The following is a 115,343-nucleotide window of genomic DNA, read 5'->3' on the forward strand; positions in this document are numbered from 1 at the left end:
CTAGGTCGTAGCTGTCGCCGGGATTTTTCGATAAGACGTCCCTGTCTTATCGGGTCATTTGTTCAGAAGCCGGGCGCAGGTCCTGTGCGCTGCCCTTTGGGTCTACGCTTGCATCGCGAGCTCGGCGCTGCGCCAAGCTTTATCGGCAAGAGCAAGAGCAAGAGCAACAGCAACGGCAGCGGCAGCGGCAGGAACAGTTCGGGCAGGCCGTCGCTGCTTTTGGCGCGAGCACGCCGCTTCGGTGGATAAGGGACTGCGGGCGTTCAGCGCAGGCGGTCGTGGATCTGCAAGCCCTGGCTCGGGTCGGCGGCGTCGTAACGCACGGTGACCTCGCGATCGGGTTCGCCGTCGCGCCCAGGACGCAGCAAGGACACGCGCAGCGAGCCATCGGCGGCGACGACACGCTCGCCCGCTTCGATCGACTGCAGACAGGACGCGATGCGGTAGGCGTCGTGCTTGCGCACCTGCAAGCTGGAGTCGAGCGCCAGCCAGACCAGGTCGGTCTCGATGCCGGCGCCGCAATGGGCCTGCGTGCGGTCGGCGCGGCTGGCGGTGTCGACCTCGATCAACAGATAACGCAGTTCGGCCGGGCCGTAGCCGGAGTCGGCCAGCAGTGCGCGCCGCTCGACGACGCCGTCGACATCGGTGATGCGCGCGAGCTTGAGCGGTTTGCGCCGGGCGCCGTCGACCAGCACCAAGTCCTGCTGGCGCGAGTCGATCTCGACCTGCAAGGCGGCCGCAGCGGACGCAGCCATCGCGTCCCCGTAGGCCAAGGCGGCGGCCAACAGACAGGCGAGCGCAGCGGGCAGGGCAGACAGGGTCATGCGTTCACTGTACGCCGGCTCGCGGGTGTCGAGCGCGCCGTCGCACATGTTCACAGGCTTTCTGAAGGCCGCGATGCGGCGGCCTCGTCCGGCTCGCGGCTGCCGCGTTTGTGGAAATAGACCTGTTCGGCGGCCCAGCGCAGTGGCGCCGAATGCAGCAGCAGGTCGAACGGCCAGTCGAACTGGAAGTGATCGAAGGCCCAGCGCAGCGCGCGTTTGCGGCGGAAGCGCGGGGCGCTGTCGCGGGCGACCGATTCCGGCGCCGGGCCCTGTCCGAGCGCGTGCAGGGCAATCGCCTGGCCCAGGGTTTCGCCGTGCGCCCAGGCCGAGTGGATGCCGCCGGCCGTCACCGGCGAGACGATGCCGGCGGCGTCGCCGGTCAGCATCACGCCGTCGCGGGCGAGCGGGAACACCGGTCCGCCGCAGGGAATCAGGCCGGCGCGGGTCGCGGCGGGCTGCACCTCGGCATCGAGGCCGACCACCGAGCGCACCCGCTGCAGGAAGCCGTCGATGTCGGGCACGCGCGCGCGCTCGGGGTCGTGGCGCACCGCCAGGCCGGCCTGGACGCCGGTCGGGTTCTGCGCCACCCAGCCGATGTAGCCGGGCGCGTAGCGCTTGCTGACGAAGCAGTGCAGGGCGCCGGACTCGGGCAGGGCGGCACCGGGGAACTCGTACTCGATGCCGTACAGGAACTCGCGCGTCTGGCCCAGGCCGGTGCGCTCGGCGACGCGCGACTTGGCGCCGTCGGCGCCGACCAGGAAACGGGTGCGGCCCACGCCTTCGATACGCCAGCCGTCGTCCTCGCGCTCGGCCTGGGTGAAGGAGGTGCCGAGGCGCAACTCGACGCCGTGGCGGACCAGCTCCTGGGTCAGCCAGCGCATCAGCCTCGGCGTGTCGGTGGTCAGGAAGTAATAACCCGGTGCACTCAAGGCCATGCTGCGCAGGCGCGGCGAATACAGGCGCACGCGTTCGACGCGGTGCAGGCAACCGGCCGGCGCGCGGCTCAACCAGGTCTGTTCGGCGGCTTCCTTGACCACGATGCCGGTGGTGCGCAATTTCTCGCCGGGGTCGCGCTTGCGTTCGAGCACCACCACGCGCAGACCGGCGCGCGCGGCGGCCAGGGCGCAGGCGGCGCCGGCGAAGCTGGCGCCGACGACGACCAGGTCGCAGTCGTAGGCTTGGGGGTCGAGGTTCATTCCGGTTTCTCGTGGGGAGACCGGTGCAGTCTGGGCAGGCTCGACGAAGCCCGTATGGGGTCTGTGTGAAGTGTGTCGAGCCTGCAACGGGGTTCACGCACGACGCGTGACGCGGGGCGCGTTCTGCTCGGCGTTTCGCTCAGCGATTCGCGGCCGACAAGGCGTCGATGGTCAGCGCGAGGCCGTTCAGGGCGTCCTGCGCAGCGGCGGGATCGGCGGCAGCGCGCACGATCGCACCGTCGAAGGCCTGAGCGATCGCCGCGGCGCGTGCATCGCGTTCGGCCGACGCCGGCAGCAGCGCGGCGATGCGTTCGGCGAGTTCGCGCTTGTGCTGGCGCGAGCATTCGACCGCTTCGGGCAGCGCGGGGCCGATCTCGGCCACGGCATTGATGAAGGCGCAGCCGCGGAAATGCGGATGGGAGAACCATTCCGCCAGGGCCGGCACCAGCGCCTCGGCGCCGTGTCCGGGCGCGGCGCCGTGGCGCTGCAAGGCCGCATCGAACCAGGTCATCCAGCGCTCGTGGCGGTAGTGCAGGAACGCCAGGATCAGGGCGTTCTTGCTGGGGAAATGCCGGTACAGCGTGACCTTGGTGACGCCGGACTCGGCGATCACCCGGTCGATGCCGGTGGCGCGGATACCTTCGAGGTAGAACAGATCGTGGGCGGTGTGCAGGATCCGCTCGCGGGCGGGCACCGGCTGGGCAGGCGAAGCGGCTTTGCGGTTCATGGCGCGATGGTAGACCGATTCGTCTACCGGCGCCAATCGTGTAGACAGATCGGTCTACATGGAGTAATTTTGCCGTGTAGACCGATCTGTCTACAGCGATTTTTATCCAAGTAGACTAATTCGTCTACATGCGCTCAGGAGCCGCCCTCATGCATACCCGTCCGCCCTTGCCGCCGTTCACCCGCGACAGCGCCATCGAAAAGATCCGCCTGGCCGAAGACGCCTGGAACTCGTGCGATCCGGCCAGAATCGGCCTGGCTTATTCGCTCGATACCCGTTGGCGCAACCGCGCCGAGTTCGTCGACGGCCGCGAAGCCGCGGTGGCCTTGCTCGAACGCAAATGGACCCGCGAACTCGACTACCGCCTGATCAAGGAACTATGGGCTTTCGACGGCGCTCGCATCGCCGTGCGCTTCGCTTACGAGTGGCGCGACGATTCCGGGCAATGGTTCCGCAGCTACGGCAACGAGAACTGGGAGTTCGGCGACGACGGCCTGATGGCGGTGCGCCTGGCGAGCATCAACGACCGGCCGATCGCGGCGAGCGAACGCAAGTTTCATTGGCCGCAGGGACGGCGTCCCGACGATCACCCGGGGCTCAGCGAACTGGGGCTGTAAGACTGCGCGTCGCCGGCCTCAGTCGACGACGATCAGCTCGATGCCGAGACGCAACAGCCCCTGGCTGTATTCCGGGCTGATGCTGGAGTCGGTGATGATGGTATGCACGCATTCCAGCTGGGCGATGCGGTGCAGGCCGACGCGGCCGAACTTGGACGCGTCGGTCAGCACGATCACCTTGCGCGCGCGTTCGACCATGCGATGGTTGAGGCTGGCTTCGCCTTCGTGATGCGTGCTCAGGCCGAACTGCAGGTCGAGGCCGTCGACACCGAGGAACAGCGCATCGAAGCTGTAGCTGGCGAGGCTGGCCTCGGCCTGCGCGCCCTGGAACGACAGCGACTGCTTGCGCAACAGACCGCCGGTCAACATCACCTCGACACCCGGCGCGTTGGCCAGTTCCCAGGCGATATTGAGGCCGTTGGTCATCACCGTGACGCCCTCGGCGTGGCGCAGATGGCGCGCCAGGGTCATGGTGGTGGTGCCGGAATCGATGATGACGTTGTCGCCGGCCCGGATCAGCTGCGCCGCGCGGGCGCCTATGGATTCCTTCAAGCTGCTGTTGAGGCTGTCTTTCTGATGGATGTCCTGTTCCAGCGGCGGCGTGCGCACCAGGGTGGCGCCGCCATGGTTGCGCTTGGCCAGGCCCTGCGACTCGATCTGGGCCAGATCGGCGCGGATCGTCACCGTGGACACGCCCATCGATTCGGCCAGATGCGCGACGTGCACGCTGCCGTGCTTGACCAGCATCTGCAGGATCCGTTCGCGGCGTTGGCGGGTGTTTCGCATCGGTGTTTCTCGGTGCAGAACGGGGCGGAAGCGGATGGCGTCAGCGTTGCGGCGTGTCGTCCTGCGTCGGGGTGTGAGCGCGCCGGCGATCGGCGCGGGGCATAGCCGGGATGGTGCCACCTTTCGGCTTGGGCTGCGGGCTTCGCGGAACCCCGGGCGCACGGCGCATGCACGAGACCTGCGCAGGTCGAGGTCTCCGGCAAGCCTGCGGGTTCGAAAACGAAAACGCCGCCATCGCAGGCGATGACGGCGTGGTGTGCGGGCTTCGATGAAGCCGTCGCATCCGGGCGGCGGCACTCAGGAAACGAGCCCTGGTTCGGGCGGGCAGGGGATCAGGGATTCAAGCGCCACTTCTGATAGCCATTGCCGAGGCAGGTATAGACACGCAGATAAGCGCCCTGGGCGGCATTGTTGAGCGGGTCCAGGCAGGTGCCGCTGGCGACGTTGTACAGCCCATCCGAGCCCGGCATCGGCATCCAGCGTTGCGCCGAACCGTTGCCGCATGCCGCGAGCCGGACGCTGCCGTCGCTTTCCGCCTGCAGGCACTGGCTGCGGCTGCGCATCATCATGCGGAAGCCGTCGTCGCGTTCGATCAACTGGTTGTTGTTGTTCGCGCAGCTCCACAATCCGGCTTGGGTGCCGCCGGCGAGGGTGTCCAGGCAATAGCCGCTGTAGGTGTTGAGCAGCACCTTGGGCGAACCGATCGTGCCGAACTTGTTGTCGGCGGCGATGCAGTCCTGCTCCGCGGTGCAGGAGGCGCGGGCGATCGATTCGCAGTTGCCGTAGGTCTTGCTGGTGCTGGTCGATGGCGCGACCGCGCCGTTCTCGGCGCTGGGGCGGAAGAACACCGCACTGGTCGCCGGCGCGGCCGCGCAGCTTTCCAGTTGATCGGCGCCCTGGGCGAAGTTCTCCAGGAACTCTACGGTCTTCTCGTTGAGGCCGCCCCAGGTCTGCGGCACTTGGATGCTGGCGACCTTGCGGCGCGCGCCGGTCGCGACATCGGTGATGTAGGCGCTCCAACTGCCGGCAACTTCGCTCACGATGCGGATCTTGTACTTCTTGCCCTGCACCCAAGGGTAAGCGACCCAGCACTGCACGCCGCTGCCTTCGTGGGAGAAATGGCTGCACAGGGTGCCGTTTTCGGCGACCCAGCCGGTGGCCTGCCAGATCGAGAAATTCAGCGCCTTGTCGGCATTGCTGCGTTGTTGCAGGCCGACGTAGCCGCCGTCGCCGTTCTTGAGTGCGAACTGATGCGCCCAATAGGTGCGCCCGTTGTAGCCGGGCTCCTGGGTGATGGCGATGCTGAAGTCCATATCCAGGTAACCGCCGGGCTTACTCGGCCAGGTGCGGTCTATCGCGACCATGCCGCCGGCGACGACGGCTGCGGCGGTGCCGTGCAAGGTCAGACAAAGCAGTAGCAGGACGATCTTCGCGAAGCGCATACGGACTCCTATCGACGACGGGTTGCGGACTGCCCATGGCGAGATCTCGGCTTGCTCATGGACGCATCGGGTCTAGGCCGCGATGGAGGCGGCGTGTCTGGTGGGTGGCTCGGATTCGATGGATTGGCAGGGACGGGTTCGGGTTCGATCTCGGCTCGGCCGGTGAGGCAGGAGAGGGTGACCGCGGCTACGACAGCGCTCGTTGCGGTCGTCGATTCGCGCTCCGGCGAATGCTTGCTGCTCGTAACCGATGCCGCGAATTCGGCGATTGAGCATGAGCCGCGGGGACGCGTCAACAAGCGCGTCGGAAACGAAAGTTCCTTGTTTTCCAGGGTTTCGTTGCAGAGTTTTCGGCGAGGACGCGAAACGAAACCTCGCATGGCGCACAGGTTTCGTACTCGGCTTTCGATGACGCCGATAGCGTGATGGATGTGGCGGTACGGACGCGTTTGCGCTTGTTTTCAGCGGCAATGGCAAGCAGGCGCGTCGATTTAATGTGCTATCTGAATCGGCGAGAGTACATTCGCTGGTGCGTACGACTCGCAGTGCGAAGGAGCGATTTGCTGCGAACGCATATTCGATTGCGCGGACAGGCGCCCGGATCGGAGGCGAGTATCGGGATTAAAGAATTAGCGGCGGCGCAATCGCGAGCGAAGTCGTTGTGGCGCAAGTGGTCGCCGCGTGGTCGCGGCTCGTGACCGCAGGAAATCCGCGTGGGATGCCGCTCCTGCTCTTGAAACGGTTGGGTGGGGCGATGTGGTTGCGGCTCAAGAGGGCGTCGCGCGGTCGCGGCTTGTGACCGCATGAAATCCGCATGGGACGCCGCTCCTATTCTTGAAGTGGTTGGGTTTCGACGGGTGCGCGGCGCAGTGTCTGGCGCGCATAAAAACAAAGGGCGCCGAAGCGCCCTTTGTCGTGTCTTGCTTCAGCGTTGCTGACGTCTGGATTCAGACGCCGCCGCGCGGACCGCGGCCGCCGCCGGGGCGGCCACCGCCACGCGGGCCGCCCGGACGCGGACCGCTCGGGCGGGCTGCGCCACCGGGACGCGGTGCGCCGCCGGGACGGGGCGCGCCGCCCGGACGGGCATTGCCGCCGGGACGCGGGCCGGCACCGGGGCGGGCGCCCGGACCGGGCTTGCCGCCGGCCGGACGCGCATTGCTGCGCGGACGTTCGCCGCCGTAAGGATTGAAGCTGCCGGGGTTGGCGTGGTCGGACGGGAAGCTCGGCGCATTACCGGGGTGACCGTAGGGACGCGGAGCGCGCTGGCCCTGACCTTGGCCTTGACCCTGGCCGCCGCCGCTGCGGCGCTCGCCGCCGTAGGGCGTGTTGCCGTTGCGTTCGCCGCCGAAGCCGCCGCCACCGGGGCCGCCGCTGTGCGGACGACCGCGACCGGCGCCTGCACCGGCACCCGCGCCGGGACCGCGTGCGCCGCCCGGCTTGCCGGCGTAGGGCTTACGGCCCTGGCCGTCGGGATTGCGGTGACCGCTCGGGCCGGTCTCGACGCCATCGGGCACATACCAGGTACGGAACGCAGCCGGATTGCCGTCGGGCAGGGGCTTGGGACCCTTTTCCTTGCGCTGCTTGAACGGCTTGTGCGACTGGTTGGCCGCGGCTTCGCCGCTGACCGTCAGGCCACCGTGCTTGCGCGGACCGCCGCGGCCGCGACCGCCGCGGTCTTCGCGAACGTGGTCGAAGCGGCGCAGCTCGCGGCCTTCGTCGGCGGTGTTGTGGCCGCCGACGTAGCCGTGCGAGCGCTCGCCGGACAGGTGCACGGTCGACTTGGCGGCCTTGCGCTGGCCGATCACCGGCTGCAGGGTCAGCGCCGAAGGCGTGCCGTCTTCCAGGCCGAGGTCGCCGCGCAGGGCGTCGACCTTGTCGCCGACCAGCTCCTGCGAGTGGCCGCGCAGCAGTTCGCGCGGCAACGACACGGTGCCGTAACGGATGCGCTTAAGGCGGCTGACCTGGCAGCCCTGCGATTCCCACAAACGGCGCACTTCGCGGTTGCGGCCTTCCTTGACCACGACGCGGAACCAGTCGTGCGAATCGCTGCCGCCGATGCGTTCGATCTCGTCGAACTTGGCCGGGCCGTCCTCGAGGGCGACGCCGCGGGCGAGGCGATCGACGAGATTGTCGGGAACCTGCTCCTGGCCTTCCGGTGCGCGCACGCGGCAAACGTACTCGCGCTCGACCTCGAAGGAGGGATGCATGAGCGCGTTGGCGAGTTCGCCGTCGGTGGTCAGCAGCAGCAGACCGGTGGTGTTGATGTCGAGGCGGCCGATCGCGATCCAGCGCGCGCCCTTCAGCGCGGGCAGGGAATCGAAGATGGTCGGACGGCCTTCGGGGTCTTCGCGCGTGGTCACTTCGCCTTCGGGCTTGTTGTACATCAGCACGCGCGAGGGCTCGGTCAGGGCGCTGGCGATGAAGCTGCGGCCGTCGAGTTCGATCTTGTCGCCGCCCTTGATGCTCATGCCGACTTGGGCGGTCTCGCCGTTGACCTTGACCAGGCCGTCGGCGATGCGCTGTTCGAGCGCGCGGCGCGAGCCCAGGCCCGCTTGCGCGAGGACCTTGTGCAGGCGTTCTTCCAGACGCGGCGCCTCGGCGGTGGCGCCGGCATCGCTGCCGCGCTTCAGTGAGAGCTTGCGGCGGTTTTCTTCAGTCATTTCTGTTGCTCCGGCCGGTCGTCTTCGGACTCGGCCTCAAATTCCGGAACGGTCGTCGTCTCGACGGCGTGTTGGTCTTGCTCGTGATCGTTCGCGTCCGCCGCGCGCTCGCCCGGCGCGGCTTCGGGGTCGTCCGAAAGGACGGTTGTATCGGTGTGGGTATCGGTGTCGCTATCGGTATCGCTGTCGGCGTCGGCGCTGGTGTCGGCGCCGGCGTCGTCGGATTCGGTGTGGGCTTCGTCGTCGTCGACGCTGTCGCCGGCGCCGTCGCTCGGGTCGCCCGATTCGGTGGACCCGGTGGATGCGCTGGAACCGGCGACCGAGTCGCCGTCGTCCTCGCCGGCTTCGGCATCGTTGCTGGCCTGGTCGAGGCTGGTTTGATCGAGGCCGGTCTCGTCGTCGTGGCCGGTGCCGATGCCGCCGGCGGCGATCGCTTCGCCGTCGAGCGGCAACTGCGGTTCGAGCTCGCCGATGTCCTTGAGCTCCGACAGCGGCGGCAGTTCGTCCAGGCGCTTGAGGCCGAAGTAATCGAGGAAGGCCTTGGTGGTGCCGAACAGGGCCGGCTTGCCGGGCACGTCGCGGTGGCCGACCACGCGGATCCACTCGCGTTCTTCCAGGGCCTTGATGATGTTGCTGCTGACCGCGACGCCGCGGACCTGTTCGATCTCGCCGCGGGTGATCGGCTGGCGGTAGGCGATCAGCGCCAGGGTCTCGAGGGTGGCGCGGGTGTAGCGGGTCTGGCGCTCGGTCCACAGGCGCGCGACCCAGGCGTGGACGTCGGCCTGGACCTGGAAGCGGAAGCCCGAGGCCAGTTCGACCAACTCCACGCCGCGCTCGGCGCAGCCCTCGCGCAGGGTCTCCAGCGCGGTCTCGACGCTGTCGGCCGGAGCCGGCTGGTCCTCGGGGAACAGGGCATGCAGCTGCGCCAGCGTGAGCGGCTGGTTGGCCGCGAGCAAGGCGGCTTCGACGATGCGGGTGACGAGGAGTTGGTCCATGGAATGCGTCTGAATCGTTGCGTTGGCGATCGGCCCTGGAGCCTGTGCGGAATCGGTGCCTGGGTCGGTGGTCGGCCGGTTGGCGGCCGATCTAGCTATAGCGGAAGCGGGCGAGGCGGGAGCTGCGTGTCCGGGCCATCACGGCCGCGTTCGCGGAATCCGGAGGCTGAAGTGCAGGAACGTTCGGGCGAGGCGGATCCGGCCCCTGCCGGGATCAAGTCCGTCCCGATCGAATCCGCCCCGGCGAGGCGGAACGACGGCGAGAGCCGAGTCACGACAGCCAAGTCACGAAGCCCGGTCATCGTTGGCGGCATCGTCGAACTCGCTGCTGAGTTCGATCTCGTCGGGGTCCTTCATGAGCGCCAGCGACTTGACGTAGATCGGCGCCGGCGGGCGGCCCTCTTCGGGCTGCTCCTGGACGATCTCGATCAACTGTTCCTTGGCCAGGGTCAGCAGGCCCAGGAACGTTACCACTATGCCGAGCCGGCCTTCTTCGACCGTGAACAGCGATTCGAAACGATGGAACACGCCATCGGACATGCGGGTCAGCAGTTCGCCCATGCGCTGGCGGACGCTCAATGCATCGCGTTTGATCGCGTGCTGGGTGTACAGCTCGGCACGCTTGAACACGTCGTGCAGGGCCAGCAACATCTCGCGCAGATCGACCGGCGGCGGCAGTTTGACCGAAGCCCGGTCCGGCACGTAGGCCTGCGCCGGGCTGGTGTCGCGGTCCTGGCGGGGCAGGGTGTCGATGTCCTCGGCCGCCTTCTTGAAGCGCTCGTACTCCTGCAGGCGGCGGACCAGCTCGGCGCGCGGGTCTTCTTCGATCCCTTCCTCGTTGGCCGAGCGCGGCAGCAGCATGCGCGACTTGATCTCGGCCAGGATCGCGGCCATCACCAGGTATTCGGCGGCCAGCTCGAAACGCATTTCGTGCATGGCCTGGATATAAGTCACGTATTGCCGGGTGATCTCGGCGACCGGGATGTCGAGAATCTCCAGGTTCTGACGGCGGATCAGGTACAGCAGCAGGTCGAGCGGGCCTTCGAACGCGTCCAGGATGACTTCGAGCGCGTCCGGCGGGATGTAGAGATCCTGCGGAATCTGCAGCACCGGCTGGCCGTGGACCATCGCCAGCGGCATTTCCTGCTGCTGAGGCGTCGTCGGGGCTGGGCTGGATTCGGTCGCGACGGGCGCGGGTTCGTTGCTCATTCGAAACCGGCCCCTCCGGGCCGTGGGCACTGCAGTTACGACGATGCTTGCGGCGCATGACCGCATCGAGAGCCGCGCCAGGTCGTGCAAGGACCGGGATCGAGCTTCCCTGCGGGTGCTACGGACCACTCTATAAAGGCGTGTGCTTTAGGCCCGAACGGCCCCGGCCTGCGCGTCACGACAAGGCGTGGCGGCTGAGACGAAGGGGGTTGCGGGCGTGAGCCGGTGGTCTGCAGCTGTGCACTGGCGTACTGGCGCACCGATGATGTGCGGGGAAGTACGGGTGCTGACGTGGCGACGGCTTGAGTCCTGTCGCGACGGGCCGCTGCATCCGGCCTCGGGCAATTGACAGTTAGGGTAAGGGCTGGGGCGGGCAGTGTCCAGCGCCGGCATGAACGCCGGCCGGGTCGGGGAGCGGTGTCGGCCGGCCGGCTCCGGGCCGCCCGGGGTCGCGGGCGCGACGGCGCCCGGGTTTGCCGATCGCCGCGGCGGCCTGTGCAGGGCCTGTCGCCCGGCCGTACAGCTAATTAGACTGGGCAGGCACAACTAATGGACTGGGGAATCGCAATGAACCAAGCAAGGACCGTCGCCGCCGCCCTGGTGTTGGCTCTGGCGGGCTGCAACGCGCCCGCGCCGGAGGCCGGCAAGGCCAATACGGCCGATCCGGCCGCGACTCCGGCTTCTGCCGGGCCCGCCCCGGCCGAGCCCGCAGCCATCCAGCCGGCGCCGGCCGAGGCCACGCCTTCGGCCCCCGCCAGCGCGGCGGTGCAGTTGCCGGCCGAGGCCTGCGTGAAGAGCGAAGAAGGCTTCGCCTCGTTCTTCGAGCAATTCGTCTACCAGGCGAACGTACGCTCCGCCTATTCCGCGCCGAAGATCGAGATCCGCGACCTCAAGGACCCGGGCAAGCTGCTGGAGTCGCAGACGCCGCAGCAGGCCGGGCCGTTCAAGATCGCCCTGGTCGACAACCAGTGGTCGTACGACGAGCCCGGCAAGCAGGCCGGCCAGCTCGACCGGGTCAAGATCGACCGGACCCTGAGCGGCGACCGCATGCGGGTCGACTTCGTCAAGGCCGAGTTCTCGCCCGACGAGGACGTGGTCAAGACCCTCGGCAAGCCCGAAGCGTATGTGTTCGAGTTCAAGCAAGGGTGCTGGCAGCTGACTCAACAGCTGCGTTGAACCCCGGCCTCTCCCGCGAGCGGGGGCGGCCGTCCGGATAACCCATCGACAAGGAGAAGTACGATGCCCAAGTATTCGATCGTCGAATCGGTCGGTCGCGGCGTACAGCACGTCCACGATTACGAAGACCTCGAGCGCCACCATCCCACCCGCGGCAACGAGCGCGGCCGCGTCTACGGCACCGTCAACGGCGAGCGCGAGGAACTGCTCGGCAACTACGCCGGCACGCCGACCGTCTCGCGCGACGGCGACCACTACGTTTCCAAGGACTTCGTGCTGCAGGCCGGCGGCTCCAGCGCCGTGGCCGTGCCCGCGGTCGCCAACGGCTACATCGGCCGGGTCGACCCGCGCGACGGCATCGTCCAGATCTACGACCGCCCGGCCAACGACCCCAACCGCGAGATGATCGCGCAGTACCGGCACATGGATCTGCGCAACACCGAGCTGAAGGTCGGCGACCGCGTCGAATACGGCCAGCCGCTCGGCATCCAGGGCGGTTTCAACAAAGGCGATCCGAACGCCTTCGGCAAGCACGTCCACGTCGACATCAACACCGGCTACCTGCCGCAGATGGAGCGTTACGTGCGCGACATCGACAGCGGCGCGATCAGCACCGATCGCCGTCCGCCGCATTCGGACAACCTGACCGGCCCGGCGCAAGTGAGCAACGTCTCCGGCAACGGCCGCGCCGTGCACACGCCCGGCGGCCCCGGCTCGACCACCCAGGCCGCGGCGATGGCCGACGGCGTGCTGCGCAAGGACGAGCGCGGCCCCGAGGTCAAGGCGATGCAGGAGCAGTTGGCCAAGCTCGGCTATAAGGACGCGCAGGGCCATGCGATCGTGCCGGACGGCAAGTTCGGCCAGCACACCAAGGAAGCGGTCGAGGCGTTCCAGCGCGATCATCACCTCAAGGTCGACGGCATCGCCGGCCCGCGTACGCTGGAGGCCTTGAAGAAGGCCGAGCCGGCGCAGGCGCAGGCCCACGACGGGCACAGCCATGCGCGCACCGCCGACCCGGCGCGTGCACCCTTGCTGTCGGATGCGACGCACCCGAACAACGCGATGTTCCGTCAGGCGGTCGACGGCCTGGAGAAGCTCGGCCCGCAGGCCGGTTTCAAGAATCGCCAGGAGGTCGAGAACGCCGCGGCCACGCTGACCTACGAGGCCCGCGTCAGCGGCCTGACCAAGATCGACCATGTCGCGCTCAACGCCAACGGCAATGGCTTGTTCGCGGTGCAGGGCGGTCTCAACGACCCGACCCACCACCGCGCTTACGCCGACAAGGCGATCGCGGCGAACCAGCCGGTCGAGCAGTCGAGCCAGCGCCTGCAGCAGGACGTGCCGCAAGCGGCGCAGCAGGGCCCGCAGGCGACGCAGCAGCAACAGCAGCAAGCGGCGCGGCCGATGGTGGCGTGACCGCCGCGGCCGATGGTGGCGTCACCGCCAATGGCCCGCGTCTGCCGGCGCGGGCCGCTTCATCGGCGCAAGGCCGGCACGCCGCTGCGTTCGGGCGTGCGCCGCATGCGAATACAGCCGACCGGGTGCGCGCAAGCCGGCCCGGAGCCTGCGAGAATGCAGCCTCGCGCGGCGTGCGCGTTCCTCACGAGGGCGAAGTCCAGGCATGTGGTATCTGATCGAAGGTTATGACGTCGCCGATTCCTTGCCCGCGCGCGGCGCGGCGCGTCCCGCGCATCTGGCGCGCCTGACCGCATTGCGCGACCAGGGCCGTTTGTTGCTGGCCGGGCCGTGCCCGGCGATCGATGCCGAAGACCCGGGTCCGGCCGGTTTCAGCGGCAGCCTGATCGTCGCCGAGTTCGAGTCGCTCGAGGCCGCGCGTGCCTGGGCCGATGCCGACCCCTATGTCGATGCCGGCGTGTACGCGCGGGTCGAGGTGCGTCCGTTCCGCAAGGTGCTGCCGTAATGGCGCTGCCGCGCGAGCAACGCGTCGAGGCGATCCGCCATGCGATCGAGACCGCGCTGGCGCCGGTCTCGCTGGAGGTCGAGGACGAAAGCCATCGTCATGTCGGCCATGCCGGCGCCCAGGACGGGCGAGGGCATTTCCGCGTCGCCGTGGTCAGCAGCGCCTTTGTCGGCCTGAACCCGATCGCGCGTCATCGCGCGGTCTATGCCGCGCTCGGCGATCTGATGAACACCGACATCCACGCGCTGTCGATCAGTGCGCGTACGCCGGACGAAGGCGCCGGCTGAGCACGTCGGATAAACATGGCGGTCGAGCGGAGCGCTGAATCGCACAGCGCATGTCGCGCTGCAGCATGCGCGCCTGCGCAGGAAGCCGCTAAACGCTTTTCATAACAAGCGCTTTACACTTGTTCTTGAAAACGTTTACAGTCGGGCCACTTTCCAGCCGCGAGGGGCGGTCCAGGAACGTGATGAGCGTGACGATCAAAGATGTCGCCCGTGCGGCGCAGGTGTCGGTTGCGACGGTGTCGCGGACCTTGAACGGCCATGGCAACGTGGCCGAGGAGGTCAGGCGCCGCGTGCTCGCGGTCGCCCAGGACCTGCGCTATACGCCGCACGCCGCCGCGCGCAGCCTCAGCAGCCGGCGCACCCACACCTTGGGCGTGGTCCTGCCGGACCTGCACGGCGAATTCTTCTCCGAACTGGTGCGCGGCGTCGACCAGGTCGCGCGCGAACATCGCCTGCACCTGTTGGTGTCGAGCTATCACGGCCGGCCGGAAGAGCAGGCGGCGGCCTTGCGCGCGATGCGCGGCCGCGTCGACGGTTTGCTGGTGATGTCGCCCTATGTCGCGGCGCAGGCGCCGATCGTCGACGAACTCGATGCGGCCATGCCGATCGTGTTGATCAACACCCAGAGCGCCGTGCCCGGCCTGTTGTCGCTGAGCGTCGACAATTACGGCGGCGCCCAGGCCATGGTCGAGCACTTGGTCGATTGCGGTCATCGCCGCATCGCCTTCATCGCCGGCCCGGAAGACAATTTCGATGCCCACGAACGCCTGCGCGGTTATCGCGAAGCGCTTGCGCGGCTGTTGCCCGATGCAAGCGAATGGGTGCTGCCGGGCCAGTTCGACGAGGCCTCCGGCCATCGCGCCGGCCAGGCCTTGCTGGCCGCGCCACAGCGCCCCGATGCGGTGTTCGCGGCCAACGACATGATGGCGCTGGGCTGTTTGTTTTCGTTCGTGCAGGCGGGCCTCAAGGTGCCCGACGACATCGCGGTGGCGGGGTTCGACGATATCCCGCTTGCACGCTATGTCCACCCGACGCTCACGACCATGCGGGTCAATATCGCCGAGCTCGGTGCCCGGGCGGCGCGTCTGCTGTTGACGCAACTGGGCACCGATGCCGCTGTGCAGGAGCAACAACCATCCATGGACGAGCCGCGGCAGAGCGAACCGCTGCGGCCGGAACTGATCGTGCGCGAGTCCGGGGTACGCCGAGGGGGCGGTGGCTGATCGCGTCGAAAAAAATTTGGACGAACGTGTAAGCGATTACAGAGCAGAGATTGCTCCACCGTTGCAACCTTGCAGTACGTGCTCCTTGGAGGGAGGAAAGCATATGAACCCACACCACTCGCGTCGCGCCAGTTACAGATCCGACAATGAATCCGGCCATTCCAGGCCCAGCCGCAGCTTGCTGGCCTGCGCGCTCGCCAGCTGCCTGGCGATGGCCGCGCCGATCGCTTTCGCCCAGGGCACCGCCGCGACGATCCGCGGCGTGGTCAGCGGCAATGCCGGCCCGGCCGCGAACGCCAGCGTCACCGCGACCAATCTCGCCAATGGCCTGACCCGCAAGGTCCAGACCGGCACCGACGGCAACTACACCCTGGCCGGCCTGCCGCCGGGCACTTACCGCATCGACGTCAGCGCCGATGGCCAGAGCAATACCCGCAACGTCACCGTCGCCGTCGGCCAGGCCGCGACGCTCAACGTATCGACCGGCGGCGTCGCCGAGGCCGCGCCGAGCGGCGAGGCGACCGACCTGGACAAGGTCACGGTCACCTCGACGGCATTGGTCGAGACCCGCACCTCGGAAATCGCCACCTACGTCAGCAACAAGCAGATCGCCGCGCTGCCGCAGGCCTCGCGCAACTTCCTGGCGTTCGCCGACATCGTCCCCGGCGTGCAGTTCAAGACCGGCACCGAAGGCTCGACCTCGCTGCGCAGCGGCGCCCAGCTCAGCAACGGCATCAACGTCTACGTCGACGGCGTCGGCCAGAAGGACTACGTGCTCAAGGGCGGCATCACCGGCCAGGACTCCAGCCGCGGCAATCCGTTCCCGCAGCTCGGCATCGCCGAGTACAAGGTCATCACCTCCAACTACAAGGCCGAGTACGACCAGCTCAGCAGCGCCGCGATCACCGCGGTGACCAAGTCCGGCGGCAACGAATTCCACGGCAGTTTCTTCTGGGACCACACCTCGGACCAGTGGAACGCCAAGACCGTGCGCGAAGAAAAGGGCGAAGTGCCCAAGGCGCAATCGAAGGAAGAGCAGTACGGCGCCTCGTTCAGCGGCCCGTTGATCCAGGACCGGATGCACTTCTTCGTCACCTACGAGGCCAAGGAATACAACTCGCCGCGGGCGATCACCCCGGGCCGCAATTTCCGCATCGACCAGTTGCCGGCGCCGTTCCAGGAGATGGCGCGGCAATCGATCAGCGCGCCGTTCAAGGAAGACCTGTACTTCGGCAAGATCGATTGGGCGCCGGGCGATGCCCACCTGATCGAGCTGACCACCAAGTACCGCAAGGAAGACGAGCTGACCAACATCGGCGGCGCCCGGCTGGCCGAATACGGCACCCTCAAGGCCGGCGAGGAAACCCGCGTCGACCTGCGCTATCAATATAGCGCCGCCGACTGGATCAACGACGCCCACCTCACCTACGAGGACGTGACCTTCGGGCCGCGCCCGGCGACGCTGAGCAACGGCTTCAACCTGCGCGTGCCGCGCCAGGGCCAGGAAGCGCGCAACAACCCGGAGATGGAGGAAGTCCTCAACTTCGGCGGCGGCGGCGACTTCCAGGACAAGGGCCAGAAGGGCTATGCCTTCCAGAATGATTTCACCTGGAACGGCTGGGACGGCCACACCGTCAAGGCCGGCCTCAAGTACAAGTCCATCGACATCACCGCGATGGAGAAGCAGCCGTATACGCCGCAATACCGTTACGACATCCGCAATTTCGCCACCCCTTATGAAGTGCGTTTCTCCGGTTCGGCGACCGGCTTCCCGCCGGCGGTGAAGTCCAAGAACAAGCAGTTCGGCATCTACCTGCAGGACGACTGGGAGGTCAACGAGCATCTGACCTTGAACCTGGGCCTGCGCTGGGATTACGAGACCACGCCGAGCTACGAGGATTTCGTGACCCCGGCCAACCTGGTCGCGGCGTTGAATGCCTACCCGAACATCCACAACGCCAACGTCGATTACGACATCAACGACTACATCAGCACCGGCAACAATCGCAAGGCGTTCAAGGACGGCTGGCAGCCGCGCCTGGGCTTCTCCTACGATCTCAACGGCGACGAGCGCCATGTGATCTTCGGCGGCGCCGGGCGTTCGTATAACCGCAACCAGTTCGATTACCTGTCGTTCGAGCGTTATCGCCTGGCGTTCCAGCAGATCACCTACCAGTTCAATTCGCCGAACCACACCTGCACGGTCACGCCGACCGGCAACTGCTTCAACTTCGATCCGAGCTTCAACGATCCGGCCACGTTGGCGGCGTTGGCTTTGCAGCGCCCGAACGCCGGCAACGAAGTGTTCCTGCTCAACAACGACTTGAAGACGCCGTATTCCGATCAGTTCAGCCTCGGCATGCGCAACGCCTTCGCGATGTTCGGCCACGACTGGAATTCGTCGGCGACCCTGCTGCATATCCGCAGCCACGACGGCATCTTGTTCACCCTCGGCAACCGTCTCCCGAACGGCAACTTCTACCCGCCGGGGGTGAGCTTCGGCAGCCCGCCGTTCGGCCAGAACCTGCCCGGTTTCGGCAACTTCTTCATCGGCAACAACGCCGTCGAGACGCGCTTGAACTCCTTGCTGCTGTCCCTGGACAAGCCCTTCACCGAGGAATCGGGCTGGGGCGTCAGCCTGGCCTACACCTACAGCGACGCCAAGGAGAACCGCAACAACTCCGACATCTTCGCGTTCGATTATCCGAACCTGGACGATGTCGGCTTTACCCGCGCGCTCGGTATCTCCAAGCACCGCCTGGTCGCCACCGGCATCATGGATTTCTACGGCATGACCCTGTCGGGCAAGCTGACCCTGGCCAGCCCGGAAGCGGAGGAATCGCTGAACTGCATCACCAACGGGCCGAACCACTGCTATTTCCAGCCCTACACCCCGGGCGACACGATCGGCTTCAAGCAGTTCGACCTGGCCTTGCAGAAGGAGTGGGACACCGGCACCGACTTCAAGTTCTGGGTGCGCGGCGACGTGCTGAACGTCTTCAACTGGCGCAACTACATCGATTTCGACACCTATCGCGGCGTGGTCGGCGATCCGAACGAACGCCTCGGCGAGCGTCGCGACAATATCGCGCTGCCGACCCGAAGCTTCAAGCTGTCGATGGGCTTCAACTGGTAAGCGACAGGCGCCGGCCGTCTGCGGACGGCCGGCGCCGGGTTCTGCGATCGCTGGCCGGCATGCATGTCTGCGGCAACGAACTTTTCTTCATTGCATCGATCTAAATCTCAACACGAAGACACAGGGGTCTTTCGTTTCATGCACCACGTCAAGTCGACCACACGTGCGGTCTCCATCGCTGTCCTGGGCGCGCTGCTGCTCGTCTTGTCCGCCTGCAAGAAAACCGAGACCGGCTCGCAGACGCAGCCGATCGTGAGCGCCGAACCGGTGGTGATCGAGCCGCTCAAGCAGGAGCGGTTGGAGCTGCCGCCGCTGTTCCGCGATATCGAGAAGCGCACCTTCCAGTTTTTCTGGGACACCACCAACGAACAGAACGGCCTGACCCCCGACAGGTATCCCTCGCGCCCGTTCGCGAGCATCGCCTCGGTCGGCTTCTCGCTGACCGCGTATCCGATCGGCATCGAGAAAGGCTGGGTCAGCCGCACCCAGGCGGTCGACCGCACCTTGTTGACCCTGAAGTTCCTGCGCGACCTGCCGAGCGGCCCGCAGGCCAGCGGCAAGGGCAGTTACAAGGGTTTTTACTATCACTTCCTCGATATGCAGAAGGGCCAGCGCTACGACAGCTGGGTCGAGCTGTCGAGCGTGGACACCGGCTTGCTGATGATGGGCGTGTTGTTCGCCCAGTCTTATTACGACCGCGACGACCCGCGCGAGAAAGAGATCCGCGAAGTCGCCGACACCCTATACAAACGCGTCGACTGGACCTGGCTGCAGCAGAACAAGCCGCTGATCTCGATGGGCTGGTTCCCCGAGAGCGGTTTCATCAAGCACGACTGGGTCGGCTACAACGAGGCGATGCTGCTGTACGTGTTGGCGCTGGGCTCGCCCTCGCATCCGGTCGGCCCGGAAGCCTGGACGGTGTGGACGCGCACCTACAACGACGTCTGGGGCGTGTACCAGGGCGAAGAGTTCCTCGCCTTCGGCCCCTTGTTCGGCCATCAGTACAGCCACGTCTGGATCGATTTCCGCGGTATCCAGGACGACTACATGCGCGAGCGCGGCATCGATTATTTCGAGAACAGCCGTCGCGCGGCTTACGCCCAGCGCGCCTACGCCATCGCCAACCCGATGAAGTGGGAGGAATACGGCCCGGAAGTGTGGGGCCTGACCGCGAGCGACGGCCCGCAACAGACCTTGCAGGAATACCGCGGCGAGCAGCGCCAGTTCCGCCATTACTCGGCGCGCGGCGCCGGCCTGCGCGAAAACTTCGACGACGGCACCATCGCGCCGACCGCGGCGATCGCCTCGCTGCCGTTCGCGCCGGAGATCGTGATCCCGACCACGGTGACCATGCACGAGCGCTACGGCGAGTACATCTATTCGAGCTACGGCTTCCTGGACTCGTTCAACCCGAGCTTCAAGTACGACATCCCGCTCAAGACCGGGCGCCTGGTGCCGGACCAGGGCTGGGTGTCCAGCGACTACATCGGCATCGACCAGGGGCCGATCCTGGCCATGATCAGCAACTACCGCAACGAGTTCGTCTGGAACGTGATGAAGCGCAATCCCTACATTCGCGCCGGACTCGAACGCGCCGGGTTCAAGGGCGGGTGGCTGGCTCCGGCGGATGCCAAGGGCGCCGACGCGAAGGGCAAGGACGGCGAACCGGCGAAGGCCGGCGCAGCCGCAGCGGCCGCACCGGCGAAACCGGCCGGCGCCATGGACCCGGCGACCGCACGCGCGCTCGGCGAGGCCGAGTCGCGCGCCGGGCGCAGCAATGCGCCGTCCAAGCAGACCCCGCCGAAGCCGGAATGAGCGCTTGAACGGTCCATCGACGACCATCGGCACTTCGCTAGCCGACGTACGCGTCGGTGGCTGGGGCAGAGCGCTGCGAGGCCTGGTCGCGCTGTGCGCGCTGGTCCTGCTCGGCAGTTGCAGTCATCGCGACGACGGCCGCGAAGTGGTGCGGTTCTGGGCGATGGGCTTCGAGGGCGAGGTCGTCACCCAACTGATTCCCGAATTCGAGCGCCGCCACCCCGGCATCCGCGTCGAAGTGCAGCAACTGCCGATCACCGCCGCGCACGAGAAGCTGCTGACCGCGTTCGCCGGCGACGCCTTGCCCGACGTGTGCGCGATCGGCAACACCTGGATCTCCGAATTCGCCTTGCTCGATGCCTTGACGCCGCTCGACCCGCGCCTGGCGCAGACGCCGTCCGTGCAGGCGCGCGATTATTTTTCCGGCGCCTGGGACACCGGCGTGATCGACGGCCATGCCTATGCGGTGCCGTGGTATGTGGAAACGCGCTTGCCGTTCTACCGCCAGGACCTGCTCAAGCAAGTCGGCATCGCACGGCCGCCGGCGACCTGGGCGGAATGGAAATCGGCGATGGCGGCGATCAAGCGCGAGGTCGGCCCGGATCGTTACGCCGTGCTGTTTCCGCTCAACGAGCCCGAACCGTTGCTCAACCTCGGCATCCAGTCGCCCGACCCGTTGCTGCGCGAGGACGGCCGTTACGGCAATTTCCGCAGCCCCGGTTTCAAGCGCGCCCTGAGCTTCTATCGCGAAGTCTTCGACCGGCGCTGGGCGCCGCTGGCGAGCAATACCCAGATCGCCAACGTCTGGAACGAATTCGGCCGCGGCTATTTCAGTTTCTACGTCAACGGCCCCTGGAACATCGCCGAATTCAAGCGACGCCTGCCGGCCGGGCTGCAGTCGACCTGGATGACCATGCCCCTGCCGGGCGAGAACGGGCCAGGCGCCTCGGTCGCAGGCGGTGCGAGCTTCGTTTTGTTCCGCAGTTCGCAACACCAGGACGCGGCCTGGAAGCTGATCGCCTATTTGTCCGAACCCGAGGTGCAGGTGCGTTTCCATGGCCTCAGCGGCAATCTGCCGCCGCGCCGCGCGGCCTGGGATGCGCCGGTGCTGGCCAACGACGTCTATGCACGCGCGTTCCGCGATCAGCTCGAACGCGCGCGGCCGACGCCGAAGGTGCCGGAATGGGAGCGCATCGCCATGGAGATCAAGCTGGTCGGCGAGCAGCTCGCCAACGGCCGCCTCAGCGTGGACGAAGCCGCGGCGGAACTGGATAGACGCGCCGACCGCATTCTGGAGAAGCGACGCTGGATGCTCGATCAGCAGGCCGCGCCCCGGATGCCCGCGGCCGGAGCGTCGCGATGAAGCCCGCCACCGCCGGCTGGGTGTTCGCCGCGCCCGCGCTGAGCGTGATCGGGCTGTTCTTCGGCTTGCCGGTGCTGGCCGCGCTGGTGCTGAGCCTGACCGATTTCGATATTTACTCATTGGCGCATATCGACAACCTGCGCTTCGTCGCTTTCGACAACTACATCAACTTGCTGCGCAACCCGCTGTTCTGGAGCGCGCTCGGCAACACCTTGTACTTCGTGGTGGTCGGCGTGCCGCTGTCGATCGCGGTCTCGCTAGGCGCGGCGATGTTGCTGCATTCCAAGCTCGGCCTGTTCAAACCGTTCTTCCGCACCGCGTTCTTCGCCCCGGTGGTGACCACGGTGGTGGCGGTGGCGGTGATCTGGCGCTATCTGTTCCACACCCGTTACGGCCTGGTGAACTGGGTGCTGTCGTGGGTCGGCATCGACCCGGTCGACTGGCTCGGCGACCCGCATTGGGCGATGCCGACCATCATCCTCTTCGCGGTGTGGAAGAACTTCGGCTACAACATGATCATTTTCCTGGCCGGCTTGCAGGCGATTCCGGAAGACCTGTACGAGGCCGCGCGCATCGACGGCGCCAGCCCCGCGCGCCAGTTCCGCCACATCACCTTGCCGATCCTGGGGCCGGTGCTGCTGATGGTCAGCATCCTGACCTTGGCCGGTTATTTCCAGTTGTTCGCCGAGCCCTACGTCATCACCCAGGGCGGCCCGCTGCAGAGCACGGTCAGCGTGCTGTACCTGATGTACGAAGAAGGCTTCAAGTGGTGGAACCTCGGCAACGCTTCGGCGGTGGCCTTCCTGTTGTTCGTGCTGATGACGGCGGTGACCAGCGGCCTGATGTGGGTCGCGCGCCGCAAGGGGGTCGAATGAACGACTCCGGCATGAGTCCGCGCCTGGCGAAGGCGATCGTCAACGGCCTGTTGATCGGCCTGGCGGTGTTGAGCCTGGCGCCGCTGTTGTGGATGTTCGCGGTGTCGCTGATGCAACCCGGCGAAGCCAGCGCGTTTCCGCCGCCGTTGTGGTCCTCGTCGCCGAGCCTGCACAACTACCATGAGCTGTTTTCGCGCATGGGCATGGGTCGGTATCTGTTCAACAGCTTCCTGGTCTCGACCCTGGTCACCGTGATCGCGGTGTTGCTCAACACCCTGGCCGGTTATGCCTTCGCCAAGCTCGCCTTTCCCGGGCGCGAACGGATATTCCGGCTGTTGCTCGCGGCGCTGGTGATCCCGGCCCAAGTCTCGATGATGCCGCTGTTCCTGATGCTCAAGCAGCTCGGCCTGATCAACAGCTACGCCGGCGCGGTGGTGCCGGGCATGGCCGGCATCTTCGGCATCTTCCTGGTGCGCCAATACGCGCGCTCGATTCCCGACGAGTTGCTGGAGGCGCCGCGCATCGACGGCGCCGGCGAGCTGCGGATCTTCTTCCAGATCGTCCTGCCGGCCCTGCGTCCGATCCTGGTGACCCTAGCGATCTTCAGCTTCCTCGGCGCCTGGAACGATTTCATGTGGCCGCTGATCGTGCTCAGCAATGAGAACCTGCAGACCCTGCCGGTCGCACTGGCGTCGCTGTCGCGCGAGCACGTGCAGGACAACGAGATGATGATGGCCGGCTCGGTCGTGACCGTGGTGCCGGTGCTGCTGCTGTTCCTGGTGTTGCAGCGTTACTACCTGCAAGGCCTGCTGGTCGGCAGCGTCAAGGGTTAGAACCGTCCCGCCGCGCGCCCGCGCGGCGCCAAGAGGTGGAACGAATGTCGCAACGCAAGCAAGCCGTCGCGCCGCGTGGGCGTTTGTGCGTCACCCGCGCCCATAAACCGGTCGCGAACGCGTTCGCCCTGTGCCTGGCCCTGATCTCGGCGCCGTTGATCGCCCAGGAACGACCGCGCCTGCCAGAGCCCCGCTTGCTGGATGGCTTCGAGTCCGCGGCGCCATGGACGGTGGTCGCCTCCAACCAGGTCAGCGCCAGTCTGCGTTCGGTCGCGGGGGCGAAGGGCCGGGGCCTGTGTCTGGATTACGACTTCAACGGCGTGTCCGGTTACGCCGGCCTGCAGCGCGAACTGCCGCTGGAGTATCCGGACGACTATCGCTTTGCGTTCCAGTTGCGCGGCGATTCGCCGCACAACGACCTGCAGTTCAAGCTGGTCGACGCCAGTGGCGACAACGTCTGGTGGGTCAACAAGCCCAAGTATGTTTATCCGAAGCAGTGGACGCCGGTGGTCTACAAGCAGCGCCATATCGGCCGCGCCTGGGGCCCGGCGGCCGATCCGACTCTGCGCAAGAGTGCCAAGCTCGAGTTCACCGTCTACAACAGCGTCGGCGGCAAGGGTTCGGTCTGCTTCGATGAGCTGAGTTTCCAGGCCGTGCCGAAAGACCCCGGCGGTCCGCTGACCGGTACGGCGGTGGCCACTTCCAATGCCGAAGGCAGCCGCGCCGAGTACGCGGCCGACGGCGATCCCGCCACCGCATGGCGGGCCGGTTTCGAGGAGGGCACGGCGCCGAGCCTGACCCTCGACCTGGGCCGCGTGCGCGAATTCGGCGGCGCGATCCTGCAGTGGGCCCCGGACGAGTACGCCTCGCGCTACCGCATCGAACTGTCCAAGGACGGTGAGCACTGGGACAAGCTCAGTTTGATCGAGCACGGCGACGGCGGCAGCGATTTCGTACCGCTGCCGGAGGCCGAGGCGCGCTATCTGCGGCTGTTGCCGGATCGCGGGCCGGGCCCGGGCTTCGGCCTGGCCGAACTGAGCGTGCAGCCGTTGGCGTTCGCCGCGACGCCGAACGATTTCATCAAGGAACTCGCGCAGCGCGCGCCGCGCGGCGATTATCCGCGCGGCTTCAGCGGCGAGCAGCCGTACTGGACCGTGCTCGGCACCGACGGTGGCAGCTCGCACGGCCTGATCGGCGAAGACGGCGCGGTCGAAGCCTACAAGGGCGGTTACAGCGTCGAACCCTTGTTGCTGATGGAGGACGGGGCATCGCCTGCAGCGAATCGCAGCGCGCTGAAAACCTGGGCCGACGTCGAGATCGGCCAGAGCCTGCAGGACGGTTATCTGCCGATCCCGAGCGTGAGCTGGCAGGCCGGCGATCTGCAACTCAGCGTCACCGCGTTCGCGCCGCTGCTCGAACAGCGCGACCTGATCGTCGCCCGATACCGGCTCAGCAATACTTCCAAACAGCCGCGCGATGCCACCCTGGCCTTGGCGATCCGACCGTTCCAGGTCAACCCGCCGACCCAGTTCCTCAGCACCACCGGCGGCGTCAGCGCTATCGGCCGCATCGAGATCGACGCGAAGGCGGGCACGGTGAAACTCGACGGCCGTCCCAGCGTGCGCTCGCTGACGCCGGTGGGTTCGGCCTTCGCCGTGCCGTTCCAGGACGGCGACGTGGTGCGCCATCTGCGTGCGTCGGCGACGCGCTCGGGCGAGAGTGAAGTGTTCGACCTCAACGGGCTGGCGTCGGCGGCGTTGTTGTACCCGATGCGACTGGCGCCGGGCGAAAGCCGTGAAGTGGCCTTGTACTTGCCGCAGGATGGGGCGGACGATCCGCCGTCGATCGATCCGGCGCAGGCGGCGCGATGGCAGGACGAAACCGCGGCGCAATGGCGCGACAAGCTCGACCGGGTCAAATTGCGCGTGCCGGCGCAGGGCCAGCATGTCGTCGATACCTTGCGCACCGGCCTGGCGCACATGCTGATCAGCCGGGTCGGTCCGCGCCTGCAGCCGGGCACGCGCTCGTATGCGCGTGCCTGGATCCGCGACGGCGCGATGATCGGCGAGGGCCTGCTGCGCATGGGGCGCGAGGACGTCGCCGAGGAATTCCTGCGCTGGTATGCGCCGTATCAGTTCGACAACGGCAAGGTGCCGTGCTGCGTCGACGACCGCGGCAGCGACCCGGTGCCGGAGAACGACAGCCACGGCGAGTTGATCTTCACCGTCGCCGAGGTCTATCGCTATACCCGCGACAAAGCCTTGCTCGAATCGATGTGGCCGCACGTGGAAAAGGCGGTCGCGTACATGGACGAGCTGCGCTTGAGCGAACGCACGCCGGCCAATCGCGCGCTGAATCCGGCCTTCTACGGAATGATGCCGGCCTCAATCAGCCACGAAGGCTATTCGGCCAAGCCGATGCATTCGTACTGGGACAATTTCTGGGCCCTGCGCGGCTACAAGGACGCGGTCGTGATCGCGCAATGGCTCGGCCGTAACGGTGAAGCGGACGCCTTCGCCGCATCGCGCGACCAGTTCCGCGAGGATCTTTATGCCTCGCTGGAAGCGGCGACCCGCGCGCACAAGATCGATTACCTGCCCGGTGCCGCCGAGCTCGGCGACTTCGACGCCACCTCGACCACCATCGCCCTGGCGCCCGGCGGCGAACAAGGGCTGCTGCCCGAAGCGCTGTTGCACAACACCTTCGAGCGTTACTGGAAGGAATTCGTCGATCGCCGCGACGGCCGCCGCGAATGGAAGGACTACACGCCGTACGAGCTGCGTACTATCGGCAGCTTCGTGCGCCTGGGTTGGCGCGAGCGCGCCCACGAGGCGCTGGAATTCTTCTTCAAGGACCAGCAACCGCGCGCCTGGAACCAGTGGGCGGAAGTGGTCTCGCGCACGCCGCGCAAACCGTTCTTCGTCGGCGACCTCCCGCATGCCTGGGTCGAGTCGGACTACGTGCGCTCGGCGCTGGATCTGTTCGCCCACACCCGCGACATCGATCAGGCGCTGGTGATCGCGGCCGGCATTCCCGCGGGTTGGCTGCAAGGCGAAGGCGTGAGCGTGGACGGCCTGCGCACGCCCTACGGCGCCCTGGGCTATCGCTTCAAGCGCGAAGGCCGGCAGGCGAAGCTGGAGATCGCCGCGGGCATCGAAGTGCCGCCTGGCGGGCTGATCCTGCGTTGGCCGTTCGCCGGTGCGCCGGGCAAGACCGTGGTGGATGGACAAGCGAAGGCTTGGCGGCAAGGCGAGCTGAAGATCGAGCGCGTGCCGGCGACGGTGAGCGTCGCGATCGAGGAGTAGGAGCGGCGTCCCAAAGGGATTTTCTCTGGTCACGAGTCGCGACCGCGAACCTGCGTCGAGCTGCGCGGCCAACATGAAACCCCGCGGTCGCGACTTGCGTCGCTCCTACTCCAAGAGGCTACGGGTACCAGTGCACTTCGAGCGGGGTCGCGCCTTCCAGCCCGATCAGCACCGGCCAGCGCTGCACGTCGCCGCTGGCGAGCGCCTGCTGGAAGGCCTCGCGCTTGGCCTTGCCCTGGATCAGCAGGAAGCGCGATTGCGCCTGGGCCAGGCCGCTCGGGGTCAGGCTGATGCGTTTGCTCCACTGGCGCGCGCTCGGGCTGCCACTGGCATCGACCACGACATAGGCCAGGCGCGAGGCCAGGCTGCGCTGCAGGTCGGGCATGTCGGGAAACAGCGAGGCGGTATGGCCGTCCTCGCCCATGCCGAGCACCGCCGCGGTGGCCGGCTGCAAGGCGTGGGCGTTGGCGAAGGCGGCCGACTCCTGGATGCTGCGGCCGGGCCGGGTCAGCGCTTCGAAACGCGCCGCGGCGGCGTTGTCGCGCAGCAGATGCTGGCGGACCAGCCAGGCATTGCTGTCGGGGTCTTCGGGTTGCAGCCAACGCTCGTCGACCAGGGCGACATCGACCCGGCTCCAATCCAGCGGGGCGCGGGCGAGGGCGCGGTACACCGGCGCCGGCGTGGTGCCGCCGGACAGCAGCAGGCGCACGCGCGGGCGCCGCGACAGATCGCGGCGCAACTCGGCGGCGATCGCCACCGCACAGGACCAGGTCCAGGTATCGAAGCTGCGATGCTCGTGCCACCGGTAGGGCACGGTGTCCGGTTCGGCGGGGTCGTGCGGGACGGGCGAGGGAGCGTCGAGCATGTCGACGATTCTGGCACGGCCGACTTCAAGACGGCGTGCTCGTCGAGGCGGCTGGGCGACGGGCGCCACGGTAAGGGCGGCATCCCATAGCGATGCCGCTGCGGTCGCAAGACGCGAGTCCGGGCTGGCGGGCGCGCCGCGCAGCCACGTGTGCGATCGCGGTCGCGGCTTGCGCCGCTCCTACCCTGGAGCGCGCCGGATCAGGCCGCGCCGGATCAGGCTGCGTCGGTGCGGTCGACTGCAGGGGCGAACTGCGCGGCGAGCGCCGCGGCGCCGAGCAGGCCCGGCTGCGGATGGGTCACCGCCAGGGTCGGCACCCGCGCCATGGTCGGCGAGAACCGGCCCTTGTGCTCGAAGCGCTGGCGGAAGCCGGAATGGGCCAGCCACGGCATCAGCTTCGGTACCAGGCCGCCGGGCAGGAACACGCCGTCCCAGGCGCCGAGGGTCAGCACCAGGTCGCCGGCGGCGGCGCCGAACACCGCGCAGAACACGTCGATGGCGCGCAGGCAGCGGGCGTCGCCTTCGCGCGCCATCGCGGTGATGTCGGCCGGCTGCAGCGGGCCCGGGTCTTCGCCGGCGATCTGGCTGAGGGCGCGGTGCAGATTGACCAGGCCGCTGCCGCTGAGCAGGCGCTCGTTGGAGACGCGACCGAACTCACCCGACAGGCGCTGCAGCACTTCGATCTCTTCCGGCGTGCCGGGGGCGAAACTGACGTGGCCGCCTTCGGTCTGCAGCGGGTAGTAGCGGCCGTCGCGGCGCAGCAGCGCGCCGACGCCGAGGCCGGTGCCGGCGCCGATGATGGCGTAGGTGCGGTCGCCGGATTCGTTCCAGCCGCGCCAGGCGACACCGCCGATCGGCACCACGTCGGCCGGCTGCAGCAGCGACACCGCCATCGCCTGGGCGGCGAAGTCGTTGACCAGGTCGATGCGTTGCAGGCCCAGGGCGATGCGGGTGCGTTCGGCCGAGATCACCCAGGGGTGGTTGGTGATGCGCGCCTCGTCGCCGTCGACGCGCCCGGCCACGGCGAACACGCCATGGCTCGGGGTGGCGCCGGTGCGGTCGAGGTAATGCCGTGCGGCATCGGCCAGCGAAGGGAAATCGGCGACCGCGAAGATCTGCACACTGTCGGGCAGCAACTGCGGCGCGGCGCGGTCGGGTTGGGCGAGGGCGAAGCGGGCGTTAGTGCCGCCGATATCCGCGAGCAGGGCGCCGCTCATGCCTGGCCTCCACGATGACCGTTGACCGGGGGCAGGAAGGCCTCGGCTTCGGCCGGCCCCCAGGAGCCGGCCGGGTATTCGACGATGGGTTGCGCGGTCTGGGTCCAGGCGCGCTCGATGCTGTCGATCCACTGCCAGGCCGCTTCGACTTCGTCGTCGCGCACGAACAGGGTCTGGTTGCCGCGCAGGGCGTCGACGAGCAGGCGCTCGTAGGCGATGCGCCGTTGCGGCGAGGACGACGCCGACAGGTCCAGCGACATCGGCCGCAATTCCAGCGCGCCCCATTCCGGCGCGGCCAGGCTGCCCATCAGGCCCAGCTCGATGGTTTCGTCGGGCTGCAGGCGCATGCGCAGGTGATTGGGGCGTTCGCGGCCGCGGCGCGGGCGCTCGAACAGCCAATGCGCGACCGGCCGGAACGTGATCACCACTTCGGTCGCGCGTTCGGCCAGGCGCTTGCCGGTGACCAGGCGGAACGGCACCCCGGCCCAGCGCCAGTTGTCGATCCAGGTCTGCACGGCGACGAAGGTTTCGACCGGCGCATCGTGGACGAAGCCCTTGACCGCGCGGCCCTCGACCACGCCGGCGCCGTAGCGGCCGCGCACGGTGTTCGCGGCGACATCGGCCTCGGTCATCGGCCGCAATGCACGCAGCACCTTGCGCTTTTCGTCGCGGATGCTGTCGGCGTCGAGCGCCGACGGCGGCTCCATCGCGATCAGCGCCAGCAGCTGCAGCATGTGGTTCTGGACCATGTCGCGCAGCGCGCCGTAGTTGGCGTAATAGCCTTCGCGGCCGTCGACGCCGGCGGTCTCGCCGACGAAGATGTCGACCGACTCGATCCAGCGGTGTTGCCACACCGCTTCCAGCAAGGTGTTGCCGAAGCGCAGCGCCAGCAGGTTCTGCACCGCGGCCTTGCCGAGGTAATGGTCGATGCGGAAGATCCGGCTTTCGTCGAGGCAGGCGCGCAGCGCGGCGTTGATCGCGCGCGCCGAGGCCAGGTCGCGGCCGATCGGTTTTTCCAGCACCAGGCGCGACTCGCCTTCGAGCAGGCCGGCCGCTTTCAATCCCTGGGCCACGGGAACGAACAAGTCCGGCGGCGTCGCCAGGTAGCTCACGCTCGGGCGGTCGGCGTAGCCGGCCAGGGCCGCGGCGATCGCCGCCTCGTCGCGCAGGTCGACCGAGACGTAGGCGATGCGGCCCAGCAGTTCCTCGACCACCGCCGGGTCGTCGGCGACCTCGTTGGCCATGCGTTCGCGCAACCAGGCGCGGAACTCGTCGTCGCTCAGGGCCTGGCGGCCGACCGCGACGATGCGGAATCCGGGCGACAGCAGGCGGTCGCGCCACAGGTGGACCAGCGAGGGAAACAGATAGCGCTGGGAGAGATCGCCGGTGGCGCCGAACAGCAGCAGGGTGTCGTGCATGGAACCCGCAAACCAAGATTGAGGGGAGGTCGAGCGAACGCCGCCGGGCGTCCTTTACGCCGCCGGGATCGTCGATCCCGGCCGGGGTCCAAGCATATCGCCGCTTGAGCGCCCGGCGGCAACATTCGACGCCGCAGGGTGCCGTTGCTGCGCGCGGCACATAAAACATAGCAACGGCCGCTGCTTGCATTGCCGTCCCCGCCACGACGTAAACGACGCGGCGGGCCCTACGCCGCGACCGCAGTCGTGCCGCGGCGTGCGGCCGGTCTCAGTACGGCAGGGGCTCGGCGAGGTGGGTGCCGTTGCTCGCGATGACCTTCGAATACCAGCGTGCGCTGTCCTTCGGCGTGCGCTCCTGGGTGCCGTAGTTGACGTGGACCACGCCGAAACGCTTGGAATAGCCCAGCGACCATTCCAGGTTGTCGAGCAGCGACCACACCATGTAGCCGCGGATGTCGCAGCCGGCCTGGATGGCGTCGTGGATCGCGCCGATGTGTTTTTGCAGATAGTCCATGCGCAGCGGGTCGCGCACCCGGCGCTCGCCGCTGGCATCGGGCTCGGCCACCGGCGGATCGAAGAAGGCCGCGCCGTTCTCGGTGATGTACATCGGGATGTCGCCGTAGCGCTGCTTGACCCAGGTCAGGGTGTCGGTGAGGCCCTGCGGGAACACTTCCCAGCCGGTCTCGGTGTAGGTGCCGAGCGGCTGGCGCACCACGCCGGTATTGAGCGGATAGCTCTCGGCGGCCTTGGTGACGCTGCGGGTGTAGTAGTTGACGCCGATGAAGTCGAGCTTCTGCTGGATCAGCTCAAAGTCGGCCTGCGGCCATTCCGGCCAGGCTTCGCCGAAGATCTCGCGCAGTTCCGGCGGATAGCTGCCGAGCAGGGCGGGATCGAGGTATTGCTCGTTCATGTAGGCATGGGCGCGCTCGACCGCGGCGGCGTCTTCGGCCGAATCGGTGGCGGCGTACTTGGGCTCGATGTTCACCACCAGGCCGATCTCGTGCTTGCCTTCGGCGCGATAGGCCTGGACCGCGGCGCCGTGCGCGCGCATCAGATTGTGCGAGGCGATCGGCGCCTCGAAGCGGCTGCGATGGCCCGGCGCGAGCGCGCCGTGCAGATAACCGCCGTCGGTGATCACCCAGGGTTCGTTGAGGGTCACCCACTTCTTGACCCGGCCGTCGAGGGCGCGGTACATGACTTGGCCGTACTCGGCGAACCAGTCGGCGCAGTCGCGGTTGAGCCAGCCGCCGCGGTCGTCGAGCGCGGCCGGCATGTCCCAGTGGTACAAGGTCAGCAGCGGTTCGATGCCGTTGGCGAGCAGCTCATCGACCAGGCGCGAATAGAAATCGAGCCCGGCCTGGTTCACCCGGCCGGTGCCCTCGGGCAGGATGCGCGACCAGGACACGCTGAAACGGTAGGCCTGCAGGCCCAGTTCGCGCATCAGTTTCACGTCGTCCTTCCAGCGCCGGTAGTGGTCGCAGGCCACGTCGCCGGTGTCGCCGTTGAGGGTCATGCCGGGGGTGTGGGCGAAGCGGGTCCAGATGCTGGGACCGGCGCCGTCGGCCATCGGCGAGCCTTCGATCTGGTGGGCGGCAGTGGCGGCGCCCCACAGGAAACCTTCGGGAAAACGACGTTCGGACGTGGGGCGAACAGCAGCAAGGCGGGGATCGGTCATTCGTCGTGGCCTCCGGAGCCAATCGGACGTGCATGAAAACGGTTACATGGCAGAATAGCCCAGGGCGAGGACAAATGCATCGCTCCGGTCGCATTGTCGGGAGAATTCATGGCGAAGGTCACGTTGGATCGTCTGCGCAAGGTCTATCCGAACGGTTACGTCGGCGTGGCCGATGCCAGCTTCGAGATCGAGGACGGTGAATTGTTGGTGCTGGTCGGCCCCTCGGGCTGCGGCAAGTCGACCCTGTTGCGGATGGTCGCGGGGCTGGAAACGATCAGCTCGGGCGAGCTGAGCATCGGCGAGCGTCGGGTCAACGACATGCCGCCGAAGGACCGCGACATCGCCATGGTGTTCCAGAGCTATGCCCTGTATCCGCACATGACCGTGGCCGACAACCTCGGCTTCGGGCTCAAGCTGCGCGGCATGGGCAAGGCCGAGATCGCCGAGCGGGTCGGCGCGGCCGCGGCGATGCTGGAGCTGGAGCCGCTGCTGCAGCGCAAACCGGCGGCGCTGTCGGGCGGGCAACGCCAGCGCGTCGCCCTGGGCCGCGCCCTGGTGCGGCAACCGCAGGTGTTCCTGCTCGACGAGCCGCTGTCGAATCTCGACGCCAAGCTGCGCATGGGCATGCGCGTGGAAATCGCGCGCCTGCACCGCCAGCTCGGCACCACCATGATCTACGTCACCCACGACCAGATCGAAGCGATGACCCTGGGGCAGCGCATCGTGGTGATGAAGGACGGCAAGATCCAGCAGATCGACACGCCGATGGCGTTGTACAACCGGCCGATCAATCTGTTCGTCGCGACCTTCCTCGGCAGCCCCAAGATGAACATCCTGTGGGGCCAGGTCGACGAGCGCGACGGCGAGCTGTTCCTGCGCATCGGCGAGGGCGTCGCGCTGAATCTGCGCCCCGATGCCGAGACCCGCGAAAAGGTGCGTGCCTATGTCGGGCGCGAACTGACGATCGGCCTGCGGCCGGAAGACATGCACCTGGCCGAGGCCGGTCCCGACACCCTGGCGGCCCAGGTCGAAGTGGTCGAGCCGGTCGGCAACGAGGCCTTCCTCAATCTCGGTTGCGGCGGTTGCGAGCTGGTCGTGCGCCTGCCGCCGTACAACCTGCCGCGCGCCGGCGACACCGTGCATCTGTCGTACGCCGCCGAGCGCATGCATTTCTTCGATCGCGAAAGCGAGCTGCGCCTGTAGCGCTATCGCAGGCCCTGCATGCATGCAGGCACGACGCGTGCGTTCCAGGCGCCCGCGCCGCGCCGCACTTGAGTCCGACGATGCAGTGAGGGCACACTGCCACGCTGCGCCGGGGGACACGGCGACGGGTCGCGTGCGATCCGTACGGTGGGCGCAGATCGCAGCGAGTGCTAACGTGGCCGGGCCCGAGCGGCGCCGGTCGCGATGCCGCATCGCATTCGCCGCTGCACGATCCAAGCGCCATTCCAGGTTCGCAGCCTGGCGCCGTTCGGCCTCGCGTCGGACGAAGCTTCGCTGCGTTTCGCGCGCCGTCTGCGGCGCGTTCCGTTTCGCTATCCGATCCTCATGACCGACGAAAACGATATCGACCGCACCTTCGCCCGGCTGGTCGAAGCGGCCAGGCACCAGGACGGCGCCGCCTTCAAGGCGGCGACCCGGGACTATGCCCAGTCCGCCGATGGCCAGGCCTGGCTGCAAAGCGGTCACGACCGCTACCAACAGATCAAGGCGGAACTCCAGGCGCGGGCGCAAGCTCCGCAATCGCCGCCCGGCGGCTCGAGTTCCGGCCCAAGCTCCGGCCCATAACCCGCACTTAGGGAGAACCATCGTGCAGGACGCGCAAGACCTGAAACGACTCGCCGCCGATCTGGCGGTGTTTGCCCAACATCTGCAAGACCAGAGCGAACGCGCGGTGCAGCACGTGGACCGCAGCGCCGAGGAACTGCATCGCGCCGCCCAGGGCGTAGGCGCCGGCGCGCAGGAACTCGCGCAACAGATCGTGCAAGCGGTGCAGGCGCAGGCCCAGGACGCGGTCGGCCGCGGCGCAGAGTTGGCCTTCGGCTCGATCGGCACGCAACTGCGCGACAGCGCCGATACCGCCACGCGCGCCGCGCAGGGGCTGGAAGAGCAACGCAAGAAGCTCGAGCGCGCGCAGCAGAACCTGATCTACAAGAGCGCCGTAGCGCTGCTGATCGGCTCGCTGTTGGCGGTCGGTGGCAGTTGGTACTTCGCACGCAAGTCGCTGCGCCTGATCGAACGCGCCGAGTTCGGCGCCGAGATTCTCGATGCGACCAAGGCCGGCACTCTGACCCGTTGCGACGGCAAGTTGTGCGCGCGCGCCGGCAAGCGCTTCGGCGCCAAGGGCGAGTACGTGCTGATCGAATGACCGGCGAACCGCGCGAGCGGCTTGGCGGCTTGCGGCATTCGTCGCGGGCCGGCGCCGCTCGCGGCGCTAGAGCGGTCCGGCTGTCGCGACCGCCGCGCCCGAGCGGGCGCGGCGAGGGCCGTCAAAGGAATTCCGCGCGAATCCGGTCGACGTCGAAGGGGGTGACGCCTTCGTGCATCGAGAACACCGTATCGGCTTGGTCCGGCGATTCGACGACGCGGCCGCGGGCCTGCGCGTGCAATTCGAACAAGCTGTGCAGATTCGGCGTCGCCAATGCGGTCATTGCGCGCAGGATCAGGGAAATGCCGCTCAGGTGGTTGGCCGCGTTGTTCCAGCGCGGATAGCCGCCCAGGCCGATGTCCGTCCAGATGATCTGATCGGTTTCCAGGTCCAGCACGAAGGGCAGGCAGCTTTGCTGGTTCGAGGCCAGGTCCAGCCGGTCCTCTACCGTGCGCGCCTCGAACGGTTCGCCCGAGTTCGCGTCGCTGCGCGCCATCCATCCGGCGAAACACTCCGGCAAGTCGCAATAGGGCTGCTCGGTGTAGCTGTGGATGCTGACCACGACGAAACGCAGGCCGAGCCCGCGCAAGCGCTGCAGATCCAGGTCGATGAACTCGGCGGCTCCCTGCGGCGCATCGACGATGTCGCCGCTGTGATGGCCGCCGTAACCGCTCAGGTTGTAGTAGGCGACGACGTCGCGAAACACGAACTCGCGGTCGAAGAACGCCGCCGACAGATCGATATCGGTGCGCTGGCGGCCGTTGCTCCACCACAGGAACAGGCGGATGAAACGCGTATCGGGCAAGGGCAGGCGGCTGCCGCGCACCAGGGTGCGCAGCGCACGCGAGGCCGAGCGCTGCGCCAGCGGCGCGCGCATATGCGCCAGGGCCGGATCGATGTAGCAACGGCCCAGCGGCGGCAAACGCGCGAAGCGGGCGCGCAGTGCATCGCGGCAGACGGCGATGGCATCGCTCAGGACCCGGGCGTCGATCGGTGCGCGCTGGTCCTCGAGCGACCAGGCGCGCGCGGCGTCGCCCTTGGGAAAAAAGGTGCGCAGCGCCGATCGCCCGCGATGTTCGAACTGGCTCAAGGCCTGCAGCAGGACCGGGGTCGACACATGCTCGGCGACGGCACGGAAACGGGCCAGCACCGCCTGCGGCTCGGTACCGCTGCGCAGCAGATGATCGAGCCGGCGCGCGAACTCGCCCGGACGCGCGGCGAGTCGTTGAGCGACCGCGTCGGTGCGGCCTTGCTCCAGCGCATGCTCGATCGCGCCGTTGAAAGTCGCGAACGGCAGGTCTTCGCGCAGAACCTGAAAGGCGCGCCAGGTCTTCGGAAAGCGTTCGCGGTAGTCGCCCGGGTGCAGCACTTCGCCCAGGCGTTTCCAGCGCTCGCGCCAGCGACGCATGTCTTCGGTGGGATCGTCGAGGGCCTCCAGCTGCTGCAGCAGAAAACGGCGTTCGCCGCGTTTCATGCGCTTGAAGCGGGTCGGCTCGGCCAGCGACACATCGCCTTCGCTGAGAGCCACCGCCAAGCGCAGGGTATCGGTCGCGGTTTTGAGATGGGTTCGCAGGAACGCGTCGGTGGGCTCGCCGGGCGCATGGCGCAGCAGGCCCGCGCCGACGACGGCGAGATTCTCCTTGAACGGAATCTCGACAGGCAGCAGCCGGACGACCTGTGCGCGGTACTGCGCGATGAACCAGCCCAGGTCGGCTTTGTCCTGCAGCGACAGCGATGTGCGCGAGGCGGCGAGCGTGGTGCAGATGTTCTCGTAGTCGTCCAGCGTGCCCAGCTCGATCTCGCGCGGGGCGCGGCCGTTGAGCAGCGGCATGGTTTCGGCCGGTTGTTCCAGGTGCAGTCGGCGCCGGGTGACGTAGTGATACACCGCGCGCATGTACAACTCGGCTTCGGCCAGGGCCAACGAGCCCCGGGGGAAATCCGGGAATAGCGGCCGATGCTCGCGGTGGGCGCCGGTCATCGCCGCCAGATGCTTGCGCAATTCGCGCAGGACGCGGGTGAGTTGCTCGGTCGACAAGGTGCCGAGTCGTTCGATCACCGCTTCGGACAAGATGAACCCGAACGCTTCGGTTTCCTTCTGCACCATCGCGACTTGCGCCGCGCTTGCGCCGCCGTCGCCGGCCTTGAGATACAGCTTGCCGCGCCGGCGCAGATAGATTCCGTTCATGCCCCTCTCCAATGAAAAGCCCGCCGGGAGGCGGGCGATGTGGGAAGCGGGCACCCTAGTTTCAGAGTAGAAGGAAGGACGCCCATAGCCACGAGGCCGAGCATAGCCGAGCCTCGCGAGAATGAGAACGCCGCCGATCGGCGGCGAACGGCAGGGCAATCAGGAGGGCGCCATGGCTGCGCGTTCGGCCAGGCCCGACTGGCGCTTGAGCAAGGCGATCGCGAGCAACAGCATCGCCATCGGCAGCAACGACAGATAAAACGCGGTGCCGCCGCCGATGCGCGCGAACAACTGGCCGGTGATGAACGAACCGGTGGTGCCGCCGAGCGCCGAGAACACCACGATCAGGCCGGTCATCGCCGCGTGCCGCGACTTCGGTAGCGAGCTCAGCACCACCGAATTGATCGCCGGATAGATCGGCGCCATGAACAGCCCGATCAGCGGGAACACGTAAGCCGCCAGCGGCGCGTGCGCCCAGCTCATCGCCGGGTCGGGCTGCAGGTTGCGCGCCAGCGGCAGCGCCAGCAGCACCAGGGCCGCCATCGCCAGCACGCAGACCATCAGCAGCCAATGCCAGGGTACGCGGCGCAGGGCCACGCCGGCAGCGAGCCGGCCGAGCGCCAGCGACACCGCGAAGATGCTCGCCGCCTGCACGCTCATCGTGGTCGGCAGGTGCAGGATTTCGCGATTGAAGGTCGGCAGCCAGGTGCCGACGCTTTGTTCGATCAGCACGTACAGGAAGGCCGAGACCAGGAACACCGCGACCAGCGGCTGGGCGACCAGGCGGAACATGTCGAGAAAGGAATCGCCGACCGCGTGGCCGTCGCTGGCGGCGCGTTCGTCCATGCGCGAGGTCGCGAGCAGGATCAGGATCGCCGCGGCCATCGCCGCGAGCAGCCAATACACGCGCAGCCAAACCGGGTCGCCGGGCGATTGCGGATCGATGAACCAGGCGAAGATCCAGTAACCGGCGAGCACGCCGACCATGAACCAGCCTTCGATGGTGCTGGTCAGGCTGGCGTGCGCCTGCTTGTCCTCGGTGAGCAGGCCGATCGAGGAATACACCGAAACCTTGACCAGGGCGAAGGACACGCCGGTGGCGACGAACAGCAGCTTGGTCATCCAGAACGACGCCAACAGCGGCATCAGCAGACAGGCCGCGCCGACGAAGCCCAGGCCCAGCATCATCGCGCGGCGATAGCCCAGGCGCGGCATCAGCGAGGCGGTCAGGAACGAGATGATGGCGATCGGCAGGTCCTTGAAGGCCTCCAGGATGCTGGCGTCGCTCTTGCTGACGCCGAAGCCCTGGATCGATTGCAGGATCACCGTGCCGACGCTGTTGAGCAGGATCCCGAACACCATGTAGGTGAGGATCATCGCCAGGATCATGCGGCCTCGGTTCATGCGGGCGTGGCTCCGGTGAGCGGTCCGGCGTCGGGCCGGAGAGCGGATAAGCGGTCCGGCGCGACGCCGGACCAGGAGATAAAAGACCGTTCGCGACGGTTTGCCAAGTGCGCACGCCGGAGAGAGGGGGAGGGCGACAGCTTCCGGCAAGGCCGGCGCGAACGGTGAGGTAAGAGGAAACCGCGCAGGCGGCATCGGGCCGCCCGCTGAAACTCCGCGTCGCCGCCGTGCGGCGACGCGGAGTCTGGATCACCAGCGATAGGCGGCCGAGAACAGGTAGGAGCGGCCTGCGATCGGGCGGCCCATGAACACGCCGCCGGTGGCCGCGCCGGGCACGCGCACGTTGCCTTCGGTCAGGCCGAGTTCGTTGGTGACGTTGCTGCCGGTGAGCGCGAACTCCCAGTTCTCGCCGACGTGCATGTTCGCGCCGACGTCGAGCGTGTGGTAGGAGGGCAGCTTCTGGGTGTTGGCCAGGTCGGCGTAGCGGTCGCCGATGCGCGAGTAGGTCGCGAAGACCTTCAGGTCGCCGAACGGCAGGTTCCAGAAATAGCTCGGGGTAAAGCGGAACTGCTGCTTCGGCTGGCGCATCACCTGGTTGCCGGTGAATTCGCGGTAGTTCTCGTACTTGGCGTCGAGCCAGATGCCGGTCAAGGCCAGTTCGAGCCCGCCGACCGGTCGCACCGCCGCTTCCACTTCCACGCCGTAGGCTTCCGAATCGCCGGCGGTGGTGAAATTGGTGCCATCGTCGAGGAAGGCCTGGAACGGCGAGTTGGTGAAGCTGTTGTAGAACGCGGTCAGGTACAAGTCGTAGACCGAATTGCCGGACTTGAAGCCGAGTTCGTACTGGTCGATTTCCTGGGTCTTGGTGTTGCCGTCGCGCAGGTTGTCGAACGCCGGCAGCTTGTAGCCGGAGTTGGCGCGAGCGAACAGGCTGGCGCTGTCGTTGAGCTTGTAGTTCAGGCCGAGGGTCCAGGAGAAATGCTTGTCGTCCTGGTCGATGCGGCGCGAGGTCGGCAGCGACACCGAGGTGGCGTTGTCGTAGAGCGTGTTCGGATTGCCGTCCAGATCGACCGAGGCGACGTCGTGCACGGTGCCGTCGACCTGCTGCCACTCGTAGCGGATGCCCCCGTCCAGGCGCAGGCGGTCGTTGATCTGCCACTCGTCGGCGAGGAACACCGCGGTGTTCTGGCCGTCGTAATCGCCGCGCAGCGAGAAGAACGAAGTGCCGGTGAAACCGTCGCGGGTGACCTGGCGGCCGTCGGCGAGGCTCAGGTTGATCCGGCGCGCGTTGTTCTGCGCGGTCAGCAGCATGTTGTTGCCGAGGTACCAGGTGTCCTTGGACGAGTAGCGCGCGTAATAGACGCCGGCGGTGAGGGTGTTGCCTTCGAACAGGTCGCGGCTGAAGCGCAGGTCGTTGGTGAACGATTCCAGCTCCTTGTCGACCACCCAGAAACCGGCCGTCAACACCTGCTGGTTCGGGTCGACCGCGCCGCCGCCGTTGACGTAGGTGGCGGTGCCGGCGCTGCCGTAGCCGGCGATGAAGTCGGCCATGGTCTTGGGGCTGGCGCCGGTGAACAGGCCGTTGGTCGGCGCGCTGCCGCTGACGTAGTTGACCCGGTCGCTGATGGTCCAGTCGCCGACGTAGAAGTCCATCGACGCGCCGAACACGTCGAGGTTGATGCCGCGGCCTTCGGCGAGGTCGCGGGTGATGCTCTGGCCGTTCGGACCGGTCGGCAGGGTCACGTGGCGGAAGTCGTTGCCGAGCAGGGTGCCGGTCTGCGCGTCCAGGCCCGGGAAGCTCGACAGGCTGCTGCCGTTGTTGCGCGAAAGCAGCGGGATCGGAGTGAAGAAGGCGTTCTTGTCGTTGGTGTGGCGCGCGTAGACCGTCACTTCGCCGCTGTCCCAGCTGTGGGTCAGGGTGGCGCTGAGCTGGCCGCCCTTGTCGGCCGGGAACTGGGTGTCGCGCACGCCGTCGGTGGTGCGGTAGAAGCCGCCGACGCTGTAGTACCAGCCTTCGCCGAGCTTGCCGCTGTTGAACAGGTCGACGCGGCGCAGGTTATCGCTGCCCAGGCCGACGCGGACGCTGCCGGCCGGTTCTTCGCCGCCCTTCTTCTGGATGAAGTTGACCGTCGCGCCGGGCTGGCCGTTGGAGAAGATCGGGCTCGGGCCGCCGCGCAGCACTTCCATGCGCTCGATGGTGTCGTCCATGCGGAACAGGGTCGAGTTCTCGAGGAAGGACAGGGTCGGCGGCGGGTACAGCGGCGCGCCGTCCATCTGCACGGTCACGAACGGGGCGTCGCCTTCCGAGGGCATGCCGCGCACGAAGATGTTGGCGCCGGTGCTGCCGCCGGCCGATTCGGCCCAGATGCCCGGCACGACCTTGAGCGCGTCGGCGGTGCTCAGCGGCACCGCTTCCTGGATCTGTTCGAGCGAAGCGGTGGTGATCGAGAAGCTGGCGTCGCGCTTGCGGATGCCCTTGAAGCGCGCGGTGCCGCTGACGATGACCGCGTCGAGGGTGGTCGCCGATTCGCTGCCGCTTACGGCCTGCGGTGCCGGCGCCGCTGCGGCGGCCTCCTGGGCCAGGGCGTAGCCCGGCGCCAACGCGGCGGCGATCGCCGCGGACAGTGCCAAACGCATCAGTTGGCGTTGCTTGGTAGACGTGTGCTGCATGGTGTTCTCCCCACTCATCTTGTATTGGTTATGCAAACGGATCGATCGGTGGTGGTATCCCCGCCGCGGCAGTGCATGCCGCGCGCGGTCAGGGCAAAACGAAAGCGTCCAGGTCGAAGGAGGCGATATCCGGCAGGCAGGCATCGGCGCGCGCCAGGGCGAGGGCATCGCCGATGCCGACCGCGGCCATCCCGGCCGATTTGATGGCGACCACGCCGGCGGCGGCGTCTTCCAGGCCGATGCACTGCGACGGCGGCACGCCGAGCGCGGCGGCGACGGTCAGGAAGATTTCCGGGTCGGGCTTGGCGCGGGCGATGTGCGCCGAGTCGGCGATATAGTCGAAGCGGTCGGCGATGCCGAGCCGTTCCAACAGCGCGCCGGCGTTGCGGCTGGCCGAGGCCAGGCCGAGCTTAAGGCCGCGTGCGCGTGCCTGTTCGAGCAGGCGCTCGACGCCGGCGAACAGATCCTTCGGCGTGACCTCCCGGATCGCCTCGACGTAGTAGGCGTTCTTGCGTTCGGCCAGGGCGAGCTTTTCGTCGCGGCCGAGCACGCGCCCGGCATGGCGCAGGATGATGTCGAGCGAGGCCATGCGGTCGACGCCCTTGAGCAGTTCGTTGACCTGCTCGTCGAACGGCAACCCTTCCTCGTCGGCCATGCGCTTCCAGGCGCGGTAATGGGTCTGGGCGGTGTCGGTGAGCACGCCGTCGAGGTCGAAGATCAGGGCACGGGCCGGACGCGGAAAGGCGAGTGGGGCGGGGCCGCCGGGTGCGGCCAGCGGTGCGCGCAGGTCCGCAACGCGGTTGAGTTCGACGCGGCGGCCTTCGTGTTCGATCGTCAGCGGCGCGCCTTCGAGCAAGCGGTACTCGACGCCGTCGCGGCTCACCCGCAGGCGCAGGCGCCGGCCCTGCCAGCGCAGGCCGAAGCCGTAGCCGTTCCAGCCGGAGGGCAGGGTCGGGGCGAAATGCAGCGTACCGTCGACCGCGCGCAGGCCGGCGAAGCCGGAGACCAGGCCGAGCCAGGTGCCGGCCAGCGCGGCCATGTGCACGCCGTGGTCGGTATTGCCGTGCAGATCGTCGAGATCGACGCGCAGGTTCTCGGCGAAATATTTCGCCGCTTGTTCGGCATGGCCGACTTCGCTGGCGAGGATGCCGAACACCGAGGCCGACAGGGTCGAGTCGTGGGTGGTCACCGCTTCGTAGTAATCGAAGCTGCGGCGCTTGACCTCGGCGGGAATGCCGTCGCCGGCCAGCACCAGGGCCATGATCACGTCGGCCTGCTTGCAGACCTGGTGGCGGTAAAGGGTGAGCGGATGGAAGTCGAGCAATAAAGGACGATGCTCGCCTTCGTGTTTCGGGAACGGCCAGCGCGGCTTGTCGAGGAAGGTGTCGTCCTGGGCGTAGATGCCCAGGGCTTCGTCGTAGTGCAGAAACATGGCCTCGCCGGCGCGGCGCCAGCTCTCGACTTCGTGCGCGTCCAGGCCCAACCGTGCCGCCAGCTCGGCGACCTGTTGCGGGCGCTCGGCGTGCAGTCGCTGCCACACCTGCACTGCGCGCAGCAGGTGCTGCTGGGCCATGCGGTTGGTGTAGAAGTTGTTGTCGACCAGGGCGGTGTACTCGTCCGGGCCGGTGACTTCGTGGATGCAGAACGCGCCGCCGCGGCGCGGGTTGAAATGGCCGATCTGCGGCCAGATGCGTGCGGTTTCGAACAGGATCTCGGCGCCGCTTTCGAGCAGGAAATCGACATCGCCGGTGGCGTCGACATACAGCCCGATCGCGTAGGCGACCGCGGCGTTGATGTGATAAGCCGCCGAACCCGAGGGGTAGTGCGCCGAGCATTCGCCGCCGGTGATCGTGCGCCACGGGAACAGCGCACCGCGCGGATGGTTCATCTCGCGTGCGTGCCGGCGCGCGGGCTCCAACGCAAGGTAACGCGCATGCAGCATGGCGCGGGCCACCTCCGGTGCGGTGTACACCATCACCGGCAACATGAAGGCTTCGGTGTCCCAGAAATAATGGCCTTCGTAGCCTTCGCCGGTGAGGCCCTTGGCGGCGGTGCCGTTGACGCCGTCGCGGCCGGCCGATTGCAGCAAATGGAACAGGTTGAAGCGCAGCGCCTGTTCGGCGGACGCATCGCCGTCGATGGAGAGTTCGGCGCCGTCCCAGAATTCGGCCAGGGCAGCGGCCTGTTGCGCGGCCAGGGCATCGAACCCGGCGACGACAGCGCGTGCGACCGCCTGCGTCGCGCGTTCGGCCAATTCGCTGTCTTCGCTGCCGCTGGCGTAGGCGACGAATTTTTCCAACGTCAGCGAATCGCCGGGCTGCAGCGTGCCGTCGTAGCGTTGCAGCACGTGTTCGTCGGCGCGTTCGGCCGCGCCGAAACCCAGGCCGCCGTCGAGGCGATGGGCCTGCGCGCAGGCCACGCGCACGTTGCTGTGGCGGGTCGATTGCAGGACGTGGGCGCCGTGTTCGTCGGCCTGCGCCGCCAACAGCCGCAGCCCTTCCGACACCGCCACGCCGATGCGCGGGTCGTCGCCCTGTTCGGCGGCCTGGTGGCCACATTCGATCGCCGAGGCCAAGCTCAGCGGGCCGCTGTAATCGATCGATTCGACCCGGTAGCGGATCGCCAGCAGGTCGACGCCTGATGTTGCGGCGTCGAAGGGCAGCACGCGTTCGGCGTGGATCTGCAGGGTCTGGCCCTGGGCGGTGCGCAGCCGCAGGCGACGGCTCAGGCGGCCGCTGCGCAGATCGAGTTCGCGCTCGAACGCCAGCCATTCGGCATCGTCGATGTCGAGGCGTTGCTTGCCCAGCCACACCGCGATGCGCTGGCCGTCGGCGACCGGCAGGCGGGTGTCGGTGCTGCGGGCGAAGCCGGGGAAACGTTCGTGGTAGTGGATCGGATGCTTTTCGTAGACCGAGGCCAGGAAGCTGCCGTCGCTGCCGCCGTCGGCTTCCTCGAAGCCGCCGCGTACGCCGAGCGAGCCGTTGGCGAGTGCGTACAGGGTTTCGTCGCGGCGGCGCTGGGCCGGGTCGAAGCGGTCCTGGCGCAGGCGCCAGGCATTGGCCTCGGGGGAAGCAGGGGGAAGGTGCGGTGGGGCTTGGGGCTGGATCACGCGGCGGGGACCTGAGTGCGTCGTTGCCGCGGACCGTAGAGAGGCGTTGTTATCGATGTCAAGTTATCGATAACAATCGACTTCGATAGTGTGCTTCAGTGCTTGTTTTTCCAGGCCGACAGTCGCGTTCTTGGCAAGGCTTAAACGATGCGAATCAGCGGCTTAAACGATTGCTGCGGTGCGGGAGAATCCGCCAGGTTTCGACCCGCCGCGACGAAATTCGCGTTGCGATGCAGCATCGCAACGCGCATCGGGCCGAAACGTTCAGGTGACGCGCGCCACCAAATGGGTCGGCAGGATCTCCGACTGCGCCGGGCGGCCTTCGATCATCGCCAGGATCTTGCGCGCCAGCGACACGCCGGCGTCGACGAAGTTCTGGTGGATCGAGGTCAGCGGCGGCAGATAGGTCGCGCCGAGCGGGGTGTCGTCGTAGCCGATCACCGAGACGTCCTCCGGCACCCGCCGGCCGCGCTCGATCAGGGCGCGGATGGCGCCGATCGCGAGCAGATCGCTGGCCGCGAACAGGGCATCGAACTGCGGGTGCTCGTCGAGCAACTGGTGCACCGCCTGGGCGCCGGCGCTGACAGTGAAGTTGGCCACGTTCGGGGTCAGCGGCACGATGCCGTGTTCGGCCAGGGTTTCGGTGAAACCTTCCAGGCGTTCGGCGAATTCGCCGTGGGCGCTGTCGCCGAGGAACACCGGCCGGCGCCGGCCGAGGGCCAGGAAGCGCTCGGCGGCGAGCTTGCCGCCGCGGTGATTGTCGCTGCCGACCACGACCTGGGTCTCGTGGCGGCTGACCGCCCCCCAGACCACCATCGGCCGACCCCAGCGCTGCACCTCGTGCATGGCGTCTTCGTGCGCGCCCTGGCCGAGCAGGATCACCCCGTCGGCGGCCTGCACGCTCGGCAGGGCGCCGCCCTGCAGCGAGGTCAGCAGCACGCTGTAGCCGGCCGAGGTCAGCTCCTGGCTGATGCCGCCCAGTAGGTCCAGCGGGTACGAGCCGGACATCTGGCGCTCGACGGTCGGCTTCATCTCGACCACCACCGCCACGGTCATGCTGCGGCGCAGGCGCAGATTGCGCGCGCTGATGTTGAACTGATAGCCCTGTTGCTCGGCCAGTTCCTTGATCTTGGCCCGGGTCTCCGGGTTGACCAGGGGGCTGTCGCGCAGGGCGCGCGAGACGGTGATCGCGGAAACGCCCGCCAGTTCGGCCAGATCGGCCATGGTCAGGTGTTCGCCGGCCTTGCGGGCCGGATTGGGGTCGCTCGGACGGCTGCTGCGAGAGCTCATGCGATGCCGTGTCACTCCCTGTCATGGCGGCGGGCGAATGCGGTCGATTCGCCGAATCGCCCATGTTTACCATGAACGCGTGGCGGGACGGAGCCCGTCCGGCGCGGCGGCGGGCAAATCGACGCGGTTCGGCACAGGCCGCCGGCAGGTCGGCGCCATGGCCGCCTGAGGCAGCGCTGAAGCCGTTCGCGGCGAGCCTCGCGCTGGCCCGCTATACTCGCGAGGGAGCGCCGTCCAAAGCGGTATCTCTTCCAAGTGATTCAATAACTTGGGTATGTTGTCTCATCCATTTTCACGTTTTCACGGCGGCGCCGCCCGGCGCGCCAGGGACCACACCCGCGCATGCGTCTGTCCACGATCAAGCTGTCCGGTTTCAAGTCCTTCGTCGATCCGACCACGCTGCATCTGCCCACCAACATGACCGGTGTGGTGGGGCCCAACGGCTGCGGCAAGTCGAACATCATCGACGCAGTGCGTTGGGTCATGGGCGAAAGCTCGGCCAGCCGCCTGCGCGGCGACTCGCTGACCGACGTGATCTTCGCCGGCTCTTCGGCGCGCAAGCCGGTCTCGCAGGCGATGGTCGAGCTGATCTTCGACAACTCCGACCACACCATCACCGGCGAATTCGCCGCGTTCAACGAGATCTCGGTCAAGCGCACGGTCAGCCGCGACGGCACCAGCCAGTACTACCTCAACGGCGGCAAATGCCGCCGTCGCGACATCACCGACCTGTTCCTCGGCACCGGCCTGGGGCCGCGCAGCTACTCGATCATCGAGCAGGGCATGATCAGCCAGATCATCGAGGCCAAGCCCGAGGACCTGCGCGTTTATCTCGAAGAAGCCGCCGGCATTTCCAAGTACAAGGAACGGCGCAAGGAAACCGAAACCCGTATCCGCCACACCCGCGAGAACCTCGACCGCCTCAACGATCTGCGCGAGGAAGTCGGCAAGCAGCTCGAACACCTGCGCCGCCAGGCCCGCCAGGCCGAGCAGTACCAGGCGATCCAGGCCGAGCGCAAGGTCAAGGACGTGGAGTGGAAGGCGCTGGAATACCGCGCCCTCGACCAGAAACTGCAGAGCCAGCGCGAGCGCTTGTCGCAGCAGGAAACCCGTCTGCAGCAATTGATCGCCGAGCAGCGCGAGGCCGAGCGCGAGCTCGAGACCGGGCGCGTGCGCCGCGAAGAGGCCGCCGAAGCGCTCAACAAGGCGCAGGCCGCGAGCTACGAGGTCGGCGGCGTGCTGGCCCGGGTCGAACAGCAGATTCAGCACCAGCGCGAAATGTCCGGGCGCCTGCACAAGGCGCGCGACGAAGCGATGGCGGCCCTCGCCGAGATCGGCGAACACATCGGCAGCGATCAGGCGCGCCTGGACGTGCTGCTGGCGGCGGTCGCCGACGCCGAGCCGCGCATCGAGGCGATGCGCGAAGACGACGAAGCGCGTCAGGACGCGCTGCGCGATGCCGAAACCAAGCTCAACGACTGGCAGCAGCGTTGGGATGCGCACAGCCGCGAACAATCCGAGGCCGCGCGTGCCGCCGACGTCGAGCGCACCCGCCTGGAAGGCCTCGATCGCCAGACCCTGGAAGCCGATCGCCGCCGCGAGGCGATGACCGCCGAACGCACCGGCCTGGACGTCGCCGCGCTCGCCGAGGCCTTCGAGCAATTGCAGAGCCAGCACGACCTGCAGAAGGAATCGCTGGAAAGCCTGACCGACGAGTTGGAGACCCGCAAGAGCACGGTTTCGGACCTGCAGGAGCAACAGCGCGCCACCCAGAACCAACTGGCCGAGGTGCGCAAGCAGGCGCAGACTTCGCGCGGCCGTCTGTCCTCGCTGGAAACCCTGCAGCAGGCCGCGCTCGGCCTGGAGCAGGGCGCCGCGCTGACCTGGCTGCAGGCGCGCGGGCTGGATTCGGCGCAACGCGTCGGCGAAACCCTGACCGTCGAGGCGGGCTGGGAAAACGCGGTCGAAAGCGCGCTCGGCCAACTGATCGAGGGCGTGCTGGTCGAATCGCCGGAAGCGCTGGTCGATGCGATCGGCGAACTCGGCGAAGGCCGCCTGACCCTGGTCTCGCCCGCGCGCGACGACAGCGTTTACGCGCCGACCTCGCTGGCCTCGAAGGTGCAGGGCCCGGCGGCGATCCGCCGCCTGCTGTCGCGCCTGCACGGCGCCGACGACCTGGCCGCGGCGCGCGCGCTGCAGCCGTCGCTGGGCGCGGAAGAAACCGTGATCACCCGCAACGGCGAGCGCCTCGGCGCCGGCTGGGTGCGGGTGCTGCGCTCCGGCGCGGCCAAGCAGGGCGCGCTGCTGCGCGAACGCGAGATCCAGAGCCTGCGCGCCGAGATCGAGACCCTGCAGAGCCGCGAGCGCGAGCTCGAACAGACCCAGATCCAGTTGCGCGACCGCCTGCTGGCGTCCGAGCAACAGCGCGAGGACGCCCAGCGCGCCCTGTACATGGCCCACCGCGGCGTGTCCGAACTCGCCGGCCAGTTGCAGAGCCACCAGGGCCGCCTGGATTCGGCGCGCAACCGCATCGAGAAGATCGATGCTGAACTCGAACAGTTGCTGATCCTGATCGACGCCGGCGGCGAGCAGGCGCGCGAAGCGCGCACCCGCCAGGAAACGGCGATCGAGCGCATGGGCGAGCTGGAAGACGCGCGCCTGGAGCTCGAATCCGAACGCCGCCGCTTGTTCGAAGCACGCGACGCCGCCCGCAACGCCGCGCGCGAATCGCGCGACGCCGCGCATGCATTGAGCCTGACCCTGGAAACCCAACGCGCCCAGATCGCCGGCCTGAGCCAGGCGCTGGAGCGCATGGGCGGCCAGCGCGGCCAGCTCGACTCGCGCCTGGGCGAACTGTCGGCGCAGCTTGCCGACGGCGACCAGCCGGTGCTGGCGCTGGAGCAACAGCGCCAGGTCGCGCTGGAGCAGCGCGTCGTCGCCGAACACGACCTGACCGCCGCGCGCACCGCGCTCGACGGCATCGACAACGACCTGCGCAAGTTCGAGCAGACCCGCCAGCAACGCGACGAGCAGGCCCTGCAACAGCGCGAAGCCATCGGCCAGCGCCGCCTCGAACAGCAGGCGCTGGTGCTCAAGGCCGAAACCCTGACCACGGCCATCGCCGAGGCCGGCGCGGTGCTCGAAGACGTGGTCAACGCCCTCGACGAGAACGCCGAACCGCAGGTCTGGGAGCGCACGGTCGCCGAACTCGACGGCAAGCTGCGGCGCCTGGAACCGGTCAACCTGGCGGCGATCGCCGAACACGCCGAGGCGGCGCAGCGCAAGGACTACCTCGACGCCCAGTTCACCGACCTCAACACCGCGCTGGAAACCCTGGAAGATGCGATCCGCAAGATCGACCGCGAGACCCGCGGCCGCTTCAAAGACACCTTCGACCGCGTCAATTCCGGCGTGCAGGAACTGTATCCGCGCCTGTTCGGCGGCGGCCACGCCTACCTGGAACTGACCGGCGAAGACCTGCTCGACACCGGCGTGGCGATCATGGCGCGCCCGCCCGGCAAGCGCGTGTCGAACATCTCGCTGCTGTCCGGCGGCGAGAAGGCGATGACCGCAGTGGCGCTGGTGTTCGCGATCTTCCGTTTGAACCCGGCGCCGTTCTGCCTGCTCGACGAAGTCGACGCGCCGCTCGACGAAGCCAACGTCGGTCGCTTCACCGCGATGGTCAGCGAGATGAGCGAACAGGTACAGTTCCTGTTCGTGAGCCACAACAAGGCGACGATGGAAGCCGCGCAACAACTCTCCGGCGTGACCATGCGCGAGCCCGGCGTCAGCCGTCTCGTCTCGGTCGACCTGGCCGAGGCGACGCGTCTGGCCGGTGCGGCGTAAGTCGCGCGGTCGGGATGAATGATTCGGGACGCAGGACGGGCGACAGCCGAGGCCTGCGTCGTATTCGTGATTAAGTTAGGGAGTCGGGACAGGGCAGGGAATCGAGAGCCGGCGCAGCCGCTTTGACGAATCCCCAATCTCCCATCCCGAATCCCTGCATCAAAAGGAGCAACCGATGTCCGACGTGACACTGCTGCGGATCGGCATCCTCATCGCCGGTCTGATCCTGATCGGCGCGATCGTGTTCTTCGGCCGCCCGCGCAAGCCGGGGCAGGGCAAGCGCGTCGCCCGAGAGGAAACGCCGCGTACCGGCGAGCGCAAGCCGGGTACCCGCCAGGAGCCCTCGTTGGGCGAGCAGATCGAAAACGAGCTCGGCGAATCCTCGACCGTGCCGGGCGAGGCCACCACCCAGGCCGAGCTGGAACTGTTCGACCGCACCCTGGAAGGCGGCGCCAATGCCGCCAACAGCGATCTCGGCCGTCGCGTCAGCGAAGAGTTCGACAAGATCGTGACCCTGTACCTGGCCGCGCGCGCCGGGCAGAAGCTGCACGGCCCCGACATCGTGGTCGCCGCCGAAAAGGCCGGCCTGGTCTATGGCCACATGGGCGTGTTCCACCGTCTGGTCGAAGGCCACCCCGAGCGCGGCCCGGTGTTCAGCGTCGCCAACATCATGAAGCCCGGTAGTTTCGACATGGCGACGATCCAGTCGCTGGAGACCCCGGCAGTGGCGTTCTTCCTGACCCTGCCGGCGCCGATCCCGGCCCTCGATGCCTGGGAAACCATGCTGCCGACGGCGCAGCGCATGGCCGAGTTGCTGGATGCGGTGGTGCTGGACGAGCAGCGCAATGCCCTCGGCCGCCAGCGCATCGCTCATTTGCGCGACGAACTGCGTGCCTACGATCGCCAGCGCGAAGCGCCGCCGTTGAGCAAGCCGACGCGTTGGTGAACCGATAGCGGCGCTATTCGCGCCGCTGCGGTGTTGCAGGGTTAGGCTTGGCCCTCTGTAGGAGCGGCGTGAGCCGCGACCACGGGACGCACAGAGCCCGCAAGGCAGACGTCATCCATCGAAGCGGCGCACTTTCCGCCAGGGTAGGAGCGGCGCAAGCCCCGACCGCGGGACGCGCAGAGTCCGCAATGCCTTAGTCATTGAAGGGCCGATTCGTCGCCAGGGTAGGAGCGGCGCCCTACTGGATTTCCTTCGGTCACAAGCCGCGACCGCGCTGCGACGGTCTTGCTGCGTACCTCTGCATCAAGATCAAGATCAAACGCCAAAAGCTTCCGCCACTAAAGCGGCGGGTTACTTTCTTTTGTCATAAGCAACAAAAGAAAGGTAACCAAAGAAGTTGCTTTTCTTTGAATCACAAGCCCGCACGAGCGATGCCGACGCAGGGATTTTTCATACGGGACATCCCTGTCCCGATGAAAAACGGCCCGCATCCATGCGGACCGCCCTTCGGGTCTTCGATTGCCTTCGCTAGTGCGAGGCTGCGCACGGCAAAGGCAAAGATCTTTACGGCAACGGCAACGGCAACGGCAGGCGGAAGCTCGTCGCCGCGGGCGATCCGAAGACTGAATCCTCCACCGCATACCCATCCCACCCGAAGGATTCCCCCCTTTGGGGGGGGGGATTTGCTTCTGCTCTCGGCATCAATCACCCCGATTCCGCCGGTCATCGCGCCCTGCGCGACGCCGACCGTCCACAATCGTGCGAATCCCGTTCAAAATGCCATCCGCCCCGCCGCATCGGCAGCGCCAGGACCCACGCCCGTGACGACCGAATCCAAGAAAGACGCCGCCCAGGCCGCGAAGCGCGCCGGCGAGCTGCGCCGCCAGCTCGAAGACGCCAACTATCGCTATTACGTCCTCGACGACCCGACCCTGGCCGACGCCGATTACGATCGTCTGCTGCGCGAGCTGGAAGCGCTCGAAGCCGCGCATCCGGACCTCGCCACGCCCGATTCGCCGACCCAGCGCGTCGGCACCGCGCCCTCGGGGGCCTTCGACGAGGTTCGCCACGCGGTGCCCATGCTCTCGCTCGGCAATGCCTTCGCCGACGAGGAAGTAGCCGATTTCGTCCGCCGCATCGAAGAGCGCCTGGATCGCACCGCGCCGGCGTTCTCGGTGGAACCCAAGCTCGACGGCCTGGCGATCAGCCTGCGCTACGAGGGCGGCCGTTTCGTCCAGGGCGCGACCCGCGGCGACGGCGCCACCGGCGAGGACGTCACCCAGAACCTGCGCACGATCAATGCCATCCCGATGCGCCTGCGCGGCGAGCACTGGCCGCCGGTGCTGGAAGTCCGCGGCGAAATCTACATGCCCCTGGCCGCCTTCAAGGCCTATAACGAGAAGGCCCTCAGCGAAGGCGGCAAGGTCCTGGCCAATCCGCGCAACGGCGCCGCCGGTTCGCTGCGCCAGCTCGACCCGCGCATCACCAAGCAGCGGCCGCTGGCGTTCTATGCGTATGCGGTCGGTCTGGTCGAAGGCTACGAACTGCCGCCGACCCATTCGGCGACCTTGAAGCAATTGCGCGACTGGGGCTTCCCGGTCAGCACCGAGAGCGGCGTCGTCGCAGGCACCGACGGCTTGCTGGGTTATTACCGGCAGATGGGCGCCAAGCGCGACACGCTGCCGTTCGATATCGACGGCGTGGTCTACAAGCTCGACGACTACGCCGGCCAGCGCGAGATGGGCTTCGTCTCGCGCGCGCCGCGTTGGGCGATCGCGCACAAGTTCCCGGCGCAGGAACAATCGACGGTGCTCGAAGGCATCGACATCCAGATCGGCCGCACCGGCGCGGCGACGCCGGTCGCGCGCCTCAAGCCGGTGCAGGTCGCCGGTGTGGTCGTGACCAATGCGACCCTGCACAACGCCGACCAGATCGCGCGCCTCGACGTGCGCATCGGCGACACCGTGATCGTGCGCCGCGCCGGCGACGTGATCCCGGAAATCGTGAGGGTGGTGCCGGAATATCGCGACCCGAACGCGCCGCAATGGCAGATGCCGGGCGAGTGCCCGGTGTGCGGTTCGGAGATCGTGCGCGAAGAGGACGGCGTGGTGTGGCGCTGCTCGGGCGAGCTGACCTGCGCCGCACAGCGCAAGGAGGCGATCCGTCACTTCGCCTCGCGCCGGGCGATGGACATCGAAGGCCTCGGCGATCGCTATATCGAGGATCTGTCCGACCTGGGCTATCTGCAATCGGTCGCCGACCTCTACAAACTCGAGCTCGACGATCTGCTGCAGATGAAGCGCCGCGCCGAGGAACGCGACGGCACCACGCCCGAGACCGTAAAGGCCGGCAAGGTCGCGACCAAGTGGGCCGACAACCTCATCGAGGCGATCGACCACAGCCGCAGCACCACGCTCGAACGCTTTTTGTTCGCGCTCGGCATCCAGCACGTCGGCGAGAGCACGGCCAAGGCCTTGTCGGTGTGGTTCGGCGATCTGGATTTGATCCGGCATCTGCCGTGGCCGTTGTTCAAGCGCGTGCCCGACGTCGGCGGCGAAGTCGCGCGTTCGCTCGGTCATTTCTTCGATCAGCCTGGCAATCAGCAGGTCATCGACGACTTGCTCGAACGCAAGGTCAAGATCGGCGACACCCACGCGCCGTCGCCGAAACTGCGCGAAAGCCTGAACCTGGCGACCTTGCTGGTCGACATGGAAATTCCCAAGGTCACGCGCATCCGCGCCGATCAGCTCGCGGCCGCGTTCGGCAGCGCCGAGAAGCTGCGCGATGCGCCGGAGCACGCCTACATCACCGCCGGCTTGCCGGCCGACAGTGCGCAGGCGCTGACGACGTGGTTGAACGTGGACGAGAACGCGCGCTTGCTGACCCGCGTCGGCGACGCGCTGGCGCGACTGGATGCGCTGACGCCGGCCGCCTCGGCCGCCGCGAGCGGCCCGCTCGACGGCCAGACCGCGGTATTGACCGGCAGCCTGACCGCGTTGACCCGCGACGAGGCCAAGGTGCGTCTGGAGGCCCTGGGCGCCAAGGTGGCCGGCAGTGTGTCGAAGAAGACCAGCTTCGTCGTCGCCGGCGAAGCCGCCGGTTCCAAGCTCGACAAGGCGCAGGAACTCGGCGTCGAGATCTGGGACGAAGCCAAGTTGTTGGCATTCCTGGCCGAGCACGAGCTGGCCGAGCACGAATGAGCCGGGACGAACACTGGAAGCCGTCGGCATCGTTCGAGTCGCTGCGCCTGCGCGCGCGGCTCAATGCGGCAATCCGCGCCTTCTTCGCCGAACGCGCTGTCGTCGAGGTCGAAACCCCGGTGTTGTCGGTCGCCGGCAACACCGACCCGAACATCGCCTCGTTCTCGTTGCAGTTCAGCGGCCGCACCGACGGCGCGCCGCGCACGCGTTGGCTGCGCACTTCGCCGGAGTTTCCGCTCAAGCGTCTGCTCGCGGCCGGCTTCGGCGATTGCTACGAACTCGGCCGGGTGTTCCGCGACGGCGAGGCCGGCGGCCGCCACAACCCCGAGTTCAGCATGCTCGAGTGGTATCGGCTCGGTTGGGATCATCGCCGCCTGATCGACGAAACGGCGGCCTTGGTGCGCACGGCCCTGGGTCTGGTCGGCCGCGATGCCGGCCTGCAGTCGATCACCTATCGCGAGCTGTACCGCCAGCGCCTCGGCCTGGACCCTTTCAGCGCCGACGAGTCGGTACTGCGAGCCGCGCTCGGCGAGGTGGTCATCGATCCAGAGGGCTTGAACCGCGACGATTGGCTCGACCTGTTGATGACCCATCGCCTGCAGCCGACCTTCGCCGCCGACGGCCTGCTGGCCGTGCACGATTACCCGGCCTCGCAATGTGCCCTGGCGCGCTTGCGCGACGACGGCGACGGTTGGCCGGTGGCCGAACGCTTCGAGCTTTATCTCGGCCCCCTGGAACTGGCCAACGGCTACCACGAGCTTGCCGATTCGGCCGAACAGGGCGCTCGTTTCGATCGCGACCGCGCGCTCCGCGCCGCGCGCGGCGTGCCGGTGCCGCCGCGCGACGAGGCCTTGCTGGCCGCGCTCGGCAGCGGTTTCCCGGCCTGCGCCGGTGTCGCGCTCGGCGTCGACCGCCTGCTCATGGCGATGCTCGGCACCGGCCGCATCGCCGATGTGCTGAGCTTCGATTTCACGCGCGCGTGACGGCGATGAACCCCGCATGCAGCGGCGAACGGTAACTGCCGCGTTTTGATTGCAGTTTCATCGATCGCGGTTAGAGTGATCGGGTCGGGTGCGGGGGGACGTGCATGCGTGGTGTGATGATCGCGATCCAATGGCTGGCGTTCGCCGGTTTGGCGTGCACGCAGGCTCGCGCAGAGCCGGTGGGCGAGCGCCTGTACGGTGGGCGTCTGTTGCGCTGCGCTTCCAGCGGCGAGGAAGTCGTGCGCTGTCCGGCCGACACCCGCGAAGGCGTGCGCCTGGTCCATCGCACTTCCGGAAAGCCTTGCGTCGAGGGCACGAGCTGGGGTGCCGACCGCGGCGGCGTGTGGGTGTCGCAGGGCTGCGCGGCGGATTTCGTGCTCGGCAAGGGCGGCAGCGGCCGCGACAGCACCACCGGTGCGCGCGTGATCAAGTGTGAGTCGCGTGGCGGCCGCTGGAACCACTGCCCAGCGAAGATCGGCGAGGGCGCGGTGCTGGCCCAGCAACTTTCCAAACAACCTTGCCTGCGCAATCAAAGCTGGGGCGCCGACAAGCAGGGCATCTGGGTGTCGGGCGGTTGCCGCGCCGAATTCCGTCTGCTCGGTGTCGAGGAACCGGCCACGCAGGCGCGCAAGCCCTTGCTGCGTTGCGAATCGCAGGACCGGCGCGCGCGCCGTTGCGATGGCGAAACCGGCCTGGGCGTGCGCATGGTCAAGCAGTTGTCGAAGACCGAATGCATCGAAGGCCGCAGTTGGGGCTATGACGCGCACGGGGTGTGGGTGGAGGACGGCTGCCGTGCCGACTTCGAGCTCGATTACCGGCGCGGCGGCGGTTGATTCGAGTCGGTAAATGCATCGCGTTGTTTTGCCGAACGAGGCGCGACGTTGCAGTGCAGCAATCACGCAAACTAAGCGACTCATGAACGTTTTTTCCTCTCCGTTGCCGATGGCGGAAATCTTGGGCTGGCGTTAAGCGGGTTCAGATAGAGTCCATGGCACATTGACAAGGAGCACGAACATGTCCGCACGCATTCTTTCCGGTCTGGGCCTGATGGTCGGCCTCGGCATGGCCGCCGGCGCCGCACAGGCCGCGCCGCAGTACGACGATTACGGTTCCAACAACGTGATCCGTTGCGAATCCAACGACAACCGCGAGCGTCGTTGCGACGCCGATACGCGCGGCGGCGTGCAGCTCAGCCGACAGTTGTCCAAGTCGGCGTGCAGCCAGGGGCGCACCTGGGGCTACGACCGCTCGGGCGTTTGGGTCCGTGAGGGTTGCCGCGCCGAGTTCACCCTGGGCCGTGGCGGCGGTTGGAACGGCGGCGGCGGTGGCTGGAACGGCGGCGGTGGCGGCAGCGGCGAAGTCGTGCGCTGCGATTCCAACGACAACCGCCCGCGCACCTGCCGCATCGACGGCAATCGCGCACGCCTGCAACGCCAGATTTCGAGCTCGCCGTGCATCGAGGGCCGCAGTTGGGGTTCGCGCCCCGGTGAGGTCTGGGTGAGCGACGGTTGCCGCGCCGAATTCGTCGCCTCGCGCGGCGGTGGCGGCGGTGGTGGCGGCTGGAACGGCGGCGGTGGCGGTTGGGGCGGTGGCGGCCAGGAAGTCAGCTGCGAGTCGCGCAACAATCGCCAGAACCGCTGCAACATGTCGATTCGCCGCGACGCGCGCCTGATCAAGCAGAACTCCGGTTCGCCGTGCATCGAAGGCCAGACCTGGGGCTGGGACCGCAATGGCGTGTGGGTCGCCGGCGGCTGCCGCGGCGTGTTCCGGGTCAACTGATCGCGATACCTGCATCGTCCGCATGCAACGACGCCCCCGGTCGCAAGGCCGGGGGCGTCGTCGTTTCGGGGCCGGCACGCGCATCCGTTAAACTGCGCGCATGAACGACGCCATCGATTTCGACCGCTACGACCGCATCCGTCCGATCCGTTGGACCGGAGACGCCCTCGAACTGCTCGACCAGCGCAAGCTGCCTTTCGCCGTGGACTACGTGCGCTGCGACGACAGCGACGCGGTCGCTGAGGCGATCCATGCCCTGACCGTGCGAGGCGCCCCGGCGATCGGCATCGCTGCGGCCTGGGGCGTGGTCCTGGCCGCGCGCGAGGTCCAGGCCGGCAGCGGCGTGGAAGCCCTGGCGGCGATCGAGCCGGCCCTGCAGCGCCTCAATGCGGCGCGCCCGACCGCGGTCAACCTGGCCTGGGCCCTGGCGCGGATGCGCCGGGTGTTGGCCGGCGCCGGCGGCGATTGGCGCGAGGTCCTGGCGCGCGAGGCACAGGCGATCGCCGATGAGGACCTGGCCGCGAACCGGCGCATGGGCGCGCTCGGCGCGGCCCTGATCGAGCCCGGCAGCGGCGTGCTGACCCATTGCAACACCGGCTCGCTCGCGACCGCCGGCTTCGGCACCGCGCTCGGCGTCATCCGCGCCGGCGTCGCCCAGGGCCGCATCGATGCGGTGTTCGCCGGCGAGACCCGGCCCTGGCTGCAGGGCGCGCGCTTGACGGTGTGGGAGCTCGAACAGGACGGCATCGCGCCGACCCTGATCGCCGACTCGGCGGCCTCGCACTTGATGAAGACCGGCAAGGTGCGCTGGGTCATCGTCGGCGCCGACCGCATCTGCGCCAACGGCGACACCGCCAACAAGATCGGCACCTACCAGCTGGCCATCGCCGCGCGCCATCACGGCGTGCGCTTCATGGTCGCCGCGCCGTCCTCGACGGTCGACATGGACACCTTGTCGGGCGATGCGATCGAAATCGAAGAACGCGACCCGGGCGAGCTGTTCGCGGTCGGCGGCACGCGCACCGCGGCCGAGCGGGTGGGCGCCTGGAACCCGGTGTTCGATGTGACCCCGCACGAGCTGATCGACGCCATCGTCACCGAGCGCGGCGTGATCGAGCGCCCCGACGAGGCAGCGATGCGGGCGGCGTTCGGCGCCTGAGCCGACGCCTCGGCGGCCGGCTCAGGCTTCTGCGGGTCGTCCGCGAGCCGGGCAGCGCCGCTGCGGGGTGCGCGTGCACAGCGCTTGCTGGCGGCCGTCCAGGGCGTTGGCCTGGCCCCGGCGCGAGCTGGGTCGACTGCCCGCTGGCTTCGTCCGCCGAGCCGGCTGTCTTTACCGGGGCGGCCGTCTTTCCGAACTGGCCGTCTTTCCGAGCTGGCGCAGGCGGGGTTCGCCGGCGGCCTGGCAGACCCGTTTCGCCGCTTGCGCGCGTGCCTTTGCGGCCGCCGGCAGTCGCCTTGGCCGAGCGTATAGCGAGAACCCCGCGACGGATGCTGCAGCGCAGCTGAAAATCACATCCAAGTGATTGTTTCTGCGTGGGAATCAGGCCCCTGTGAAACCGCGTTTCGTGGTATGATTTCAAGTCACTTTTACGCCGCCCCGAGCGAGCTGCAGGACAGGCCCGCTGGGACCCTGTTGGCGGCATTCCGACTGGAATGCCGGTGCCGTTCGTCCGGGGCGTCCGAATCACCGCACGCAACGGAACCCTGATGGCCGAACTCGCCAAGGAAATCATCCAGGTCAATCTCGAAGACGAGATGCGCCGCAGCTATCTCGATTACGCCATGAGCGTGATCGTCGGGCGCGCGCTTCCCGACGTTCGAGACGGCCTCAAGCCTGTGCACCGCCGCGTCCTCTACGCCATGAGCGAACTGGGCGCTCACAGCAACAAGCCGCACTTCAAGTCGGCGCGTATCGTCGGTGACGTGATCGGTAAGTACCACCCGCACGGCGATCAGTCGGTCTACGACACGCTGGTGCGCATGGCTCAGCCGTTCTCGCTGCGCTACATGCTGGTCGACGGCCAGGGCAACTTCGGTTCGGTCGACGGCGACTCCGCCGCGGCGATGCGTTACACCGAGTCGCGCATGGCCAAGCTCACCCACGAGCTGATGGCCGACATCGACAAGGAAACCGTCGATTTCCAGCCCAACTACGACGAGAAAGAGCTCGAACCCACGGTCATGCCGACCCGGGTGCCGAACCTACTCATCAACGGCTCGGCCGGTATCGCCGTGGGCATGGCGACCAACATCCCGCCGCACAATCTGTCGGAAGTGATCGAGGCGACCATCGCCCTGATCAACGATCCGGAGTTGGACGTCGATGCGCTGATGGAATACATCCCCGGCCCCGATTTCCCGACCGCCGGCATCATCAACGGCACCGCGGGCATCATCAACGCCTACCGCACCGGCCGCGGCCGCGTGCGCATGCGCGCGCGCGCCGAGATCGAGGTCAACGAGAGCACGGGTCGCGAGGCGATCGCGGTCACCGAGATCCCGTACCAGGTCAACAAGGCCCGCCTGATCGAGAAGATCGCCGAGCTGGTCAAGGAAAAAAGGCTCGAAGGCATCAGCGAGCTGCGCGACGAGTCCGACAAGGACGGCATGCGCATCTTCATCGAGGTCAAGCGCGGCGAATCGGCCGAAGTGGTGCTCAACAACCTCTATCAGCAGACGCAGATGGAGTCGGTGTTCGGCATCAACATGGTGGCGCTGGTCGACGGCCGCCCGCAGTTGTTGAACCTCAAGCAGATCATCGAAGCCTTCATCCGTCACCGCCGCGAAGTGGTGACCCGCCGCACCATCTTCGAGCTGCGCAAGGCGCGCCAGCGCGCGCACATCCTCGAAGGCCTGACGGTCGCGCTCGCCAACATCGACGAGATGATCGAGCTGATCAAGACCTCGGCGAACCCGAACGAAGCGCGCGAGCGCATGCTCGAGAAGACCTGGGAGCCGGGCCTGGTCGGCGCGTTGCTCGGTGCCGCCGGCGCCGAAGACTCGCGTCCGGAAGACCTGGCGGCCAATGTAGGCCTGGTCGACGGCCGTTATCAGCTGACCGAGGTCCAGGCCACCCAGATCCTGGAAATGCGCCTGCACCGCCTGACCGGTCTGGAGCAGGAAAAGCTCACCGAGGAATACCGGCAGCTGCTCGAGGCCATCCGCGGCCTGATCGAGATCCTCGAGAATCCCGACGTGCTGCTGGAAGTCATCCGCACCGAACTACGCAACCTCAAGGAAGAATTCGGCGACGCGCGCCGCAGCGAAATCCGCGCCAGCGAAGAGGATCTCGACATCCTCGACCTGATCGCGCCGGAAGACGTGGTCGTGACCCTGTCGCATTCGGGCTATGCGAAGCGCCAGCCGGTCAGCGCCTATCGCGCGCAGAAGCGCGGCGGCAAGGGCCGCAACGCGGCCTCGACCAAGGACGAGGATTTCATCGACAAGCTGTGGCTGGTCAACACCCACGACACCTTGCTGACCTTCACCAGCGCCGGCCGGGTGTTCTGGCTGTCCGTGCACCAGCTGCCGGATGCCGGCCCGAATGCGCGCGGCCGTCCGATCATCAACTGGCTGGCGCTGGAAGCCGGCGAACAGGTGCAGGCGGTGCTGCCGGTGCGCGCCTACGACGACGATCACTTCGTGTTCTTCGCCACCCGCAATGGCACGGTCAAGAAGACCCCGCTGAGCGAGTTCGCCTTCCGCCTGGCGCGCGGCAAGATCGCGATCAACCTCGACGACGGCGACGCCCTGGTCGACGTGGCCCTGACCGACGGCCAGCGCGACGTGATGCTGTTCGCGAGCAACGGCAAGGCCGTGCGCTTCTCCGAGAGCTCGGTGCGCGCGATGGGCCGCACCGCGACCGGCGTGCGCGGCATTCGCCTGGCCGAAGGCGAAGAGGGCGAGGGCAACAATGCGTTCGTCGTCAGCATGGTGGTGATCGACGGCGACGGCGACATCCTGACCGCCAGCCAGCGCGGTTTCGGCAAGCGCACCGCGGTCGAGGAATATCCGTGCAAGGGACGCGGCACCCAGGGCGTGATCGCGCTGAAGACCACCGACCGCAACGGCGCCCTGGTCGGTGCGATCCAGCTCAGCGACCATCACGAAGTGCTGATGATCTCCGACGGCGGCACCTTGGTGCGCACGCGCGCCGACGGCATTTCGCAGGTCGGCCGCAACACCCAGGGCGTGACCCTGATGCGTTTGGCCGAGAACGAAAACCTGCAGACCATCGAACGCCTCGACGCATCGCTGGACGATGCCGAAGAGGGCGGCGAGACCGAGCTGCCGGCAGTGCCGGGCGGCGCGATCGAAGCCGCTGCGGCCGTGGATGCGCAGGAGCCTTCGCCGGAAGCGTGATGCCGGTGGTTTAGCCGCTCAGGAAAACGCCGCCTTCGGGCGGCGTTTTTTTTTCGGCACGGATCGCTTGCGCCACGCTCGCCGGCATCGTCCGCGGGCGGCCTGCTCTGCACGACGATGTCTGCGCGCGGTCCATATGGGGGCATGAACAGGCGCAAGCTGACGCCGCGCTGACGCCAGGCTGACATCCGGGGAGGAGTTTGCGCACGAACGCTCAATTCGCGCGCCCGCGGTTGCGACCCGCGAAGCGCCGGTGCTAGCTTGGCCGGCACCTTCGCTTCGGATTCCGCGATGAACACAGTCATCCGTTCTGCTCTGGCTACGTTGGCGCTGTTGGCCGGTTCGTCCCTCGCAGGCGCTGCCCAGGCGGCACCGGTGACCTACAAGATCGACCCCACCCATACCTATCCGAGCTTCGAAGCCGACCACATGGGCGTGTCGGTGTGGCGCGGTAAGTTCAACAAGTCCGAAGGCACGGTCGTGCTCGACAAGAAGGCCGGCAGCGGTACGGTCGAGGTCGTCGTCGACACGAAGAGCATCGACTTCGGCCTGGATGCGATGAACGAACATGCCAACAAGCCGGAGCTGTTCGATACCGGGAAGTTTCCGACCGCGACCTACAAGGGCAAGTTCGTCGATTTCGTCGATGGCGCGCCGACCCGGGTCGACGGCGAGCTGACCCTGCACGGCGTGACCAAGCCGCTGAGCCTGAAGATCGCCAAGTTCAAGTGCATGCCGCATCCGATGCTCAAGCGCGAGCTGTGCGGCGCCGACGCCAGCGCGAGCTTCCAGCGCGACCAGTTCGGCATGTCCGCCGGCAAGGACTACGGTTTCAGCATGAGCGTGGATCTGCGTATCCAGGTCGAGGCGATCGCCGCCGAATAAACGGCGAGCCGCCGCGCGAGCCTCGGCAGGCCCATGACGCAACGCGCCGTTTTCGAAGCGGCGCGTCTGTTTTAGCCGTGCCCGCGCACGGTCCGCGCCAGGGGCCACGGCAGGCCGCAGCGGCATTGCCAAGCCGGCGCACGGCTCCAGCGCCCGATTCCACGCGATGATCACGCTGCGTTTCCAGTGGCTGGGTTACTCCTGCGCGGGCCCGTCATTGCAGGCGCGGCTGTCGTTGCATCCTGCGCAGCGTCGCTGCCGGTCCGCCATACCGACGACCAGACGGCTGGCGCGCGTGTCCGGATGCGGCTTCCGAGTGGAACCGGGTCGTAATCGGGCTTGGTTCGCCCCTGAAACCGGGGACTGTCCCCGTTAGGAGGAGGTATGAATTACGTCGATGGTTACGTGTTGGCGGTACCGAAGAAAAATCTCGCCGCCTATCGCAAGCTGGCCAGCCGGGCCGGCAAGATCTGGATGGAATACGGCGCGTTGCAATATGTCGAATCGGTCGCCGACGATGTCAAACCGGGTAAAACCACTTCGTTTCCGCAAGCGGTGAAGCTCAAGGCGGACGAAGTCGTGGTGTTTTCCTGGATCGTGTTCAAGTCGCGCGCGCAGCGCGACCGCATCAACAAGAAGGTCATGGGCGATCCGCGCCTGGCCGACATGATAGACCCGAAGGCCATGCCGTTCGACGGCAAGCGGATGATCTTCGGCGGCTTCAAGCAGGTGGTTTCCTACTGAACCCGGAAGCGGCCGCCGGCCGTTCGCGACGGGAGGCCGCGCAGAACAGAAAACCCCGGCCGAAACCGGGGTTTTCCTTGTCCTCAACCGGACATGTTCGTTACCGGAGCGATCCGGTTCAGAACGTGATGCTCCAGGTGTCGATACGGCCGACGTCCGCATTGGCGTTGTCGTTCACGCGCAGCTTCCAGGTACCGTTGAGCGGTTCGCTGGACAGGTTGAAGGTGAAGGTGCCGCTGAGGTTGTCGGCGCTGCCGCCGGCGCGGTTGCTGATGTTGTACAGCGAGCCATCCGGAGCCACCAGGTCGACCTTCAGGTCGCCGCGGTAGGTGTGGATGATGTTGACCGACACCGAAGCGTTGGTCGGGGCATTGCCGGTACGGCCGGACACGGTGATCGGGCTTTCGACGGTGGAGTTGTCGTTGATCGCGTAGTCGGTGCCGTTGGTGTACGTCGTGCCCGGACCCGGGCCCGGGCCGCCGGGGCAGTCGACGCCGACGGTCAGGAACGCGGCCGAAACGTCGGCGACGGCATAGCCCAGATCCGTGGCGGCCTTCTCGACGCCGCAGGCGCCGTTGTTGAAGTCGGTGCTCGGGGTCCAGTAGTCCTTGTTGGCCTTGGCGAAGGCCTTGAACGCCTTCGGCGTATCCCAGCCGGCCTTGGTGGCGAGCAGGTAGAACGCCTTGTTGTACACGCCGGACGAGTAGTGCACGTCCATGCCCGAGGTGTAGTTGCTGGCGTGGCCGATCGAACGGCCGTCCTGCGGCGGGTTGGCCATGTAACGCAGCGCGCCGGTGCCCTTGAAGATCTGCGCACCGACCAGGAAATCGTTGCTGCCGTTCATGAAGAACTCGGCGGCTTCGCCGGCGATGTCGGAATAGGCTTCGTTGATGCCGCCGGACTGACCCGAGTAGACCAGGCCCGACTGCTGTTCGGTAAAGCCATGCGAGACTTCGTGCGCCGACACGTCCAGGCTCACCAGCGGATAGAACGTGGTGCGGCCGTCGCCGAAGGTCATGGCCGAGCCGTCCCAGAACGCGTTCTCGTAGCTGTTGCTGTAGTGCACGCGCATGCTCAGCTGGAACGTCAGCGGCGGGGTGCCGACGTAGCTGTTGTACATGTCGAACACGACCTTGCCGAAGTAGTGAGCGTCGTTCAGCGGCGAGAACGCGCCGTTGATCGCCTTCACCGTGTTGCGCGGGCAGGTGAACGAGTACGCCGTGCTGCCGCTGGTGCCGTGATTGAGGTTCACGGTCTTCACGTTGGCGTTGTTCATCGTGCAGGTGCTGCCGCTCTGCGTGACGTCGTTGAAGCCGAAGTTGGTGCCGTATTCGTACTGGCCCGTCTTCTGGTTGCCGCCGGGGCCGGTGCCGACCAGCGCGTGGTTCAGGCCTTCCCACTGCTTCAGGACCTTGCCGCTGTTGGCGTCGACGATCACGAACGGACGCGTCGGCTCGCCGCCCTGGGCGGCATCGGCGAAGTAGTTGACGACATAGGCCATGTGGGCGCGGCCGTTGTCGTCGATGTAGATCATCTGACGGCTGCTTTCATTGCGCGTCTGCAGCGCGCCGACGCGCTTGCCGAGGCCGGCGCTCTTGGCCACGCTCAGGGCCTGCGCCTGACTCAGCTTGGGGGCGGTCGCCGGCAGTTCGGCGGCGAGGCCTTCGACCGAACGGCCGAACAGGCTACGCACGTTGCCGCTGGCATCTTCGCTGACGACGACATGTTCGCCGAAGATCGGCACGCCGCGGAAGCTCTGCTGGTAGCGATAGTTGCGGGTGCCGTTATCGTCCTGGCTGCTCTTGAGCACGCTCAGGCTGGAGTTGGAATCCAGCGCGATCAGTTCGGCATGGCGGACGTTGGCCTTGGCGGCGGCGCCGGACTTGGCGACGGCGGCCTGGTACTGCTTGTTGAGCTGAGCGACGTCCTTCTGGTGCAGGTCGACGCGCTGAGCGGCGCCTGCTGCCCCCGAGATGAGCGCGAACGACATGGCGATGGACAGGGCATGCAGGGTCGGTGATACGTTGCGATTCACTGGTATTACCCCCGAAACGAGTGTGGATGATGGCCGCGGGCGCGGCCGGCTCATTGCTCGTGCATCCGTTCCCCCGTAGCCCGACGCCCCAGCCACCGATGCGATGTGGTTTCGGCGAGTGGGTGGGCAAGCTCCGTGCGGATACCGCGCCGACGTGCGGCGTGGCGGAGGGACGCTAGGGGCGGGTCAAAAAAGCCGTCAACGCACGCTACGAAGATCACAGTGCGAATGCGACGTGCACGCAGGGCTTCAGAAATTGATTTCTTCTGAAATCGTTCTGCGATCAGGCTTGGCGCGGCACGGCGGCGAATTTTGTGAATATTCCTGAGTGTAATAATGTTGCAAGAAAATTGCTGCTGTGCAGCAACTTATTGCGTCCCTTAGGTAGGGAGATATTGCGCCACTGCGTTTTTATTATGTGACGCCAGTGGCCTTTGAGGGCTGGCAGAAACGAGGCCCCTGTCTGCAGCGATGCCGAAGATAGCCGGCGGTTCGGCGCGATTTCGCAGTTTTTAGGCGGCCTGGATATTTCCATCCCCGGCTGTGACACGGGTCCGGATGATTCTGTAATCGTGCTCGCACAAGCCCGTTTATTATCTTTCGGCATAAGCGCTTGCAAATCGCGGATCGTACCGGTTTCCACGCGCAGGGCTGCTATCGAGTTTCACCCCGGTAACTGGCCCGATTCGAATCGACGCGGGGCGAGTTTCCAAGGAATCGATGACCCTTCCGCGGCCGGGCACGACGGCGGCGCCCCGGTCTGGCCTGTCCTTCGCCAACCGCCGCTGCGAGGCCGGCGGTCGGCGCCGTCGAGCGACCGCCGGATGCAAGCTTCGCAACGCGCGCCCTCGTTCGTTAGCTGGGACATCACTGAGTGCGGCGCGCAACTGCGCTGCCTGGCACGGATGCGATGGATGATTCCTGGAGCGCCGTCGCACTCTATACTGCGCGCATCAGCGTGGAGATCTTCATGGAACGAGTGAGTTCAGCGACGAAAGGAAACGTTCGCGCCGTCATGGCGCGTGTCCTGTGGATGCTGTTGATCGCAACGACGCTGGCGGTCGCCGGCTGCAAGCGCGACACCAGCGGACAACTGCCGGAGATCACCGGCGAAGCGATCCAGGCCAAGCGCGATGCGATCAAGGGCTTCGCCCTGGTGGCGGCCTATCCCGATCAGAAAGGCAACGACGAGCTCGCCATCGCCCTCGAATTCAGTCAGCCCCTGGTGGGCACCCAGAGCTTCGACGAGCTGCTGGCGGTCGCCGACAAGAACGGCGCGGCGGTGCAGGGCAGTTGGGTGCTCGACGAGGGCGGCAAGATCCTGCGCTTCCCGCACGTCGAAGCCGGCAAGGACTACGTGGTCACCATCAAGGCCGGGCTGACCGCCGCGGCCGGCGACCGCATCGGCCAGCAGATCAGCAAGCCGGTCCACACCGGTCCGCTCGATCCGGTGGTCGGTTTCGCCTCGCAAGGCAGCGTGTTGCCGGCGCGCGACAGCCGCGGCCTGCCGGTGGTGTCGATCAACGTGCCCGAGGTCGACGTCGAGTTCCTGCGGGTCAAGGAAAAGGAACTGCCGAAGTTCTTCTCCGAGTACCAGCGCGGCGGCCGCCGCGGCAGCTGGGACCTGGAACGCGACTGGGACGACAAGAAGCCGCTGTCGAAGTTGGCCGAGCCGGTCTACGTCAATCGCTTCGTGCTGGGCGGCAAGCCCAACGAGCGCGTGTTGACTTACCTGCCTTTGCAGGACATCAAGGAACTGCAGGAACCGGGCCTGTACTTCGCGGTGATGAAGCGCGCCGGCCAGTTCAAGGACGAGTTCGAGACCGCGTTCTTCACCGTCAGCGACCTCGGCCTGCATGCGCGCGCCTATAAGGACAAGCTGTTCGTGCATGTGGCCTCGTTGCAGGGCGGCGAAGCGGTCAGCGGCGTCGAATTGAAGGTGCTCAACGCCGAAGGCGAGCCGGTGCTGAAGGGCGAGACCGACGGCAACGGCAACGCCATGCTCGGCTACAAGCTCGATGCCGGCCATGTGCTGATCGCCCAGCGCGGCAGCGACGTGTCGATGCTGCCGTTCAACCAGCCGGCGCTCGACCTGTCGGAATTCGCCGTCGCCGGCCGAGAACAGGCCTGGTTCGACGTGTTCGCCTGGTCGGGCCGCGACCTGTACCGCCCCGGCGAAACCGTGCGCCTGTCGGCGCTGTTGCGCGACCAGGACGGCAAGCCGGTCGACAGCAAGGGCAAGGCGCTGCAGCCGCTGTTCCTGCGTTACGTGCAGCCGGACGGCAAGACCTTCCTGGAAACCCGCCTGCAGCCCGACGCGCAGGGCTACGTGCGGCATGCGCAGCTGATTCCCGCCGACGCCGCCACCGGCCGTTGGCGCGTCGAATTCCGTACCGACCCGAGCAGCAAGGAAGCGGTGCAGGGCATGACCCTGCGCATCGAGGAATTCCTGCCCGAACGCCTGAAACTCGAACTCGATGCGCCGGCCGTGCTCAAGCCCGGTCAGCCGTTCAAGCTCGGCGTCGATGCCGCCTACCTGTATGGCGCGCCCGCCGCGGGCAACCGTTTCACCGCCAAGCTCGCGGTGATGATCGAGCAGCATCCGCTGGAGCAGTTGCCGGGCTATTTCTTCGGCGACCCGACCATCACCCTGCCCAAGGAAGCCAAGGACGTCGTCGACACCAGCCTGGGCGCCGACGGCAAGTTGCAGCAGGACATCGCCTTGCCCGACGAGGCCAAGCCGGTCAGCACCATCGCCGCGATCGTCACCGGCAGCGTCTACGAGACCGGCGGCCGCAGCGTCAACCGCAGCCTCAAGCGCGTGCTGTGGCCGGCCGATGCGCTGGTTGGCGTGCGCCCGCTGTTCGACGACAAGGACGGCACCGACGCCGACGGCAACGCCGGCTTCGAGATCGCCCGCGTCGGCAGCGACGGCAAGCCGCGCCCGGCCACCGGCCTGCGCGTGACCCTGATCCGCGAGCACCGCGACTATCACTGGAACTACGGCGACGAAGGCGGTTGGGACTACGACTTCACCCGCCGCTACGAAGACATCGAAGTGCGCAACGTCGACGTCGGCGCCGCGCCGGTCAAGCTGAACTTCCCGGTCAAGTGGGGCGAGTACCGGGTCGACGTCTACGACCCGGCGACCAAGCTGACCACGCGCTATCCGTTCCGCGCCGGCTGGAGCTGGGACGACCAGAACCGCGGCCTCGACGCGCGTCCCGACAAGGTCAAGCTCGCGCTCGACAAGACCGCCTACAAGGCCGGCGACACGCTTGAAGTCACCCTGACCCCGCCGCACGCGGGCCCGGGTCTGTTGATGGTGGAGAGCGACCGCATGCTGTACGTGCAGTCGATCGATGCCAAGGCCGGCAGCAAGTTCAAGATCCCGGTCACCGCCGACTGGGAGCGCCACGACGTCTACGTGACCGCACTGGTGTTCCGCGGCGGCAGCGCGCCGAGCAAGATCACCCCGGCGCGCGCGGTCGGCGTGGCCCACGTCAAGATGGACCGGCGCGAGCGCAAGGTCGCGGTCGGCCTCAACGTGCCCAAGCTGATGCGTCCCGAGCAGGATCTGCCGGTCATCGTCAGTGCGCCGCAGCTGGCCGGCAAAGAGGCCTACGTGACCGTGTCCGCGGTCGACCTGGGCATCATCAACATCACCCGCTTCCCGGTGCCGGACGCGGCCGCGCATTTCTTCGCCCAGCGCCGTCTCGGCGTCGACGGTTACGACGTCTACGGACGGGTCATCGAAAGCTACGAAGGCGAGACCGCCAAGATCCGCTTCGGCGGCGACATGGCCTTGCAGGCGTTGCCGCAGGCGCGGCGACCGACCGCGCGCGTGCAGACCGTCGATCTGTTCGCCGGTCCGGTCAAGCTCGACGCCCAGGGCATCGCCCGGATCAAGCTGGCGGTGCCGGACTTCAACGGCACCCTGCGCGTATCGGCCCTGGTCTATGCCGGCGGCAGCTACGGCAATCGCGACGCCGAAACCGTGGTGCGCGCGCCGGTGCTCGCCGAGGCCAGCACGCCGCGCGTGCTCGCGCCCGGCGACAAGAGCAACGTCACCCTGGACGTGCAGAACTTCACCGGCAAGCCGGGCGAGTTTGAGGTGCGCGTGGAAGGCATCGGCCCGCTCGGCCTGTCCGACGGCCAGCACAAGCTCTCGCTCGGCGTCGAAGCCAAGCGGACCCTGACCTTCCCGATCGTCGCGCGCGAGGGCTATACGACCGCGCAGGTGCGGGTGCGGGTGGACGGCAACGGCTACAAGGTCGATCGCCGCTACGACGTGCCGGTGCGCCCGGCCTGGCCGTCGGTGCTGCGTTCGCGCACGCGCGTGCTCGACGAGCTCGGCACGGTCCAGCTCGGCGCCGACTTCGCCGACGGGCTGATGCCCGATTCGGTCAACGCGCGCATGGTGATCAGCGCCTTGCCGCCGATCCCGTTCGCCAGCGCCTTGCAGGGCGCGCTGGAATACCCGTACGGCTGCGCCGAGCAAACCACGAGCAAGGGCTATGCCGCGCTCGAACTCGACGACGCCACCGCCAAGATGCTCGGCGCCAAGGGCCTGGACGCCAAGCAGCGGCGTGCGCGCATGGAAGGTGCGTTCGGCCGTCTGGCGGCGATGCAGATCGGCTCGGGTCACTTCTCGATGTGGGGCGACGGCGACTACGTCAATCCGGCGATCACCCCGTACGTGGTCGAGTTCCTGCTCGACGCGCGCGACGGCGGCTTCGCCGTGCCCGAGGCGATGCTGCAGAAGGCGTTGAAGGTGCTCAACGAGGATCTGCTGTCGGGCAATGCCTCGTTCTACGGCTACGACCGCCGCGAACACCTCAAGTTCGCCTATCAGTCCCACGCCGGCTACGTGCTCGCACGGGTCAACCGGGCGCCGCTGGGCACCTTGCGCGCGCTCTACGACAACGACCGTAAACAGAGTCTGACCGGCCTGCCGCTGGTTCACCTCGGCCTGGCCTTGTCGCTGCAGGGCGACAAGGGCCGCGGTGCCAAGGCGATCAAGGAAGGTTTCGCGCGCGACCCGGCCGAACGCCCCGAGTACCTCGGCGACTACGGCAGCCGCCTGCGCGACGACGCCTTGATGATCGCCCTGGTGCACGAGCACAAGCTGTCCAAGCCCGAGTACGAGGCGCGTGTGGTCGGCATGGGCCGCGAGCTCGACGCGCGCCGCAACAGCGGCTGGCTGTGGCTCAGCACCCAGGAGCAGGTCGCCCTGGCGCGGCTCGGCAAGGCCTTGATGGCGGACCAGAGCAAGCAGATCTCCGGCCGCTGGACGGTCGGCGACAGCGCCTCGGACGCCGACCCGGCCAAGTTGATCGGCCGCGTGTTCGACTACGCCGCGCTCGCCCGCGGAGTGAGCTTCAGCCCGAGCGGCCAGCCGCCGTTGTACGCCAGCATGGAAATCGCCGGCGTGCCGCGCACCGCGCCGGCCGCGGACAGCTCGATGATCGAAGTCGGGCGCAAGTACTACACCACCGAAGGCAAGGAATGGTCGGGCGGCGGCCTGGTCGAAGGCGAGGCGCTGATCGTGCAGGTCACCATCAAGGCCCGTCGTGCGATGCCGGATGCGTTGCTCACCGACCTGTTGCCGGCCGGCCTGGAGATCGAGAACTTCAACCTCGGCGACGCCAAGCAGTGGGCCGGCGTGGTGGTCGACGGGATCGAGATCTCCGAACGCAGCAGCGCCGCCGAAGTCCGCCACGAGGAGTTCCGCGACGACCGCTACATCGCCGCGCTCAAGCTCGAGCAGAACCAGACCGCGCGGGTGTTCTATCTGGTGCGTGCGGTCACGCCCGGCACGTATACGGTGCCGCCGTCGCTGGTCGAGGACATGTACCGTCCCGATCTGCGCGGCGTCGGCCGGGCCTCGCCGGCCTCGCTGACGGTGCGTCAGCCTTGATCCGGAGCAGGGCGGCGGGAAGCGCGATGCTTTCCGCCGCGCTGGCCTCGCTGCTGGCGGCCTGTACGCTGCCGGCAGCGCCAGCGGCGTCGGACCCAGCGCCGCAGGCGACGGCGACCGCCGATGCCACCGCGGTCGCCGTGGCCGAGGCTGGGGCCAGCCCGGCCCCGCCTGTCGTCGAAGCGGCGCCGCCGGCCCATCCCTTGCAGGTCGCCGCCGAGGCCTTGATGCGCAAGGACACGCCGGAATTCGACCGTTACTATGCCGACTACGCGATCGGCGACCTCGATCGCGACGGCCGCGACGATATCGCGGTCGAGTACGGCATCGGCGAAGAGGGGGCGATGCGCCATGTCGCCAATCACGTGCGCATGCTGATGGCGCGCGAAGGCGGGCTGCAGTTGCTGGCCGACGACGGCGAGAATCTGTTCGGCTATTGCGCGGCCCTGCGCGGCATCGTCGACGGCGTGCTGCGGGTCGATGCGCTGGAAGCCTGCATGGTGCCGTTCCCGAAGGCCATCGCGCATCACCGTTACGAATGGTCGGGGCAGGGCTTGCGCCCGCTCGATGAGGAATCGCCCGAGCAACGCGTGCTGTCGCAGTTGGCCGAAATCGAAACCGCATTGCGCGAACGACGCGATGAGGTGCTGATCCGCCATCTGCGCGAGCACCCCTCGTCGATCCGCCCCGGCGCGGCGCCGGCACCGGCCGAGCAGGGCATCGACCGCTCCTTGTTCGTTGATGCGCCGCGGCGCGAGGCTTTCGCCACGGCGGTCGAGCGCTTGCGCAAGGCGGGATTGCAGTCGCTCGGCAGCGACGAATGGCAGGCCACGGTGCGCGGCCGCGACGCCAGCAGCAGCGGCGAGTATCGGTTGCAGATCGATCTGAGCCCGGACCAGGGCTTGATCGAGACCGACGACGCCAGCTACGTGGTCGATGCCGAGGTCATGCTGGAATGGCCGCAGCGCGACGGCAGCCATTACCACGCCAATTTCCGTCTGATTGAAGGCGAGCTGTACCTGCTCGACCATAATTCCGATGAAGTCTGACGTCTTCTGAACCCACGCGACCGGCTCCGCGCGAGTCGGTTCGTCCGTATTGCCCACGGTCCGGCCCGAGGCCGCGACCGACACCCACGCAAGGAGCGAACATGCGCAAGATCGCAGTACTGTCCCTGATGCTCGGCCTGGCCGCCTGCCAGTCGGGCACCGACGCCGCGCCGGCCGATGCGGCCGCGCCGAAAGATCCATCCGTTGCAGCGCCGGCGGCCACTGCCGAGGCGCAAAAAGTCACCGCCGAGCGCGCCTTCGCGGCTTTGCGCAAGCTCGACCCCGGGTTCGAACGGCTGGGCTTCGAACACCTGGTCGGCGATCTCGACCGCGACGGTCACGACGATGTCGTGGTCTTGTTCGGCCAGGGCACGCCCGATGCGACCATGGCCGCGTCGAAGAAGCTCGTAGTGCTGATGAGCCGCGGCCAGGAGTTCCAGGCGCTGCCGCAAGCCGGCATGCCGGAGTTCTGCCCGGAGCTGGACAAGATCTCGACCGGCCGCCTGTACCTGCGCGCGATCGACATCTGCTCGGCGGCGCGCCCCAAGACCACCGACTACTACGTCTACGCCTGGAACGGCCAGACCGTCGCCCAGGCCGAGCACCAGAGCCGCCAGCAGCGCGTCCTGTCCGAACTGGCGGAGCTCGGCCGGGCCTTCCGCATGCGCGACAAGAACAGCGTGCTCGGCCGCATGAACTTCCCGCTCGAGGCCGTCGGCCTGCCGATCTACGAGACCGAGCTGGAAAAAGCCGCCAAGGCCGCCGGCGGCAAGATCGATCGCGCCATGGCCGAGAAGCACTACACCGACCTGTTCCCGGATTCGCGCGCCGACACCTATGCCGAGACGATCGAGCAGGTGACCGGCCAGACCTTCCAGAGCGAGCCGGACGGAACGCTGGTGGGGATGCGCAAGCGGCAGCGCGGCAAGACCGAGGAGGCGTATTCGATCAGCATCCGCCCCGACCCGGACGCCGACCGCGAGGAGGGCAACGACGAGCTCATCGACGCCGAGGTGTCGGTGATCGCAGCGGCGGCCGAAGAGGTGGAAGTGGCCGACGGCGAAGGCGGCAAGAGCGTCGAACGCCAGGAGGGCGCCGAAAGCCTGATCCTGTACCTCATCGATGGGCGCCTGCGCCTGGCCGCGTTCAACGTCGCAGGCTGAGCGCCTGCCGCGCGCGCCGCTGCCTCCCCGGCAACGGCGCGCCGCGCTGACGTAAGCTGATCATGGTCTTTGCCGGTCGTAACGTGTCCACCCTGTCCACCGAAACCTCCGTTCCGCCCCGGCGCGAGCCGTCCCGACGCGGTTCGCCCCGGCGCCGTGTCGTGCTGAAAACGCTGTTGGCGCTGATGCTGTTCGCGATCGTGGCGATGCTGCTCGATCTCGCGTTTCCGTTGCCGCTGCCGAAACCGCGCGACGCCGGCGCGGTCGTCACCGCGTCCGACGGTACACCGCTGCGCGCCTTCGCCGACCGCGACGGCGTCTGGCGTTATCCGGTGCGCGACAGCGAGGTCTCGCCGCTGTATCTGCAGGCCTTGCTGAACTACGAAGACCGCTGGTTCTGGAAGCACCCGGGCATCAATCCGGTGGCGATGCTGCGCGCCGCCGGGCAATGGCTGCGCAGCGGCCGCGTGGTCTCGGGCGGCTCGACCCTGACCATGCAGGTGGCGCGCATCCTCGACGCCGCGCCCGGGCAGAACCGGCGCAGCCTGTGGTCGAAGAGCCGGCAGATGCTGCGCGCCGTGCAGCTCGAAGTGCATTTGTCCAAGCGCGAAATCCTCGGCCTGTATCTCAACCGCGCGCCGTTCGGCGGCACCGTCGAAGGCGTGGAAGCGGCGAGTTGGGCGTATCTCGGCAAACCCTCGTCGCGTCTGTCGCATGCCGAGGCCGCCCTGCTGACGGTACTGCCGCAATCGCCGAGCCGGCTGCGGCCGGACCGCGAGCCCGAGCGTGCGCGCAAGGCACGCGACAAGGTGTTGCAACGCATGGCTGCGCTGAAGGTCTGGTCGCAGGACGAAGTCGCCGACGCCCGGGTCGAACCGGTGGTCGCGCGCTCGCTGCAACCGCCGCGTTACGCGCCGTTGCTGGCGCAGCGGTTGCGCGTGGAGAACCCCAAGGCCTTGCGGGTCGCGTCGACCATCGACCTGGAGCTGCAACGCACCTTGGAAGATCGCGTATCGGCGTATTTCTCCAGCCTGCCCGAGCGCACCTCGGCGGCCTTGCTGGTGGTCGACAACGCCAGCCTGGAAGCGCGCGCTTATGTCGGTTCGGTGACCTTCGGCGATGCCGCGCGGCTCGGCCACGTCGACATGGTCAAGGCCTGGCGTTCGCCGGGCTCGACCTTGAAGCCGTTCCTGTACGGACTTGCGCTCGACGACGGCCTGATCCATTCCGAAAGCCTGTTCGTGGATGCGCCGCAGTCCTTCGGCGGTTATCGCCCGGGTAATTTCGACACGGCCTTCAACGGCCCGGTCGGCGCAGCGACGGCCTTGCGCCTGTCGCTGAACATCCCCGCGGTCGATCTGCTCGATCGGGTCGGCCCCTCGCGTTTTTCCGCGCGCCTGGCCCATGCCGGCATCGACCTGCAGTGGCCGCGCGGCGCGACCCCGAACCTGGCGATGATCCTCGGCGGCACCGGTGCGCGCCTGGAGGACTTGGTCGGCGCCTATTCGGCGTTCAACCGCGACGGCATCGCCGGACGCGTGCGCTATCAGCGCGATGCGCCGACGCTGGAACGGCGGCTGTTGTCGCCGGGCGCGGCCTGGATCGTGCGCGAGATCCTCGAAGCCAACCCGCGTCCCGGCAGTGTCGAGGAAACCTTCGATACCCGCGGCCGGCCGCGGGTGGCATGGAAGACCGGCACCAGCTACGGCTTCCGCGATGCCTGGGCGCTCGGCAGCACCCGCGGCTACACGGTCGGGGTCTGGGTCGGGCGGCCGGACGGCACGCCTTTGCCGGGCCAGTACGGCGCGGTGACCGCCTTGCCCTTGCTGTTCGAGGTGATCGACAGCCTGCCGCGGCAGAACGGCGACGCTGCGCTGCGGCCGCCACCGAAGAACGTAGAGCAGATCGAGATCTGCTGGCCGCTCGGCATCGCGCCGGATCCGCAGGCGCCCGAACTCTGTCATCGGCGTCTGCAGGCCTGGACGCTCGACGGTTCGGTGCCGCCGACTTTCGCCGAACGCGATGCGCGTCTGTGGAATGCCGGGCTCGAGCGCTATGAAGCCGATGCGCGCACCGGTCTGCGCGTGTCCGCCGAATGCAGCCTGCCCCACGAACGCCATGCGCGCGAGCTGGTGCGTTGGCCGGCGCTGGCCTCGCCCTGGCTCGCCGCCGAAACTCGCCGGGCCGCGCGCCTGCCGCCGTTGGCCCCGGACTGCAGCGACGACGGCCGCGACGCGGTCGAGGAACTGCGCATCGAAGGCATCGACGACCAAGCCACGCTGGCGCGCGCGCCCGGCAACGCGACGCCGCTGCGCCTGTCGATCCGCGCGCTCGGCAGCGATGCGCGGGTGCGCTGGTTGCTCGACGGGCGCCTGATCGGCGAATCGCAGGGACGTGCGCGTTTCGACCACGACTTCGGCGAAGTCGGCGAGCACACACTGACCGCGTTGGCCGATACCGGCGCCTGGTCGCGGGTGAGGTTCCGGGTGTTGCGCTAGGGCGCGCACGAAGCGCGAGTCGGTCCTCGCAGGAGGATCCCCGGCGCTTGACGAAGAAACATACCAAAGGTAACTTACATCTAGTAAGTTACCTTTGGTAATTAATCTTTCTTCTGCCGGATACCCTCATGAACGCACTCATCGTCGTCGCCCATCCCGACCCGCAATCGCTGACCCATGCCGTCGCCGCGCAACTGGCGGACGGGTTGGCGCAGTCGGGCCACGCCTTCGAGATCGCCGACCTGGCGGCCGAGGGCTTCGACCCGCGCTTCAACCACGACGATGTCGCCGGCTTTCACCTGCGCGCTGCCGCGCCCGAGGACGTGCGCGCCGAGCAGGCGCGGATCGACCGGGCCGATGCGTTGGCCCTGGTGTTCCCGGTGTACTGGTGGTCGATGCCGGGCCTGTTGAAGGGCTGGATCGACCGCGTATTCGCCAACGGCTGGGCTTATGAGGAAAAGGACGGGCGGGTGGTCAAGAAACTGCAGCGCCTGCGCGTGCATTTGCTCGGCGTCGGCGGGGCCGGCGCCGGCACCTACGTCAAGCACGGTTACGGGGCGGCGATGAAGACCCAGATCGACCACGGCATTTTCGATTACTGCGGCGCCCGCGTGCTGACCTCGGAGCTGCTCCTGCATACCAACCCCGACGAAGCCGCCGCCCACCTGCATACGGCCTTCGCGCTCGGCCGCGGCCTGTTCGCCGAGGCTGCGCAGGGCGAGGCCGCCTGAGGAGGCGAAGCGAACGGGAAGCATCGCGGTCGCGGCTCACCGCTCCCGCATGAGCGACTGTGTCCCGCCCCTGTAGGAGCGGCGTGAGCCGCGATCACGGGACGTGAAGCGTTCGCACCGCCTTCGCGAGTAATCGAAGGTGTGAACTCCCGCGGGTAGGAGCGGCGTGAGCCGCAATCACGGGACGTGAAGCGTTCGCACCGCCTTCGCGAGTAATCGAAGGCGTGAATTATCGCGGGACAGGGACAGACGCCATCGTCCTGAGTGTGCGACCGTCCGGGAAAGATCGCGGTCGCGGCTCACGCCGCTCCTGCAGGGGCGGGGCGAGCCGCGGCCGTTGGCTGTTGCGGCTTATCCGCCGGTCCAGCCGTTGAGCAGGTCGGCCAGTTCGTCGGCGTGTTCTTCTTCCTGCGCCAGGATGTCCTCCATCAGACGCTTGGTGGTGGTGTCCTGGTCGCCGATGTAATCGATGATCTGCCGATAGCTGTCGATCGCGATGCGTTCGGCGACCAGATCTTCCTTGACCATGTCGCGCAGGTCGGTGCCTTCGACGTATTCGGCGTGCGCGCGTTTGGACAGCACGTCGGGATTGAAATCGGGGGCGCCGCCGAGCTGGACGATGCGTTCGGCGATGCGATCGGCATGCGCCTGTTCTTCGTTGGCGTGTTCGAGGAATTCGGCCTTGATCGCGTCGGCCATCAGACCGCTGGCCATGAAGTAGTGGCGCTTGTAGCGCAGCACGCAGACGATCTCGGTCGCCAGGGCTTCGTTGAGCAGCTTGATCACCGCCTCGCGGTCGGCGCGGTAGCTGTCGGTGATCGCGCCGTCTTCGATGTGCTTGCGGGCACGCGCGCGAATGGTGGCGAGGTCGGTGACGAACGCCGAGGGTGTGGCGGCGGACGACGGCGTGGACGCCGGACGGGCGGTCTTGCTGACGGGCTTGGCAGGCATGGTGCCTCCTGGCTGGTCGGGGGAAGAGAGCGGGGAACCTCGTGCAAGCGGGTGAAGAGGAGACGCAGCGGCGCGTCGATGGAGTCGATGAAGCGAGCGGCCCGGAGCTGCGGCGATCCGGGCCGGCCGGGGCTCAGACCTGTTGCAGCATGTATTCGGCCGAGGACACGCGGTACTCGCCGGGTTCTTCGACGTGCAGTTGCTTGACCACGCCATCGTCGGCGTACAGGGCGAAGCGCTTGGCGCGCGTGCCCATGCCGTAGGCGCTGGCGTCGAGCTCCAGGCCGAGCGCGCGGGTGAAGTCGCCGTTGCCGTCGGCCAGCATGATCATGCCGTCGGGCGCGTGCTGGCTTTGGGCCCAGGCCTGCATCACGAACGGGTCGTTGACGGCCAGGCACAGCACTTCGATGCCCTTGTCGCGGAACTCCTGGAAATGCTGGACGAACCCGGGCAGGTGCTTCTCCGAGCAGGTCGGGGTGAAGGCGCCCGGCACCGCGAACAGCACGGCCTTGCGGCCGTCGAACAAGGCCCGGGTATCGACGCTCTCGATGCCTTCGTTGATGCGCTTGAGTACGACTTCGGGAAGGCGTTCGCCGACCTGGATGCTCATGGAAATCTCCTGTGGGGGTTCGAGTCTAGGCAGCAGGTGCTAAATACCGCGTCAACGCGACTTGAAATCGCGGTCGTCGCCGCCATGCTGTCAGGCTAATGATGCGTCAAGACGGCGTGAGTGGGCTGCGCCGCGTATGGCGCTTGCGAGTGGGGAGCACCGATGCAGTTCAAGGATTACTACGAAACCCTCGGCCTGGAACCGAGCGCGGGCGAGGCCGAGATCAAGACGGCCTATCGTCGCCTGGCGCGAAAGTACCATCCCGATGTCAGCAAGGAGGCCGGCGCCGAGGAGAAGTTCAAGGCCGTCAACGAGGCCTACGAGGCGCTGCGCGACCCACAGAAACGCACGGCCTATGATCAGCTGCGCGCACGCGGCTACCGGCCCGGCGACGAAGTGCAGCCCAGCGCGGGCGGCTATGGCGGCGGCAGCCCGGACTTCGAGGAGATCTTCGCCGGCGGTGGCGCCGGCGGCGGTTTCAGCGATTTCTTCGAGACCCTGTTCGGGCGCGGCCGCTCGGCGGCCGGCGGTTTCGGCCAGCAGGGCGCCCGCAGCGCGCCGCCGCGCGGCGATACCCGGGCCAAGCTCGCGGTGTCGCTGGAAACGGTCTACGAAGGCGGCAGCATCCGCATTTCGGTCAACAACAAGACCCTCGACGTGCGCGTGCCGAAGGGCGTGCGCCCCGGCCAGCTGATCCGCCTGGCCGGGCAGGGCGCGCACGGCGACCTGCTGCTCGAGATCGAATACGCCGCGCATCCGCATTTCGAAGTCGACGGCCGCAACGTGATCTACATGTTGCCGTTGGCGCCGTGGGAAGCCGCGCTCGGCGCAACCGTCAGCGTGCCGACCCTGGGCGGCCCGGTCGAGCTCAAGATCCCGGCCAACTCCGAAGCGGGGCGCAAGCTGCGCCTGCGCGGCCGCGGCCTGCCGGGCACCCAGGCGGGCGACCAGATCGTCGAGTTGGAAGTGCTGGCGCCGCGCGCGGAAACGCCGGCGCAGCACGATGCCTACGAGGCGATGCGGGTGGCCTTCGGCGAGGATTGGCGGCGGATCTGAGCGCCGCCGCGGCCATCGGCCGCGTGCGGCGTCATGGCCGGTCGACTGCGATGCCGCAGCCGATGCGGCGTGATGCGAGTCCGCCGCCGATGCGCTGAAGCGGCCTTGGAAAGGACAAACCCGGCTTGTGCCGGGTTTGTTCGTTCTGCTGCGAGGCGCCGGCCTGCCGGGCCCGCGTGCCGCATTCAGGCGGCCGAAGGCAGCAACTGCGCGATGATCTCGGACAGATCGGTCTCGCTGAACGGCTTGGTGATGTAGGCCTTGGCGCCCTGGCGCATGCCCCAGACGCGGTCGGTGTCCTGGTCCTTGGTCGTGACCAGCACGATCGGGATGTGTTTCGTCGTGGATTCGCGGCAAATCGAGCGCGTCGCCTGGAACCCGTTGAGGTTCGGCATCACCACGTCCATCAGGATCATATCGGGCAGCTCGCGCTTGGCCGCTTCGACGCCGGCGGCGCCGTCCTCTGCGGTCAAGGCTTCATGCCCCAGTTTTTCGACGATGCGACGAATGCCCATCAGCTGGGACGGCGAATCGTCGACGATCAGAATACGCGCCATGTGTTTCCCCCAAGAACCTGCGGCCGATTGTAGCGACGCGCCGCGCCGCTGCAATGCCAACTAGATCACGACGAGGGTCCGGCCGACCGAACCGCCGGCCAACATGCCCGGAAATACCTGCGGCAGCTCGGCCAGACCGACTTCGCGGGTGCAGATCCGGTCCAGATGCGCGGGCTTCCAGTCGCTGCCCAGGCGCTGCCAGATCTCGTCGCGGATGCTTCTTGCGGTGCCCGCCGAGGCCACGCCGAGCAGCGACACGCCGCGGATGATGAACGGCATGACCGTGGTGGCCAGCTCGTGGGTGGCGGCGAGGCCGGCGGTGGCGACGTTGCCATAGGGCGCGGTCTGGGCGAGCAGGCTGGCCAGCATCGGCCCGCCGACGTTGTCCAGGCCGCCGCCGAAGCGCGCCGACTCCATCGGCCGCTCGGTCTGCAGGGCGTCGCGGCCGAGCACCTCGCGGGCGCCGATCGAGCGCAGGTAATCGCCTTGTTCGGGCTTGCCGCTGATCGCGTGCACCTCGAAGCCGGCGCGGCTGAAGATGTCCAGCGCCAGCGAACCGACGCCGCCGGTGGCGCCGGTGACCGCGAGCGGCCCCTGCGCCGGGGTCTGCCGGTTGTCGAGCATGCGGTGCAGGGCGAGCGCGGCGGTGAAGCCGGCGGTGCCGAGGATCATGCTCTCGCGCAGGCTCAGCCCCGCCGGCAGCGGAATCGTCCATTGCGCCTGCAGGCGCGCGTATTGGCCGTAGCCGCCGTCGCGCACCTCGCTGAGGCCGCAACCGGTGACCAGCACCGCGTCGCCTTCCTTGAACGCCGGATCGCTCGAGGCGACCACGTGGCCGGCGACGTCGATGCCACCGACCAGCGGGAACCGGCGCAGGATCTTGCCTTCGCCGGTGCCGGCCAGCGCGTCCTTGAAGTTGACCGACGAGTACGCGGTCTTGATCACCACCTCGCCGGGCGCGAGATCGTCCAGGCCGACCGACTCGATGCCGCTGCGGTAGCCGCTGGCGTCGTTGTGGATGCGGAAGGCGTCGAAGGAGGCGGGTAGGTTCATTGCATGCTCTGGCGGCGGTACGGGGCGTGGAGCGGCACCGGGTGGGACGGGTGGACCGTGATGGGGGATGATAGCCGAGTGGGTAATCGCGGTCTTTTTGCTGTCTGGCAGGGGCGCTCGCGAGTGGTTGCAGCCCCTTGTAGGAGCGGCGTAAGCCGCGACCGAGGGACGCGCGGACACGGCAACGCCGACGTCATTCATCGAAGCGGCGTGCCGTCGCGGGGGTAGGAGCGACGCGAGTCGCGACCGCGTGGTCTCCCGTTGCTGTGTCTTCAGTCGAAAGGCGCTGAAGCAACGGCAACATCAACAGCAAAGCTTCCGTCCGCTGACGCGGCCGGGTTACTTTCTTTTGCTAAGCCCAAAAGAAAAGTAACCAAAGAAAAGGGCTCTCCTTGCAAGGGCACAGGCCACGAGTGCGATGCCTGCGCCGGGATTTTCCGATAGGACATCCATGTCCTATCGGAAAACGCCGCACGTCCTGTGCGGCGCCCTCCGGGTCTCCACTTGACCGGTAAAGCGGCAAGGCAGATCAAAATCTCGGCAACGGCAACGGCAACGGCAACGGCAACGGCAACGGCGTCACGGTTGAGACATGGGCACCTATCCCGGCCGACGATAGAGGCTGAACGAACGCGGTCGCGACTCGCGCCGCTCCTACCCAAGAGCAGCGTTGCCTGCTGTTGCCGTTGTCGTTAGCTGTTGCTGCTGTTGCTGTGCGTCGTCTGGCACTCGCGAAGGCAATCGAAGACCCGCAGGGCGGCGCGCAGGGATGCGCGCCGTTTTTCATCGGGACAGGGATGTCCCGTATGAAAAATCCCGGCGTCTGCACCGCTCGTGCGGGCCTGTGATTCAAAACAAAGCATTTTTCTTTGGTTATCTTTCTTTTGTTGCTTATGACAAAAGAAAGTAACCCGCCGCTTTAGTGGCGGAAGCTTTAGGCGTTTGATCTAGATCTTGCTTGAGCGATGCGCCGCGAGACCATCACAACGCGGTCGCGGCTTGCGCCGCTCCTACCCTGCGACGGCACGCCGCTTCGGCAGATGAATTCGGCATTGCGGTTTATGCGCGTCCCTTGGCCGCGGCTCGCGTCGCTCCTACCCTTCGCGGAAGCACGCCGCTTTGATGAGCGCTGTCGGCGTTGTCGTTTCTGCGCGTCCCGCGGTCGCGGCTCACGCCGCTCCTACAAGGGGCGATCCGCAACGAGGGTGATTCGTCGCACCGGAACGCCTCGCCTTCATGGCTGCACGGCACCAGCATTCGCCGCTGCGCCGAACGACGGCAAGCGGCAACGCTCCGGCGGCGACAGCCGGGGATCGTTGGGGTCCCGCGGGGGACGGGTTTGCGCGGACCAGTAGCCGGCGCAGCTGGCGGTTTCGATCAGGGCGACGGTCTCGCAGAACACATCGGGTACGAAACGCGCTTGCGGGGCGATAGAGGTGGACGACAAGGCGCCCGGTTTCTTACTGTCGCGCAGGCAGGCGACGGCGCTCTGGGTGACGCGGCGCTCGCCAGATGGCGTGTTGACGGTGATCGTCGTGGTCGGGCCGTCGGACACGCCGCTGGAGTAGTCCGGCAGCAGTTCGGCGAAGGCCTTGGAGTTCACTCGCTGGAACAGGGCGCGACGGTCCTTGTCGGCGATTTCGTGCGGGATCACCAAGTCGCCGCTCGCGCTGCGCAGCGGGTGGCGGCCGGTGAAGTCGCGGGCGCTGAAGATCGCCACACCGTCGGAGTTGATGCGCAACTTATAGACCGGACAGCTGTCGAGGCAGCCGCTACGTTCGATCTCGACCGTGGTGCGGTCGATGTCGCTCGCGGGAGGCCGGGCCGGCTTGCACGCCGCCACCGCGAGCATGAGCAAAGGCAATACGATCCAGCGCATGGTCCGGCCTCCTGTCCCTAGAGTCTTGCTGCTTATCGAGTCTTGCAGCTCAGCGCAGGGCGTTGCGCCGCTTCTCGTCCATCCACTTCGATGCGGCGGCCGGCTGGTACTCGCTCATCCAGGCCAGCATCGTGTCGAGGTCGTCGCCGTGCCACAGGTCGCGGCGCTGGTCGGCGTGCAGGAAACGTTCTTCGACCATGCGGTCGAGCATCGACATCAGCGGCGTGTAGAAGCCGTCGATGTCGAGAAACGCGCAAGGCTTGTTGCCGATGCCGAGCTGGCGCCAGGTCAGCATCTCGAACATTTCGTCGAGGGTGCCGAAGCCGCCGGGCAGGGCGACGAAGCCGTCGGCGAGGTCGAACATGCGCGCCTTGCGCTCGTGCATCGAACCGACGATCTCCAGCTTGGTCAGGCCGCGGTGGGCGACTTCCCAGTTCACCAACTGCTCGGGAATCACCCCGATCGCTTCGCCGCCGGCTTCGAGCACCGCATCGGCGACCGTGCCCATCAGGCCGACGTTGCCGCCGCCGTAGACCAGGGCGATGCCGTCCTTGGCCATGCGCGTGCCGAGCGCCATCGCGCGTTCGGTGTAGATCGGCTTGGAGCCGGAGTTGGAGCCGCAGTAGACGCAGAGGCTTTGCATAGGGATTCGAGATTTGGGATTCGGGATTGGCAAAAGCAGGGTGAGGGCGATTCGGTTTCGGGAGCCTAAACGCAAAACGCCAGGCAAGGCCTGGCGTCTGCGTGGGGCTTCAGGCGAGGCGGGAACGCAGTTGCGAATCCCGAATCCCCATTCCCGAATCCCGGCCGTCAATTGGCCTTATGAATCGCGCGCTTGTCGACCGCCATCGCCGCATCGTGGATCGCTTCCGACAGGGTCGGGTGGGCGTGGCAGATGCGCGCGAGGTCGTCGGCGGAGCCCTTGAACTCCATGGTCAGCACGCCTTCGTGCACGAGCTCCGACACGCCTACGCCGACCAGGTGCAGGCCGAGGACGCGATCGGTTTCGGCGTGGGCGATGACCTTGACGAAGCCGGCCGGCTCGCCCATGGCCACCGCACGGCCGATCGCCGCGAACGGGAAGCTGCCGGTCTTGTACGGCGTGCCTTCGGCCTTGAGCTGCTGCTCGGTCTGGCCGACCCAGGCGATTTCCGGCTCGGTGTAGATGACCCACGGAATGGTGTCGAAGTTGACGTGGCCCGGCAGGCCGGCGATGAGCTCGGCCACGGCGATGCCTTCCTCGAAGCCCTTGTGCGCCAGCATCGGGCCGCGCACGCAGTCGCCGACCGCCCACACGCCGTCGACGCCGGTGTGGCAATGCTCGTCGACTTCGATCTGGCCCCGCTCGTTGAGTTTGACGCCGGTGCCTTCGGCCAACAGGCCCTTGCTGGCGGCGCGACGGCCGACGGCGACGAGCAACTTGTCGACCACCAGTTGCTGGTCGGCCTTGCCGTCGTTATAGGTCAGGTGGACGCCGTCCTTCTGGATTTCGGCCTTGCTGACCTTGGCGCCGAGCTTGATCTCCAGGCCCTGCTTCTTGAATTCCTTGGCGGCGGTCTTGGCCACTTCGGCGTCGGCCACGGCGAGGAAGTCGGGCAGCGCTTCGAGGATGGTGACCTCGGCGCCCAGGCGCTTCCACACGCTGCCGAGTTCCAGGCCGATCACGCCGGCGCCGATCACGCCCAGGCGCTTGGGCACTTCGGTGAAGTCGAGCGCGCCGACGTTGTCGACGATCTTGTCGCCGTCGAACTTGGCGAACGGCAGTTCGATCGAATCCGAACCGGCGGCGATGATGACGTTGGTGCCCTTGAGCTCGACTTCCGAACCGTCGTGCTGCTTGACCTTGACGATGTTGCCCGGGTGCAGGGTGCCGAAGCCGTAGTACGGCGTGACCTTGTTGGCCTTGAACAGCATCGCGATGCCGCCGGTGAACTGCTTCACGATCTTGTCTTTGCGACCGACCATGGTGCCGACGTCGATCTTGGCGTTGTCGGCGCTGATGCCGTGCTCGCCGAACAGGTGCTGCAGGTTCCAGAACTGGCGCGAGCTGTCGAGCAGCGCCTTGGACGGAATGCAGCCCACGCGCAGGCAGGTGCCGCCGAGGGCGGGCTTGCCGTCCTTGCCGAGTGCGGCGTCGATGCAGGCGGTCTTGAGGCCCAACTGGGCGGCGCGGATGGCGGCGTGATAACCGGCCGGACCGGCGCCGATGACGACTACGTCGAATTGTTCGCTCATGGATTCGCTCACGGGATTCGGGATTGGGGCTTCGGGATTCGTTCAAAGCGCGTCAGCGCTGCGAATTCCGAAGCCCGCGAAAGTGCTGCGATAAAGCCAAGGTTTCGGGAGAGGGGAGGAACCCGCGTGGGCTTTTGCCCTTGCGAATCCCGAATCCCCATTCCCGAATCCCGGCTCGGCATTACATGCCGAGCAGCATGCGATGCGGATTTTCCAGCTGGTTCTTGATGTCGACCAGGAACAGCACCGCGTCCTTGCCGTCGATGATGCGGTGGTCGTAGGACAGGGCGATGTACATCATCGGCGCGGCGACCACGGCGCCGTTCTCGACGATGGCGCGTTCCTTGATCGCGTGCATGCCCAGGATGGCCGACTGCGGCGGGTTGACGATCGGGGTCGACATCAGCGAGCCGAAGGTGCCGCCGTTGGTGATGGTGAAGGTGCCGCCCTGCAGGTCTTCCAGGGCCAGCTTGCCGTCGCGCGCCTTCTTGGCGTAGTCGCCGATGGCCTTTTCGACGTCGGCGAAGCCCATGCGCTCGACGTTGCGCAGGACCGGCGTGACCAGGCCCTTGTCGGTCGACACGGCGATCGAGATGTCGGCGTAGCCGTGATAGACGATGTCGTTGCCGTCGACCGAGGCGTTGACCACCGGGTGGCGCTGCAGCGCGTTGGCGGCGGCCTTGGCGAAGAAGCTCATGAAGCCGAGCTTGACGCCGTTGGCCTTCTCGAAGGACTCGCCCAGCTCCTTGCGCATCGCCATGACCTTGCCGAGGTTGACTTCGTTGAACGAGGTCAGCATCGCGATCGAGTTCTTCGACTGCATCAGGCGCTCGGCGATGCGCGCGCGCATCCGGGTCATCGGCACGCGCTCTTCCGGGCGGGCGCCCGAGGCATTGCCGACGCCGCCGGACTTGGCGTAGTTGAGGATGTCTTCCTTGGTCACCGCGCCCTTGCGGCCGGTGCCTTCGACCTGCGCAGCGTCGATGCCTTCCTTGTTCGCGGTGAAGCGCGCACCCGGCGGCAGCTGGTCGTTGGAGGCGGCGGCGTTCGCTCCGACCTTGGGAGCTTCTGCCTTCGGCGTGATCGGCTGGGCGCCGGCGGCCGGCAGCGCTTCGGCCTTCGCGGCGGCCGGAGCGGCCGCTGCGGCGGCGGGCTGGGCTTCGGCGGCGCCGCCGGCTTCGACGATCGCGAGCAGCTGCTGGCTGGTCACGGTCGAGCCTTCCTCGAACTTGATTTCCTTGAGCACGCCGTCGACCGGCGAGGGCACTTCGAGCACGACCTTGTCGGTTTCCAGATCGACCAGGTTCTCGTCGCGCTTGACCGCATCGCCCGGCTTCTTGTGCCACGTGGCGATCGTGGCGTCGGAGACCGACTCGGGAAGGACGGGGACTTTGATCTCGGTGCTCATGGGGCAGGCATCCTGGAGTGCTTGAAAGGGTGTGTGTCGTTCTTGGATGTAGGGTCGGCAGGCCAGCGCTTATTCAGCGCTGGACTCGCCTTGCAGCGAATTGACCAGCGCGTCGGCGACCAGCTTGGTCTGCTCGGCGACGTGGTCGGCCAGGTGGCCGGCCGCCGGCGACGGCGAACGCGCGCGGCCGGCGTAGTGCAGGCTCTGCTTCGGCGCCAGGCAGGCGGACAGGTGGTGGCGGATCTGGTACCAGGCGCCCTGGTTCTGCGGCTCTTCCTGGCACCACACCACGTCCTTGGCCGCGCTGTAGCGCTTGAGTTCGGCCGCGAGCAATTCGCGCGGGAACGGATACAGCTGTTCGATGCGGACCAGCGCCACGTCTTCCAGACCGTCCTTCTGCGCCTGCTCGAACAGGTCGTAATAGACCTTGCCCGAGCACAGCACGACGCGCTTGACCTTCTTGACGTTGGCCTGGGCATCGGGGATCAGGTGCTGGAACTCGCCGTTGGCCAGTTCGTCCAGGGTCGAGACCGCGAGCTTGTGGCGCAGCAGCGACTTGGGCGTCATCACCACCAGCGGCTTGCGCGTGCTCATGCGCATCTGCCGGCGGATCATGTGGTACGCCTGCGCCGGCGTGGTCGGCGCGCAGACCAGCATGTTCTCGAGCGCACACAGCTGCAGGAAGCGTTCCAGGCGCGCCGAGCTGTGCTCGGGGCCCTGGCCTTCGTAGCCGTGCGGCAGGAACAGCGCCAGGCCGCACAGACGGCCCCACTTGGCTTCGCCCGAGGACAGGAACTGGTCGATCACCACCTGGGCGCCGTTGGCGAAGTCGCCGAACTGGGCTTCCCAGATGTCCAGGGTCATGGGATCGGCGGTCGAATAGCCGTACTCGAACGCCATCACCGCTTCTTCGCTGAGCAGCGAGTCGATGATGGTCATGTCCGACGGCGTGCGCACCAGCTCGCGCAGCGGCATGACGTAGGCGTCGGTGCTCTGCTCGTGCAGGATCGCGTGGCGGTGGAAGAAGGTGCCGCGGCCGCTGTCCTGGCCGACCAGGCGCAGCTTGTAGCCTTCGCTGAGCAGGGTGGCGTAGGCCAGGTTCTCGGCGAAGCCCCAGTCGCCGCCGAGCTCGCCGGCGGCCATCTTGCGGCGGTCTTCGTAAATCTTGGCCACGCGCGGGTGCAGCTTGACGTTGTCGGCGACCGCGTTGATCTGGGTGGCCAGCGCGTCGAGCTTGCTGCGCTCGAACTTGGTGTCGACCGGGTCGCTGAGCTTGCCAGACAGATACTTGGACCAGTCGATGGTGAACTCGTCCGGCTTGACCTCGACCAGCTCGGTGGTGACCGCGCCCTGGTCGAGCTTGTCGCGGTAGTTGTCGACCAGCGCCTGCGCGTCTTCGGCCTTGAGCACGCCTTCGGTAACGAGGCGGTCGGCGTACAGCTCGCGCGGGGTCTTGTGCTTGCGGATCACCTGGTACATCAGCGGCTGGGTCGCCGCCGGCTCGTCGGCCTCGTTGTGGCCGTGGCGGCGGTAGCAGACCAGGTCGATGACCACGTCGCGGCCGAAGCGCTGACGGAAGTCCAGCGCCAGCTCGGCGCAGAACACCACCGCTTCCGGGTCGTCGCCGTTCACGTGCAGGATCGGCGCGCCGACCATCTTGGCCACGTCGGTGCAGTACAGCGTGGAACGCGCGTCCTGGCGCTCGCTGGTGGTGAAGCCGACCTGGTTGTTGATGACGATGTGGACCGTGCCGCCGACCGCGAAACCGCGCGCCTGCGACATCTGGAACAGCTCCATGCCGACGCCCTGGCCGGCGAACGCGGCGTCGCCGTGCAGCAGCACCGGCAACACTTGCGCACGGCCGTTCTCGCCGCGGCGGGTCTGGCGCGAACGCACGCTGCCGGCGACCACCGGGTTGACAATTTCCAGGTGCGAGGGGTTGAACGCCAGCGCCAGGTGGACCGGGCCGCCCGGGGTGGCGACGTCGGCGCTGAAGCCCATGTGGTACTTCACGTCGCCGGTGTGGGCGTGCTCGTCGTGGTCGAACTTGCCTTCGAACTCGTCGAACAGCTTGCGCGGCGGCTTGCCGAGTGTGTTGACCAGGACGTTGAGGCGGCCGCGGTGGGCCATGCCGATCACCACGTCCTGCACGCCCTGTTCGCCGGCGCGGCGGATGGTCACGTCCATCAGCGGGATCAGCGCGTCGCCGCCTTCCAGCGAGAAGCGCTTCTGGCCGACGTATTTGGTGCCGAGGTAGCGTTCCAGGCCGTCGGCCGCGGTCAGCCGCTCGAGAATGCGCTTCTTGTCGTCGGCGCTGCGGGCGAACTTGCCGCCGGCGCCTTCCAGGCGTTCGTACATCCAGCGGCGCTGTTCGGCGTCGGCGATGTGCATGAACTCCGCGCCGATCGGGCCGGTGTAGGTGGCCTTGAGCAGGGCGAGCAGGTCGCCGAGCTTCATGCGTTCCTTGCCGGCGACGCCGCCGGTGCTGAACTCGCCCGACAGGTCGCTCTCGGACAGGCGGTGGAAGCCCAGCGCCAGGTCCGGCGCTTCCGGCTTCTCGAGCAGGCCCAGCGGATCGATGTTGGCGGCGAGGTGGCCGCGCGAACGGTAGGCGGTGATCACCTTGCCGACCGAGCGCTCGCGTTCGTCGCTGGCCTGGGAACCGCCGGCGGCGGCCGTTACGACGCCCCGGGAGGCGGCGCGGCTGGCGGCGGCGATGCTTTCGATGGCGGCCGAATGCGGGATGTCCCCGGCTTCGCGGCCCTTGAACCCGTCGAAATAGGCTTTCCATTTGCCCCCGACGCTTTCGGGGTCGACCAGGTACTGCTCGTACAGGTCTTCGATGAAGGCGGCGTTGGCGCCGAGTTGCGAGGATTGCGAGAACTGCTTCAGGAGACTGTCCACGATGGCTATCGGGAAACTCTAGGTGGGCGGATTGGGGTCGCGCATACGCCAGGGGCGCGCGGACAAGGCCCGGAATTATAGCGGTAGTGTTAAGGCCAGCGGCATAACTACTTATGTCTAAGCGGCCGATTTTGTTCGATATCCGATGCCGGAGCGGATACGGACCGTTCCGGCAATGCCGCTTGGGCGCAAGAAGGCCGGTCGCCAGCGGGCCGCGGGCCGGCGCCGAGCGTGGCCGAAGGCGGTTTACCCGAGCCTCAGATTCCGAGCGCGCGGTACTCGCTGCAGGGGCGGGCGCGCTCCCAGACCGGGTCGAAATGCGCGCGCAGCTGGCGTGCGCGTGCGCCGCCGTCGAGCCGGGTCTCGCCGTCGTAGCGGTGGCCGAGCGGGCGGTAGTACCAGCCGTCGCGGTCGTTGACCACATAGGCCGAGGGGTATTTGAGGTCGACCGGCTCTTCGATGGCGCGGAACTCGAACACGCTCGACAGGCGCTGGCTCAGCCCGATCAAGGGGGCGAGCGCGCGTTGCGGCGCGCCCGGGTCGTGCAACAGCACCCGGATCGCGCCGCCGGAGGTGGCGAGCCGGCGCAGCGCGGCGACCACCTCGGGCCGGTCGAGCAGGCCCGGGTCGAGGTCGCGGCTGTAGATCGACAGGCCGCGGCGGGCGTTGGCGATGACTCCGGCCAGGGCGGCGAGGGCGGCAGCGCGGGTTTCGACCGGGTTGGCGGCGTCGAGCAACAGGCGCATCGACTGGTGGTCGATGCCGGCCTCGACGAAGCGCTCGCCGAACGGCAGGAAGCCGCGGCGGGCATAGAAACCGATCGCCGAGGCCTGGGCGTGCAGGGACAGCTCGCGCCAACCGAGTTGGCGGGCGCGTTCGATCAGGGCATCGAGCAGGGCCTCGCCGACGCCGCGGCCGCGCCAGCCGGCCAGCACGGCCATGCGGCCGATGCGCCGGTCCGGGGTCAGGCGGCCGGTGCCGATCGGGCGGTCTTCGGCATCCAGGGCCAGCACGTGTTGGCACAGCGGGTCGTGCGCGTCGAGTTCGATCTCGGCCGGGACCTGTTGCTCCTGCACGAACACGGCCTCGCGCACCGAGCGCAGCGCCGCCAGGGCAGCGGCGTAGTCGGCGACGGCGACGACCCGGAACCCGGTGCTCATTCCTCGGCCCCGCCGTCCTCGTCCTCGCCCTCGTCGTCGAGGCCGAGGCGGTAATGGCCGGCGGCGATCAGTTCCTGGACGCAATCGCGGCCGGCTTCGGACAGCGCCGAATACACGGCGGCGTCGATTTCGGCGGCGGCCGAGATGGCCTGGGCATCGCCGGCGGGCAGGGCGAATTCCTGGCCGCTGACGTAGAGCCGGGCCACGGCGCCCTGCGCCTTGGCCTGCCTGGCCGGCTGCGCATGCGCCTTGCGCCAGGCCATGCGCGACCACGGGTGGCGCCACAGGCTGGCGCCGCGCTCGAGGTCCCACTCGATCTCGATGCGCGAGCGCGGGTCTTCCTGGCCAGACGAGACTTCGCCGGCGGCGCGGTAGACGGTGATGAAGCGGCCGAACCAGTCGCCGAGGCGGTCGGGGTCGTTCATGCGCAAGACGTTCAAGGCCTCGACCACCCGGCCCATCGCCGCGGCGTCGATCTCGTTGGGATCGGCCGGCGGGCTCAGGTCGGGGTCGTGGTAGCGCAGGCTCTCGTCGGCTTCGGCGGCCAGGGTGTCGATGAAGTCGCCCATCAGCTCGGCCGCCGACGGCGCGCGCATGCCGACCGAGAAGGTCAGGCAGGCATCCTCGGCGACGCCGTGGTGCGGCACGCCGGGCGGCAGGTACAGCATGTCGCCGGGGCCGAGCACCCAGTCGTGGCTCGGTTCGAACTCGCGCAGCAGCTTCAGCTCGGCGTCCGGGCGGAAATCCTGCGGCGCGCCGGGGCGGGCGTCGATCTGCCAGCGCCGATGGCCCTGGGCCTGCAGCAGGAACACGTCGTATTGGTCGACATGGGCGCCGACCGAACCGCCGGGCGCGGCGAACGAGACCATGATGTCGTCGATGCGCCAACGCGGCAGGAAATCGAAGGCCGGCAGCAGGGCGGCGACGTCGGCGTCCCACTTGTCCACGTCCTGGACCAACAGCGTCCAGTCCTGGTGCGGCATGCCGGGGAATTCGGACTCCTCGAACGGCCCATGCCGCAGCGAATAACGATCGCTCGCGCGATCGTGCTGGATCAGCCGCGCCAGCACGCCTTCTTCGCAGGCCAGGCCGGCCAGGTCTTCGGGTTGGATCGGCGATTGCAGGCCGGGGAAGGCGTTGCGGATCAGCAGCGGGCGTTTCTGCCAGTAGTCGCGCAGGAACACGGCCGGCGGCATGCCGAGCGGCGGGCGTCGAGCGGCGTCGACTTCGATGAGAGGCGATTTCATGGGCGCGAAGTCTACGCCAGGGGCGTCGCGCTTGGCGTCGTCGCGCCGGCTGAAGTCAGCGCGGCGTCGACGCGTCTTTCAATTTGCTTTCCCGGTGCTCGATGTCGGCCTTCAGATCGACGACGGACGCGGCTTCGCCCCCGCCTTGGGCCAGGCGCAAGCGCTGCAGATGCGCCGGCTCGCGCGGCAGGGTCAGGCCGCGTGCGGCGAGCAGTTGCTGGCAGCGCTGCTGCCATTGCGCGAGCTGCGGGAATTTGCCGCCGTCGACCGGCCACCAGTAGACGTTCTCGACCACGGTCTGGGCGCCGATGCGCTCGGGCTTGGCCGCGCTTTCGAGGCGGTGAGTGGGGTCGGCGCCGCGTTCGAGCAGCCAATGAGTCTTGTCGAACTGGCCGCGCGAGTAATACGTCAGCAAGGAGTCGCCGCTGTCGCCGTGGGCCGGGGCATCGATGTCGGCGCCGTGCTCGATCAGCAGCTTGACGTTGTCCCACTGCCCGGCGAGGGCGGCGATCCGGGTCAGAGGTTGCCGGTCGAGATCGCTGGCGTCGGCGCGGCCGCCGCGTTCGAGGAAGGCGCGCAACACCTCCGGCGATTCGGCTTTGGCCGCCCACACCATGACCGTGCCGACGGCGGGCACGGCGCGGTTGGGGTCGGCGCCGGCCTCGATCAGGGCGGCGACGCCGGCGGCGTTGCCGTGCAGCACCGGCCAGGCCAACAGCGGCAGGCCGCCCGGGGACACTGCATTGGCGTCGACATGGGCTTGCTTGACCAGCCGCTGCACCTCGGCGCCGCGGCCGGCGGCGGCCGCCTGCGCGAGTTCGAGTTCGGGACCGCTGAAATGTTGCTCGATCTGCAAGTTGGGGGTCATGGCGACGACGGGCTCGGCAGAAGGTATGGATGCGACGGCGGGCATCGGTGCGGAGTCGCTGCAGGCGCACAGCGCCAACAGGACCGAAGGCGCCCAGACTGGCCGATAGCCGGCTGGATCAGAGCCGACTGGATAAAGGCGGCCTCGGCGGAAGGGCGCGCGGGTCATGTCGGCAGTATGGCCACTGTGGCGATCCTCCGGCGTGAGCCCGGCTCGGCAAGGCGCATCGGCCCCGGTTCAACCGTCGAGCTGTTCGCGCAAGGCCGCTTCCTCGCTGTCGATGTGGCTGGCCATGGAGTCGTCGAACACGCCGAAGCTATGCCGATCGACCATTTCCAGCACGCTGGGGATGGTTTCGGGCTCCAACCCGGCCTCGATCGAGGTGGCCACGCCGGTCTCGATGGCGTCGGTCGCGTCGGCAGCGAGATCGCCGCCTTGCTCGACCAGGTCGCCCAGCGATTCGATACCGTCGCCCAGGGTCTCCACGCCGTCGCCGAACGCGCCGAGGATCGCGCCGGCCGGACCGGGCAGATGCTCGTCGATGAATTCGGTGCCGCTGTCGACCAGGTCGGTGAAGCCGCCGACGATGTCGCCGAACAGGCCGCCGCCGTCGCCGACGGTCTCGGCGATGTCGCCGAGTTCGCCGATCGGCAACTGGTCGGAGGCGGCGTTGATGCCGTCGATGGTGTCGTCGAGCGAGACGATCTCGGGACGCGCTTCGCCGCTCTCGTCGGTGGCGTCGAGGGTGACGCGGCGGCCGACCGCGTCGGGCAGGTTCAGCACGCTGTCGGCGGTGGCGTTGGTCGGCAGCACCACATCGTCCTGCAGACGGTTCGCGGCCAGGCCGACGCCGTTGAGAATGGCGGCGAAGCCGGCGGCGTTGTCGTCGGACAAGCCCGAGGTCGCGGCCTGCAATTCGGTCAGCAGGTCGCCGTCGACCGCATACGTGGTGATGTTGCCGTCGGCCTGCTCGAAGCTGAGGCCGCGCTCGGCCAGCGCCGCCTCGACCGTGGCCGGGTTGACCCCGGCCGGGTTGGAGACGATGCCCCGGTTGCCGGTGACCAGCGCCGCCGCGGTGGCGAGGCCGCCGCCGAGCGAGTGGCCGCTGAAGATCACGTTGTCGCCGCCGTGTTCGGCGACCGAGCTGGCGATGTCGATGGCCTGGTTGTAATAGGCCTCGTCGTTGCCGAGCGCCTGGGCGACGTCGGCGTTGACGTCCTCCAGGTCGGCGAAGTCGGTGCCTTCGAACTGCAGGACCGGCGCGGCATCCGGGCCGAACACCGCCGGGTCGGGGATGAACAGTTCGGCATTGAAGCCGGAGCCTTCGGGATGCAGTTGCTGCGGGGTCAGCCCGTACTGCTCCAACTCGGCCTCGCTCGCGCGATGCCAGCCTGCGGGCACTTCGTCGTCGGCGCCGAGCGAGCGGCTCAGGGCCAGCACTTCGCGGTCGTGGTACAGCGTTTCCAGCGCTTCGGTTTGCTGCCACAGCGCGCCGTCCTGATCCTGCTGCGCCTGGGTATAGCCCTGGGTCAGCAGCTCGCGTTGCTCCGGGTTCGAGGTCGCGGCATTGACCCGCGCTTCGATCTGCTCGGGAGTTTGCGCCGGCGGCGGAGGCGGCGGCTCCTGCTGCAGGACGTGTTCGACGACACGGGAGACGCTTTGGACGAAATCGGTGACGAAGGACATGACCGCAATCCGGGCTGTGACGGCTGCCACGAATCTCGCCACAAGCTGCGCTGCTCCGCCATCCGGGCGGACCCTAGCCTAGGGTTCGCCCGGGGGACCGGAATCAGGCCTGCTGTCTGCCCGGGGGCGACTCGACTTAGGCGCGCTCTCCGCCGCGGGGCCGAGCCGAACTCAACCCGGGTCCGCGATCTCGTCGTAACCGCGGCCGACGAACTGCAGCAGGCACCAGCCGTGCCCGAACGGATCGGCGATCTGCACGATGCGGCCCCAACGGGTATTGCGGATACGGTCTTCCTGGATGGCTCCGGCGGCGACCGCTCGGGCGAGTGCGGCTTCGGCGTCGTCGACGACCACGTCGCAATGCACCGGCGTCCAGTGACGCGAATACACCCGCACGTCGTGGCCGGCCGCCTGGCTGCCTTCGGTCTTGAGCAGCAGGTAGATCGGCGCTTCGCCGCCGAGCAACTCGACCACCTGGTCGCCGAAGCGGCGGCCGACCCGCAGGCCGAAGGCTTCGGTGTAGAACGCGGTGGCTTCGTCGAGGTGCGGTACGTCGATGTTGATCAGTTGTTTCATCGGGCGGCTCCGCGGGCGATAGCCGCCGATCATGCGCGCTCCCGCGCTAAGGCTGCGTGGCGATGCGGGCCATGCCGTTGCCGGCGCGGCCCGAATGCGGGGCAAGCAAGCGCGGGCTCAAGGCGCCGATGCGCGCTCCTTGGCCAAGCGTTCTTCGAGCTTGCCGGCGCCGGTCGCGGCGTAGGCGCGGCAATCGTTGGAAGTGCCCGACGGCGTGGCTTCGGACGCGTCCAGTCGCGCGAGCAGGTTGCTGGCGTTGGGATGCGGGGTCACCAGGATGTCGCAGGGCAGTGCGGCGACGGTCTCGATGCTGCGTCGGAACGCGGCGACCACGCCCGGGTGCGCGGTTTCGTCGCTGTAGCGGTAAACATCGTCGCTGATCGGGGTGAGGCTGTCGGCGTAGGCGATGCTGCGGCACTCGCCGGCCTCGTCGCAGGCGCGCCAGCTCCAACTGGTGCCGCCGGGCGTGTGGCCGGGGGTGGCGTGCGCGGTCAGCACGATCGGGCCGAGGCTCAGGGTGTCGCCGTCGCCGATGGCGCGCACCGCGGTCACCGGCGGGAACGGCGACACGCTCAGGAATTGGGGATCGCCGCGATTGCTCTTGCCGGTTTCCAGCGCGGCGATGGCCGGCGCGCGCGCGACCACGGTCGCGCCGGTGACGCGCTGCAGATGGGCGAGGCCGCCGGCATGGTCGTTGTGTTCGTGCGAATTGAGCAGATAGCGGACCTGGCGCGGGTCGAAACCGAGTTTGCGGATATTGGCTTCTATCTGCGGCGCGGCCTTTTCGGTAGCGCCATCGACCAGCACATGGCCCGGGTCGGAAGTGATCAACACCGCGCTGAGCCCGCAGGTGCCGACGTACCAGGTATTGCCGTGGATGCGGCGCGGCTGGGTAGGCTGGTGCCAGTCGGGATCGGCCGCGCACGGCGCGACGGCGGCGGTGGCGCTTGGCGCGGGCGTCGACGCGCAGGAGGCCAGTACGCAGATCAGAGAAGCGGCCAGCAGGCCGTCACGCAGAGACATCGGCGGATCCGAACGGAAGCGAAGGGGCACTCACTATGTTCGATCGCGTCTTGCAGTGGAACCGCGCAATGTCGATTGCGACGGCCTCCCTGTAGGAGCGGCGTGAGTCGCGACAGCGTCGCTTCCTGATGGCCGCGCCGGTACATGCAATCCCGCAGTCGCGGCTCACGCCGCTCCTACAAGAGCAGCGGCGCGGCTTTTGGGGTAAGAGCGACGTAAGTCGCGACCGCGTCGCTTCCTGATCGCCGCGTCGGCCCATGCAATCCCGCGGTCGCGGCTCACGCCGCTCCTACAAGAGCAGCGGTGCGGCTTTGGGGTAGGAGCGACGCGAGTCGCGACCGCGTCGCTTCCTGATCGCCGCGCCGGTACATGCAATCCCGCAGTCGCGGCTCGCGCCGCTCCTACAAGAGCAGCGGTGCGGCTTTTGGGGTAGGAGAGACGCGAGTCGCGACCGCGTCGCTTCCTGATCGCCGCGCCGGTACATGCAATCCCGCTGTCGCGGCTCACGCCGCTCCTACCCGCAGCGGCTTCCGCGATCGCGTCGTCGGTCAGCGCGTCAGATCTCGCGCGCCAGCTTCTCGGCCAGGCCGGTGTAGCTGCCCGGGGTCATCGCCATCAGGCGTTGTTTGTCCTCGGCCGGCAGCTCCAGCGAGGCGATGAATTCGCGCATCGAGGCTTCGTTGATGCCGTGGCCGCGGGTCAGCGCCTTGAGTTGTTCGTAAGGATTCGGCAGGCCGTGACGGCGCATCACCGTCTGCACCGCTTCGGCCAACACTTCCCAGGACGCATCGAGGTCGGCGGCGAGGCGCTCGGGGTTGGCGCTGAGCTTGCCCAGGCCGCGCAGCAGCGCGTCCAGGCCGATCAGGGCGTGGCCGAAGGCGGTGCCCAGTGCGCGCAGCACGGTCGAGTCGGTCAGGTCGCGCTGCCAGCGGCTGATCGGCAGCTTGGCGGCGAAATGCTCGAACAGGGCGTTGGCGATACCGAAGTTGCCCTCGGCGTTCTCGAAGTCGATCGGATTGACCTTGTGGGGCATGGTCGAGCTGCCGACTTCGCCGGCCTTGACCGACTGCTTGAAGTAACCCAGCGAGATATAGCCCCAGACGTCGCGGCACAGGTCGATGCAGACCGTGTCGATGCGGCGCTGCGCGTCGCAGACTTCGGCGATGCCGTCGTGCGGTTCGATCTGGGTGGTGTAGGGCTGCCAGTCCAGGCCCAGCGAGGCGACGAAGCGTTGGGCGAAGGCCGGCCAGTCGATGTCCGGATAGGCCGAGAGGTGGGCGTTGTAGTTGCCGACCGCGCCGTTGATCTTGCCCGGCATCTGCGCGCCGGCCAGGGTCTCGCCCTGGCGCTGCAGGCGCGCGACCACGTTGGCGATTTCCTTGCCGACCGTGGTCGGCGAGGCGGTCTGGCCGTGTGTGCGCGACAGCATCGGCAGGGCAGCGTAGTCGTGGGCCATCGTGCGCAGCTTCTGGATCAGCTCGTCCAGGCGCGGCAGCAGCACGTGCTGGCGGGCCTCGTTGAGCATCAGAGCGTAGCTGAGGTTGTTGATGTCTTCGCTGGTGCAGGCGAAATGCACGAACTCCAGGGCCGGGCCGAGCTCGGCGTCGTCCTTGAGGCGTTCCTTGATCAGGTATTCGACCGCCTTGACGTCGTGATTGGTGGTGCGCTCGATCTCCTTGACGCGTGCCGCGTCCTCGATCGACAGCTCGTCGGCGAGCTTGCGCAGGCGAGCGGCGGCGGCTTCCGAGAACGGCTTGAGTTCGACGATGCCGGGCTCGTTCGCCAGCGCCAGCAGCCATTCCACCTCGACCTTGACGCGGGCCTTGATCAGGCCGAATTCGGAAAAGATCGGCCGCAGCGTGTCGACCTTGCCGGCATAGCGGCCATCGAGCGGGGACAGGGCGAGCAGGGTGGTCTTGGGGTCGGCTGACATGGCACGCGCAGGGCAGTAAACAGTCCGCCATTCTACAGCCACGCCGCCCCGGGCCGCTCCGGGCCCCCGTGCCGCCTCCAAGACGCCCGGACAGGACGCCCCGACAGGACGGCCCGATAGAGCCGGATTTGGCGGTTCGCGGCTGCGCTCTCGACGCCCGCCGCGGTCGTGGCCATGATGGCGCCCGCCAGCCGCTGCACGCGCCAGCTCCCATGATCCGCCGGGCGTATCCTCGCAGCATCCGCGATACGCAGCGGCGCCTCGCGTCCCCCTTGAATCGATGGAGCTGGCCATGGCGACTTCCGCCAAGAACAAAAGCAAGACCGCAAGCAAGACCGCGCCCAAGCGCGAAGGCAAGGGCGCAGCGGACACTCCGCGGGCGGGCAAGGGCGCGACAGGCAAGCCCGCTGCCGGCTTCCGCCTCGAACACGACAGCATGGGCGAGCTCAGCGTGCCCGCCGAAGCCCTGTGGGGCGCGCAGACCCAGCGTGCGGTGCAGAACTTCCCGATCTCCGGCGTGCCGATGCCGCGCGAGTTCATCCGCGCGCTGGCCCTGGTCAAGGGCGCGGCGGCCGAGGTCAACGCCGGTTTCGGCCTGCTCGGCAAGGGCCCGGCGGCGGCGATCCGAACCGCCGCGGCCGAAGTCGCCGGAGGCCGCCACGACGCGCACTTCCCGATCGACGTCTACCAGACCGGCTCGGGCACTTCGAGCAACATGAACGCCAACGAGGTCATCGCGACCCTGGCCACGCGTGCCGGCAAGCATGCGATCCACCCCAACGACCACGTCAATCTCGGCCAGAGCTCGAACGACGTCATCCCGACCACGATCCGGGTGTCGGCGCAACTGGCGGTGACCGAATCCTTGTTGCCGGCACTCAAGCACCTGCGCAAGACCATCGAGGCGCGCGCCAAGGAACTGGCCAAGGTCACCAAGACCGGCCGCACCCATCTGATGGATGCGATGCCGCTGACCTTCGGCCAGGAATTCGGTGCCTGGGCGGCGCAGTTGAGCTCGGCGCAGGCGCGCATCGAGGACAGCCTGAAGCGGTTGCGCCGCTTGCCGATCGGCGGCACCGCGATCGGCACCGGCATCAACGCCGATCCGCGCTTCGGCAAGGCCATGGCCAAGGCCTTGTCGGCCGCGACCGGCAGCAAGTTCGAGTCGGCCGCGGACAAGTTCGAGGGCCTGGCGGCGCAGGACGACGCGGTCGAGCTGTCGGGGCAACTCAATGCGCTGGCGGTGGCGCTGATGAAGATCGGCAACGACCTGCGCTGGATGAACTCCGGGCCGCTCGCGGGCCTGGGCGAGATCGAACTGCCGGCACTGCAGCCGGGCAGCTCGATCATGCCGGGCAAGGTCAATCCGGTGATTCCCGAAGCCCTGGCGATGGTCTGCGCCCAGGTCATCGGCCACCACGCGGCGATTACCGTGGCCGGGCAAAGCGGCAATTTCCAGCTCAATGTGATGCTGCCGCTGATCGCCCACGACCTGCTCGATTCGATCCGCCTGCTCGGCAATGCCATGCGCCTGCTCGCCGACAGCAGCATCGCCGGCTTGAAGGTGCGGCAGGCGCATGTGCGCGAAGCCCTGGACCGCAACCCGATCCTGGTCACTGCGCTCAACCCGATCATCGGCTACGAAAAAGCCGCGGCGATCGCCAAGCAGGCCTACAAGGAAGGACGTCCGGTGCTGGAGGTGGCGATGGCGGCGACCGGCCTGCCTGAAAAACAGCTGCGGCGCCTGCTCGATCCAGCCGCGCTGACCCGCGGCGGGATTCACGGCGGCGGTGGCGGTGGCTGAAGCGGCTGAACCGGCCGGGGGCGGCAACCGAGGGGCTGCCGGCGCTTTGGCCGGGATGCCCGAACGCTCCGATTTCACGGCACATTCACGGACGTAGCCCGGACATCGCGCCCATCAACGAATTGTTCGAGGATTTTATTTCGCGACCTGAGTGGGGTTTCGCGACGAGGCCGTTTCGCTATCCTCGCTGCGCATACAGGCAGCAATTCAGTCGCCGGGACATACTCGGCGGCAGTCGGACAGACCGGCAGGGGCGGTCGAGCGACAACCGGCATCCGGGCCATCGGCCCGGTCTAGGTCGCGTCGAACTCAACCCCCATCGGACTCATCCGCCGGACGCCCTTTCGCTCCGCGGCATGGGACGGTGCGTCCGCCGTTTTCCAGTTTTCGCACGCTTGCCGACGACCCGTCGCGCAGCCGGTTATTGAGCGGTAATCGGTCTGCAACGCCAGGTGTATATCGAGCGGTTCATGTCCCAACGTCCGGCCGACCGTCGCCAAGCGGTGGCCGGACGAGCTGTTTCCCCCGACCCCCGGATCCGATCCGGTCAGCCATAACCAGAAGTGGAGCTTCGCTCATGAATTCGATTCGATTCTTTCGGTACGCCGTCGTCCTGTCCCTGTTCGCCTGCGCCGGCTGCAACCCGCAGAGCGTGCCCATCGGCGACGAGCTGAAGTCCGAGCTGTTGGCCAGCCATGCCGCCCCGGCCGTCGCTGTCGCGGCCCAGGCCACGGTCGACCAGGTCCGCAAGGCGCACTGAGCGGCGCTGCCATAGGCGCCATCCGGCCGTGCTTCGGCACGGCTGGACGGCGTTTGCCGTGCCCGCCTCTTGCGGGCGGACGTTTTGCTCGATCGTCCTGCGGCCAGATACGCCGCCGCCGGAGACGGTGCGGTCGCGGCTTACGCCGCTCCTATCTGAAGGCGACGACGCCGCCGATGTCCGCATCGCAAGGATGCGGATGCCGTTGCCGAAGATTTGCTTCCTCACAACGCGCGGTCGCGACGAACTGTCGCGACCGCGGTCGGTTCCGCGCTTGCGCTCAGCTGCGGCAGTCGCCGACCGAGCTGGCCTCGATCGCGGCGAAAGGCTCGAACGCGGGCAGGCTTGCAGTGAGCTCCTCCTGCGCGGTACGCAAGTCGGCGAGCCGGTCGCACATGTTCTGCGCGCGCTGTTCGAACACCGCCGCGTCGGCCTCGACTTTCGTGCCGATCGAATCCGGATTGCCGCTGGCCAGGCCGCTCAAGATCGTGCTCACGGTCTTGCCGGCGAAGGCGGCGCCGTCCTTGCCGATGGCGACGCCTTCCTTGCTGATGTTCATGGCGTGGGCGAAGTAGCGCTGGCTGATCGCCCTCTGCTCCGGGCTGAGAGCGACCGCGTTGCCGTCGAGGCTCAGGGTGCCGTCGGCGCCGATTTCCGCATAGGCGCCGTCCTTGCCGCGCAGGATCACCCGATCGTTGGCCAAGCTCATCGGTGCGATCACCGAAACGTTCACGCTGGCATCGGGCGCCTGCGAGCAAGCGCTCGCCGACACGGCGATCAATAGGGCGAAGGGAAGCGAGAGCGAACGTACGGCTTTCATGGCGGGCTTTCCTGAGCGGTTTAAGGACGGCCTGGACGAGGGGCCGGATCGAACGTCCCGATCAATCGTCTTGCGGCAAGTGGACGCGGCCGGCGACGCCGTTGTGGACCACCGAGCCGCTGCCGATCGAGTGCACGCGCAAGTCGCCGCGCACGCCATTGACTTCGAGGTCGCCCGAGCCGATGCGGCTCAATTCGACCGAGCCGCCGACGTTGCTGAGTTCGACGTCGCCCGAGCCGATCGAGCCGAGCTTGGCGTCGCGGGCGATGCGCTTGGCGGTGAGGTCGCCGGAACCGAGCGAGATCAGCTGCAGCGAGCCGATGTCCTGGAAATCGACGTCGCCGGAACCGACGTCGGCGGTGGCCAGGCCGCGCACGTTGCTGACCTTGATGTCGCCCGAGCCGACATCGGCGCTGAGCGAGGCGACGCGGTCGACGTCGACATCGCCCGAGCCGACCTTGAGCTGGACCATCATCGTGTCCGGCACGGTCGCCTGCAGCTTCATGTAGCTGTAGCGGTTGAGGCCGAAGTTGATGTTGGAGCGGTGCTGGGCGAGGACCACCAGCTTGTCGCCGACCCGCTTCTGGGTGACGGTCATGCCGGGCAGGTCGGCGGCATTGGTGGCGCAGGCGCGACCGCTGACCGCGGCCTTGGCGCCGGGCGAGCCGGTCACGCTGAGCTCGTCCGGGCCGATGTCGAAGACCACTGCCTTCACCCCGGTCAGGTCGAGCTGCAGATTGCGCGGTGCGGAAAATTCGCAGCGTTCGGCGGCCTGGGCGGCGAACGGCAGCGACAGGGCGAGGGCGAGCAGGGGGATCGTATGGCGCATCGGGCGCTCCGGAGTTGAAGGGTCGGTTCGATGGATGCGGCGCGGGCGAGCGGGGTTGCAATTATTTTCGCGGAACGGGATTTGGCGGAGCCGGTTTTCGCGGAGCCAGCTTCGCGGAGAGTGACTTGGTGGCGCGGGACTGGGTCGAGCCGGGGTTGCGGTGGAACTCCGGTCCCGTCCGCGGACGGGACCGGAGGGCCGGCGATCAGCCCTCGTCGCGCCAGCGGCGCAGGCGGATCGCGGCATAGACCATCAGCGCGCCGAGCACCGCGCCGATCCACAAGTCGACCGTGGCGAAGGCCTGCAGGCTGCTGGTGAAGTCGATCGAGCGGGCGATGTCCTCGGGGCCGTTGATGACGCTGTTGGTATCGACGCCGTTGATCTGCGGGCTTAGGTACCAGCTGCCGGGGACGATGCTGAGCAGACCGCGGAACGCCACCGTGTACCAGATCGCGTCGTGCGGGATCTCGATGCCCGGCAGGATGTCGAGCCAGCTGATGAACATGCAGGCCAGCAGCGGGATCACCACCGCCCAGACGAAGGGCACGCTGCGCGCCCACGCCGAGCACAGCATCAGCCAGCCGACCGTCGGCAGGGCCCACAGCGCGTACACCGGGATCGAGCACAGGATCTGCAGGACCAGGCGCAGCGGATGCGCTTCGGTGAAGACCCCGCTCGCGCCGGGCACGCCGTTGAGCAGCACCGCGACCCACGACAGCAACCACATCACCGCGCCGATCGCCAGGCCGATGCCGATCGCCAGCACCGGGGCCAGCACCAGCGCCCACAACAGCTTGGACAGCACCGCCTGGGTGTCGGAGACCGGCAACGACTTCCAGAACAGGATGCTGCGGTCCTTGCGTTCGTCGTAGATCGAGCCCAGGGCGTAGAAGAACACCACGAACACGAACACCACGCAGGCCAGGCCCATGCCGCTGAGCAGGGCGATGTCGCCGGCGAGGCCGAACGCCGACTCGTGGCCGGAAACGTTGATGTTGACCCCGTCCATGTGCACGTCGCCGCGACGGATCGCGCTCTGCAGCATGATCGAGCTGGCGACCACGCCGAACAGGGAGAACACGATGGCGACCAGGCCGGTGATCACCGGGGCCCAGAAGAAGCCGCCGCGGTGTTCCCAGAACTCGCGCCGCAACAGCATCTTGAAGGTCTGCAGCGGCGGGATAGCGGCGACCGCGCGCGGTGCGGCGGGGGCGGCGAGGATATCGTCGGCGACGTTCATGCGTAGGTCCCCTTCATGGTGGCGACGAACAGATCGGCCAGGCCGGGCGTACGTACTTCGCCGAAGCCGGCCAACTGCTCGGCCGGAACGCCGTCGAACAACATCACGGTCTTGCCGAACGGAAGCGAGCGTTCGTCCAGCGGTTTGAGCGCGCGCGCCTGGGCGGCGGAGTCGGTGTTGACCAGCACCTCGATGAAGCGCTCGCCGAGCACTTCCATCGGGCTGTCGAGCACGACCTTGCCGTCGCGGATGAACATCACGTCGGTGAGGATGTGCTCGATTTCCTCGACCTGGTGAGTGGTCACCAGGATGGTCTTGTTCTCGTCGAAGTAATCCTCGAGCAGGCGCTGGTAGAACTGTTTGCGGTAGAGGATGTCCAGGCCGAGGGTCGGTTCGTCGAGCACCAGCAGGCGCGCGTCGATGGCCATCACCAGCGCCAGGTGCAGTTGCACGATCATGCCCTTGGACATTTCGCGCACGCGCAGGTTGGGCTTGAGTTGGGTGCCGTGCAGGAAACGCTCGCACTTGGCCCGGTCGAAGCGCGGATGCACGCCGGCGACGAACTCGATCGCTTCGCGCACCCGCAGCCAGCGCGGCAGCACCGCGACGTCGGCGATGAAGCACACGTCGCGCATCAGCGCGTCGCGTTCGTGGCGCGGGTCGCGGCCGAGCACCGACAGCTCGCCGTCGAAGGCGATCAGGCCCAGGATGGCCTTGAGTGCGGTGGTCTTGCCTGCGCCGTTGGGGCCGATCAGGCCGACGATGCGGCCGGCCGGGATGTCGAAGGCGGCGTTGTCGAGCGCGAGCTTGTTCTTGTAGACCTTGCGCAGGCCGCGCGCGGTGACGATATGACCGGGGTCGATATGGATGGCATTGGTCATGGTGCGTCCGCCTTGTCGTTGCCGGTGCGCGCACCGAGCAGTTCTTCGTTGCTGAGGCCCAGGCGCTGGATGCGCTCCAGGACCAGCGGCCATTCTTCGCGCAGGAAGCGTTCGCGCTCGTTGACGAGCAGTTTCCTTGCGGCTTCTTCGGTCACGTACATGCCCAGGCCTCGGCGTTTTTCGACCAGCGCCTCGTCCGCCAACTCCTGATAGGCGCGCGAGACGGTGATGGGGTTGAGTTGGTATTCGGCGGCGACCTGCCGCACGGACGGCAGGGCATCGCCTGGCTTGAGGACGCCGTCGAGCATCATCGCGACGACGCGCTCCTTGAGCTGGCGATAGATTGGAGCGCCGTCGCTCCATTGGATTGCGGTCATGGTTCAGCCCCGCGGCAGGAAGGAGAAGTAAGGCATAACGAGGTTCCGTCGGTTACGGCGCGCGGCGGTCCCGGCCTTGCGTTTGGTTTCGGTGCTTGCCGGCTCCGCGGCAACGAGGGGCTCGACCGCGTTGGCGATCGCGGTGAGGTCGGCGACTTCGTTGGCGATGCCGGCGACGAACAGGCTGACTTCGGCGGCGCTGGCATCCTGGCCGAGCCGGTCGGCGCTGGCTTCGATGCGGCGCGCGATGGCGGCGACGTCGGTTTGGCGGCTGCGGGCGCGCGCCACGAAGTCGCGGTCGAAGCTGATCTGCGCCTTGATCTGGCCCAGCTCGACCTGGATCGGGCGGGTCGCTACCGCGTCGCCGGCCAGCATGGCCAGCTCCGGGGCGGCGGACGCGACCGGCGCGGGCGAGGGGAAGGCGACTACCAGGCCCAGAACCAGGGCGCCGCCGGCGGCCATCAGGGCTGAAATGGAATTGTGGAGCTTGCGGTTCATATCGAACGTCCTGCTCGTTAGTGGGCCGGTGTTGTATGCAACTATAACACCTAAACACACAGCGTCAATCGATACCGACCCAACTAAAGTCATACTTGGCCCAGCCAGTCCGGCTCCGCCGGCTTTCCCTCCATCGATCCTCCCGAGGCTGCCCGATGACTTCTTCGCTCCCCCGTTCAGGCCTGGCGCGTTGCGCGGGCCCCGTCGCCCTGCTGTCCCTGATGCTGGCCGCCGGCGCGGCCGTCGCCGCCGGTGGGTCCATGCTCGACCGCAGCTTCCGTCCGCTGGCCGGCAAGACCGCGGTCAACCTCGACGCCCGCTACGGCGGCGACGTGGTGCTGGTGGTCAACACCGCCAGCAAGTGCGGCTACACCCCGCAATTCGAGGCCCTGGAAGGCCTGCAGGCCAAGTACAAGGGCAAGGGCTTCGCCGTGCTCGGTTTCCCGTCGGGCGACTTCAAGGCCCAGGAATTCGAGGACGAAAAGCAGATCCAGGCGTTCTGCACCCTGACCTACGGGGTCAAGTTCCCGATGTTCGAAAAGGTGCACGTGATCGGCGAACAGGCGACGCCTCTCTACAAGGACTTGGCCAAGGCCGCCGGCGAAGCGCCGAAGTGGAACTTCCACAAGTATCTGCTCGGCCGCGACGGCCGCCTGATCGCCAGCTACGGCAGCAAGACCACCCCGGACGACCCGACCGTGGTCGCCGCGATCGAGCGTGCCCTGACGGCGCCGCGGCCGAAGGCCGCGAAAGCGCCGGCCACCGCCGCCGCCCCGCAGCCGGCAGTTGCCCGCTGATCCTCCAGGCCGGGCATCGGCAGCGCTCGGGCGCGGCATCGCATCGCGCCCGAATGGGGCGCTGCGCGCGCGGATCTGCGCAGGCGATCGGGTTTCCGGCGCTCACGAGCCGCGGCGGGATGGAACTTCCGGGCTTGTCCGCCGTCACACTGGAACATTGCCGCCGTAGCGCCGGCCCGCGACAATGACGGGCTTGCGCCGGACTGCGGCGTATCGATTCGCAAAAAGGAGCGGGACCCGATGAAGGCTTTCGTGCGCGGCGCGGCCGTGTTGATCACCACTGCGGCGCTGTTCAGCGGCGTCGCCTCTGCCCAGGACAAGACCGTGCTCGCCAACGACCGTGAAAAGATCAGCTATGCCATTGGCCTGGATGTGGCCAGTTCGCTCAAGCCGGTCGGTCCCGATCTCGACACCGCCGCCTTCGAGCGCGCGGTCAAGAACGTCTTCGACGGCGGCAAGCCGCTGATTACCCAGGAAGAAGCCCGCACCGTCGACCAGGCCCTGCGCGCGCGCATCGCCTCGCGCGACGGCAAGCCGGTTCCGGGCGCCGCCCCGGGCGCACCGCCGCCGTCGGTGGCCAAGGACAAGGTCGGTCTGTTGATCGGCACTTTCATGGTCGGCCCGTCGCTGCAGCAGATCAAATCCGAGATCGAACTGCCGCTGCTGGTGCAGGCACTGCGCACCTCGCTGAGCGGCGGCAAGCCGCTGCTCGCCGAAGCCGAGGCCCGCACCGTGCTGACCGGTTTCAGCGAACGCCTGCAAACCAAGATGAAGGCCGAGGCGGCCGCGGCCGGCGAAGCCAACCTGAAGAAGGGCAAGGACTTCCTCGAGACCAACAAGAAGGTCAAGGGCGTGTTCGTGACCGGCTCGGGCCTGCAGTACATGGTGCTGCGCCAGGGGTCCGGCGAGCGCCCCAAGCCGACCGACAAGGTCAGCGTGAACTACAAGGGCACCTTGCTCGACGGCAGCACCTTCGACAGCTCCTACGAGCGCGGCCAGCCGGCCGAGTTCCCGGTCAACGGCGTGATCCAGGGCTGGCAGGAAGGCCTGGCGATGATGCCGGTCGGCAGCAAGTTCAAGTTCTGGATCCCGGCCGAACTGGCCTACGGGCCGTCGGGCGCGCCGCCGAAGATCGGCCCGAATGCGACCCTCGAGTTCGAAGTCGAGTTGCTCGACATTCTCTGATCGTTCGCCGCCCAGACTCGTTGCGTTCAGCCGCCGGCTGGCAGTTTGTCCAGCCGCCGGCCCGGTTCCCACCCTCGTTTTCGGTTATTTCGTCCTTAGGAGTGCAGTTTGATGAAGCCTTTCATGCGTAACACCGCCCTCGCGTTCGCCGTGGCCTCGATGGCGCTGTTCGCGTCCGGCTGCAACCAGGCCGGCAAGCCGGCCGACGGCAAGGCCGCCGACGCCAAGCCCGGCGACAAGGCCGATGCCAAGAGCGACGTCAAGGCGCTCGGCGGCATGAAGACCGAGAAGGAACAGGAAAGCTATCTGATCGGCATGGACATGGGCCGCTCGCTCGAGCTGCTTAAGGACGATCTCGACCTGGCCGTGCTGCAGAAGGCGATGCAGGCCAACATGAAGGGCGACAAGCCGCTGCTGAGCGACGAGGAAGCGCGCCAGGTCCGCGAGCGCCTGCAGGAAAAGGTTCGCACCAAGCAGATCGAGAAAATGGTCGCGACGGCCAAGAAGAACCAGGAAGAAGGCGACAAGTTCCTCGCCGCCAACGGCAAGAAGCCGGGCGTGGTGACCACCGCGTCGGGCCTGCAGTACCAGATGGTGACCGAAGGCAAGGGCGCCAAGCCCAAGAGCAGCGACACCGTGCGCGTGCACTACAAGGGCACGATGCTCGACGGCAAGACCTTCGACAGCTCCTACGATCGCAAGGAACCGGCGGTGTTCCCGCTCGGCGCGGTGGTCCCGGGCTGGCAGGAAGGCATCGCGCTGATGCCGGTCGGCAGCAAGTTCAAGCTGTGGATCCCGAGCAAGCTCGGCTACGGCGAGCAGGGCACCCCGGGCGGTCCGATCGGCCCGAACGCGACCCTGGTGTTCGACGTCGAACTGCTCGACATCGTCAAGCCCGGCGCGGGCGGTCCTGCCGGCGGCCCGGAATCGGCCGCGATGGGCGGCACGCACCCGCAGCACTGAGTCTTACGCCGCTCCGTGCCCGCGCGTGCGGGCACGGAGTCCGGCCGCAGGGCCGGGCAATACCTTCGATAGAGAACACCCCATGCGCGTCACCATCTTCGGCACCGGCTACGTGGGTCTGGTCACCGGAACCTGCCTGGCCGATGTCGGTCACGACGTGGTCTGCGTCGATATCGACCAGGCCAAGATCGAGGGCCTCGAGCGCGGGGTGATCCCGATCTACGAGCCCGGCCTGGAGCCGATGGTCAAGGCCAATCACGCCGCCGGCCGTCTCCACTTCACCACCGACGCCGCCGCTGCGATCGTCCATGGCGACCTGATCTTCATCGCCGTCGGCACGCCGCCCGACGAGGACGGCAGCGCCGACCTCAAGTACGTGCTCGCCGTGGCGACGACGATCGGCCGCCATATCGAGCGCCAGGTGGTCGTGGTCAACAAGTCGACCGTGCCGGTCGGCACCGCCGACAAAGTCCAGGCGACGATCGCCCGCGAACTGCAGGCGCGCGGCGTCGACGTCGCCTTCGACGTGGCCTCCAACCCCGAATTCCTCAAGGAAGGCGATGCGGTCAACGACTGCATGCGTCCCGACCGCATCGTGATCGGCGCCTCCAGCCCGGTCGCGCTGGAAAAACTCAAGCGCCTGTACGCGCCGTTCAACCGCAATCACGAACGCATCGTCTACATGGACCTGCGCTCGGCCGAACTGACCAAGTACGCCGCCAATGCGATGCTGGCGACCAAGATCAGTTTCATGAACGAAATCGCCAACATCGCCGAGAAAGTCGGCGCCGACATCGAGATGGTCCGCCAGGGCATTGGTTCGGACCCGCGCATCGGCTGGCACTTCATCTACCCCGGTGCCGGCTACGGCGGGTCGTGCTTTCCGAAGGACGTGCAGGCGCTGGCCCGCACCGCCCAGCAGCACGGCTACCAGGCGCGCCTGCTCGACGCGGTGGAAGCGGTCAACGACAGCCAGAAGGGCCACCTGTTCGAGCTGATCCAGCGCCACTACGGCGGCAACATCGCCGGCAAGACCTTCGCGGTCTGGGGCCTGGCGTTCAAGCCGAACACCGACGACATGCGCGAGGCCTCGAGCCGCACCTTGCTGAACCAGTTGTGGGACGCCGGTGCGCGCGTGCGCGCCTACGATCCGGAAGCCAACGACGAAGCCGAGCGCATCTTCGGCGAGCGCGAGGACCTGGCGCTGTGCGATTCGGCGCGCGCCGCGCTGGCCGATGCCGACGCCCTGGTCGTGGTGACCGAGTGGAAGCAGTTCCGCAGTCCGGATTTCGTGCGGGTGCGCCAGGCCTTGGCCGACGGCGTGATCTTCGACGGGCGCAACCTGTACCATCCCGACGAGGTCGAGGCGGCCGACCTGGCCTATTACGGCATCGGGCGCGGGCGCTCGATCCTGATCGACGGCGATTGAGCCGTCGGCACGCATGGATTACCGCCTGTGACTTCCGAACTCGAGCAACGCCTGATCGATCTGGAAACGCGCGTAGCGTTCCAGGAGCATGCGCTCAATGAACTCAGCGACGCACTCGCCGCGGCACGCAGCGAGGAAGCACGCAATTCGCTGCTCATGTACCGCGCGCTCGATGAAATCAAGCAATTGCGCAGTGCCATGGCGGCCACGCCGCTCACCGGCGGCGACGCCGCCGGCGAACCACCCCCGCCGCATTACTGATACCGGATCATGAGCGACACTCTTCGCGATCAACTGCTGGGCCTGGGCTTCAAGCCGGCTCCCAAACCCGAACGTCCGGAACGCTCCGAACGCAGCGGCGACCCCAAGCGCGGCGGCAAGCCCGGCGAGCGTTCCGGCGCCGCGCGTCACGATGCGCGCAAACCCGGCGAGCGCGGCGCACGACCGCACGGCGAACGGCCCGGTGCCGACAAACCCGGCTCGGACCGCCCGAATGCCAACCGGCCGCAGGGCCAGCGTCCAGGCGCCGGCAAGCCCGGCCAGGGCCGCCCTGGCGCCAATCAGGGCTCGGGCCGACCGGGGCAGGGCAAGCCGCGCACGCGCGAAGACATCGATCTGGCCAAGGCCTATGCGATCCGCGCGCAGCGCGAGAAAGACGAACGCATCGCCGCCGAGCAGGCCAAGCAGGAAGAGGCGCGCCTGCGCCGCGAAGCCCGCGCCAAGCTCGCCGAAGCGCTCAAGGACCAGGCGCTGAACGCGCCCGATGCCGAGATCGCCCGTCACTTCCCGTACGGCGGCAAGATCAAGCGCGTCTACGTCACCGAAGCGCAACTCAAGCAGCTCAACGCCGGCGAACTCGGCGTGGTCCAGCTCGAGGGTCGCTACGTACTGGTGACCGCGGCGATGCTGGAGCAGGCTGAGGCGATCTTCGCGCCCGCGGTCGCGCTGAAGGTCGATCCGAATGCGCCGGCCGAGGACGATCCTTACGCCGATCCGTTGTATCAGGTGCCGGACGATCTGGTCTGGTGATCGTGGGCGGCGCGTCTTGCGCCGCCGTGGTCCTTTAATCTCGCTTCGTCGCGTTCCGCAGTCTGGTGTAGGAGCGGCGTGAGCCGCGACCACGGGACGCGCAGTGGCAGCAGCGCCGACGCCGCTCATTGGAACGGCGTCGTACCGCGAGGGTAGGAGCGGTGTCCTACTGGATTTCCTTCGGTCACAAGCCGCGACCACGGGACGCGCAGAGAGCGCAATGCCGATGACGTCCATCGAAGCGACAAGCTTTCGCAGGGGTAGGAGCGGCGCGAGCCGCGACCGCAGTGTTTCGGTCTTGCGGCGCATCCATCAAGCAATACCAAGATCAAACGCTAAGAGCTTCCGCCACTAAAGCGGCGGGTTACTTTCTTTTGTCTAAAGCAACAAAAGAAAGGTAACCAAAGAAAAATGCTTTGTTTTGAATCACAGGCCCGCACGAGCGATGCCGACGCAGGGATTTTTCATACGGGACATCCCTGTCCCGATGAAAAACGGCGCGCATCCTTGCGCGCCGCCCTCCGGGTCTTCGATTGCCTTCGCTAGTACGAATCGGCGCACGGCAACAGCAAAATCTTTATGGCCATGGCCATGGCCATGGCCACGGCGCGTAGCGGCTTGAGGGGTAGGAGCGGCGTCCTACTGGATTTCCTTCGGTCACAAGCCGCGACCGCGAATCTACGGCGGCCGGCGCGGGTAATCGTAGCTGCGCGGTCGCGGCTTGCGCCGCTCCTACCCTAAGAGCACAGCAGCCGCTCCTGTTGCTGTTGCTATGGAGAGCTTGGCGCAGTACCGAGCTCACGAGAACACCTGGAGACCCGGAGGGCGGCGCACAGGACGTGCGGCCGGCTTTAAATGGAATGACCCGATAAGACAAGGACGTCTTATCGAAAAATCCCGGCGCGAGCTTCGAACTCGTGGCCTGTGCCTCTGCAAGGAGAGCCCTCCCTTTGGTTAGCTTTGACCGAAGGGAATCCAGACGGACTTTTGGGCTTAGCAAAAGAAAGTAACCCGCCGCTTTAGTGGCGGAAGCTTTTTATCGTTTGATCTTGCTTGAAGAAGCGCCGCAAGACCGACCCAGCGTTGTCGCGGCTCGCGCCGCTCCTACCCTCGCGACAGGGCGGCGCTTCGATAGAGCGTATCGGCGTTGTTGCCTCTGCGCGTCCAGCGGCCGCGGCTCGCGCCGCTCCTACCCCTGCGACAGCACGCCGCAACACGACCTCAACCGTTGACGGCAGCAGCCCAAGTCGCCGGTTCCTCGTCGGCAACGGCCGGCCGCATCCCCTCGATCATCGCCGCGATCGCCTGCGCGGTGTCCAGCGGCCGTTCCATCGGGAACAGGTGGCCGCCCTCGATCCAGCGCCAGCGTTCGCCGACCAGTCGGTGGGTCGGCGCGGAACCGGCGTTGCGCAATTCGCGCGAACGCGTGCCGGCAAGAAAGCCGACCGGCACGCGCACCGACGGCGCTAGGCCGCTGAGCGCGGTGGTCGGCAGGGTGTGATAGATCCGGTACTCGATCTCGCGCTCGAACGCGAGTTCGCGGCTGCCGTCGGCGGCCGCGCGGGTGCCATGTTCGACGTAATCGTCGAGCACGCGCTCGTCCCAGCAGGCGAACGCGGGTTTGGCCAGGAAGTGTTCGCGCACCGCGGCGCGGTCGGGCCAGAGCCGGCGGCGCTGCAAGGTCGCGCGCATCGGCATCAGCAGATTGTCCAGGCCGGTGCGGCGGCCGATCGAGACCAGGCGCGCGCGCCAGCCGGCGATCAAGGGCGAATCCAGCATGACCACGCCGGCGACGCGCCCGGCCAGAGCCGAATCGGCCAGCCGATGCGCCGCGAGCAGGCTCAGGTAGCCGCCGAGCGAGTGGCCGACCAGCCAGATCCGGCGCGCGTTGCCGGCGGCGTTTTCAGCGCGTGCGACCAGTTCCTCGACCAGATGCGGCCAATCCGGGGTGACCGGGTAACGCGGGTCGTGGCCGATGCGTTCGGGCCGGACGACATGGAAGCGCTCGGCCAGGGCAGCGAGCATCACCCGATAGACCGGAGCCGGGAATCCGTTGGCGTGGGAGAACAGCAGCAGGTCGTGCATGGCGATCCGTGGGCGGGTCGGGCGCAGGTCGCGACGAAACGGCGCGGCCGGGCCAGGACGACGTCACCATACCATTGCGTATTGAAGTGCGATAGCGGCGCAAGTCGCGTTTGCGACCCGTATCGGATCGGCCGTTCCCGGGAGAGGTACCCGGCAGCACGAACGCCTCCCACCATGTTCGGTCGCGGACGGCGCCTGCGTCATGCGTACCGGTGTTGCATCGCGGCACGCTCGCGGACGCGTCAGTCCGAATCGAGTGCGCTGCTCAGCCAGTGTTTCGACTTGTGACCCAGCTCGCGGATCGTCGATACGCCCAGGTCGCGGATGATGCGATGGGTGCGGTGCGGCAGCGGCGACTCGTCGATGTCGTGCGGGGCGATGTTCTTGCCGGGCACGCCGGGCAGGAATTCGATGCCGGCGGCGTGGTAGCAATGCTGGACCAGCGCCGAGCAGTACAGCGCGCCTTCCTTGGCCAGCAGGTTGCTACGTCGGCGCAGACGGCGGCTGTGCATCGCCATCAGGGTGCCGACCAGTTCGCTGATCGAATAGCTCGACAGGCCCGACAGCAGGTCGAGGCCGGCGACCTGGATCTTGTGGACCTGTTCCGGGCTCAGGTCGAAATCGAGGATGGCGATGTTCGGAAACGCGTCGGCGTCGTAGTAACGGTCGACGCGGTTCTCCTGCACGCCCAGGCGGATCTGCTTGTAGCGCAGGTCGAGGTCGGACTCGATCACCCACCATTGCCCGTCGATGCGGCGTTCGCTGAAGACGAAGGCGTGCGACCACAGGCTGCGATGACCGTCTTCGGTCAAGGGCGATTGCGCCTTGCGGATCAGTTTGTTGATCCAGTCGCGCCCGCCGCACAGGCCGATGCGGCCCGGGGCTGCGTGTTTTTCGATGAAGGCGGCGTTGCCGAGCGCGTCGCCGGCGCGGTCGGCCGCCGCCTCGATGCCGTAGCCGCCGCCGGGTATCAGGATCTCGCTCATCCGTGCACGCTCGTGTTGACCAGTCCCTGGAGGGGGCGGCGGTGCGCCGCCCGTCCGTGTTACTCGGGATCGTAATCCAGATTCGAGGCCAACCAGCGTTCGGCTTGCGCCAAGGTCGCGCCCTTGCGGCGGGCGTAGTCCTCGACCTGTTCCTTGGAGACCCGGCCGACCACGAAGTACTGGCTGTCGGGGTGGCTGAAGTACAAGCCCGAGACCGCCGCGGTCGGGTACATGGCGAAGCTCTCGGTCAGCTCCAGGGTGGTGTGGCGGGTCGCGTCGAGCATGCGGAACAAGGTGCTCTTCTCGCTGTGCTCGGGGCAGGCCGGGTAGCCGGGCGCAGGGCGGATGCCGCGGTAGCCTTCGTCGATCAGGGCCTCGTTATCGAGCGTCTCGTCGGCGGCGTAACCCCAGAACTCCTTGCGTACGCGCTGGTGCATGCGCTCGGCCAAGGCCTCGGCGAAGCGGTCGGCCAGGGCCTTGAGCATGATCGCGTTGTAGTCGTCGTGATCGGCCTCGAAGCGGGCGACGTGCGGCTCGATGCCGATGCCCGACGTCACCGCGAAGCCGCCGATCCAGTCCTGCCGGCCGGAGTCCTTCGGCGCGACGAAATCGGCCAGGCACAGGTCGGGCCGGTCGACCGGCTTGTCGACCTGCTGGCGCAGGAAGTGCAGGCGCACGGTCTCGCTCTTGCCTTCGCCGGGAACTTGCACCTCGACGTCGTCGCCGACCGAGTTCGCCGGCCACAGGCCGAACACCGCTTTGGCCTGCACCCATTTCTCGGCGACCATCTGCTTGAGCATGGCGCGCGCGTCGCGGTAGAGCTCGCTGGCCTGGGTGCCGACGATTTCGTCGGTCAGGATCGCCGGGTAGCGCCCGGCCAGTTCCCAGGTGTTGAAGAACGGGGTCCAGTCGATGTACTCGACCAGCTCGTCGAGCGGGTAGTCGTCGAACACGTGCAGGCCCGGCTGCAGCGGCGCCGGCGGTTCGTACTCGCTCCAGTTGCCGTTGAAGCGCTGGCCGCGGGCCTTCTCCAGCGAGACCAGGCGCTTGCCGTCGCCGCGGTTGCGGTGGCGCTCGCGGATCTCGGCGTAGTCGGAGGCGTTGGCGGCGACGAAGGGCTCGCGCAGTTCGATCGAGATCAACGACTGCGCCACGCCGACCGCGCGCGAGGCGTCCTTGACCCAAATCGTCGGCGACTTGTAGTGCGGGTCGATCTTGAGCGCGGTGTGCGCGCGCGAAGTGGTCGCGCCGCCGATCAACAGCGGCATGGTGAAGCCCTGGCGCTGCATTTCGCGGGCGACGTGGCTCATTTCCTCGAGCGAGGGCGTGATCAGGCCGGACAGGCCGATCAGGTCGGCGTTTTCGGCCTTGGCGCGGTCGAGGATGGTCTGCGCGGGCACCATCACGCCGAGGTCGACCACGTCGAAGTTGTTGCAGGCCAGGACCACGCCGACAATGTTCTTGCCGATGTCGTGGACGTCGCCCTTGACCGTGGCCATGACGATCTTGCCGTTGGATTTGCCGGCGTCGCCGGTGCGCAGTTTCTCGGCTTCGATGTAGGGCAGCAGATAGGCCACGGCCTTCTTCATGACCCGCGCCGACTTCACCACCTGCGGCAGGAACATCTTGCCGGCGCCGAACAGGTCGCCGACCACGTTCATGCCGGCCATCAGCGGGCCTTCGATCACGTCGAGCGGACGCGTGGACTCGGCGCGCGCGGCTTCGGCGTCCTCTTCGATCCACTGGTCGATGCCGTGCACCAGCGAGTGGCTGAGGCGGTCGCGCACCGGCTTGTCGCGCCAGGCCAGGTCCTCGACCTTCTTCTCGCCTTTCTTGCCCTTGTAGCGCTCGGCCAGGGTCAACAGGCGCTCGGTGCTGTCGTCGCGGCGGTTCAGCACCACGTCCTCGACCGCTTCGCGCAACTCGTTGTCGAGGTCGTCGTACAGCGGCAGGCCGCCGGCGTTGACGATGCCCATGTCCATGCCGGCCTTGATGGCGTGGTACAGGAACACGGTGTGGATGGCCTGGCGCACCGCCTCGTTGCCGCGGAACGAGAACGAGACGTTGGAGACGCCGCCGGAGATGTGGCTGTAGGGGAAACGGCGCTTGAGCTCGCGCGTGGCCTCGATGAAATCGACGGCGTAGTTGTTGTGTTCCTCGATGCCGGTCGCGACCGCGAACACGTTCGGGTCGAAGATGATGTCCTCGGGCGGGAAGCCGATGCGTTCGGTCAGCAGCTTGTAGGCGCGCGAGCAGATCTCGACCTTGCGATCGATGGTGTCGGCCTGGCCGACCTCGTCGAAGGCCATCACCACCACCGCGGCGCCGTAGCGGCGGACCAGGCGGGCCTGGCGCAGGAACTCGGCTTCGCCTTCCTTCATCGAGATGGAATTGACGATGCCCTTGCCCTGCAGGCATTTCAGCCCGGCCTCGATGACCGTCCACTTGGAGCTGTCGACCATCACCGGGATGCGGGCGATGTCGGGCTCGGCCGCGATCAGGTTGAGGTAGGTGACCATGGCCTGCTCGGAATCGAGCAAGCCCTCGTCCATGTTGACGTCGAGCACCTGCGCGCCGTTCTCGACCTGTTGGCGCGCGACCACCACGGCCTCGTCGTAGCGGGCTTCGGTGATCAGCTTGCGGAACTGCGCGCTGCCGGTGACGTTGGTGCGTTCGCCGACGTTGACGAAATTGCTTTCGGGCGTGATCTGCAGCGGTTCGAGGCCGCTGAGGCGGGTCTGGCGGGGGAGGGCGGTCATGGCGTGGGGGTCGTGATCGCTGGGGTGTGCGAAAGATGCGGATGCAGGCCGCGCGCGGTGGAAGACAGGAGTGCCGAAGCGGAGGTCATGCCGCCTCTACCAGTTGCAGCGGACGCCGCGGCTCGACGCCCTCGACCACCGCGGCGATCGCGGCGATGTGCGCCGGGGTCGTGCCGCAGCAGCCGCCGACCAGGTTGAGCAGGCCGGCGCGGGCGAACTCGCCGAGCACCGCCGCCATGTCCTCCGGGGTTTCGTCGTAACCGCCGAAGGCGTTCGGCAGGCCGGCGTTCGGGTGGGTGCTGATGTGGGAATCGGCGATCTGCGCCAGCACGTCGATGTGCACGCGCAGGTCCTTGGCGCCGAGCGCGCAGTTCAGCCCGATCGCGGTCGGCTGGACGTGGCGCACCGAGTACCAGAAGGCCTCGGCGGTCTGCCCCGAAAGGGTGCGGCCGGAGGCGTCGGTGATGGTGCCGGAGATCATGATCGGCAGGCGCGCGCCGCGCGCGTCGAAGGCTTCCTCGACCGCGAACAATGCGGCCTTGGCGTTGAGTGTGTCGAAGATGGTCTCGACCATGATCACGTCGGCGCCGCCGTCGATCAGGCCGTCGGTGGCCTCGCGGTAGGCGATGCGCAACTCGTCGAAGGTGATCGCGCGGTAGCCGGGCTGGTTCACGTCCGGGCTCAGCGAGGCGGTGCGGCTGGTCGGGCCGAGCACGCCGATGACGTAGCGCGGCTTGGAAGGGTCGCGCGCTTCGGCCTCGTCGCAGGCCTGGCGGGCCAGGCGCGCGCCTTCCTCGTTGAGCTCGCGCGCCAAGTGCTCCAGGCCGTAGTCGGCCAGCGAGATCGTGGTCGAGTTGAAGGTGTTGGTCTCGATCAGGTCGGCGCCGGCGGCCAGGTACTCGGCGTGGATGCCGCCGATGATGTCGGGCCGGGTCAGGGTCAACAGGTCGTTGTTGCCGCGCTGGTCGCGCGAGCAGCCGCAGGCATCGCCATGGACGTGCTCGGTCTCGCCGTCCTGGCCGC

At 67.5% G+C, this 115,343-nt stretch carries 82 protein-coding genes and 2 pseudogenes (1 of these 84 cut by a window edge); 40 read left to right on the forward strand and 44 right to left on the reverse strand.

Annotation, left to right across the window (positions count from 1 at the left end):
* Positions 1-263: 263 nt before the first annotated feature.
* The 3 genes from ACKN61_RS11615 to ACKN61_RS11625 all read right to left on the reverse strand — a co-directional run bounded on the left by ACKN61_RS11615 (position 264) and on the right by ACKN61_RS11625 (position 2,747).
* On the reverse strand, positions 264-824 hold the full coding sequence (locus tag ACKN61_RS11615) for a hypothetical protein (RefSeq protein WP_408953568.1): 561 nt from the start codon (positions 822-824) through the stop codon (positions 264-266).
* 50 nt (positions 825-874) lie between these two features.
* Positions 875-2,020, reverse strand: a complete 1,146-nt coding sequence (locus ACKN61_RS11620; RefSeq protein WP_408953569.1) for an NAD(P)/FAD-dependent oxidoreductase — start codon at positions 2,018-2,020, stop codon at positions 875-877.
* A gap of 139 nt (positions 2,021-2,159) precedes the next feature.
* Complete coding sequence (locus ACKN61_RS11625; protein ID WP_408953570.1) at positions 2,160-2,747, reverse strand: TetR/AcrR family transcriptional regulator; 588 nt, start codon at positions 2,745-2,747, stop codon at positions 2,160-2,162.
* A gap of 149 nt (positions 2,748-2,896) precedes the next feature.
* Here ACKN61_RS11625 and ACKN61_RS11630 point away from each other — a divergent pair, with 149 nt between their 5' ends.
* Positions 2,897-3,364 carry a DUF1348 family protein gene (locus ACKN61_RS11630; RefSeq protein ID WP_408953571.1) on the forward strand — a complete coding sequence of 156 codons (468 nt, stop codon included), beginning with the start codon at positions 2,897-2,899 and terminating at the stop codon, positions 3,362-3,364.
* Positions 3,365-3,382: 18 nt separating this feature from the next.
* On the opposite strand, the gene ACKN61_RS11635 is transcribed toward ACKN61_RS11630, so the two are convergent.
* The 5 genes from ACKN61_RS11635 to ACKN61_RS11655 form a co-directional block, all read right to left on the reverse strand.
* Positions 3,383-4,150, reverse strand: a complete 768-nt coding sequence (locus tag ACKN61_RS11635) for a DeoR family transcriptional regulator (protein ID WP_408953572.1) — start codon at positions 4,148-4,150, stop codon at positions 3,383-3,385.
* 332 nt (positions 4,151-4,482) lie between these two features.
* On the reverse strand, positions 4,483-5,592 hold the full coding sequence (locus tag ACKN61_RS11640; protein WP_408953573.1) for a DUF3472 domain-containing protein: 1,110 nt from the start codon (positions 5,590-5,592) through the stop codon (positions 4,483-4,485).
* Between the two features lie 947 nt (positions 5,593-6,539).
* A complete protein-coding gene (locus tag ACKN61_RS11645; RefSeq protein WP_408953574.1) occupies positions 6,540-8,252 on the reverse strand; it encodes a pseudouridine synthase in 1,713 nt (570 codons plus the stop codon).
* The gene (scpB, locus tag ACKN61_RS11650) at positions 8,249-9,247 is read right to left on the reverse strand and encodes an SMC-Scp complex subunit ScpB (protein ID WP_408953575.1); all 999 of its coding nucleotides are present in this window, start codon (positions 9,245-9,247) and stop codon (positions 8,249-8,251) included. The genes ACKN61_RS11645 and scpB overlap by 4 nt, the downstream gene beginning before the upstream one ends.
* A 285-nt stretch (positions 9,248-9,532) precedes the next feature.
* Positions 9,533-10,456 (reverse strand): ScpA family protein, encoded by a 924-nt coding sequence (locus ACKN61_RS11655; RefSeq protein ID WP_031370766.1) that lies wholly within the window; start codon positions 10,454-10,456, stop codon positions 9,533-9,535.
* A gap of 567 nt (positions 10,457-11,023) precedes the next feature.
* Here ACKN61_RS11655 and ACKN61_RS11660 point away from each other — a divergent pair.
* From ACKN61_RS11660 to ACKN61_RS11710, 11 genes are all read left to right on the forward strand, one after another.
* Positions 11,024-11,632 carry a hypothetical protein gene (locus ACKN61_RS11660; RefSeq protein ID WP_408953576.1) on the forward strand — a complete coding sequence of 203 codons (609 nt, stop codon included), beginning with the start codon at positions 11,024-11,026 and terminating at the stop codon, positions 11,630-11,632.
* Between the two features lie 63 nt (positions 11,633-11,695).
* Positions 11,696-13,048: an XVIPCD domain-containing protein gene (locus tag ACKN61_RS11665; protein ID WP_408953577.1), complete on the forward strand. Its 1,353-nt coding sequence runs from the start codon at positions 11,696-11,698 to the stop codon at positions 13,046-13,048.
* A 205-nt stretch (positions 13,049-13,253) separates the two neighbouring features.
* Positions 13,254-13,553, forward strand: coding sequence for a YciI family protein (locus ACKN61_RS11670; RefSeq protein WP_031370769.1), 300 nt, complete (start codon positions 13,254-13,256; stop codon positions 13,551-13,553).
* Positions 13,553-13,840: a BolA family protein gene (locus tag ACKN61_RS11675; RefSeq protein WP_408953578.1), complete on the forward strand. Its 288-nt coding sequence runs from the start codon at positions 13,553-13,555 to the stop codon at positions 13,838-13,840. The genes ACKN61_RS11670 and ACKN61_RS11675 overlap by 1 nt, the downstream gene beginning before the upstream one ends.
* Positions 13,841-14,022: 182 nt before the next feature.
* Positions 14,023-15,063, forward strand: coding sequence for a LacI family DNA-binding transcriptional regulator (locus ACKN61_RS11680; RefSeq protein ID WP_408953579.1), 1,041 nt, complete (start codon positions 14,023-14,025; stop codon positions 15,061-15,063).
* Between the two features lie 103 nt (positions 15,064-15,166).
* The gene (locus ACKN61_RS11685; protein ID WP_408953580.1) at positions 15,167-18,199 is read left to right on the forward strand and encodes a TonB-dependent receptor domain-containing protein; all 3,033 of its coding nucleotides are present in this window, start codon (positions 15,167-15,169) and stop codon (positions 18,197-18,199) included.
* 138 nt (positions 18,200-18,337) lie between these two features.
* On the forward strand, positions 18,338-20,014 hold the full coding sequence (locus ACKN61_RS11690; RefSeq protein WP_408953581.1) for a glucoamylase family protein: 1,677 nt from the start codon (positions 18,338-18,340) through the stop codon (positions 20,012-20,014).
* Positions 20,015-20,087: 73 nt separating this feature from the next.
* Positions 20,088-21,377, forward strand: coding sequence for a sugar ABC transporter substrate-binding protein (locus ACKN61_RS11695; protein WP_408953810.1), 1,290 nt, complete (start codon positions 20,088-20,090; stop codon positions 21,375-21,377).
* Positions 21,374-22,252 carry a carbohydrate ABC transporter permease gene (locus ACKN61_RS11700; protein WP_408953582.1) on the forward strand — a complete coding sequence of 293 codons (879 nt, stop codon included), beginning with the start codon at positions 21,374-21,376 and terminating at the stop codon, positions 22,250-22,252. The genes ACKN61_RS11695 and ACKN61_RS11700 overlap by 4 nt, the downstream gene beginning before the upstream one ends.
* Positions 22,249-23,085 carry a carbohydrate ABC transporter permease gene (locus tag ACKN61_RS11705; RefSeq protein WP_408953583.1) on the forward strand — a complete coding sequence of 279 codons (837 nt, stop codon included), beginning with the start codon at positions 22,249-22,251 and terminating at the stop codon, positions 23,083-23,085. Before ACKN61_RS11700 ends, ACKN61_RS11705 begins: the two co-directional genes overlap by 4 nt.
* Before the next feature lie 44 nt (positions 23,086-23,129).
* Positions 23,130-26,390 (forward strand): discoidin domain-containing protein, encoded by a 3,261-nt coding sequence (locus ACKN61_RS11710; RefSeq protein WP_408953584.1) that lies wholly within the window; start codon positions 23,130-23,132, stop codon positions 26,388-26,390.
* 118 nt (positions 26,391-26,508) lie between these two features.
* On the opposite strand, the gene pgl is transcribed toward ACKN61_RS11710, so the two are convergent.
* The 4 genes from pgl to ACKN61_RS11730 all read right to left on the reverse strand — a co-directional run bounded on the left by pgl (position 26,509) and on the right by ACKN61_RS11730 (position 31,565).
* Positions 26,509-27,255 (reverse strand): 6-phosphogluconolactonase, encoded by a 747-nt coding sequence (gene pgl, locus ACKN61_RS11715; RefSeq protein ID WP_408953585.1) that lies wholly within the window; start codon positions 27,253-27,255, stop codon positions 26,509-26,511.
* Between the two features lie 215 nt (positions 27,256-27,470).
* Complete coding sequence (glk, locus tag ACKN61_RS11720) at positions 27,471-28,472, reverse strand: glucokinase (RefSeq protein ID WP_408953586.1); 1,002 nt, start codon at positions 28,470-28,472, stop codon at positions 27,471-27,473.
* Entirely contained in the window at positions 28,469-29,890 is a 1,422-nt protein-coding gene (gene zwf / locus ACKN61_RS11725) for a glucose-6-phosphate dehydrogenase (RefSeq protein WP_031370780.1), read from the reverse strand. The genes glk and zwf overlap by 4 nt, the downstream gene beginning before the upstream one ends.
* 268 nt (positions 29,891-30,158) lie before the next feature.
* Positions 30,159-31,565, reverse strand: coding sequence for a GH1 family beta-glucosidase (locus tag ACKN61_RS11730; RefSeq protein ID WP_408953587.1), 1,407 nt, complete (start codon positions 31,563-31,565; stop codon positions 30,159-30,161).
* A gap of 108 nt (positions 31,566-31,673) precedes the next feature.
* Between ACKN61_RS11730 and ACKN61_RS11735 the strand changes: the two genes are divergently transcribed.
* The 3 genes from ACKN61_RS11735 (at position 31,674) to ACKN61_RS11745 (ending at position 33,933) form a co-directional block, all read left to right on the forward strand.
* Positions 31,674-32,768: an ABC transporter ATP-binding protein gene (locus ACKN61_RS11735; RefSeq protein ID WP_408953588.1), complete on the forward strand. Its 1,095-nt coding sequence runs from the start codon at positions 31,674-31,676 to the stop codon at positions 32,766-32,768.
* A gap of 204 nt (positions 32,769-32,972) precedes the next feature.
* Positions 32,973-33,353, forward strand: a complete 381-nt coding sequence (locus ACKN61_RS11740; RefSeq protein WP_408953589.1) for a hypothetical protein — start codon at positions 32,973-32,975, stop codon at positions 33,351-33,353.
* A 22-nt stretch (positions 33,354-33,375) separates the two neighbouring features.
* Positions 33,376-33,933: a hypothetical protein gene (locus tag ACKN61_RS11745; RefSeq protein WP_408953590.1), complete on the forward strand. Its 558-nt coding sequence runs from the start codon at positions 33,376-33,378 to the stop codon at positions 33,931-33,933.
* A 121-nt stretch (positions 33,934-34,054) separates the two neighbouring features.
* Here the strand turns inward: ACKN61_RS11745 and ACKN61_RS11750 are convergent, their stop codons facing one another.
* The 5 genes from ACKN61_RS11750 to ACKN61_RS11770 form a co-directional block, all read right to left on the reverse strand.
* Entirely contained in the window at positions 34,055-36,277 is a 2,223-nt protein-coding gene (locus ACKN61_RS11750) for a TerD family protein (RefSeq protein ID WP_408953591.1), read from the reverse strand.
* Complete coding sequence (locus tag ACKN61_RS11755; RefSeq protein ID WP_408953592.1) at positions 36,278-37,522, reverse strand: MFS transporter; 1,245 nt, start codon at positions 37,520-37,522, stop codon at positions 36,278-36,280.
* 249 nt (positions 37,523-37,771) lie between these two features.
* Entirely contained in the window at positions 37,772-40,192 is a 2,421-nt protein-coding gene (locus ACKN61_RS11760; protein ID WP_408953593.1) for a TonB-dependent receptor, read from the reverse strand.
* Positions 40,193-40,280: 88 nt separating this feature from the next.
* Positions 40,281-43,301, reverse strand: a complete 3,021-nt coding sequence (pgmB, locus tag ACKN61_RS11765) for a beta-phosphoglucomutase (RefSeq protein ID WP_408953594.1) — start codon at positions 43,299-43,301, stop codon at positions 40,281-40,283.
* Positions 43,302-43,565: 264 nt separating this feature from the next.
* Entirely contained in the window at positions 43,566-44,591 is a 1,026-nt protein-coding gene (locus ACKN61_RS11770) for a LacI family DNA-binding transcriptional regulator (protein WP_408953595.1), read from the reverse strand.
* Positions 44,592-44,933: 342 nt separating this feature from the next.
* On the opposite strand from ACKN61_RS11770, the gene smc reads away from it, so the two are divergent.
* The 11 genes and pseudogenes from smc (at position 44,934) to ACKN61_RS11825 (ending at position 61,336) form a co-directional block, all read left to right on the forward strand.
* A complete protein-coding gene (gene smc, locus ACKN61_RS11775) occupies positions 44,934-48,437 on the forward strand; it encodes a chromosome segregation protein SMC (RefSeq protein ID WP_408953596.1) in 3,504 nt (1,167 codons plus the stop codon).
* Positions 48,438-48,612: 175 nt separating this feature from the next.
* Positions 48,613-49,383: a cell division protein ZipA gene (gene zipA, locus ACKN61_RS11780; RefSeq protein ID WP_408953597.1), complete on the forward strand. Its 771-nt coding sequence runs from the start codon at positions 48,613-48,615 to the stop codon at positions 49,381-49,383.
* 821 nt (positions 49,384-50,204) lie between these two features.
* Positions 50,205-52,152 (forward strand): annotated as a pseudogene (ligA, locus tag ACKN61_RS11785) (NAD-dependent DNA ligase LigA); the annotation flags it as partial.
* A gap of 80 nt (positions 52,153-52,232) precedes the next feature.
* A pseudogene (locus tag ACKN61_RS11790) lies at positions 52,233-52,583 on the forward strand (BRCT domain-containing protein); the annotation flags it as partial.
* Positions 52,580-53,566, forward strand: coding sequence for an EF-P lysine aminoacylase EpmA (gene epmA / locus ACKN61_RS11795; protein ID WP_408953598.1), 987 nt, complete (start codon positions 52,580-52,582; stop codon positions 53,564-53,566). The pseudogene ACKN61_RS11790 and the gene epmA, both read left to right, overlap by 4 nt.
* Before the next feature lie 116 nt (positions 53,567-53,682).
* Positions 53,683-54,399, forward strand: coding sequence for a DUF3011 domain-containing protein (locus ACKN61_RS11800; RefSeq protein ID WP_408953599.1), 717 nt, complete (start codon positions 53,683-53,685; stop codon positions 54,397-54,399).
* Between the two features lie 181 nt (positions 54,400-54,580).
* The gene (locus tag ACKN61_RS11805; protein WP_408953600.1) at positions 54,581-55,345 is read left to right on the forward strand and encodes a DUF3011 domain-containing protein; all 765 of its coding nucleotides are present in this window, start codon (positions 54,581-54,583) and stop codon (positions 55,343-55,345) included.
* A 100-nt stretch (positions 55,346-55,445) separates the two neighbouring features.
* Positions 55,446-56,504: an S-methyl-5-thioribose-1-phosphate isomerase gene (gene mtnA, locus ACKN61_RS11810; RefSeq protein ID WP_408953601.1), complete on the forward strand. Its 1,059-nt coding sequence runs from the start codon at positions 55,446-55,448 to the stop codon at positions 56,502-56,504.
* Positions 56,505-57,052: 548 nt separating this feature from the next.
* Positions 57,053-59,707: a DNA gyrase subunit A gene (gene gyrA / locus ACKN61_RS11815; protein WP_408953602.1), complete on the forward strand. Its 2,655-nt coding sequence runs from the start codon at positions 57,053-57,055 to the stop codon at positions 59,705-59,707.
* 291 nt (positions 59,708-59,998) lie between these two features.
* On the forward strand, positions 59,999-60,592 hold the full coding sequence (locus tag ACKN61_RS11820; protein ID WP_408953603.1) for a YceI family protein: 594 nt from the start codon (positions 59,999-60,001) through the stop codon (positions 60,590-60,592).
* Positions 60,593-60,976: 384 nt separating this feature from the next.
* Positions 60,977-61,336, forward strand: coding sequence for a DUF1428 domain-containing protein (locus tag ACKN61_RS11825; RefSeq protein WP_408953604.1), 360 nt, complete (start codon positions 60,977-60,979; stop codon positions 61,334-61,336).
* A gap of 118 nt (positions 61,337-61,454) precedes the next feature.
* Here ACKN61_RS11825 and ACKN61_RS11830 read toward each other — a convergent pair whose 3' ends face one another.
* A complete protein-coding gene (locus tag ACKN61_RS11830; protein WP_408953605.1) occupies positions 61,455-63,371 on the reverse strand; it encodes a M4 family metallopeptidase in 1,917 nt (638 codons plus the stop codon).
* 1,015 nt (positions 63,372-64,386) lie between these two features.
* Between ACKN61_RS11830 and ACKN61_RS11835 the strand changes: the two genes are divergently transcribed.
* From ACKN61_RS11835 to ACKN61_RS11855, 5 genes are all read left to right on the forward strand, one after another.
* Positions 64,387-69,291 carry an alpha-2-macroglobulin family protein gene (locus ACKN61_RS11835; protein WP_408953606.1) on the forward strand — a complete coding sequence of 1,635 codons (4,905 nt, stop codon included), beginning with the start codon at positions 64,387-64,389 and terminating at the stop codon, positions 69,289-69,291.
* 26 nt (positions 69,292-69,317) lie between these two features.
* Entirely contained in the window at positions 69,318-70,340 is a 1,023-nt protein-coding gene (locus tag ACKN61_RS11840; protein ID WP_408953607.1) for a hypothetical protein, read from the forward strand.
* 101 nt (positions 70,341-70,441) lie between these two features.
* The gene (locus tag ACKN61_RS11845; protein ID WP_408953608.1) at positions 70,442-71,503 is read left to right on the forward strand and encodes a hypothetical protein; all 1,062 of its coding nucleotides are present in this window, start codon (positions 70,442-70,444) and stop codon (positions 71,501-71,503) included.
* 185 nt (positions 71,504-71,688) lie between these two features.
* Complete coding sequence (gene pbpC / locus ACKN61_RS11850; protein WP_408953811.1) at positions 71,689-74,001, forward strand: penicillin-binding protein 1C; 2,313 nt, start codon at positions 71,689-71,691, stop codon at positions 73,999-74,001.
* Between the two features lie 128 nt (positions 74,002-74,129).
* Positions 74,130-74,732 (forward strand): NAD(P)H-dependent oxidoreductase, encoded by a 603-nt coding sequence (locus tag ACKN61_RS11855; protein WP_408953609.1) that lies wholly within the window; start codon positions 74,130-74,132, stop codon positions 74,730-74,732.
* A gap of 351 nt (positions 74,733-75,083) precedes the next feature.
* Here ACKN61_RS11855 and ACKN61_RS11860 read toward each other — a convergent pair whose 3' ends face one another.
* Positions 75,084-75,683 (reverse strand): bacterioferritin, encoded by a 600-nt coding sequence (locus ACKN61_RS11860; RefSeq protein WP_408953610.1) that lies wholly within the window; start codon positions 75,681-75,683, stop codon positions 75,084-75,086.
* Positions 75,684-75,816: 133 nt separating this feature from the next.
* Entirely contained in the window at positions 75,817-76,293 is a 477-nt protein-coding gene (locus ACKN61_RS11865) for a peroxiredoxin (RefSeq protein ID WP_031370808.1), read from the reverse strand.
* A 162-nt stretch (positions 76,294-76,455) separates the two neighbouring features.
* On the opposite strand from ACKN61_RS11865, the gene ACKN61_RS11870 reads away from it, so the two are divergent.
* Entirely contained in the window at positions 76,456-77,349 is an 894-nt protein-coding gene (locus ACKN61_RS11870; RefSeq protein ID WP_408953611.1) for a DnaJ C-terminal domain-containing protein, read from the forward strand.
* Between the two features lie 185 nt (positions 77,350-77,534).
* Here the strand turns inward: ACKN61_RS11870 and pilH are convergent, their stop codons facing one another.
* The 14 genes from pilH to purB all read right to left on the reverse strand — a co-directional run bounded on the left by pilH (position 77,535) and on the right by purB (position 95,878).
* Complete coding sequence (gene pilH / locus ACKN61_RS11875; RefSeq protein WP_031370810.1) at positions 77,535-77,906, reverse strand: twitching motility response regulator PilH; 372 nt, start codon at positions 77,904-77,906, stop codon at positions 77,535-77,537.
* A 60-nt stretch (positions 77,907-77,966) separates the two neighbouring features.
* Positions 77,967-78,959, reverse strand: a complete 993-nt coding sequence (locus tag ACKN61_RS11880) for a YhdH/YhfP family quinone oxidoreductase (RefSeq protein WP_408953612.1) — start codon at positions 78,957-78,959, stop codon at positions 77,967-77,969.
* 1,234 nt (positions 78,960-80,193) lie between these two features.
* Positions 80,194-80,838, reverse strand: a complete 645-nt coding sequence (locus tag ACKN61_RS11885) for a DUF6438 domain-containing protein (protein ID WP_408953613.1) — start codon at positions 80,836-80,838, stop codon at positions 80,194-80,196.
* A 49-nt stretch (positions 80,839-80,887) separates the two neighbouring features.
* Entirely contained in the window at positions 80,888-81,481 is a 594-nt protein-coding gene (locus tag ACKN61_RS11890; protein WP_223621093.1) for a TIGR00730 family Rossman fold protein, read from the reverse strand.
* A 167-nt stretch (positions 81,482-81,648) separates the two neighbouring features.
* A complete protein-coding gene (lpdA, locus tag ACKN61_RS11895; RefSeq protein ID WP_031372992.1) occupies positions 81,649-83,073 on the reverse strand; it encodes a dihydrolipoyl dehydrogenase in 1,425 nt (474 codons plus the stop codon).
* Positions 83,074-83,254: 181 nt separating this feature from the next.
* Positions 83,255-84,481: a dihydrolipoyllysine-residue succinyltransferase gene (gene sucB, locus ACKN61_RS11900; RefSeq protein ID WP_408953614.1), complete on the reverse strand. Its 1,227-nt coding sequence runs from the start codon at positions 84,479-84,481 to the stop codon at positions 83,255-83,257.
* A 69-nt stretch (positions 84,482-84,550) separates the two neighbouring features.
* Entirely contained in the window at positions 84,551-87,385 is a 2,835-nt protein-coding gene (locus ACKN61_RS11905) for a 2-oxoglutarate dehydrogenase E1 component (RefSeq protein ID WP_408953615.1), read from the reverse strand.
* A gap of 257 nt (positions 87,386-87,642) precedes the next feature.
* Positions 87,643-88,545, reverse strand: coding sequence for a GNAT family N-acetyltransferase (locus ACKN61_RS11910; protein WP_408953616.1), 903 nt, complete (start codon positions 88,543-88,545; stop codon positions 87,643-87,645).
* Positions 88,542-89,792 (reverse strand): JmjC domain-containing protein, encoded by a 1,251-nt coding sequence (locus tag ACKN61_RS11915; protein ID WP_408953617.1) that lies wholly within the window; start codon positions 89,790-89,792, stop codon positions 88,542-88,544. Before ACKN61_RS11915 ends, ACKN61_RS11910 begins: the two co-directional genes overlap by 4 nt.
* A 55-nt stretch (positions 89,793-89,847) precedes the next feature.
* A complete protein-coding gene (locus ACKN61_RS11920) occupies positions 89,848-90,660 on the reverse strand; it encodes an ankyrin repeat domain-containing protein (protein ID WP_408953618.1) in 813 nt (270 codons plus the stop codon).
* Between the two features lie 237 nt (positions 90,661-90,897).
* Entirely contained in the window at positions 90,898-92,346 is a 1,449-nt protein-coding gene (locus ACKN61_RS11925) for a hypothetical protein (RefSeq protein ID WP_408953619.1), read from the reverse strand.
* Positions 92,347-92,517: 171 nt separating this feature from the next.
* Positions 92,518-92,922: a VOC family protein gene (locus tag ACKN61_RS11930; protein ID WP_408953620.1), complete on the reverse strand. Its 405-nt coding sequence runs from the start codon at positions 92,920-92,922 to the stop codon at positions 92,518-92,520.
* A 117-nt stretch (positions 92,923-93,039) separates the two neighbouring features.
* Entirely contained in the window at positions 93,040-93,945 is a 906-nt protein-coding gene (gene bla / locus ACKN61_RS11935) for a subclass B3 metallo-beta-lactamase (protein WP_408953621.1), read from the reverse strand.
* A gap of 556 nt (positions 93,946-94,501) precedes the next feature.
* Complete coding sequence (purB, locus tag ACKN61_RS11940) at positions 94,502-95,878, reverse strand: adenylosuccinate lyase (protein WP_408953622.1); 1,377 nt, start codon at positions 95,876-95,878, stop codon at positions 94,502-94,504.
* 436 nt (positions 95,879-96,314) lie between these two features.
* Between purB and ACKN61_RS11945 the strand changes: the two genes are divergently transcribed.
* Complete coding sequence (locus tag ACKN61_RS11945; RefSeq protein WP_408953812.1) at positions 96,315-97,682, forward strand: class II fumarate hydratase; 1,368 nt, start codon at positions 96,315-96,317, stop codon at positions 97,680-97,682.
* 577 nt (positions 97,683-98,259) lie between these two features.
* Positions 98,260-98,442 (forward strand): hypothetical protein, encoded by a 183-nt coding sequence (locus ACKN61_RS11950; protein WP_408953623.1) that lies wholly within the window; start codon positions 98,260-98,262, stop codon positions 98,440-98,442.
* 280 nt (positions 98,443-98,722) lie between these two features.
* On the opposite strand, the gene ACKN61_RS11955 is transcribed toward ACKN61_RS11950, so the two are convergent.
* The 6 genes from ACKN61_RS11955 to ACKN61_RS11980 all read right to left on the reverse strand — a co-directional run bounded on the left by ACKN61_RS11955 (position 98,723) and on the right by ACKN61_RS11980 (position 103,051).
* Positions 98,723-99,262, reverse strand: a complete 540-nt coding sequence (locus tag ACKN61_RS11955) for a hypothetical protein (protein ID WP_408953624.1) — start codon at positions 99,260-99,262, stop codon at positions 98,723-98,725.
* Positions 99,263-99,323: 61 nt separating this feature from the next.
* Positions 99,324-100,091, reverse strand: a complete 768-nt coding sequence (locus ACKN61_RS11960) for a hypothetical protein (protein ID WP_408953625.1) — start codon at positions 100,089-100,091, stop codon at positions 99,324-99,326.
* A 205-nt stretch (positions 100,092-100,296) separates the two neighbouring features.
* On the reverse strand, positions 100,297-101,331 hold the full coding sequence (locus ACKN61_RS11965; protein ID WP_408953626.1) for an ABC transporter permease: 1,035 nt from the start codon (positions 101,329-101,331) through the stop codon (positions 100,297-100,299).
* Complete coding sequence (locus tag ACKN61_RS11970) at positions 101,328-102,212, reverse strand: ABC transporter ATP-binding protein (protein ID WP_031372977.1); 885 nt, start codon at positions 102,210-102,212, stop codon at positions 101,328-101,330. Before ACKN61_RS11970 ends, ACKN61_RS11965 begins: the two co-directional genes overlap by 4 nt.
* Positions 102,209-102,589 (reverse strand): GntR family transcriptional regulator, encoded by a 381-nt coding sequence (locus ACKN61_RS11975; protein WP_031372976.1) that lies wholly within the window; start codon positions 102,587-102,589, stop codon positions 102,209-102,211. The genes ACKN61_RS11970 and ACKN61_RS11975 overlap by 4 nt, the downstream gene beginning before the upstream one ends.
* Before the next feature lie 3 nt (positions 102,590-102,592).
* Positions 102,593-103,051 carry a hypothetical protein gene (locus ACKN61_RS11980; protein WP_408953627.1) on the reverse strand — a complete coding sequence of 153 codons (459 nt, stop codon included), beginning with the start codon at positions 103,049-103,051 and terminating at the stop codon, positions 102,593-102,595.
* Between the two features lie 191 nt (positions 103,052-103,242).
* Between ACKN61_RS11980 and ACKN61_RS11985 the strand changes: the two genes are divergently transcribed.
* From ACKN61_RS11985 to ACKN61_RS12010, 6 genes are all read left to right on the forward strand, one after another.
* Positions 103,243-103,884, forward strand: coding sequence for a glutathione peroxidase (locus tag ACKN61_RS11985; protein ID WP_408953628.1), 642 nt, complete (start codon positions 103,243-103,245; stop codon positions 103,882-103,884).
* A 240-nt stretch (positions 103,885-104,124) separates the two neighbouring features.
* The gene (locus tag ACKN61_RS11990; protein WP_408953629.1) at positions 104,125-105,069 is read left to right on the forward strand and encodes an FKBP-type peptidyl-prolyl cis-trans isomerase; all 945 of its coding nucleotides are present in this window, start codon (positions 104,125-104,127) and stop codon (positions 105,067-105,069) included.
* A gap of 123 nt (positions 105,070-105,192) precedes the next feature.
* Positions 105,193-106,032: an FKBP-type peptidyl-prolyl cis-trans isomerase gene (locus ACKN61_RS11995; protein WP_408953630.1), complete on the forward strand. Its 840-nt coding sequence runs from the start codon at positions 105,193-105,195 to the stop codon at positions 106,030-106,032.
* An 82-nt stretch (positions 106,033-106,114) separates the two neighbouring features.
* A complete protein-coding gene (locus ACKN61_RS12000) occupies positions 106,115-107,461 on the forward strand; it encodes a UDP-glucose dehydrogenase family protein (protein ID WP_408953631.1) in 1,347 nt (448 codons plus the stop codon).
* A gap of 27 nt (positions 107,462-107,488) precedes the next feature.
* Positions 107,489-107,722 carry a SlyX family protein gene (locus ACKN61_RS12005; protein WP_031372970.1) on the forward strand — a complete coding sequence of 78 codons (234 nt, stop codon included), beginning with the start codon at positions 107,489-107,491 and terminating at the stop codon, positions 107,720-107,722.
* Positions 107,723-107,731: 9 nt separating this feature from the next.
* Positions 107,732-108,490 (forward strand): DUF2058 family protein, encoded by a 759-nt coding sequence (locus ACKN61_RS12010; protein ID WP_408953632.1) that lies wholly within the window; start codon positions 107,732-107,734, stop codon positions 108,488-108,490.
* A gap of 1,221 nt (positions 108,491-109,711) precedes the next feature.
* On the opposite strand, the gene ACKN61_RS12015 is transcribed toward ACKN61_RS12010, so the two are convergent.
* From ACKN61_RS12015 to ACKN61_RS12030, 4 genes are all read right to left on the reverse strand, one after another.
* Positions 109,712-110,575 carry an alpha/beta fold hydrolase gene (locus ACKN61_RS12015; RefSeq protein ID WP_408953633.1) on the reverse strand — a complete coding sequence of 288 codons (864 nt, stop codon included), beginning with the start codon at positions 110,573-110,575 and terminating at the stop codon, positions 109,712-109,714.
* Between the two features lie 242 nt (positions 110,576-110,817).
* Positions 110,818-111,561, reverse strand: coding sequence for a hypothetical protein (locus tag ACKN61_RS12020; RefSeq protein ID WP_408953634.1), 744 nt, complete (start codon positions 111,559-111,561; stop codon positions 110,818-110,820).
* 59 nt (positions 111,562-111,620) lie between these two features.
* Positions 111,621-114,320 carry a methionine synthase gene (gene metH / locus ACKN61_RS12025; protein WP_408953635.1) on the reverse strand — a complete coding sequence of 900 codons (2,700 nt, stop codon included), beginning with the start codon at positions 114,318-114,320 and terminating at the stop codon, positions 111,621-111,623.
* A gap of 85 nt (positions 114,321-114,405) precedes the next feature.
* Positions 114,406-115,343: the 3' portion of a homocysteine S-methyltransferase family protein gene (locus ACKN61_RS12030; RefSeq protein ID WP_408953636.1), read on the reverse strand. Its footprint extends 175 nt past the window's final position; the window shows 938 of its 1,113 coding nt (coding positions 176-1,113); its start codon lies beyond the right edge, outside the window — the gene reads right to left on this strand; the stop codon is at positions 114,406-114,408.

This window comes from Lysobacter sp. Hz25 (assembly GCF_046097045.1).
In the GTDB taxonomy this organism is placed as follows: domain Bacteria; phylum Pseudomonadota; class Gammaproteobacteria; order Xanthomonadales; family Xanthomonadaceae; genus Lysobacter; species Lysobacter antibioticus_B.

What these genes read in the sequence shown, in the direction of transcription:
- ACKN61_RS11615 (WP_408953568.1), bottom strand. Translation starts at nt 824, where the DNA reads ATGACCCTGTCTGCCCTGCCCGCTGCGCTCGCCTGTCTGTTGGCCGCC.
- ACKN61_RS11620 (WP_408953569.1), bottom strand. Translation starts at nt 2,020, where the DNA reads ATGAACCTCGACCCCCAAGCCTACGACTGCGACCTGGTCGTCGTCGGC.
- ACKN61_RS11625 (WP_408953570.1), bottom strand. Translation starts at nt 2,747, where the DNA reads ATGAACCGCAAAGCCGCTTCGCCTGCCCAGCCGGTGCCCGCCCGCGAG.
- ACKN61_RS11630 (WP_408953571.1), top strand. Translation starts at nt 2,897, where the DNA reads ATGCATACCCGTCCGCCCTTGCCGCCGTTCACCCGCGACAGCGCCATC.
- ACKN61_RS11635 (WP_408953572.1), bottom strand. Translation starts at nt 4,150, where the DNA reads ATGCGAAACACCCGCCAACGCCGCGAACGGATCCTGCAGATGCTGGTC.
- ACKN61_RS11640 (WP_408953573.1), bottom strand. Translation starts at nt 5,592, where the DNA reads ATGCGCTTCGCGAAGATCGTCCTGCTACTGCTTTGTCTGACCTTGCAC.
- ACKN61_RS11645 (WP_408953574.1), bottom strand. Translation starts at nt 8,252, where the DNA reads ATGACTGAAGAAAACCGCCGCAAGCTCTCACTGAAGCGCGGCAGCGAT.
- scpB (WP_408953575.1), bottom strand. Translation starts at nt 9,247, where the DNA reads ATGGACCAACTCCTCGTCACCCGCATCGTCGAAGCCGCCTTGCTCGCG.
- ACKN61_RS11655 (WP_031370766.1), bottom strand. Translation starts at nt 10,456, where the DNA reads ATGAGCAACGAACCCGCGCCCGTCGCGACCGAATCCAGCCCAGCCCCG.
- ACKN61_RS11660 (WP_408953576.1), top strand. Translation starts at nt 11,024, where the DNA reads ATGAACCAAGCAAGGACCGTCGCCGCCGCCCTGGTGTTGGCTCTGGCG.
- ACKN61_RS11665 (WP_408953577.1), top strand. Translation starts at nt 11,696, where the DNA reads ATGCCCAAGTATTCGATCGTCGAATCGGTCGGTCGCGGCGTACAGCAC.
- ACKN61_RS11670 (WP_031370769.1), top strand. Translation starts at nt 13,254, where the DNA reads ATGTGGTATCTGATCGAAGGTTATGACGTCGCCGATTCCTTGCCCGCG.
- ACKN61_RS11675 (WP_408953578.1), top strand. Translation starts at nt 13,553, where the DNA reads ATGGCGCTGCCGCGCGAGCAACGCGTCGAGGCGATCCGCCATGCGATC.
- ACKN61_RS11680 (WP_408953579.1), top strand. Translation starts at nt 14,023, where the DNA reads ATGAGCGTGACGATCAAAGATGTCGCCCGTGCGGCGCAGGTGTCGGTT.
- ACKN61_RS11685 (WP_408953580.1), top strand. Translation starts at nt 15,167, where the DNA reads ATGAACCCACACCACTCGCGTCGCGCCAGTTACAGATCCGACAATGAA.
- ACKN61_RS11690 (WP_408953581.1), top strand. Translation starts at nt 18,338, where the DNA reads ATGCACCACGTCAAGTCGACCACACGTGCGGTCTCCATCGCTGTCCTG.
- ACKN61_RS11700 (WP_408953582.1), top strand. Translation starts at nt 21,374, where the DNA reads ATGAAGCCCGCCACCGCCGGCTGGGTGTTCGCCGCGCCCGCGCTGAGC.
- ACKN61_RS11705 (WP_408953583.1), top strand. Translation starts at nt 22,249, where the DNA reads ATGAACGACTCCGGCATGAGTCCGCGCCTGGCGAAGGCGATCGTCAAC.
- ACKN61_RS11710 (WP_408953584.1), top strand. Translation starts at nt 23,130, where the DNA reads ATGTCGCAACGCAAGCAAGCCGTCGCGCCGCGTGGGCGTTTGTGCGTC.
- pgl (WP_408953585.1), bottom strand. Translation starts at nt 27,255, where the DNA reads ATGCTCGACGCTCCCTCGCCCGTCCCGCACGACCCCGCCGAACCGGAC.
- glk (WP_408953586.1), bottom strand. Translation starts at nt 28,472, where the DNA reads ATGAGCGGCGCCCTGCTCGCGGATATCGGCGGCACTAACGCCCGCTTC.
- zwf (WP_031370780.1), bottom strand. Translation starts at nt 29,890, where the DNA reads ATGCACGACACCCTGCTGCTGTTCGGCGCCACCGGCGATCTCTCCCAG.
- ACKN61_RS11730 (WP_408953587.1), bottom strand. Translation starts at nt 31,565, where the DNA reads ATGACCGATCCCCGCCTTGCTGCTGTTCGCCCCACGTCCGAACGTCGT.
- ACKN61_RS11735 (WP_408953588.1), top strand. Translation starts at nt 31,674, where the DNA reads ATGGCGAAGGTCACGTTGGATCGTCTGCGCAAGGTCTATCCGAACGGT.
- ACKN61_RS11740 (WP_408953589.1), top strand. Translation starts at nt 32,973, where the DNA reads ATGCCGCATCGCATTCGCCGCTGCACGATCCAAGCGCCATTCCAGGTT.
- ACKN61_RS11755 (WP_408953592.1), bottom strand. Translation starts at nt 37,522, where the DNA reads ATGAACCGAGGCCGCATGATCCTGGCGATGATCCTCACCTACATGGTG.
- ACKN61_RS11760 (WP_408953593.1), bottom strand. Translation starts at nt 40,192, where the DNA reads ATGCAGCACACGTCTACCAAGCAACGCCAACTGATGCGTTTGGCACTG.
- ACKN61_RS11770 (WP_408953595.1), bottom strand. Translation starts at nt 44,591, where the DNA reads ATGAGCTCTCGCAGCAGCCGTCCGAGCGACCCCAATCCGGCCCGCAAG.
- smc (WP_408953596.1), top strand. Translation starts at nt 44,934, where the DNA reads ATGCGTCTGTCCACGATCAAGCTGTCCGGTTTCAAGTCCTTCGTCGAT.
- zipA (WP_408953597.1), top strand. Translation starts at nt 48,613, where the DNA reads ATGTCCGACGTGACACTGCTGCGGATCGGCATCCTCATCGCCGGTCTG.
- epmA (WP_408953598.1), top strand. Translation starts at nt 52,580, where the DNA reads ATGAGCCGGGACGAACACTGGAAGCCGTCGGCATCGTTCGAGTCGCTG.
- ACKN61_RS11800 (WP_408953599.1), top strand. Translation starts at nt 53,683, where the DNA reads ATGATCGCGATCCAATGGCTGGCGTTCGCCGGTTTGGCGTGCACGCAG.
- ACKN61_RS11805 (WP_408953600.1), top strand. Translation starts at nt 54,581, where the DNA reads ATGTCCGCACGCATTCTTTCCGGTCTGGGCCTGATGGTCGGCCTCGGC.
- mtnA (WP_408953601.1), top strand. Translation starts at nt 55,446, where the DNA reads ATGAACGACGCCATCGATTTCGACCGCTACGACCGCATCCGTCCGATC.
- gyrA (WP_408953602.1), top strand. Translation starts at nt 57,053, where the DNA reads ATGGCCGAACTCGCCAAGGAAATCATCCAGGTCAATCTCGAAGACGAG.
- ACKN61_RS11820 (WP_408953603.1), top strand. Translation starts at nt 59,999, where the DNA reads ATGAACACAGTCATCCGTTCTGCTCTGGCTACGTTGGCGCTGTTGGCC.
- ACKN61_RS11825 (WP_408953604.1), top strand. Translation starts at nt 60,977, where the DNA reads ATGAATTACGTCGATGGTTACGTGTTGGCGGTACCGAAGAAAAATCTC.
- ACKN61_RS11835 (WP_408953606.1), top strand. Translation starts at nt 64,387, where the DNA reads ATGGCGCGTGTCCTGTGGATGCTGTTGATCGCAACGACGCTGGCGGTC.
- ACKN61_RS11840 (WP_408953607.1), top strand. Translation starts at nt 69,318, where the DNA reads ATGCTTTCCGCCGCGCTGGCCTCGCTGCTGGCGGCCTGTACGCTGCCG.
- ACKN61_RS11845 (WP_408953608.1), top strand. Translation starts at nt 70,442, where the DNA reads ATGCGCAAGATCGCAGTACTGTCCCTGATGCTCGGCCTGGCCGCCTGC.
- pbpC (WP_408953811.1), top strand. Translation starts at nt 71,689, where the DNA reads ATGCTGTTCGCGATCGTGGCGATGCTGCTCGATCTCGCGTTTCCGTTG.
- ACKN61_RS11855 (WP_408953609.1), top strand. Translation starts at nt 74,130, where the DNA reads ATGAACGCACTCATCGTCGTCGCCCATCCCGACCCGCAATCGCTGACC.
- ACKN61_RS11860 (WP_408953610.1), bottom strand. Translation starts at nt 75,683, where the DNA reads ATGCCTGCCAAGCCCGTCAGCAAGACCGCCCGTCCGGCGTCCACGCCG.
- ACKN61_RS11865 (WP_031370808.1), bottom strand. Translation starts at nt 76,293, where the DNA reads ATGAGCATCCAGGTCGGCGAACGCCTTCCCGAAGTCGTACTCAAGCGC.
- ACKN61_RS11870 (WP_408953611.1), top strand. Translation starts at nt 76,456, where the DNA reads ATGCAGTTCAAGGATTACTACGAAACCCTCGGCCTGGAACCGAGCGCG.
- pilH (WP_031370810.1), bottom strand. Translation starts at nt 77,906, where the DNA reads ATGGCGCGTATTCTGATCGTCGACGATTCGCCGTCCCAGCTGATGGGC.
- ACKN61_RS11880 (WP_408953612.1), bottom strand. Translation starts at nt 78,959, where the DNA reads ATGAACCTACCCGCCTCCTTCGACGCCTTCCGCATCCACAACGACGCC.
- ACKN61_RS11885 (WP_408953613.1), bottom strand. Translation starts at nt 80,838, where the DNA reads ATGCGCTGGATCGTATTGCCTTTGCTCATGCTCGCGGTGGCGGCGTGC.
- ACKN61_RS11890 (WP_223621093.1), bottom strand. Translation starts at nt 81,481, where the DNA reads ATGCAAAGCCTCTGCGTCTACTGCGGCTCCAACTCCGGCTCCAAGCCG.
- lpdA (WP_031372992.1), bottom strand. Translation starts at nt 83,073, where the DNA reads ATGAGCGAACAATTCGACGTAGTCGTCATCGGCGCCGGTCCGGCCGGT.
- sucB (WP_408953614.1), bottom strand. Translation starts at nt 84,481, where the DNA reads ATGAGCACCGAGATCAAAGTCCCCGTCCTTCCCGAGTCGGTCTCCGAC.
- ACKN61_RS11910 (WP_408953616.1), bottom strand. Translation starts at nt 88,545, where the DNA reads ATGAGCACCGGGTTCCGGGTCGTCGCCGTCGCCGACTACGCCGCTGCC.
- ACKN61_RS11915 (WP_408953617.1), bottom strand. Translation starts at nt 89,792, where the DNA reads ATGAAATCGCCTCTCATCGAAGTCGACGCCGCTCGACGCCCGCCGCTC.
- ACKN61_RS11920 (WP_408953618.1), bottom strand. Translation starts at nt 90,660, where the DNA reads ATGACCCCCAACTTGCAGATCGAGCAACATTTCAGCGGTCCCGAACTC.
- ACKN61_RS11925 (WP_408953619.1), bottom strand. Translation starts at nt 92,346, where the DNA reads ATGTCCTTCGTCACCGATTTCGTCCAAAGCGTCTCCCGTGTCGTCGAA.
- ACKN61_RS11930 (WP_408953620.1), bottom strand. Translation starts at nt 92,922, where the DNA reads ATGAAACAACTGATCAACATCGACGTACCGCACCTCGACGAAGCCACC.
- bla (WP_408953621.1), bottom strand. Translation starts at nt 93,945, where the DNA reads ATGTCTCTGCGTGACGGCCTGCTGGCCGCTTCTCTGATCTGCGTACTG.
- purB (WP_408953622.1), bottom strand. Translation starts at nt 95,878, where the DNA reads ATGTCAGCCGACCCCAAGACCACCCTGCTCGCCCTGTCCCCGCTCGAT.
- ACKN61_RS11945 (WP_408953812.1), top strand. Translation starts at nt 96,315, where the DNA reads ATGGGCGAGCTCAGCGTGCCCGCCGAAGCCCTGTGGGGCGCGCAGACC.
- ACKN61_RS11950 (WP_408953623.1), top strand. Translation starts at nt 98,260, where the DNA reads ATGAATTCGATTCGATTCTTTCGGTACGCCGTCGTCCTGTCCCTGTTC.
- ACKN61_RS11955 (WP_408953624.1), bottom strand. Translation starts at nt 99,262, where the DNA reads ATGAAAGCCGTACGTTCGCTCTCGCTTCCCTTCGCCCTATTGATCGCC.
- ACKN61_RS11960 (WP_408953625.1), bottom strand. Translation starts at nt 100,091, where the DNA reads ATGCGCCATACGATCCCCCTGCTCGCCCTCGCCCTGTCGCTGCCGTTC.
- ACKN61_RS11965 (WP_408953626.1), bottom strand. Translation starts at nt 101,331, where the DNA reads ATGAACGTCGCCGACGATATCCTCGCCGCCCCCGCCGCACCGCGCGCG.
- ACKN61_RS11970 (WP_031372977.1), bottom strand. Translation starts at nt 102,212, where the DNA reads ATGACCAATGCCATCCATATCGACCCCGGTCATATCGTCACCGCGCGC.
- ACKN61_RS11975 (WP_031372976.1), bottom strand. Translation starts at nt 102,589, where the DNA reads ATGACCGCAATCCAATGGAGCGACGGCGCTCCAATCTATCGCCAGCTC.
- ACKN61_RS11980 (WP_408953627.1), bottom strand. Translation starts at nt 103,051, where the DNA reads ATGGCCGCCGGCGGCGCCCTGGTTCTGGGCCTGGTAGTCGCCTTCCCC.
- ACKN61_RS11985 (WP_408953628.1), top strand. Translation starts at nt 103,243, where the DNA reads ATGACTTCTTCGCTCCCCCGTTCAGGCCTGGCGCGTTGCGCGGGCCCC.
- ACKN61_RS11990 (WP_408953629.1), top strand. Translation starts at nt 104,125, where the DNA reads ATGAAGGCTTTCGTGCGCGGCGCGGCCGTGTTGATCACCACTGCGGCG.
- ACKN61_RS11995 (WP_408953630.1), top strand. Translation starts at nt 105,193, where the DNA reads ATGCGTAACACCGCCCTCGCGTTCGCCGTGGCCTCGATGGCGCTGTTC.
- ACKN61_RS12000 (WP_408953631.1), top strand. Translation starts at nt 106,115, where the DNA reads ATGCGCGTCACCATCTTCGGCACCGGCTACGTGGGTCTGGTCACCGGA.
- ACKN61_RS12010 (WP_408953632.1), top strand. Translation starts at nt 107,732, where the DNA reads ATGAGCGACACTCTTCGCGATCAACTGCTGGGCCTGGGCTTCAAGCCG.
- ACKN61_RS12015 (WP_408953633.1), bottom strand. Translation starts at nt 110,575, where the DNA reads ATGCACGACCTGCTGCTGTTCTCCCACGCCAACGGATTCCCGGCTCCG.
- ACKN61_RS12020 (WP_408953634.1), bottom strand. Translation starts at nt 111,561, where the DNA reads ATGAGCGAGATCCTGATACCCGGCGGCGGCTACGGCATCGAGGCGGCG.
- metH (WP_408953635.1), bottom strand. Translation starts at nt 114,320, where the DNA reads ATGACCGCCCTCCCCCGCCAGACCCGCCTCAGCGGCCTCGAACCGCTG.